This window comes from Pseudomonas cichorii (assembly GCF_019719005.1).
GTDB classification, from domain to species: domain Bacteria; phylum Pseudomonadota; class Gammaproteobacteria; order Pseudomonadales; family Pseudomonadaceae; genus Aquipseudomonas; species Aquipseudomonas cichorii_E.
On record NZ_JAIGPJ010000004.1, the window covers coordinates 112438 to 226216 of the forward strand.

The 113779-nt window shown below is 57.2% G+C and carries 106 protein-coding genes and 1 pseudogene (2 of these 107 running past the window's edge); 44 read left to right on the top strand and 63 right to left on the bottom strand.

Translation table 11 applies throughout. From position 1 onward, the window contains the following. Window positions 1-839 carry the 5' portion of an ATP-binding protein gene (locus K5D32_RS05525; protein WP_221577446.1) on the bottom strand. It extends 772 nt beyond the left edge of the window, so 839 of the gene's 1611 nt are visible here — the first part of the coding sequence; its start codon is at window positions 837-839; its stop codon lies beyond the left edge, outside the window. Between the two features lie 3 nt (window positions 840-842). Next, on the bottom strand, window positions 843-1580 hold the full coding sequence (locus tag K5D32_RS05530; protein ID WP_162880412.1) for a response regulator: 738 nt from the start codon (window positions 1578-1580) through the stop codon (window positions 843-845). A 681-nt stretch (window positions 1581-2261) separates the two neighbouring features. Between K5D32_RS05530 and K5D32_RS05535 the strand changes: the two genes are divergently transcribed. Beyond that, the gene (locus K5D32_RS05535; RefSeq protein WP_221592642.1) at window positions 2262-5174 is read left to right on the top strand and encodes a ribonucleoside-diphosphate reductase subunit alpha; all 2913 of its coding nucleotides are present in this window, start codon (window positions 2262-2264) and stop codon (window positions 5172-5174) included. 84 nt (window positions 5175-5258) lie between these two features. Here the strand turns inward: K5D32_RS05535 and K5D32_RS05540 are convergent, their stop codons facing one another. After that, window positions 5259-6137 (bottom strand): LysR family transcriptional regulator, encoded by an 879-nt coding sequence (locus K5D32_RS05540; protein ID WP_221577444.1) that lies wholly within the window; start codon window positions 6135-6137, stop codon window positions 5259-5261. Window positions 6138-6236: 99 nt separating this feature from the next. On the opposite strand from K5D32_RS05540, the gene K5D32_RS05545 reads away from it, so the two are divergent. Together K5D32_RS05545 and dctA are read left to right on the top strand one after the other, a co-directional pair. Next, window positions 6237-7406, top strand: a complete 1170-nt coding sequence (locus K5D32_RS05545; RefSeq protein ID WP_095067502.1) for a mandelate racemase/muconate lactonizing enzyme family protein — start codon at window positions 6237-6239, stop codon at window positions 7404-7406. 91 nt (window positions 7407-7497) lie between these two features. Further along, window positions 7498-8805 (top strand): C4-dicarboxylate transporter DctA, encoded by a 1308-nt coding sequence (gene dctA / locus K5D32_RS05550; protein ID WP_221577443.1) that lies wholly within the window; start codon window positions 7498-7500, stop codon window positions 8803-8805. A 210-nt stretch (window positions 8806-9015) separates the two neighbouring features. Here dctA and K5D32_RS05555 read toward each other — a convergent pair whose 3' ends face one another. After that, window positions 9016-9606 carry a TetR/AcrR family transcriptional regulator gene (locus K5D32_RS05555; RefSeq protein ID WP_221599437.1) on the bottom strand — a complete coding sequence of 197 codons (591 nt, stop codon included), beginning with the start codon at window positions 9604-9606 and terminating at the stop codon, window positions 9016-9018. A 100-nt stretch (window positions 9607-9706) separates the two neighbouring features. On the opposite strand from K5D32_RS05555, the gene K5D32_RS05560 reads away from it, so the two are divergent. Both K5D32_RS05560 and K5D32_RS05565 read left to right on the top strand, forming a co-directional pair. Continuing rightward, the gene (locus K5D32_RS05560; protein ID WP_221599438.1) at window positions 9707-10465 is read left to right on the top strand and encodes an SDR family oxidoreductase; all 759 of its coding nucleotides are present in this window, start codon (window positions 9707-9709) and stop codon (window positions 10463-10465) included. A gap of 685 nt (window positions 10466-11150) precedes the next feature. After that, window positions 11151-12398: a ribonucleotide-diphosphate reductase subunit beta gene (locus K5D32_RS05565; protein ID WP_221599439.1), complete on the top strand. Its 1248-nt coding sequence runs from the start codon at window positions 11151-11153 to the stop codon at window positions 12396-12398. A gap of 79 nt (window positions 12399-12477) precedes the next feature. On the opposite strand, the gene K5D32_RS05570 is transcribed toward K5D32_RS05565, so the two are convergent. The 8 genes from K5D32_RS05570 to speB all read right to left on the bottom strand — a co-directional run bounded on the left by K5D32_RS05570 (window position 12478) and on the right by speB (window position 21748). Then, window positions 12478-13785 (bottom strand): type II toxin-antitoxin system HipA family toxin, encoded by a 1308-nt coding sequence (locus tag K5D32_RS05570; protein ID WP_221577438.1) that lies wholly within the window; start codon window positions 13783-13785, stop codon window positions 12478-12480. Beyond that, window positions 13782-14171, bottom strand: coding sequence for a helix-turn-helix domain-containing protein (locus K5D32_RS05575; protein WP_260407238.1), 390 nt, complete (start codon window positions 14169-14171; stop codon window positions 13782-13784). Before K5D32_RS05575 ends, K5D32_RS05570 begins: the two co-directional genes overlap by 4 nt. Before the next feature lie 350 nt (window positions 14172-14521). Continuing rightward, window positions 14522-16123 (bottom strand): 5-guanidino-2-oxopentanoate decarboxylase, encoded by a 1602-nt coding sequence (locus K5D32_RS05580; RefSeq protein WP_221599440.1) that lies wholly within the window; start codon window positions 16121-16123, stop codon window positions 14522-14524. Beyond that, entirely contained in the window at window positions 16120-17637 is a 1518-nt protein-coding gene (locus K5D32_RS05585) for an amino acid ABC transporter permease/ATP-binding protein (RefSeq protein WP_221599441.1), read from the bottom strand. The genes K5D32_RS05580 and K5D32_RS05585 overlap by 4 nt, the downstream gene beginning before the upstream one ends. 272 nt (window positions 17638-17909) lie before the next feature. Continuing rightward, entirely contained in the window at window positions 17910-18707 is a 798-nt protein-coding gene (locus K5D32_RS05590) for an ABC transporter substrate-binding protein (RefSeq protein ID WP_221592638.1), read from the bottom strand. A 32-nt stretch (window positions 18708-18739) separates the two neighbouring features. After that, on the bottom strand, window positions 18740-19777 hold the full coding sequence (locus K5D32_RS05595; protein ID WP_221599442.1) for an isopenicillin N synthase family oxygenase: 1038 nt from the start codon (window positions 19775-19777) through the stop codon (window positions 18740-18742). Beyond that, window positions 19774-20634 carry a sugar phosphate isomerase/epimerase gene (locus tag K5D32_RS05600; RefSeq protein ID WP_221599443.1) on the bottom strand — a complete coding sequence of 287 codons (861 nt, stop codon included), beginning with the start codon at window positions 20632-20634 and terminating at the stop codon, window positions 19774-19776. The genes K5D32_RS05595 and K5D32_RS05600 overlap by 4 nt, the downstream gene beginning before the upstream one ends. A gap of 154 nt (window positions 20635-20788) precedes the next feature. Further along, window positions 20789-21748: an agmatinase gene (gene speB / locus K5D32_RS05605; RefSeq protein WP_216703816.1), complete on the bottom strand. Its 960-nt coding sequence runs from the start codon at window positions 21746-21748 to the stop codon at window positions 20789-20791. Between the two features lie 193 nt (window positions 21749-21941). Between speB and K5D32_RS05610 the strand changes: the two genes are divergently transcribed. Next, window positions 21942-22832, top strand: coding sequence for a LysR family transcriptional regulator (locus tag K5D32_RS05610; RefSeq protein WP_221599444.1), 891 nt, complete (start codon window positions 21942-21944; stop codon window positions 22830-22832). A gap of 190 nt (window positions 22833-23022) precedes the next feature. On the opposite strand, the gene K5D32_RS05615 is transcribed toward K5D32_RS05610, so the two are convergent. Both K5D32_RS05615 and K5D32_RS05620 read right to left on the bottom strand, forming a co-directional pair. Further along, window positions 23023-23757: a zeta toxin family protein gene (locus tag K5D32_RS05615; protein ID WP_221527589.1), complete on the bottom strand. Its 735-nt coding sequence runs from the start codon at window positions 23755-23757 to the stop codon at window positions 23023-23025. Continuing rightward, window positions 23750-24019 (bottom strand): hypothetical protein, encoded by a 270-nt coding sequence (locus tag K5D32_RS05620; RefSeq protein WP_221527588.1) that lies wholly within the window; start codon window positions 24017-24019, stop codon window positions 23750-23752. The genes K5D32_RS05615 and K5D32_RS05620 overlap by 8 nt, the downstream gene beginning before the upstream one ends. A 356-nt stretch (window positions 24020-24375) precedes the next feature. Here K5D32_RS05620 and K5D32_RS05625 point away from each other — a divergent pair, with 356 nt between their 5' ends. The 7 genes from K5D32_RS05625 to K5D32_RS05655 all read left to right on the top strand — a co-directional run bounded on the left by K5D32_RS05625 (window position 24376) and on the right by K5D32_RS05655 (window position 29515). Continuing rightward, a complete protein-coding gene (locus tag K5D32_RS05625; RefSeq protein ID WP_221577430.1) occupies window positions 24376-24921 on the top strand; it encodes a PAAR domain-containing protein in 546 nt (181 codons plus the stop codon). A 10-nt stretch (window positions 24922-24931) separates the two neighbouring features. Next, window positions 24932-25714 (top strand): hypothetical protein, encoded by a 783-nt coding sequence (locus K5D32_RS05630; protein ID WP_221560642.1) that lies wholly within the window; start codon window positions 24932-24934, stop codon window positions 25712-25714. Next, a complete protein-coding gene (locus tag K5D32_RS05635; protein ID WP_311775768.1) occupies window positions 25699-26082 on the top strand; it encodes a hypothetical protein in 384 nt (127 codons plus the stop codon). The genes K5D32_RS05630 and K5D32_RS05635 overlap by 16 nt, the downstream gene beginning before the upstream one ends. Continuing rightward, window positions 26075-27070: a DUF3396 domain-containing protein gene (locus K5D32_RS05640; RefSeq protein ID WP_221599445.1), complete on the top strand. Its 996-nt coding sequence runs from the start codon at window positions 26075-26077 to the stop codon at window positions 27068-27070. Before K5D32_RS05635 ends, K5D32_RS05640 begins: the two co-directional genes overlap by 8 nt. Before the next feature lie 12 nt (window positions 27071-27082). After that, on the top strand, window positions 27083-27370 hold the full coding sequence (locus tag K5D32_RS05645) for a hypothetical protein (protein WP_221560764.1): 288 nt from the start codon (window positions 27083-27085) through the stop codon (window positions 27368-27370). A gap of 290 nt (window positions 27371-27660) precedes the next feature. Continuing rightward, the gene (locus K5D32_RS05650; RefSeq protein WP_221560640.1) at window positions 27661-28521 is read left to right on the top strand and encodes a DUF5677 domain-containing protein; all 861 of its coding nucleotides are present in this window, start codon (window positions 27661-27663) and stop codon (window positions 28519-28521) included. 76 nt (window positions 28522-28597) lie between these two features. Further along, window positions 28598-29515 (top strand): DUF4238 domain-containing protein, encoded by a 918-nt coding sequence (locus tag K5D32_RS05655; RefSeq protein WP_221560639.1) that lies wholly within the window; start codon window positions 28598-28600, stop codon window positions 29513-29515. 96 nt (window positions 29516-29611) lie between these two features. Here the strand turns inward: K5D32_RS05655 and K5D32_RS05660 are convergent, their stop codons facing one another. The 5 genes from K5D32_RS05660 to K5D32_RS05680 all read right to left on the bottom strand — a co-directional run bounded on the left by K5D32_RS05660 (window position 29612) and on the right by K5D32_RS05680 (window position 34309). Beyond that, window positions 29612-30337: a hypothetical protein gene (locus K5D32_RS05660; protein WP_221560638.1), complete on the bottom strand. Its 726-nt coding sequence runs from the start codon at window positions 30335-30337 to the stop codon at window positions 29612-29614. Window positions 30338-30339: 2 nt separating this feature from the next. Further along, window positions 30340-31110 (bottom strand): hypothetical protein, encoded by a 771-nt coding sequence (locus K5D32_RS05665; protein ID WP_221560637.1) that lies wholly within the window; start codon window positions 31108-31110, stop codon window positions 30340-30342. Continuing rightward, window positions 31107-33089: a hypothetical protein gene (locus K5D32_RS05670; protein ID WP_221560636.1), complete on the bottom strand. Its 1983-nt coding sequence runs from the start codon at window positions 33087-33089 to the stop codon at window positions 31107-31109. Before K5D32_RS05670 ends, K5D32_RS05665 begins: the two co-directional genes overlap by 4 nt. A gap of 36 nt (window positions 33090-33125) precedes the next feature. Next, complete coding sequence (locus K5D32_RS05675) at window positions 33126-33347, bottom strand: hypothetical protein (protein WP_221560635.1); 222 nt, start codon at window positions 33345-33347, stop codon at window positions 33126-33128. A gap of 503 nt (window positions 33348-33850) precedes the next feature. Next, window positions 33851-34309, bottom strand: coding sequence for a very short patch repair endonuclease (locus K5D32_RS05680; RefSeq protein WP_221560634.1), 459 nt, complete (start codon window positions 34307-34309; stop codon window positions 33851-33853). Between K5D32_RS05680 and K5D32_RS05685 the strand changes: the two genes are divergently transcribed. Next, window positions 34308-35993, top strand: a complete 1686-nt coding sequence (locus K5D32_RS05685) for a DNA cytosine methyltransferase (RefSeq protein WP_260407240.1) — start codon at window positions 34308-34310, stop codon at window positions 35991-35993. The two genes, K5D32_RS05680 and K5D32_RS05685, sit on opposite strands and share 2 nt — an antisense overlap. A gap of 394 nt (window positions 35994-36387) precedes the next feature. Then, window positions 36388-36963 (top strand): Bro-N domain-containing protein, encoded by a 576-nt coding sequence (locus tag K5D32_RS05690; RefSeq protein ID WP_260407241.1) that lies wholly within the window; start codon window positions 36388-36390, stop codon window positions 36961-36963. Between the two features lie 291 nt (window positions 36964-37254). On the opposite strand, the gene K5D32_RS05695 is transcribed toward K5D32_RS05690, so the two are convergent. Both K5D32_RS05695 and K5D32_RS26225 read right to left on the bottom strand, forming a co-directional pair. Further along, the gene (locus tag K5D32_RS05695; RefSeq protein WP_374107943.1) at window positions 37255-38289 is read right to left on the bottom strand and encodes a methyl-accepting chemotaxis protein; all 1035 of its coding nucleotides are present in this window, start codon (window positions 38287-38289) and stop codon (window positions 37255-37257) included. 249 nt (window positions 38290-38538) lie between these two features. Continuing rightward, a pseudogene (locus K5D32_RS26225) lies at window positions 38539-38820 on the bottom strand (PAS domain-containing protein); the annotation flags it as partial. Between the two features lie 850 nt (window positions 38821-39670). Here K5D32_RS26225 and K5D32_RS05700 point away from each other — a divergent pair. Next, window positions 39671-40258 (top strand): polyribonucleotide nucleotidyltransferase, encoded by a 588-nt coding sequence (locus tag K5D32_RS05700; RefSeq protein ID WP_221599446.1) that lies wholly within the window; start codon window positions 39671-39673, stop codon window positions 40256-40258. Between the two features lie 80 nt (window positions 40259-40338). Here K5D32_RS05700 and K5D32_RS05705 read toward each other — a convergent pair whose 3' ends face one another. Then, window positions 40339-41244: a LysR family transcriptional regulator gene (locus K5D32_RS05705; protein WP_221599447.1), complete on the bottom strand. Its 906-nt coding sequence runs from the start codon at window positions 41242-41244 to the stop codon at window positions 40339-40341. Between the two features lie 111 nt (window positions 41245-41355). Here K5D32_RS05705 and K5D32_RS05710 point away from each other — a divergent pair, with 111 nt between their 5' ends. After that, on the top strand, window positions 41356-42561 hold the full coding sequence (locus K5D32_RS05710) for an MFS transporter (protein WP_221599448.1): 1206 nt from the start codon (window positions 41356-41358) through the stop codon (window positions 42559-42561). 220 nt (window positions 42562-42781) lie between these two features. Further along, window positions 42782-43858 (top strand): diguanylate cyclase, encoded by a 1077-nt coding sequence (locus K5D32_RS05715; protein WP_221592628.1) that lies wholly within the window; start codon window positions 42782-42784, stop codon window positions 43856-43858. Window positions 43859-43876: 18 nt separating this feature from the next. Here the strand turns inward: K5D32_RS05715 and K5D32_RS05720 are convergent, their stop codons facing one another. The 5 genes from K5D32_RS05720 to K5D32_RS05740 all read right to left on the bottom strand — a co-directional run bounded on the left by K5D32_RS05720 (window position 43877) and on the right by K5D32_RS05740 (window position 49974). Further along, on the bottom strand, window positions 43877-44596 hold the full coding sequence (locus K5D32_RS05720) for a hypothetical protein (RefSeq protein ID WP_198727398.1): 720 nt from the start codon (window positions 44594-44596) through the stop codon (window positions 43877-43879). Between the two features lie 267 nt (window positions 44597-44863). Continuing rightward, window positions 44864-45112 (bottom strand): LuxR C-terminal-related transcriptional regulator, encoded by a 249-nt coding sequence (locus K5D32_RS05725; protein ID WP_200992682.1) that lies wholly within the window; start codon window positions 45110-45112, stop codon window positions 44864-44866. A 467-nt stretch (window positions 45113-45579) separates the two neighbouring features. Further along, window positions 45580-46020: a nuclear transport factor 2 family protein gene (locus K5D32_RS05730; protein ID WP_221576020.1), complete on the bottom strand. Its 441-nt coding sequence runs from the start codon at window positions 46018-46020 to the stop codon at window positions 45580-45582. Between the two features lie 289 nt (window positions 46021-46309). After that, window positions 46310-47623 carry an MFS transporter gene (locus K5D32_RS05735; protein ID WP_221576021.1) on the bottom strand — a complete coding sequence of 438 codons (1314 nt, stop codon included), beginning with the start codon at window positions 47621-47623 and terminating at the stop codon, window positions 46310-46312. A 179-nt stretch (window positions 47624-47802) separates the two neighbouring features. Continuing rightward, window positions 47803-49974, bottom strand: coding sequence for a TonB-dependent siderophore receptor (locus K5D32_RS05740; RefSeq protein ID WP_221599449.1), 2172 nt, complete (start codon window positions 49972-49974; stop codon window positions 47803-47805). 264 nt (window positions 49975-50238) lie between these two features. On the opposite strand from K5D32_RS05740, the gene K5D32_RS05745 reads away from it, so the two are divergent. Next, window positions 50239-50544 (top strand): PepSY domain-containing protein, encoded by a 306-nt coding sequence (locus tag K5D32_RS05745; RefSeq protein WP_025261403.1) that lies wholly within the window; start codon window positions 50239-50241, stop codon window positions 50542-50544. A gap of 67 nt (window positions 50545-50611) precedes the next feature. On the opposite strand, the gene K5D32_RS05750 is transcribed toward K5D32_RS05745, so the two are convergent. The 6 genes from K5D32_RS05750 to K5D32_RS05775 all read right to left on the bottom strand — a co-directional run bounded on the left by K5D32_RS05750 (window position 50612) and on the right by K5D32_RS05775 (window position 55343). Further along, window positions 50612-51784, bottom strand: coding sequence for a PQQ-dependent sugar dehydrogenase (locus tag K5D32_RS05750; protein ID WP_221576023.1), 1173 nt, complete (start codon window positions 51782-51784; stop codon window positions 50612-50614). A 50-nt stretch (window positions 51785-51834) separates the two neighbouring features. Beyond that, window positions 51835-52149: a hypothetical protein gene (locus tag K5D32_RS05755; RefSeq protein ID WP_221599450.1), complete on the bottom strand. Its 315-nt coding sequence runs from the start codon at window positions 52147-52149 to the stop codon at window positions 51835-51837. Window positions 52150-52341: 192 nt separating this feature from the next. Beyond that, the gene (locus tag K5D32_RS05760; protein WP_221599451.1) at window positions 52342-53514 is read right to left on the bottom strand and encodes a PAS domain-containing sensor histidine kinase; all 1173 of its coding nucleotides are present in this window, start codon (window positions 53512-53514) and stop codon (window positions 52342-52344) included. Beyond that, complete coding sequence (locus K5D32_RS05765; protein WP_221599452.1) at window positions 53504-54325, bottom strand: alpha/beta fold hydrolase; 822 nt, start codon at window positions 54323-54325, stop codon at window positions 53504-53506. Before K5D32_RS05765 ends, K5D32_RS05760 begins: the two co-directional genes overlap by 11 nt. Before the next feature lie 83 nt (window positions 54326-54408). After that, complete coding sequence (locus K5D32_RS05770) at window positions 54409-54846, bottom strand: nucleoside deaminase (protein ID WP_025261408.1); 438 nt, start codon at window positions 54844-54846, stop codon at window positions 54409-54411. A 35-nt stretch (window positions 54847-54881) separates the two neighbouring features. Beyond that, window positions 54882-55343 carry a hypothetical protein gene (locus K5D32_RS05775; RefSeq protein ID WP_095067563.1) on the bottom strand — a complete coding sequence of 154 codons (462 nt, stop codon included), beginning with the start codon at window positions 55341-55343 and terminating at the stop codon, window positions 54882-54884. A gap of 207 nt (window positions 55344-55550) precedes the next feature. Here K5D32_RS05775 and K5D32_RS05780 point away from each other — a divergent pair, with 207 nt between their 5' ends. Beyond that, on the top strand, window positions 55551-55964 hold the full coding sequence (locus K5D32_RS05780; RefSeq protein ID WP_221599493.1) for a GNAT family N-acetyltransferase: 414 nt from the start codon (window positions 55551-55553) through the stop codon (window positions 55962-55964). Between the two features lies 1 nt (window position 55965). Here K5D32_RS05780 and def read toward each other — a convergent pair whose 3' ends face one another. The 3 genes from def to K5D32_RS05795 all read right to left on the bottom strand — a co-directional run bounded on the left by def (window position 55966) and on the right by K5D32_RS05795 (window position 57890). Next, window positions 55966-56505 (bottom strand): peptide deformylase, encoded by a 540-nt coding sequence (gene def / locus K5D32_RS05785; RefSeq protein ID WP_221599453.1) that lies wholly within the window; start codon window positions 56503-56505, stop codon window positions 55966-55968. Window positions 56506-56551: 46 nt separating this feature from the next. Then, window positions 56552-57514, bottom strand: a complete 963-nt coding sequence (locus K5D32_RS05790) for a YihY/virulence factor BrkB family protein (protein WP_221576027.1) — start codon at window positions 57512-57514, stop codon at window positions 56552-56554. Window positions 57515-57698: 184 nt separating this feature from the next. Next, window positions 57699-57890, bottom strand: coding sequence for a CsbD family protein (locus K5D32_RS05795; protein ID WP_198727421.1), 192 nt, complete (start codon window positions 57888-57890; stop codon window positions 57699-57701). A gap of 220 nt (window positions 57891-58110) precedes the next feature. On the opposite strand from K5D32_RS05795, the gene K5D32_RS05800 reads away from it, so the two are divergent. Next, window positions 58111-58491: a hypothetical protein gene (locus K5D32_RS05800; RefSeq protein ID WP_025261414.1), complete on the top strand. Its 381-nt coding sequence runs from the start codon at window positions 58111-58113 to the stop codon at window positions 58489-58491. A 5-nt stretch (window positions 58492-58496) separates the two neighbouring features. Here K5D32_RS05800 and K5D32_RS05805 read toward each other — a convergent pair whose 3' ends face one another. Both K5D32_RS05805 and K5D32_RS05810 read right to left on the bottom strand, forming a co-directional pair. Beyond that, window positions 58497-58898, bottom strand: coding sequence for a DUF2177 family protein (locus K5D32_RS05805; RefSeq protein WP_025261415.1), 402 nt, complete (start codon window positions 58896-58898; stop codon window positions 58497-58499). 14 nt (window positions 58899-58912) lie between these two features. Further along, window positions 58913-59749: a S1 RNA-binding domain-containing protein gene (locus tag K5D32_RS05810; protein ID WP_221599454.1), complete on the bottom strand. Its 837-nt coding sequence runs from the start codon at window positions 59747-59749 to the stop codon at window positions 58913-58915. Between the two features lie 297 nt (window positions 59750-60046). Between K5D32_RS05810 and K5D32_RS05815 the strand changes: the two genes are divergently transcribed. The 4 genes from K5D32_RS05815 to K5D32_RS05830 all read left to right on the top strand — a co-directional run bounded on the left by K5D32_RS05815 (window position 60047) and on the right by K5D32_RS05830 (window position 62770). Further along, a complete protein-coding gene (locus K5D32_RS05815; RefSeq protein WP_025261417.1) occupies window positions 60047-60235 on the top strand; it encodes a hypothetical protein in 189 nt (62 codons plus the stop codon). A 152-nt stretch (window positions 60236-60387) separates the two neighbouring features. Further along, window positions 60388-60903: a hypothetical protein gene (locus K5D32_RS05820; RefSeq protein ID WP_221576029.1), complete on the top strand. Its 516-nt coding sequence runs from the start codon at window positions 60388-60390 to the stop codon at window positions 60901-60903. Between the two features lie 145 nt (window positions 60904-61048). After that, the gene (locus K5D32_RS05825; RefSeq protein ID WP_221576030.1) at window positions 61049-61777 is read left to right on the top strand and encodes a TorF family putative porin; all 729 of its coding nucleotides are present in this window, start codon (window positions 61049-61051) and stop codon (window positions 61775-61777) included. Between the two features lie 108 nt (window positions 61778-61885). Further along, window positions 61886-62770 carry a DUF6279 family lipoprotein gene (locus K5D32_RS05830; protein WP_221576031.1) on the top strand — a complete coding sequence of 295 codons (885 nt, stop codon included), beginning with the start codon at window positions 61886-61888 and terminating at the stop codon, window positions 62768-62770. On the opposite strand, the gene K5D32_RS05835 is transcribed toward K5D32_RS05830, so the two are convergent. Then, window positions 62758-63147, bottom strand: coding sequence for a transcriptional regulator (locus K5D32_RS05835; RefSeq protein WP_221599455.1), 390 nt, complete (start codon window positions 63145-63147; stop codon window positions 62758-62760). The two genes, K5D32_RS05830 and K5D32_RS05835, sit on opposite strands and share 13 nt — an antisense overlap. A gap of 173 nt (window positions 63148-63320) precedes the next feature. Next, a complete protein-coding gene (locus K5D32_RS05840) occupies window positions 63321-64661 on the bottom strand; it encodes a DEAD/DEAH box helicase (RefSeq protein WP_198727428.1) in 1341 nt (446 codons plus the stop codon). Window positions 64662-64935: 274 nt separating this feature from the next. On the opposite strand from K5D32_RS05840, the gene K5D32_RS05845 reads away from it, so the two are divergent. Next, window positions 64936-66333 (top strand): MATE family efflux transporter, encoded by a 1398-nt coding sequence (locus K5D32_RS05845; protein WP_221599456.1) that lies wholly within the window; start codon window positions 64936-64938, stop codon window positions 66331-66333. Window positions 66334-66337: 4 nt separating this feature from the next. Here the strand turns inward: K5D32_RS05845 and K5D32_RS05850 are convergent, their stop codons facing one another. The 4 genes from K5D32_RS05850 to K5D32_RS05865 form a co-directional block, all read right to left on the bottom strand. Continuing rightward, a complete protein-coding gene (locus tag K5D32_RS05850; protein WP_221599457.1) occupies window positions 66338-66793 on the bottom strand; it encodes a MarR family winged helix-turn-helix transcriptional regulator in 456 nt (151 codons plus the stop codon). A 201-nt stretch (window positions 66794-66994) separates the two neighbouring features. Continuing rightward, window positions 66995-67864, bottom strand: a complete 870-nt coding sequence (locus K5D32_RS05855; protein ID WP_221599458.1) for a carboxylate/amino acid/amine transporter — start codon at window positions 67862-67864, stop codon at window positions 66995-66997. 172 nt (window positions 67865-68036) lie between these two features. Next, entirely contained in the window at window positions 68037-68636 is a 600-nt protein-coding gene (locus K5D32_RS05860; RefSeq protein ID WP_221576035.1) for an FMN-dependent NADH-azoreductase, read from the bottom strand. 139 nt (window positions 68637-68775) lie between these two features. Continuing rightward, window positions 68776-69090, bottom strand: a complete 315-nt coding sequence (locus K5D32_RS05865; protein WP_221592617.1) for a 3-phosphoglycerate kinase — start codon at window positions 69088-69090, stop codon at window positions 68776-68778. Between the two features lie 64 nt (window positions 69091-69154). Between K5D32_RS05865 and K5D32_RS05870 the strand changes: the two genes are divergently transcribed. The 4 genes from K5D32_RS05870 to K5D32_RS05885 all read left to right on the top strand — a co-directional run bounded on the left by K5D32_RS05870 (window position 69155) and on the right by K5D32_RS05885 (window position 73509). Next, the gene (locus K5D32_RS05870) at window positions 69155-70078 is read left to right on the top strand and encodes a LysR family transcriptional regulator (RefSeq protein WP_221576036.1); all 924 of its coding nucleotides are present in this window, start codon (window positions 69155-69157) and stop codon (window positions 70076-70078) included. A gap of 14 nt (window positions 70079-70092) precedes the next feature. Next, entirely contained in the window at window positions 70093-70881 is a 789-nt protein-coding gene (locus K5D32_RS05875; RefSeq protein ID WP_221576037.1) for an alpha/beta fold hydrolase, read from the top strand. A gap of 117 nt (window positions 70882-70998) precedes the next feature. Further along, on the top strand, window positions 70999-71568 hold the full coding sequence (locus K5D32_RS05880; protein ID WP_025261430.1) for a peptidylprolyl isomerase: 570 nt from the start codon (window positions 70999-71001) through the stop codon (window positions 71566-71568). 108 nt (window positions 71569-71676) lie between these two features. Then, window positions 71677-73509: an ABC transporter ATP-binding protein gene (locus K5D32_RS05885; RefSeq protein ID WP_025261431.1), complete on the top strand. Its 1833-nt coding sequence runs from the start codon at window positions 71677-71679 to the stop codon at window positions 73507-73509. Between the two features lie 59 nt (window positions 73510-73568). On the opposite strand, the gene K5D32_RS05890 is transcribed toward K5D32_RS05885, so the two are convergent. Next, a complete protein-coding gene (locus K5D32_RS05890; protein WP_221599459.1) occupies window positions 73569-74696 on the bottom strand; it encodes a GNAT family N-acetyltransferase in 1128 nt (375 codons plus the stop codon). Window positions 74697-74967: 271 nt separating this feature from the next. Between K5D32_RS05890 and K5D32_RS05895 the strand changes: the two genes are divergently transcribed. After that, window positions 74968-76233, top strand: a complete 1266-nt coding sequence (locus K5D32_RS05895; protein ID WP_221599460.1) for a putative porin — start codon at window positions 74968-74970, stop codon at window positions 76231-76233. Between the two features lie 131 nt (window positions 76234-76364). On the opposite strand, the gene K5D32_RS05900 is transcribed toward K5D32_RS05895, so the two are convergent. The 3 genes from K5D32_RS05900 to fadD1 all read right to left on the bottom strand — a co-directional run bounded on the left by K5D32_RS05900 (window position 76365) and on the right by fadD1 (window position 83592). Continuing rightward, window positions 76365-77486 carry a beta-ketoacyl-ACP synthase III gene (locus K5D32_RS05900; protein WP_221599461.1) on the bottom strand — a complete coding sequence of 374 codons (1122 nt, stop codon included), beginning with the start codon at window positions 77484-77486 and terminating at the stop codon, window positions 76365-76367. Window positions 77487-77806: 320 nt separating this feature from the next. After that, the gene (gene hrpA / locus K5D32_RS05905; protein ID WP_221599462.1) at window positions 77807-81718 is read right to left on the bottom strand and encodes an ATP-dependent RNA helicase HrpA; all 3912 of its coding nucleotides are present in this window, start codon (window positions 81716-81718) and stop codon (window positions 77807-77809) included. Between the two features lie 182 nt (window positions 81719-81900). Next, complete coding sequence (gene fadD1 / locus K5D32_RS05910) at window positions 81901-83592, bottom strand: long-chain fatty acid--CoA ligase (protein ID WP_221576042.1); 1692 nt, start codon at window positions 83590-83592, stop codon at window positions 81901-81903. A gap of 446 nt (window positions 83593-84038) precedes the next feature. Here fadD1 and K5D32_RS05915 point away from each other — a divergent pair, with 446 nt between their 5' ends. Together K5D32_RS05915 and K5D32_RS05920 are read left to right on the top strand one after the other, a co-directional pair. Further along, on the top strand, window positions 84039-84983 hold the full coding sequence (locus tag K5D32_RS05915) for an alpha/beta hydrolase (RefSeq protein WP_221576195.1): 945 nt from the start codon (window positions 84039-84041) through the stop codon (window positions 84981-84983). Between the two features lie 38 nt (window positions 84984-85021). Next, window positions 85022-85492 (top strand): MaoC family dehydratase, encoded by a 471-nt coding sequence (locus K5D32_RS05920; protein ID WP_025261438.1) that lies wholly within the window; start codon window positions 85022-85024, stop codon window positions 85490-85492. A 181-nt stretch (window positions 85493-85673) separates the two neighbouring features. Here K5D32_RS05920 and ccoM read toward each other — a convergent pair whose 3' ends face one another. The 3 genes from ccoM to K5D32_RS05930 all read right to left on the bottom strand — a co-directional run bounded on the left by ccoM (window position 85674) and on the right by K5D32_RS05930 (window position 86521). Continuing rightward, window positions 85674-85784 (bottom strand): cytochrome c oxidase subunit CcoM, encoded by a 111-nt coding sequence (ccoM, locus tag K5D32_RS26110; protein ID WP_025261439.1) that lies wholly within the window; start codon window positions 85782-85784, stop codon window positions 85674-85676. A 158-nt stretch (window positions 85785-85942) separates the two neighbouring features. Then, window positions 85943-86101, bottom strand: a complete 159-nt coding sequence (locus tag K5D32_RS05925; RefSeq protein ID WP_198727444.1) for a hypothetical protein — start codon at window positions 86099-86101, stop codon at window positions 85943-85945. 81 nt (window positions 86102-86182) lie between these two features. Next, on the bottom strand, window positions 86183-86521 hold the full coding sequence (locus tag K5D32_RS05930; RefSeq protein ID WP_221576044.1) for an aspartate-semialdehyde dehydrogenase: 339 nt from the start codon (window positions 86519-86521) through the stop codon (window positions 86183-86185). A 216-nt stretch (window positions 86522-86737) separates the two neighbouring features. On the opposite strand from K5D32_RS05930, the gene rapA reads away from it, so the two are divergent. Next, window positions 86738-89584 carry an RNA polymerase-associated protein RapA gene (gene rapA, locus K5D32_RS05935; protein WP_221599463.1) on the top strand — a complete coding sequence of 949 codons (2847 nt, stop codon included), beginning with the start codon at window positions 86738-86740 and terminating at the stop codon, window positions 89582-89584. Between the two features lie 63 nt (window positions 89585-89647). Here the strand turns inward: rapA and K5D32_RS05940 are convergent, their stop codons facing one another. Next, complete coding sequence (locus tag K5D32_RS05940; protein WP_221599464.1) at window positions 89648-90985, bottom strand: MFS transporter; 1338 nt, start codon at window positions 90983-90985, stop codon at window positions 89648-89650. Window positions 90986-91306: 321 nt separating this feature from the next. On the opposite strand from K5D32_RS05940, the gene K5D32_RS05945 reads away from it, so the two are divergent. Continuing rightward, on the top strand, window positions 91307-93619 hold the full coding sequence (locus tag K5D32_RS05945; RefSeq protein ID WP_221576047.1) for a bifunctional diguanylate cyclase/phosphodiesterase: 2313 nt from the start codon (window positions 91307-91309) through the stop codon (window positions 93617-93619). 56 nt (window positions 93620-93675) lie between these two features. Here the strand turns inward: K5D32_RS05945 and K5D32_RS05950 are convergent, their stop codons facing one another. Further along, entirely contained in the window at window positions 93676-93981 is a 306-nt protein-coding gene (locus tag K5D32_RS05950; protein WP_221599465.1) for a DUF2288 domain-containing protein, read from the bottom strand. A 332-nt stretch (window positions 93982-94313) separates the two neighbouring features. Between K5D32_RS05950 and K5D32_RS05955 the strand changes: the two genes are divergently transcribed. The 7 genes from K5D32_RS05955 to K5D32_RS05985 all read left to right on the top strand — a co-directional run bounded on the left by K5D32_RS05955 (window position 94314) and on the right by K5D32_RS05985 (window position 101885). After that, complete coding sequence (locus K5D32_RS05955; protein ID WP_025261445.1) at window positions 94314-95441, top strand: branched-chain amino acid ABC transporter substrate-binding protein; 1128 nt, start codon at window positions 94314-94316, stop codon at window positions 95439-95441. 263 nt (window positions 95442-95704) lie between these two features. Next, window positions 95705-96634, top strand: a complete 930-nt coding sequence (livH, locus tag K5D32_RS05960) for a high-affinity branched-chain amino acid ABC transporter permease LivH (protein WP_025261446.1) — start codon at window positions 95705-95707, stop codon at window positions 96632-96634. Then, window positions 96631-97887 (top strand): high-affinity branched-chain amino acid ABC transporter permease LivM, encoded by a 1257-nt coding sequence (locus K5D32_RS05965; RefSeq protein WP_221576049.1) that lies wholly within the window; start codon window positions 96631-96633, stop codon window positions 97885-97887. The genes livH and K5D32_RS05965 overlap by 4 nt, the downstream gene beginning before the upstream one ends. Further along, window positions 97884-98651: a high-affinity branched-chain amino acid ABC transporter ATP-binding protein LivG gene (gene livG, locus K5D32_RS05970; protein WP_025261448.1), complete on the top strand. Its 768-nt coding sequence runs from the start codon at window positions 97884-97886 to the stop codon at window positions 98649-98651. The genes K5D32_RS05965 and livG overlap by 4 nt, the downstream gene beginning before the upstream one ends. Continuing rightward, a complete protein-coding gene (locus K5D32_RS05975) occupies window positions 98652-99353 on the top strand; it encodes an ABC transporter ATP-binding protein (protein ID WP_025261449.1) in 702 nt (233 codons plus the stop codon). 123 nt (window positions 99354-99476) lie between these two features. Beyond that, window positions 99477-100169, top strand: a complete 693-nt coding sequence (locus tag K5D32_RS05980) for a COG3650 family protein (protein ID WP_221576050.1) — start codon at window positions 99477-99479, stop codon at window positions 100167-100169. Between the two features lie 108 nt (window positions 100170-100277). Further along, entirely contained in the window at window positions 100278-101885 is a 1608-nt protein-coding gene (locus tag K5D32_RS05985; RefSeq protein ID WP_221576051.1) for an NAD(P)/FAD-dependent oxidoreductase, read from the top strand. Window positions 101886-101957: 72 nt separating this feature from the next. On the opposite strand, the gene K5D32_RS05990 is transcribed toward K5D32_RS05985, so the two are convergent. Beyond that, the gene (locus K5D32_RS05990; RefSeq protein ID WP_221592607.1) at window positions 101958-103052 is read right to left on the bottom strand and encodes a PLP-dependent cysteine synthase family protein; all 1095 of its coding nucleotides are present in this window, start codon (window positions 103050-103052) and stop codon (window positions 101958-101960) included. A gap of 252 nt (window positions 103053-103304) precedes the next feature. On the opposite strand from K5D32_RS05990, the gene nhaA reads away from it, so the two are divergent. After that, window positions 103305-104477, top strand: a complete 1173-nt coding sequence (nhaA, locus tag K5D32_RS05995; protein ID WP_221599466.1) for a Na+/H+ antiporter NhaA — start codon at window positions 103305-103307, stop codon at window positions 104475-104477. Window positions 104478-104541: 64 nt separating this feature from the next. On the opposite strand, the gene K5D32_RS06000 is transcribed toward nhaA, so the two are convergent. The 5 genes from K5D32_RS06000 to dinG form a co-directional block, all read right to left on the bottom strand. After that, complete coding sequence (locus K5D32_RS06000; protein WP_025261454.1) at window positions 104542-105006, bottom strand: glycine zipper 2TM domain-containing protein; 465 nt, start codon at window positions 105004-105006, stop codon at window positions 104542-104544. Window positions 105007-105196: 190 nt separating this feature from the next. After that, the gene (gene pdxH, locus K5D32_RS06005) at window positions 105197-105844 is read right to left on the bottom strand and encodes a pyridoxamine 5'-phosphate oxidase (protein ID WP_221599467.1); all 648 of its coding nucleotides are present in this window, start codon (window positions 105842-105844) and stop codon (window positions 105197-105199) included. A 78-nt stretch (window positions 105845-105922) separates the two neighbouring features. After that, window positions 105923-106969, bottom strand: a complete 1047-nt coding sequence (locus K5D32_RS06010; protein WP_221599468.1) for an OmpA family protein — start codon at window positions 106967-106969, stop codon at window positions 105923-105925. 158 nt (window positions 106970-107127) lie between these two features. Further along, window positions 107128-108276, bottom strand: coding sequence for a serine hydrolase domain-containing protein (locus tag K5D32_RS06015; RefSeq protein WP_221599469.1), 1149 nt, complete (start codon window positions 108274-108276; stop codon window positions 107128-107130). 151 nt (window positions 108277-108427) lie between these two features. Beyond that, a complete protein-coding gene (gene dinG / locus K5D32_RS06020; protein WP_221592602.1) occupies window positions 108428-110572 on the bottom strand; it encodes an ATP-dependent DNA helicase DinG in 2145 nt (714 codons plus the stop codon). Window positions 110573-110679: 107 nt separating this feature from the next. Between dinG and K5D32_RS06025 the strand changes: the two genes are divergently transcribed. Next, the gene (locus K5D32_RS06025) at window positions 110680-111144 is read left to right on the top strand and encodes a CopD family protein (protein ID WP_025261459.1); all 465 of its coding nucleotides are present in this window, start codon (window positions 110680-110682) and stop codon (window positions 111142-111144) included. Between the two features lie 68 nt (window positions 111145-111212). Here K5D32_RS06025 and K5D32_RS06030 read toward each other — a convergent pair whose 3' ends face one another. From K5D32_RS06030 to K5D32_RS06045, 4 genes are all read right to left on the bottom strand, one after another. Further along, entirely contained in the window at window positions 111213-111971 is a 759-nt protein-coding gene (locus tag K5D32_RS06030) for a collagen-like protein (protein WP_221599470.1), read from the bottom strand. Continuing rightward, window positions 111964-112239, bottom strand: a complete 276-nt coding sequence (locus K5D32_RS06035; protein WP_221592600.1) for a DUF1145 domain-containing protein — start codon at window positions 112237-112239, stop codon at window positions 111964-111966. Before K5D32_RS06035 ends, K5D32_RS06030 begins: the two co-directional genes overlap by 8 nt. 125 nt (window positions 112240-112364) lie before the next feature. Further along, window positions 112365-113312, bottom strand: a complete 948-nt coding sequence (locus tag K5D32_RS06040) for a DMT family transporter (RefSeq protein ID WP_221599471.1) — start codon at window positions 113310-113312, stop codon at window positions 112365-112367. A 27-nt stretch (window positions 113313-113339) separates the two neighbouring features. Further along, window positions 113340-113779, bottom strand: the final stretch of a protein-coding gene (locus K5D32_RS06045) for an arginine deiminase family protein (protein WP_221592598.1). It continues 658 nt past the right edge of the window; the window shows 440 of its 1098 coding nt (coding positions 659-1098); its start codon lies off the right edge, out of view — the gene reads right to left on this strand; the stop codon is at window positions 113340-113342.

A 113779-nucleotide genomic window follows, 5' to 3' on the forward strand; every position in this document is an offset into this window, starting at 1 on the left:
ACACGAGTTTGCAGGCTGCCTTTGGCGATCAGGGTCGCGGCGGCTTCCAGCGCCTGAACCCGCCGTTCAAGAGGCCGCACCAGCAGGTAAACCACCACGCCGATAAAACACAGCCCCAACAGCGCAATCAGCACCAGCAATTGCGGCGGATAAGGATTCATCTGGTACAGCGGGCCGATTTCCAGCACCCAGTTGGTGTCGACAATCCCGGACAACACACGGATGGAATCCCCGCCCTTGCCCAGCGCCATGACCGTGTCGCCTTCATAGACACGCCGGCGCTGATCGTCATCCAGATCAGCCTGATCCAGGGCCAGTAGTTTCAGGTCGAAACCAAAGCCCTTGCTCACCTGCAAGGCTTGCAGCCGGGCCGGTTGCTCATCCACCGGCAGACGTACCAACTCGTCGATCAATAAATAGATGGTCGCCCGCGCCAGTTGCTCGGTGATCTGCTGCACCTCGCCGGTCAGCAACAGATGCTCGTTGTCACTGAGCTGACGATAAACCCTGGCCGCATGGGGGCCGATCTGCTCGACCACAACCTGCCCGCGTTGCAGGCGGCTGCGGGCGCTGCTGTCCAGGTTCGCCTGCTCGACGCTTTGCAGGCTCAGCGGAATCCCCAGCAAGCGTTCCCACACCGCCAGCGCACGACGACGCTCGATGTCGTTCAAAGGGATCAGGTTGTCGGCCATCACCGTAAAAGTGCCGTGGGCCAGACGCTCGCGGTATTGCCCGCTGCGCTCCTGATTGAGCAGGTGCAGCGCCAGCACACCCAGCAGGGCCACCAGCACCAGTACGCCCAACATGCCGCCATAGATGCGCAGGAAAATGGAGTTCATTGGTCAGCCGCTGAAGACAAAGCTGTTCATGTCCTGCGCCGCTTCGGGCACGAACAGATAGCCCTTGCTGCGCACCGTCTTGATCAGGCGCGGGTGAATCGGGTCGTCACCAATGCGCGGGCGGATACGGGAGATGCGCACATCGATGGAACGGTCCTGGCCGTCATAGCCGACGCCACGCAAGGCCGTGAAGATTTCTTCCCGCGACAGAGTACGCCCGGCATTGGCCACCAGCAGCCACAGCAGATCGAACTCGGCGCCGGTCAACTCGATGCTCTGATCCCGCAGCCAGGCCTCGCGCAAGGCGTTATCCACCACCAGCGGGCCGAACACCAGACGGCGCAATTCGGCGGCCGGCACTTGCGGTGCTTCACTGCGCCGCAGCAAGGCATGGATACGCGCCAGCAACACGCGCGGATGAACCGGCTTGCAGACAAAATCGTCAGCGCCGGTGTCCAGGCCCTGGATCTGGTCGGAGTCGTCGGTACGTGCGGTGAGCATCAGGATCGGCCCGTCATAACGATCACGGACCTTGCGGCAGATGCTCAGGCCGTCTTCGCCGGGAAGCATCAGGTCGAGGATCACCAGATCAGGTTGCTCGTCGATAATGCGCGCTGCCGCCAGAGCGCCATTACCCTCGATGGTGACGCTCAGGCCGTTGCTCTGCAGATAATCGCAGGTCAGTTCGGCCAGTCGCTGGTCATCTTCGACGATCAGCACCTGCCAGTTTTCTTGCTCCACAAGCGGCCTCCTGATTGTTGTTATGCAAGGCGTTTTCATCACATCGGTGCGAGCGATTGTAGCAAGCGCGGGAACAAGCACACGACATGCCAAAGCGGCCTTGCATGATACGTTTTTTGTGATAGGGTTCGCGCCCGCAAAAATCCGCTTCGAGTCGCACATCAATGTAAAAAACGATGACAAACGGTCCGGCTCAGTAGTTATGCGGCCTACACGCGATATGGGCGATTCATACACAAACTACGCACAAGCTTATCCACAGGCTGTGCGTTGCAATTGATGTCCCAAACGCATTATCTTGTAGCCCGATCCGAAGCGACACCCTACATGTAGGGTTTTGTGGAGAAACGCCAACACGACTCAATCGAGAAATTCAAGCATTTTTCTTGTGCCTGCAAGGTTGAACTTTAAGACGTGTTCAATAGCCCAACCGACCGCGCCAGCCTCTGGCAAGCCGGTACACGTTTTGCAACATCAAAAGAGCAACCTTCACCAGATTTTCAAGGGAACGGAGCCATTGAACCGTTCCCCTTTCGACTTCAAAGCCTGGGAGCGTTGATCAAGCGCTCCTTCCTCCGTTTTGAAGTCATTTGCAGTCGCTCCTTTGGCGGCTGAATGCCTCAAGACGGATCGGTGGGTGGCCTGGCTGCCCGAACAAACTTAAAGAACGTGGAGACACCCATGCAAACAGACACAACTCGCGAGAACTCGCCGACCAATGCGCCGCAATCGGGCCAGGGCCAACAGGACCTGTCTGCGACCGCACCTGGTCAACTGCGCGTGATCAAGCGTAACGGCACTGTTGTTGCGTACACCGATGACAAGATCACCGTCGCTATCACCAAAGCGTTTCTTGCAGTTGAGGGCGGCAACGCTGCCGCCTCGTCGCGTATCCACGACACCGTTGCACGCCTGACCGAACAAGTCACCGCGACCTTCAAGCGTCGCATGCCATCGGGCGGCACCATCCACATCGAAGAAATCCAGGATCAGGTCGAACTGGCCCTGATGCGTGCCGGCGAGCAGAAAGTCGCTCGCGACTACGTCATCTATCGTGACTCCCGCGCCAAGGAACGTGCTGGCCGCGCTCCAGAAAGCGAAGTCCAGGCACACCCTTCGATCCGCATCACTCGCACCGACGGCAGCCTGACGCCGCTGGACATGGGTCGTCTGAACACCATCGTCACCGAAGCCTGCGAAGGCCTGGCTGAAGTCGACGCCGGCCTGATCCAGACCGAAACCCTGAAAAACCTGTACGACGGCGTTGCCCTCAAAGACGTCAACACCGCACTGGTCATGACTGCCCGTACCCTGGTCGAGCGCGAGCCGAACTACTCGTTCGTTACCGCCCGCCTGCTGATGGACACCCTGCGCGCCGAAGCCCTGAGCTTCCTGGAAGTCGCCGACAGCGCCACTCACCACGAAATGGCCGACCTGTACGCCAAGGCCCTGCCTGCCTACATCGCCACCGGTATCCAGTACGAACTGCTCAACCCTGTGCTGGCCGACTTCGACCTGGTCAAACTGGGCAAGGCCATCAACCACGAGCGCGATCAGCAGTTCACCTACCTGGGCCTGCAGACCCTGTACGACCGTTACTTCATCCACAAGGATGGCGTGCGTTTCGAACTGCCGCAGATCTTCTTCATGCGCGTGGCCATGGGCCTGGCGATCGAAGAGAAAGCGAAAGAAGATCGCGCCATCGAGTTCTACAACCTGCTGTCGTCCTTCGACTACATGTCGTCGACCCCGACACTGTTCAACGCCGGCACCCTGCGTCCACAGCTGTCCAGTTGCTACCTGACCACCGTGCCGGATGACCTGTCGGGCATCTACCACGCGATCCACGACAACGCCATGCTGTCCAAATTCGCAGGCGGCCTGGGCAACGACTGGACGCCGGTTCGTGCGCTGGGTTCCTACATCAAGGGCACCAACGGCAAGTCCCAGGGCGTCGTACCTTTCCTGAAAGTGGTCAACGACACCGCCGTTGCGGTCAACCAGGGCGGCAAGCGCAAAGGCGCTGTCTGTGCCTACCTGGAAACCTGGCACATGGACATTGAAGAGTTCATCGAGCTGCGCAAGAACACCGGTGATGACCGTCGTCGTACCCACGACATGAATACCGCCAACTGGATCCCTGACCTGTTCATGAAGCGCGTCTTCGATGACGGCAAGTGGACCCTGTTCTCGCCATCGGAAGTGCCGGACCTGCACGACCTGACCGGCAAGGCCTTCGAAGAGCGTTACGAGTACTACGAAGCGCTGAGCGAATACCCGGGCAAGATCAAACTGTTCAAGACCATCCAGGCCAAGGATCTGTGGCGCAAGATGCTCTCGATGCTGTTCGAGACCGGCCACCCATGGCTGACCTTCAAGGACCCGTGCAACCTGCGCAGCCCGCAGCAGCACGTGGGCGTGGTCCACAGCTCGAACCTGTGCACCGAGATCACCCTGAACACCAACAAGGACGAAATCGCGGTCTGCAACCTGGGCTCGATCAACCTGCCGAACCACATCGTCAACGGCAAGCTGGACACCGACAAGCTCAAGCGCACTGTCGACGTCGCGGTTCGCATGCTCGACAACGTGATCGACATCAACTACTACTCGGTACCGCAGGCCAAGAACTCCAACCTGCGCCACCGTCCGGTCGGCCTGGGCATCATGGGCTTCCAGGACGCGCTGTACCTGCAGCACATCCCGTACGGTTCCGATGCGGCCGTGCAGTTCGCCGACACGTCCATGGAAGCGGTCAGCTACTACGCCATCCAGGCTTCCTGTGACCTGGCGGACGAGCGCGGTGCCTACGAGACGTTCCAGGGTTCGCTGTGGTCCAAAGGCATCCTGCCGCTGGATTCGCAACAGATCCTGATCGAGGCCCGTGGCCAGAAGTACATTGATGTCGACCTGAAGGAAACCCTGGACTGGGCGCCGGTACGTGCCCGCGTGCAGAAAGGTATCCGTAACTCGAACATCATGGCCATCGCACCGACCGCGACCATCGCCAACATCACCGGCGTATCGCAGTCGATCGAACCGACCTATCAGAACCTGTACGTGAAATCGAACCTGTCGGGCGAATTCACCGTGATCAACCCGTACCTGGTTCGCGACCTCAAGGCTCGTGATCTGTGGGACTCGGTCATGATCAACGACCTGAAGTACTACGACGGTTCCGTGCAACAGATCGAGCGTATTCCGCAGGAGCTCAAAGAGCTTTACGCCACTGCGTTCGAAGTGGAAACCAAGTGGATCGTCGACGCCGCCAGCCGCCGTCAGAAGTGGATCGACCAGGCTCAGTCCCTGAACCTGTACATCGCGGGCGCTTCGGGCAAGAAACTGGACGTGACCTACCGCATGGCCTGGTTCCGTGGTCTGAAAACCACCTACTACCTCCGTGCCCTGGCTGCGACCAGCACCGAGAAGTCGACCATCAACACCGGCAAGCTCAACGCCGTATCGAGCGGCGGCCACGGCCCGGACGACTCCGCGATCACCGCGCCACGTCCAGCCGAAGCAGCACCTGCCGGCCCGGCTCCAGTGCCAAAAGCCTGCGCCATTGACGAGCCGGATTGCGAAGCTTGCCAATAACACTCAGGTAACAAAGCGCTGAAACACCATCAACCCTCTGCTCATGCAGGGGGTTTTTGGTTTATGGCCGTCAGGAAAACGCGATCAGTTGCTGCCGATCCGTGCCCAGAACTCTTCGGCAGACTGGCTGAGTGGCGCTGCCGGGCGAGTCAGATGAATTTCCAGAGGTATATCCCAGCTTTCGTCGAGGGCTCTGACCAGACGTCCATCGAGTATTTCCTGCTCGGTGAGGCTCTTGGGCAACCACGCCACGCCTTTGCTTTCCAGAGCCATGGACATCAGCACCGCGGCGAGGTGGGTGCTGAAAAGCGGTTTGAGGTGCAGGTAGTCTTCCTTGCCACGCAAGCGGTGAGCGACGATGCGCCCTAGTCCCGATTCATGGGTGTAAGCGAGGTAAGGTAACGCCGCGGGAGATGTACCGAAGTTGGCAGAAGCACTCGCCAACGGCACAAGCACGTCCTCACCCACCTTCTTGCCGATGAACTGATCAGGCGCCAGCAAAGGCGGTACATCGGGATGGCGGTGGCAGAGCAGAAACTGCACCTGACCATGTATCAGCATCTGTTCACAGACCGCCATGCTGTCGGAGTGCAGTTGCACAGACTCGATGGGGGCGCCGTTTTCCGAGCTGCGAAGCCACTTGGGGAAAAATGTAAACGACAGGGAGTGAGTGGCCGCGAATTGCAGGGACCGGGCGGCCACTCCCGCTACCTCTTGAGCCTCGTTGCGTATTCTGTACAAGCGCCTGGCAGCTTCCTGAGCAGCCGGCAGGATTTGCCTTCCCGCATCGGTCAGGATGGCTCCCTGAGGTGTGCGCACAAACAGCTCAACCCCCATCCAGTTTTCCAACGAACGAACTCTGCGGCTGAAGGCCGGCTGAGTGACATGGCGTGCTTCAGCGGCACGGACAAAACTGCCGTACTCCGCAAGGGCTGAAAAGTCTTCGAGCCAGACGAGTTCCAAGGGCAATGCCTCCTGTGCATAGGGCGCGGCATTAATAGCATTGGGCGGGTGTCATCGCAAAGCATAACGTGGGGTCATCAACAACAAGAGGAACCCCCCATGCGTATCGTGGACATTCGTGAAAAAACTGTCTCTATCGCCTCCCCCATTGCCAACGCCTACATCGATTTCTCGAAAATGACCTGCTCGGTGGTCGCCGTCATCACGGATGTGATTCGCGATGGCAAACCTGTCATCGGCTACGGTTTCAACTCCAATGGTCGTTATGGCCAGGGCGCGCTGATGCGCGACCGGTTCCTGGCGCGTATCACGGAAGCTGATCCAGACACCCTCATCGATCATGAAAACAACAACCTGGACCCGTTCGCCATCTGGAAAACCCTGATGACCAACGAAAAGCCGGGCGGTCACGGCGAGCGCTCGGTCGCCGTCGGCACCATCGACATGGCGGTATGGGATGCCGTCGCCAAGATTGAAGGCAAACCGCTGTATCGCCTCCTGGCCGACCGCTACCGTAACGGCGTGGCCGATGACAAGGTCTGGGTCTACGCAGCGGGCGGTTACTACTACCCCGGCAAAGACCAGACCAAGCTCAAGGCAGAAATGCAGAGCTATCTGGATCGTGGCTACGACGTCGTCAAGATGAAGATTGGTGCAGTGCCACTGGACGAAGATATCCGTCGCATCGAAGCAGTGCTGGAAGTGGTCGGTGACGGTCGTCGTCTGGCGGTGGATGCCAATGGTCGTTTCGATCTGCAGACCGGTATTGCGTACGCCGAAGCCATCAAGAAATACAACCTCTTCTGGTACGAAGAAATTGGCGACCCGCTGGACTACGCACTGCAGGCAGAGCTTGCCAATCACTATGAACTGCCCATGGCAACGGGTGAAAACCTGTTCTCCCATCAGGATGCCCGCAACCTTCTGCGCCACGGCGGCATGCGCCCGGATCGCGATTACCTTCAGTTCGACTGCGCCCTGTCCTACGGGCTGGTGGAGTACATGCGCACTCTGAAGGTGATGGAAGAAATGGGCTGGTCTTCGCGCCGCGTAGTGCCGCACGGTGGTCACCAGATGTCCCTGAACATCGCAGCAGGTCTGCACCTGGGCGGCAACGAATCGTATCCGGACGTGTTCCAGCCTTTCGGCGGCTTCGCTGACGGAATCCGTGTGGAAAATGGCTTTGTCGGTCTGCCGGATATTCCAGGTGTCGGCTTTGAAGCGAAATCCGCCTTGTACGCGGTCATGCGCGAATTGGGCGAAGGCTGATCACTCGTGATTTGCGGCCTCGCTTGAAGAGGCCGCAAATCACCCAACGCCAGGCCACATGCCCATCACAACAATAAAATGAGGTGCTTCCGTGGAAATTTCCAAATCCCGCTGGTACAGCCAGCTCTATGTGCAGGTGCTGATCGGCATCGTGATCGGTGCCGCAATCGGTTACTTCGTGCCGGATATCGGAGCCAAGCTGCAACCCTTCGCCGACGGTTTTATCAAGCTGATCAAGATGCTGTTGGCACCCATCATTTTCGGTACGGTCGTCGTGGGTATCGCCAAGATGGGCAGTATCAAAGAGGTCGGGCGGATTGGCGTGAAAGCGCTGATCTACTTCGAGATTCTTTCGACCATCGCCCTTGTTCTCGGCCTTGTTGTGGTCAACATCGTGAAACCTGGCGTCGGGATGAACATCAACGCCAACGCGCTGGATGGAAGTGCCATCAGCAAGTACAGCCAGGCAGCAAGCGAGCAAGGCGGCACCATTGAGTTCTTTCTCAATATTATCCCTCATACCTTCCTTGGCGCATTTTCCAATGGGGTCATGCTTCAGGTTATTCTGCTCTCGGTCCTGATGGGGGTAGCCCTGGTTCAAATGGGCGAAACCAGCAAGCCGCTGATCAACACCATTGATCTGTTCCTGCAAGGCCTGTTCAAGATCGTTGCGATGGTCATGCGCCTGGCTCCGCTCGGGGCCGGTGCCGGCATGGCGTTCACCATTGGCAAGTACGGGATCGGGACCTTGCTTTCACTGGGCCAGTTGCTGGTCGCGCTCTACATCACGACCCTGATTTTCATCGTGGTCATACTGGGTGCGGTTGCCAGATGGTCGGGCATGCCCCTGATGCAGTTTCTTCGGTATTTCAAAGATGAAATTCTCATCACTCTGGGAACCTGCTCGACTGAAGCGGTGCTGCCGCGAATGATGGTGAAACTTGAAAAGCTGGGCTGCAAGAAATCCGTGGTGGGCATGGTGCTGCCAACGGGGTACACCTTCAATGCGGACGGCACCTGCATCTATCTCACCATGGCTGCCATCTTCATCGCCCAGGCGACCAATACACCCCTGACATTCATGGATCAGATGATTCTGCTGGGCGTATTCCTGCTGACCTCAAAAGGCTCGGCTGGCGTGGCGGGTGCGGGCTTCGTCACCCTCGCGGCAACGCTCACGACCATCCACTCCATTCCTCTGGTTGGCCTCGTTCTGCTTCTGGGTATCGATCGGTTCCTGAACGAAGCGCGAGCCGTTACCAACCTGATCGGTAATGGTATCGGCACCCTCGCCATTGCCAAATGGGACAACTCGTTCGATGTCGAAGCCTGCGAGCGTGAAATCGCAGCCATGAAGGATGAAAAGGCGGCCAGAAAGGCATTACTGGCGCAAAAGTAATCTGCAAAGTACTCCGGTCATGGTAATGCCGATCAGTTAAGAGGCTGATTTCAAAAAACAGGTGGCGGGGTCGCAATCCGTGGGAGGGGCCTTGGCCGCGACAGTCAGTTGAGGCACAAGGCTTCTGAATGTGTTGCCTTCAAGCAGGTCGTCGCGGCCAAGGCCCCTCCCACAAGTGACAGGTATGCCTTAACTGATCGGCATTAGAGGCTACGCATCGTCCTTCTTCAGGCTTTCGAGGCTACCAGCGCATAAACCATCCATCACCAGGTCCATCAGCCGGGCAAGGCGTGGGCGCCATTCGCTTTGGGAATCTATCTGCCATATGCCGGCAATGGCCAGAAAAAAGTCGTCGTTGGTCACACCGCTACGAATCGTGCCGGCCTTTTCATTGGCCCTCAAAAGCAGTTCGGCTGCATTCTGGACGGGCGCGTAGCCCGACTTCCCCGGAAATTCGTATGCAGAAGCGGCCTGTCGTATCGCGGTCGCCAGTCCGGCCTTTGTCATCGCATATTCAGCGAGGCTGTCCATCCATGCCCGAAGGGCCTCCTTGGGTGGTTTTGTCGCGAGCAACTGCTCCGCCAACGAGGCTACTTGTTGCATTTCAAATTGGTAGACCTCGAATACCAGGCTCTCTCTGGTCGCGAAATGGCGATAGAACGTGCCTTGCCCTACTCCAGCTTTTTTCGCAATCGCGCTCAGCGGGACAGCAGGATCGATTGTCAGCTCGACCACCGCGACCTCCAGTATCCGTTCCCGGTTTTTCCTGGCGTCAGAACGCATCACCAATTCGTCATTCATGAGCAAGGCTTTCCTTCACTGCATTGCAAAGCGGACATTTGTCCGGTAATTTCTCTCAAGTGGACACTTGTCCGATTAAGCACTTTCACTGGAGTTTACTATGAACGGCACTGGCAATACGATTCTGGTCACCGGCAGTACCTCAGGCATAGGCCTTGGCCTGGCGCTCAGGCTTCACAAGGCGGGCAACACCGTCATCATCGCGGGACGTCGCAAGGCCCTGCTCGACAAGATCGTATCGGAACATCCGGGCATCGAATCCGTATTGCTGGACGTCTCTGATCCGCAGTCCATCCAGCGCACCAGCGAAGCGCTTGCGATCAGTCACCCGAACCTCAACGTCCTCATAAACAACGCTGGCATCATGCACTGGGAGGATCTTACTGATCAGCAATACCTGAGCACCGCCGAAGACATCGTGACGACTAACTTACTGGGCACGGTTCGCATGGTGTATGCATTCACACCGCAACTGCTCAAGCAACCCAGCGCAACCATCGTCAATGTCAGTTCGGCCCTGGCCTTCGTTCCGCTGCCTGCAACACCGACCTACAGCGCAACCAAGGCGGCCGTTCATTCGTTCACCCAAAGCCTTCGAGTGCAACTGGAAGACTCGTCGGTCGAGGTTATCGAGCTTGCGCCACCGGGCGTGCGTACCACGTTGCTTGGGCAGGAGAATGACGAACATGCCATGCCTCTGGACGAGTTTCTGGATGAGATCTTTGAACTGCTCAAGATCACTCCCACCCCACGGGAACTCGTCGTCGAGCGCGCCAAGCCATTACGTTTTGCTGAAGCAAGCGGCTCACATGCTGAAGTACTGAAAATGCTTTCGGGATACAAACCACCAGCAAAATGATGTTAACCGTGCGGGTAGCCCCCTGATGCCATCGCTATAGACAGATGGCATCGGAGGCTTCGATTACCAGCAAGCCATTCGTCGACTTAACGACAGACAAACCGACAGCATTCAGGCACCTGAAATTTTCGCATTCCTCTGAGAGCCACTGTCTACGGGCAGGTGCAACTCTTGACCCAGGTCATGCTCTAAACAAACGCTCGAAAACGTGGCCAATGAGCCATTGCCGGAAAAGCCGAGGCACTATATCCTGCGTTTCTAATTGTAAAAACCACTACATAAGGGATTTCTGCTTCGTTTGCCGCCCATTTTCGGTGCAATGAAAATGAACGTGCAAACCTGAAAAAAAGCGCGAAATCACACAGCAAATTCAATGACGGATGAACAAGCTGCGGAGAAAAATCTGTATACTCCCGCGCTTGCTCCAGGGCACTCAAATGACCATTTGCAAATGCAAAGCTGGCTCACCTGAAAGCAACCCCGAAAACCCGTATTGCTCGTTTGTGAGCCAACCTCACAAGCGCACTGAACGACCGACAATTTCATAGATCGGCGATCACAAAAGACTCCGAGTAAACCTCGAACATTCACTGCCAGCGTGCACCTGTCGCAACGCTGGCGATCCACACTTGAAAATCCAACCGCGGTTGCCGCAGGCACCCTCACGCACAGGAGCTTTACCACCATGCTGAGCTGGGACGAATTCGACAAAGACGAAGGCGAAGTAGCCTCCAAACCCAACCAGGCTGCACAGGCTCATGACGCCACGATGGATCGTCTGGACAGCGCCGGTGGCGCTGCCGCACTGGAAGCCCGTGCAATTACCGCCAGCGACTCTGCCGCCCTGATCCGCGCCAAAAAAGCGCTGGACGCTCTGGACGTTGCCGAAGGTCTGGCTGAACTGGAAGGTGCTTCGGCCCGTGTCGCTGTCGATGAAAAGCGCATGATCAACTGCCGCGCCGACCTCAACCAGCTCGTGCCTTTCAAATATGACTGGGCCTGGCAGAAGTACCTGGACGGTTGCGCAAACCACTGGATGCCGCAAGAAGTCAACATGACCGCCGACATCGCCCTCTGGAAAAACCCGGAAGGCCTGACCGACGACGAGCGCCGCATCGTGATGCGCAACCTGGGCTTCTTCTCCACCGCCGACTCGCTGGTTGCCAACAACCTCGTGCTGGCTGTGTACCGCCTGATCACCAACCCCGAGTGCCGCCAGTACATCCTGCGCCAGGCCTTCGAGGAAGCGATCCACACCCACGCTTACCAGTACTGCATCGAATCGCTGGCCATGGATGAAGGCGAGATCTTCAACATGTACCACGAGATTCCATCGGTCGCCAAAAAGGCAGCCTGGGGCCTGAAATACACCCGCTCGATCTCCGATCCGAAGTTCGAGACCGGCACCGTCGAAACCGACAAGGAACTGCTGCGCAACCTGATCGCCTACTACTGCGTTCTGGAAGGCATCTTCTTCTATTGCGGCTTCACCCAGATCCTCTCCATGGGCCGCCGCAATAAGATGACCGGCGTCGCCGAGCAGTTCCAGTACATCCTGCGCGACGAATCCATGCACCTGAACTTCGGCATCGACGTGATCAACCAGATCAAGATCGAAAACCCGCACCTGTGGGATACCGAGATGAAGGAAGAAGCCACGCAGATGATCCTGCAAGGCACCCAGCTGGAAATCGAATATGCCCGCGACACCATGCCTCGCGGCGTACTGGGCATGAACGCTGCGATGATGGAGGACTACCTCAAATTCATCGCCAACCGTCGCCTGTCGCAGATCGGCCTGAAAGAAGAATACCCGGGCACCAACAACCCGTTCCCATGGATGAGCGAGATCATGGACTTGAAGAAAGAGAAGAACTTCTTCGAGACTCGGGTTATCGAGTATCAGACTGGCGGTGCGTTGAGCTGGGATTGATCGGCTCTTCTCTTCGCGAATAAATTCGCTCCTACGGCGGTAGGAGCGAATTTATTCGCGAAAGACCGCGTGAGTCCACTTATGACAAGGCCTCACCTAGATAACTGCGGTGCGTTTTACCAATACGCTCAATAGAAACTTGAGCGACACCGGCTTGCGCCGCGTACATGGGCCATTGCATTACAGCATCGTGTACCTGCCGGATAACCTTGCGAGCATCCATACCTCGAACCAGACTTGCGACAGATAAAAGGTCGTCGAGGGTGAACTCGTCGCGCTTCCCGTTAATGGTCATTTGATGGGTTTCAACCCATTCGCTACCTGGCAGGTAAGACCACGAAACGTCATATGCAGGCGTCAGGTACCACGTCCCATCCGTGTCCATCATGAAGGCAATGTTTTTTGTGTGATCATCCTGGTTTCGAGCGATCACATTGAAGACCATACGGCGATAGAACTCTTCAGCCTCATCTCGCGAGCAACCAAGCGTACGCAGCACAGCAAACGCTTCAGCGTATGAGTACTGGCCGGGCTTACGAAAGTCCGCGTGATCCAGGGCACACAAGGTTGCCATATGAATCTTCTCGCCATGATCAGTTCGATCGAAGCGTTTTGTCATGAAATGCGCCCGACCACCCTCCTCAAGCAAGCGGCACTCAGTCATTGTCATACCGGCAGCTCTGGCCATCAGGTGATACGCAAACTCGATTCGTCCATAGCCTTGACTGTCGGCAAGCACATTCGAGTTTTTGGCGACATCAAACTTCAGTAGCCAGTATTCAAATCCTGCGGGAGCAGGCACCTGACCGGAGCGGATTTCGCGCTTGTCGTTCATCGCAATGATCGCCTTGGCCCGAGCACCACCAGCACTTGTACCAATCTGGATCAGATGCTGCAGCGCAGCATCGTCAACCGAGGGATCGTTGGCCGTCAGCCGTTCGGCCAGAGACTCACGCCCGGAAAGCACCTCGCTGGCAATACGTACCAAAGCGTCGATCTGAATACTCTCGGCTTTATTCTGCTCACCTGCCAGAGCTGGCCGATACTCTAGCGCTCCCATCCCCCGAGCGCCCTGATACAGCAATCTTTCGACCGGGGTAAACGTCATCCTGCTACGCCCTTGCTGCGCCAGCCACGCATCAATGAGTGCATTACCAAAGTCATCCGGAAGTGAATCGGCCAGTACTGAGGGCAGGCCCTTGAAGGTGTCACGGTTCAGACTTTGGAAAACATAGGTGTAGCCAGCACGCAGCGGCATATGGATAGGAGATATCTCAAGCCCTGTGCTTATGAACTCAGGAGCGTATTCAAACTCACCGATCTGGGCTTCAGCGTTCCAGTTCAAAGCACCCACATAAACATCCCAGAGGTATATTCTTGCGATCACCACCCAACGTCCTTCTTCACGTCTGGATTGCCGATGAGCCTCGGCTTATCAATGGTTGTTTTACCCAAAGCAGCCGTCGGCTTCTCGGCTTTGGAGTAAGCGGCCCTCATCCGCTGTTTTCCTTGCATCTTTGCCATCTGGATTGGGCTCGCCCTGACTTCATCGATCATTGATGACAAACGATCAAGCTCACCCAGAGCCCTGAGTACAGCGATCACGTTCACCAGCGTCCCCTTTCCGGAAGTAATTTTCCGATAGGTTTCTCGCGAGATGCCTGCTTCGTGTGCAACCACATCCTGATGGATATTGCGCTTGAGCCGTATGGCTTCGATACGCTCACCAATAACAGCCGCGATTGCATCATCGGTCATGGAAATGATTCGCATAGTGCCTTCATTCCTATGCATAAAGCGTTAAATATATATATTGCGCCCAGAATCTTAGGCATTGTGAATTGATACTAGGACTAATCCATAGAAATGTATAGCGCCTACATTTTTAGGCGTTGACGGCAAAAAAAAGCCACAGTGACTATTTTTCTATGCACTGCATACATCTGCTGGAGATGGGTTTACGGCATGTTCGCGAATAAATTCGCATCTACCGCCGTAGGAGCGAATTCATTCGCGAAAGACAGTACACCCCAAAAGCATGTACCGCCTTCAAATGCCATGTCGCCAGCAAGCTGCCTCCCATAATTGCGTGGGAGGCAGCTTGCTGGCGACGGCTTCTTTACTCACGGCGCAAACGGTGGCGCTTCGTTGATTTCGATGATCAGCGGGCGGTCATTCGGTGCGTCGCGCAGCAGGGTTTGCAGGTGGGCGTGGTCGCGGGCGCGTTCGGCGGCGCAGCCGAAACCTCGGGCAATGGTGAGGAAGTCCGGGGTGTAGATGTCCACGCCTAGCGGCGTGATGTCCCGGCGTTCCATGTAGCGCTTGATCTCGCCATATCCCTGGTTATTCCACAACAGCACGATGATCGCGATTCGCGCTTCCACGGCGCTGGCCAGTTCTGGCAGCGTGAACTGGATGCCGCCATCCCCCATCAAACTGATTACCGCTCGTTCAGGCTCGGCCAGTTTTGCGCCGAGTGCGGCGGGCAGGCCGTAGCCCAGCGTGCCGTAGCCGGTGGAGGCGTTGAACCAGCGGCGCGGGCCGTTCAGTTCGACCAGGTGATTGCCGCTGTACACGGTCTGGGTCGAGTCACCGACAAAACGCGCCTCGGGCAACACCTCCAATACGCACTCGAATAACCTCCGGTAATGCGCCCAACCGCTGAAGTCTTCAGCCAGTTGTTCGCGCACCGCTGCCGCCCGTTGTGCTCCAGGGCTATCGGGATTTGCTGCACAAACTGGTAACTCGGCCAGCAAGGCGCGCATCGCCTGACGGGCATCGCTGAGGATAGCCAGGCTCGGCGAATGGTTGCGGGTCAGCTGTTCGGCATCGATATCGATACGGATCAACTCGCCACCAATCCGGAAATCACCGTCGAACACCACGTCGTAATCGGTCTCGCCCAGTTCGGTGCCAATCGCCAGTACCACATCGGCGTCCAGCGCCAGTTGCCGCACCGGCACCAGCGACTGGTTGCTGCCCAGCAATAAGGGATGATCCCCCGGCAGCAGGCCTTTGGCATTGATGGTCAAGGCAGTAGGCGCATCAAGGCGGGCTGCCAGTTCGCGAGCTTCATCCATGGCTGCAACGCAACCGCCGCCCAGCAACAGGAGCGGACGCCGGGCAGCGCGCAAGCGTGCTGCCGCTTCATGAATGGCCGCCAGATCCGGCGCTGGTCGGGCGATGACCTGACGAGGCTGCAAGGCCAAGTGGTCGGCAGGCGCGGTGATGATGTCCAGCGGCAACTCGATGTGTACCGGCCTCGGACGCTGGCTGTCGAACACCGCAAAGGCACGCGCCAGTACGGCGGGCAGTTCATCAACACTCATCAGGGTATGGCTGAAGGCACTGACCCCGGCGACCATCGCACGCTGGTTCGGCAGTTCATGCAGATAACCGTTACCCAACCCCAACCGCGCCCGCTCGTTGACACTGGAAATCACCAGCATCGGAATCGAGTCGGCATAGGCCTGGCCCATGGCGGTGAGGATATTGGTCATCCCCGGGCCGGTGATGATGAAACACACACCGGGCTGGCCGCTGACCCGCGCATAGCCGTCAGCCATGAATCCCGCGCCCTGTTCGTGGCGCGGTGTGACATGGCGGATGCCGCTGCCCGGCAGGCCGCGATACAGCTCGATGGTGTGTACGCCGGGAATGCCAAACACGGTATCGACACCCCAAGCCTGCAATTGCCTGACGAGGAATTCGCCACAGGTCATCATGCCGTTGCCTCCTGTTCCAGACCGATAAAGCGGCGCACCCGTGGGTCGCCTTCGCTGCGGATCGATGCAGGCGAAGCGTCGGTCACCACATGGCCGTTTTCCATGAACACGATACGGTCGGAAATCGACAGCGCAAAATCCATTTCATGGGTCACGATCAACATGGTCATGCCCTCTCTGGCCAGGTCACGAATGACATTGAGCACTTCACCCACCAGCTCCGGGTCCAGCGCCGACGTGGGTTCGTCGAACAACATAATGTCCGGCTCCATGGCCAGGGCACGGGCAATCGCCACTCGCTGTTGCTGGCCGCCGGACAATTGATGCGGGTATTTGTGGGCATGTGCCAGCAACCCGACCCGATCCAGCAGCCCATGGCCCTTGCGGCGCAGTTCGGCGGAGTCGGCCAGGCCGTGATAGCGCGGCGCGAGGATGACGTTGTCGAGGATGGTGCGATGGGGGAACAGGTTGAAGTTCTGGAACACCATGCCAATGCGCCGGATGCCCTGGCGAATGACCGGTGCATCGTCACGCTTGCCAGCCTTGATGAAGTCATTGCCGAACAGCACGATCTCGCCACGATCAATGCTTTCCAGGCTGTTGATGGTACGGATCAGCGAGGTCTTGCCCGAGCCGGACGGGCCAATGATGGAAATCACCTCACCGGGCTTGACCACAAGATCAATGCCCTTAAGGACTTCGTGATTGCCATAGCGTTTGTGAATGTTGCGCAGCCACAAGGCATCGGCTTGCCCTGGCGCTGGCTCGTTGCGTTTCTTGCTGGCACTCACTGGTTGGCGCAGGGCCTGGGCTTGCGTGTCATCGAGGGTGCGGGCGTTCTTGCGTGACAGGTCCAGGTGACGCTCGGCCCATTGCAGCAGCCAGCCGAACAGCGTGACGATCAGCACGTAATAAATGGCCACGGCCGCCAGGGTTTCCAGCACCAGAAAGTTCTGCGCGTACAGCCGCTGGCCCACCAGCAGCAACTCGTTCAGGGAAATCACCGACACCAGCGAAGTGAGTTTGACGATGGTCACGTATTCGTTGGTCAGCGTCGGTAAAGAGATGCGAATGGCCTGGGGAATGATCACCAGCCGCTGCGCGCCGACCCCGCGAATGCCCAGCGCCTTGGCTGCTTCACGCTGGCCCTTGAGCACCGACAGCAACCCACCGCGATGGATCTCGGCCATGTAAGCGGTTTCGGTCAGCACCAACGCGATCAAACCGGAATAGAACGGCTGCGACAACACGCTGCCGGTCACAGGAAACAACTGCGGCAGGTTGTAGACGAACACCAGCAGCACCAATAACGGGATGCTGCGAAACAGCCAGATATAAAAACTCGCCGGCATGCGCAACCAGGCATGGCCGGACAGTTTGGCACTGGCCAACAGAAAGCCCAGCACCAGCCCGATGGACCAGGACAAAGTGCTCAACTGAACCACGGTAAGGCAGGCTTTCCAGAAGGCAGAGACAGAAAACAGCGAGAAAAAATAGGCCCAATCAAATGCCATGATGACCTCGGCGAATCAGGTGAATACAAAGGCTCTGGAGCCATCGACGCATCAAACAAAACGGAACATACGTCATTGTAGGAGCGCGCTTGCCCGCGACCGGCTGCGTTAGCAGTCGTATATTTTGCGAGCGCTTCGCACTCGGTCGCGGGCAAGCGCGCTCCTACCTGTTTGCAGTGCGACAACGCGGCACCGAGGCGGCGGGTTATCTCTCCCACGGGGCCAGTAAAGCCGACATATCGATGTCGTCTGACCCGGTAGAAACAGGCGTGTTACGCCGGGTCCAGGTTGTATTTCTTGAGCAACTGGCTGTACTCGCCGCTCTTTTTGTAAGCCTCTAACGCGCTGCGCAGTTGTTCAATCAGCTCGGCGTTGCCCTTCTTCACGTAGATGCCCAGGGTCTGTGCGTACAGCGACTTCTGCGAGCTGATGACAATGCGGCCACGGGCCTTGTCGATGATCATTTGCGCAGCGGCGGAGATTTCCAGATGCGCCTGAATGTTGCCGGACATCAACGCCTGGGACGCTTCAGCCGTGGTCGGGAATTCGCTGATCAGGATCTCGCCCTTGTTCTGCTTGGCGCAGTAATCGCTGGACACCGCCTTGAGCTGGTTGATCCAGTTGGTGCCCTGCTGCAGGCCGACTTTCAGGCCGCACAAATCCTCAGGCTGCTGCGGTTTGGCGGTGCTGTCGCTGCGCACCATGATCGCTGCGCCGACCTGCGCGTAAGGAATGGCTTCCGCCTGTTTGGTGCGCTCTTCGGTGATGTACATGCCCGAAATGATGGTGTCGAAACGGTTGGCATTCAGGCCCAGGATCAGGTTCGGAAAGCGCGTGTCGACGAACTCCACCTTCAGGCCGCCGATGTGTTTGGCCAGTGCGGCGGACACTTCCGGGTCGAAGCCCACAACCTTGTCGCCGTCGTAGGACTCGAACGGCGGATAGGAGATTTCCATACCGACCTTGAGCGTGCCGGGCGTGGCAGTCGATGCCGCCTGGGCGCTGCCCGCGAACAACAAGGACAGGCCAAGCACAGAAGTGGCAAGGCGCGAAAGCGTGGTGTTTTGCATAGTCGTCATTCCAGGTTGAGGGAAAAGGCAGATCACAAAGTCACGCTCTGGTTTTTCAGGTGCCCGAAGCTTGAAGGCTTTCTGGCGCGTTCCGGCAAGGCAATCTGCCCGCTGGCCACACGCTGGCGAAGATATTGATACGTCTGCAAGGCCTGGGCCCACATGTGTTCGCCAATGGCGATGGGCTCATAGTTCTGCTCACCGGCCGCGAACTGCGGCAACGGTTTGATGAGGGTGTGGTAGTCGCAGGCATAGAACAGCGGGAACGAATAACGCTCCTGCCTGACCTTGCGCACGCGATGGGCCGTGGCGACAAAAGCACCGGCGGTCATCACTTCCAGCATGTCACCGATGTTCACCACAAAGGCATCGCCCAAGGGTGGTGCATCGATCCACTCGCCCTGCTCGTTCATCACCTCCAGGCCCGGCTGGTCGGCCTTGAGAATGGTGAAGCACTCGTAATCGGTGTGAGCGCCGATACCGGGAGCGTCCTGGGCTTCGCCGTCATAGGGGTAATGGATCAGGCGCAGCTTAGAGGGCGGAAAACAGGCCATGTCATCAAAGGAATGCTCATTCAGCCCAAGGGCCAGGGCAAAGCCGCGAAATAGCTGATGCCCCAACGCGAACACGGCCTTGTAATATGCCTGCACCGCCGCCTGAAAACCCGGCAGGCTCGGCCAGTCGTTGGGGCCAAGCAGCGGCGTACCGGCGAGCACCAGCGGATTGTCGGCGGGCACTTCAAAACCGATATCGAAGGCTTCCTTGTGGTCCGGCTTGCCGGTGCCATACACCTCCTCGCCTTCGGGCACGAAACCCTTGTGGGTCTGGGAAGTACCGATGTAATGACGCATCTTGGCATCCAGCGGCTGAGCGAAATACTGCTCGGCGGCGCGGTGCAGGTTATCGACCAGTTCCGGCGCGATGCCATGGCCGGTGATGTAGAGAAACCCGACATGCCGGGCCGCATCGCCAAGGGCCTGGGCCACGACCTGTCGGTCTTCCAGACGCTCGCTGAACAGACCGTGAATATCGACCACAGGAATGCGGGTGAAAGCTGAACGTTCACTCATGGCAATAGGCTCTCTGGACGATTGGAAAAGGCCTTGAAATGCTCACGCTCGGTGCGGCCCATCCAGGCATTGAGGCTCCACAGATCCGCCACCGGCACATCGGTGAAAGGCAGATGATGCAGATAACCATCGGGGCCAAACTCGGGCGTCAGGGTTGTGCCGGTAAAACCACGGGCCTGTTGCGAACGCCAGATCGCTTCCCAATGCTGCTGATGAAACGCCAGCGCTGCGGCGTATTCCGGAGCTGCCGGGTGCGGCACCTGCGGGCCTTGGTCGTAACCCACCCGCGCCTGAATGTGATGAACGCGCTCGACAAAAGCACTGAGATCATCAGCCGGGTCATCCAGCAGCCGCTCGCAAGTCACCACCCAATGGCTGATATCGCTGGTGAAACGCAGGTCCGGTACCTGCTCGATCAGTTGCAGGGTCAGCCACGGATTGAACAGCGAACGCGCCCGATGCGTCTCGAAACTGCAGGTCAAACCGCTGCGCGCTGCAACCTCCAGCGCCTCACCGAAAAAATCCACCTGCCGGGCCAGCGGCCAGCGATCATTGCCAGCCAACACATTCACAAAGCGCGGCTCAAGCTCGGCGGCCAGTTGCAACTTGCGCCTGAAATCCGCCAGATGCTCAGCCGGGGTATCCGACTGCAAAGGCAGTACCGGCGTGGAAGTGAACAGAATCGCGATATACGGCACCCGGTTGTCACGCAGGAAAGCCGCGAACGCCGCACGCTCGGCCTGCTGCTCGGGGATACGCGCCTCGAAGCCCTCGAAACCCGCAGCACGGGCTTCATCCAGCGCCTGCTGCCACGTGCCGCGATAACCCCACAAGGTACGAAAGATTTCCAGCTTCATGGGCTGCTCCAGCGCCTGTCACATAAGGTCTGTGGGAGATCTGTGGGAGCGAATTCATTCGCGAAGACGTCATCAAAGGCGCTACATGTTCTTTGGATGTACTGGCCTTTCGCGAATAAATTCGCTCCTACGAGTTAATGCCGATCAGGGGCTTTTACCGACGCACCACACCCGGCAACACACACAGCATTTCGTACAACAGGTTGGCTCCCAGCAACGAGGTATTGCCGGTGGTGTCATAAGGCGGCGACACCTCCACCAGATCGCAGCCAATCAAATCCAGCCCCTGGCAACCGCGAATGATCTCCAGCGCCTGAATCGTGGTCAGCCCGCCGACTTCCGGCGTACCGGTGCCCGGTGCCCAGGCCGGGTCGATGCCGTCGATATCGAACGACAGATACACCGGCCCGCCGCCCACTTTCTCCCGCACCTCGGCCATCAGCGGCGTCAGCGACTGGTGCCAGCATTCCTCGGCCTGCACCACACGAAAACCCTGCTTGCGACTCCAGTTGAAATCCTCGGCGGTGTAACCCTGCGCCCGCAGGCCGATCTGCACCACGCGATCGCTGTCCAGCAGGCCTTCCTCCTGAGCGCGACGGAACGTGGTGCCGTGGGCGATCTTCTCGCCGAACATGTGATCGTTGACGTCGGCATGGGCATCGATATGCACCAGCCCGACCTTGCCGTGCTTCTTGTGAATGGCCCGCAGGATCGGCAGCGTCAGCGTGTGGTCGCCGCCCAGGGTCAGCGGGACAATACCGTGACCCAGAATCCGGTCGTAGGCCTCTTCGATGATCCGCACTGCATCCAGCAGGTTGAACGTATTGATCGCCACATCGCCAATGTCCGCCACGTTCAACGAATCAAACGGCGCTGCGCCCGTGGCCATGTTGTAGGGACGGATCATCACCGACTCGGCCCGAATCTCCCGCGGCCCGAAACGAGTCCCCGAGCGCAACGACGTGCCGATATCCAGCGGAATACCAACAAACGCGGCATCCAGACGCTCAAGCTCTTCTGGGGCCTGCACATGGGGCAAGCGCAGCATCGTGGCGATACCACCGAAACGGGGCATCTCATTGCCGCCCAGGGGCTGGTGGAAAGTCTTGTCCACGGGAGGCCTCACCTTGTTCACATTGAAAGTGAGGTCATTCTGGAGAGCCGCGACAAACAGACACATCGCTGCCAGCAAATAATTACTTCAGAGATTTCTAAACTATCGCCAGATACACTGCCAGCTCGCACCAGCATGACCCATCCCTGTGAGAGGCAGCTTGCTGGCGACAGCCAAATGAACAGGAGCCCCCATGTCCTCAGCCCTGCCCGACCTCAAACTGCTGCGCATCTTCGCCAGCGTGGTACGCCATCAGGGCTTTGCCGCCGCACAACAGGAACTCAACCTTTCCACCTCCGCCATCAGCACTTACATGAGCCAGCTCGAAACCCAACTCGGCCTGGTGCTCTGCCACCGTGGCCGCGGCGGCTTCAGCCTCACCAGCAAAGGCGAACTCTTCCACCAGGAAACCCTGCGCCTGCTGGCCGAACTCGAAGGCTTCGAGCGCTACAGCGCCGCCCTCAAAGGCGAACTGCGCGGCACCCTCAACCTCGGCGTACTCGACACCACCGTCAGCGACCCGGCCCTGCCACTGGCCGACGTCATCGGCGCCTACAGCAAAGAACACCCCGCCGTACACCTGCACCTCTCAGTCCTCAGCCCCGCGCAACTGCAACTCGGCCTACAGGAAAACCGCATCGACCTCGCCATCGGCGCCTTCTCCATCCGCATGAACGGCCTCATGTACCAAGGCCTCTACCGCGAACAACACTGGCTGTACTGCAGCGACCGCCACGAACTCTTCAACCAGCGCCGCATCCCCGCCGAAGTCATCACCCAGCAACGCATGGTCGGCCGCGGCTACTGGAGCCAGGCCGAACTTGCCCGCCACGGCTTCAAACACAGCGCCGCGACAGTGGAATCCATGGAAGCCCAACTGATCCTCGTACTGTCCGGCGCGTATATCGGCTACTTGCCGGAGCACTACGCGCAGTTCTGGGTGGACCAGAAGCGGCTGAAGGTGTTGCTGCCGACGACTTTCGGGTATCAGGCACCGTTTTCGTTGGCGTTGAGGCGAGGGCGATCGAAGGAGCCGCTGATAAAGAGCTTTCGGGATCGGTTGAAGGGGTGTTTTGAGGAGTAAGAATCGGGCGGCGCTCCGCTTATTCGCGACAAGGCCAGCAGCGTTCACACAGCCCTTGAGAATGAATGTGAACCTGTGGGAGGGGGCTTGCCCGCGACAGCGTAAGACGAATCCAAATATTTATATGAAATGAAAACGCTATAAGCAGCCTGTTTTCTTTGAAGGCACCAGAACATGCCATCCTGAATAATCAGCCTCCCAAAACGTTATCTACATAGGCATTCATAAACCAATCTGGAATTTCGTCATGATGGAAATCTAAGGTTGAGCCTTCAGTAACCTGCGCCATGAAAATCGCCTGCTCACCAGAGTTATCGAAAATAAAGGCACGATTTGACGCAGCTATAGCCTCTGGCAAAAGTTCTAGCGAACGATAATAGCGTTTGATGATCTTTTCCTGCGGCACGTTATGCCCGCCATCGCCGACGCGGTTGGCCACCCGGTTGATGTTGATTTCGGGAGACTCAGTAGCCACAAAATACAAATAAGTCCGATAACCCTCGGCTTGAGCGAGCCTGAGGAAGTCAACCTTGTCACTCGATGACATGACCGTTTCAAAGGTGAAACTGGTCTTATTTTCCAGCAGCTTATGCCTGATGAAATCTGCAATGACCGAGGCGTAATAGGAACTCATCTGGATAGCTCGAAAATCGACGGATTGACCATCCAGCTTGATCCGTCGAGCTTGGTCTTGAAGACCGGACTTCAATATCAGCGAATGCCCTGTGAAAAAAGCATGAAGCTCATCAGATGTTGAACAAACACCAAACGAGCCAAGGTCCAGAAAGCCTGAGGCCTTGGCAGTTTTTTCGATCTCATCGGCATTAACGTAAGTACCGATCAGGTTAGGCGGTATCTGCTCTTTGATAGTGCTTTTACCTGAGCCATTGGGGCCGGCAAACATCCTCAATCTCGGCCTAGGCACTTGGAGCAGAATCCATACGGCGGACTTTCAAGCTAGCACCTACCGTTACCTTTCGGCGTGGCTTTGCATCACCCACGACGCGAGTCGAACCATCGGCTTGCGAAGCAACGATATAGGCTCCTTCAACCTTGAGCACGGTATGACCGGCAGCCAAAGCTCGGACATAAGCCGCACGAGTGGCCCCCTCAGCAACGCTTGGGATCTGCCCTTCCAGATGGGTAATCGCTTGCTCAGAAAGTGAAGCATTTGCAGACGCAGTCATGATTGCCTCCGGTGCATTTGTCGTATGGACAAGTTAACCACGATTTTAGCCGTCCCCTACACCTTTCAACAGAGCAGATTAAAAGCTCAGCCTCTGGACGCTGATGCAGCCGGCCTTGGTGACGACACGACGAAGACCTCTGATCGACGTTATGGACGATTTTGCTGCGCACAACCGCCTACAACAAGCATGAACTGCGCATGGCTGCTGAAAGAATATTCTGATTTTGGTTGTAGGAGCACGTATGCCCGCGACAACTGAAACTCAGACAACTCCCAAGGCCCAAACCCGCTTCGCTTTCAAAAAACTTCTGATAAAGTCGCCCATTGCTAAAGTCCGCTGACATGGAGTCATACATGGCAAAGCCTGCCGCACGTATAAGCGATCCGACCAGTTGCCCAATGCCAGGGCATGGTGCCAAGGCAATTTCCTCTGGATCACCTGATGTATTTTTCGATGGGCTCGCAGCAGCCCGCCAAGGCGACACCTGTACCTGTGGCAGCGCCCTGGCTTCGGCTGTATCCACTACCGTCTTTATCAACGGCAAAAACGCCGCATTGGTTGGAACGACCGGCGCGCATGGGGACGTCGTGATCGGCGGGTCCGGGACAGTGATTATTGGTGATACGCATACACCTGCGCCGTTTATCCCACCAAGCCCCTTGAATATCCTCTCGACCTGGATCAGCTTCAGCACTCCAGCACCTGAGTCGTATGAGGGCCTGACCTGCATCGCGCATTTTGAAGACGGGAGCACGCTGTCGGGCGTGTTTGATGCAGATAACGTGGTGAAATTCGCAAACATCAGTGGAAAGGTTTGCCAGAAACTTGTCTTTGGTACTCAAGACGAACTGGAGGGCGCGTCCCTATTCGACAACCTTTTCAACGCAACCTTGAAATAAGGAACATTTCATGTCTGAGCCTTTGCTTACAACGGGAAGCTACGTTGTCCAGAAGACTCACGCGCTGGAAAGCTCGCCATTAGACATGGCAATTGCTGGCATGGAAGGCGCTGCGACAAAATTTTCTGCAGATGCAATCTCTGACGCAAATGTCCGCACCAGCTACATGAACAACATCAAACGCATGTCGATTGAAACCAAAGCAGAAGTGATTGCCGGGAAAATTACTGCTCGCGAAGGAGTCGAGTTCTGCCAGGAAATGCGTAATCGAATTATGCAGGAACATCGGAAGTTCACCTCTGCCCACGCCCTGGCCTATGCCGAACGAAAAAAGAGACTTCCACCCACGCTGCAAGAAACCCTCGATAAATACGCTTTACGCATAGAAAATCTCGAATACGACAAACTGACCGCCGAACAAAAGAACAAAGTGCATTATTCGATCCTGGAGTCGTCTGGGCGCGATAACGCTGCTGTAACCCATGGCACTCAAAAAATGAAAATCATGGGAAAGGTGGGACTTCTTGTCACAGCAACTTTTGCTGTCTATGAAATCATGAATGCAGACAATCATGTCAAGGAAGCAGCCCGACAAGGTATGATCCTAGGAGGCGGCGCAGCTGGAGGTGGTTTGGCAGGGCTAACCGTATCGGCGATTTGCGGTCCGGGAGCACCGATATGTGCAGTGGCTATCGTCCTGGCAGGCAGCATTGTTGGCGGTATCGCCGCCAGCCTGGCTGCCGATAGTCTGGATGAAGAACTGGAGGAGTTTTCCAAGTGGAAAGTTCTATAAGCCAACAAGACCGGGCAAATGTATGGTGTGTATTATCAGATGCGTTTGTGGATAACGAAGTTGACTACGCCGCCATTGCAAAACAGGTCAAGCACCTTGAGCCGGAAGAGATAAAAAGCATTCTCTATTCAGAGGTTGCGCCTGTTTGCCACTCCAACCTTGGTAGCGTGATTCCGACCACCTGGCTTTGCTTCAACAGAGATGAGCTGGAAAAAGACATTAACGAAATGCTCGAAGCACGCATGAAAAGCTCTCTTCGACGTCAGCGGGATAAACTACTCACCCAGTGGTTAAGCTACAGATACAAATACATCTGGCAAGAAATAGCCAGACACTACCAGAAAAACGAAGATCAGCAGCATGGCTGAAATGGTCGTGCTTTGCCTGCGCGGCACGCTCTATTTCAAGAGAGCACATACGCCTCAAGTACGCGAGGCAGTCTGCCAATGCTTCGATGAGTTCAAACATATTGCCGAGCCTCATCTCACCTGGCTATGGCGCGAAGAACCGCCAGAGGGAAAACCGCTAACGCCATACAGTAAAGCCAAAACCCTGCGCGAAATGTTGGCGGCCATGGACGAGGATTATCCTCTGAGCTTTTACTACACAAGCGGCAAGCAACCTGACGACGCCAGCGCCTGGTACTTCGAGTTTTTTGGCCAGCCAGCTTGGGAAGCCAAAATGGGAGACGACCTGAGCGTTCTGGAGTTCTCCGTTCCCCTGATTTATCAGGAACAGAACCCGCTCAAGTTTCTGCAACTGTTTATCGACTTCTCGAAACGTCTGAATCCAATACAGGGCTACGCAGGCCATGCCTATAACCTCTCGATAACCAAGCGGGATGACAACCAACCCACAGAAGCCTTCATGGCCACACGCATGCCCGGACTGGATGTAGGCACTGCGGCGCTCTTGGCTAATCGCCCACAATTCAAAGCCAGCAAAATCAAAACGGTCAGTTGGCTGACACTGCTTGATAAAGAGCGCGTGGAGTTGGCAGGCGGGCTGGAAGCATTGCGCACGCAACTGCCACCGAGCCACTTCGCCCTCTACCGTTGCGAGGAAGCCCTGGTGATACAAGCCGGAGCCTATCCCTACCTGACCGGTGATGCCGAAGACCCAAAACCGGCGGCATACGTACTGCTGAACCACGCGCTTAAAAGCATTCGCTATGAAACGATAGGCTCCCTGCACGGCGGCTCGCGTGATGGTGAATTGCGCTTGGTCGGCTGGTTGGCTGATCAGTGGTTAAAACGTCTGGATGTGGATAAGAGCGAATTGCCTGTGTGGCGTGCCAGATTGATTGGTAATGAGCCCGGTCTGGATGGATCGAATACTTTATCGGGGCGTTTGTAGACACTCGCCATGATGAAAAAACTGATGGTCACAGCAACCCTGGCGGTGCTGGCTGTGCTGTATGTCGGGTATTACGAAGTACTTGAGGATGGGGATATTGAAACCGTTGTGTTTATCAAGAAGCATCCAACGTTTCAGGTGAAGTTTTACAATATTCATGCGAATGATGGGGAGGTTAGGAGGGTTGAGCGACTTAGTGATGAGGAGAGAGAGCTGATTATTGATTACTGTTGGTATCGGTTGGGGATCAATACGAGATTGAAAGAGCAGGATGATATTGAAGCGTGCAGGGCAAAATAGCCCATATCTTAGGGTTTTACCGAACAACCTATCTTTTATGCACTGGAGTAGGATATAAGCGTGGCAATGGCGGACAACTATCTTACCCAACTAAATTGGCGTTTAGCGTCCCCGCCAAAAAACTCAAATCAGTTGATGAGCGAGCTCATTAATGATAAAACCCCATGTGCGAATTTTAAAAACTTACGAGACACCGAAATCAAATTATTTTCCTGAAAACTATAAAAGTCACACCCAACAAAATAGCCATACACTTCAGCGCTTTCAATAAGCAAACCAAGGGCAATCACATGTACAGCGACGAACTAATTACCGAACAAAGACTCCTATCAGAAAAAGCCTTATTCTTACTAAGGGACCTATTACCCCTAATGACACCGGTAGCAAAGTATGAGCACTGGACAAAAGAAGAGCAACAAACATTAGGAATGTTATTAACAGCATCCGCACGCTCTTCGGAAAGCACACTTCTACTGGCATCTTATGGACAACTTTGGGATGCTGAACTGACCTTGAGGTCTGTATGTGAAGCCTCCATAAAGTTTTGTTATATAGTTCAAAACCATGAAAATTTTAAAAGTCGGCACACAGAATATAGCAATGAGCAATTTTGGGCAGGTCTATTGAAAGATGAGAGAAAGATCAAAGACTTATTGGAGGTTTTAGATAACCCAAACGACCAACACTGGAAGCCTCTTACTGACAGGTTATTCACCGAGACAGAAAGAGAAGAAATAAAATCAAAATTTGACTACAAAAATCAGCGCGCCTTAGATGGGCGCTGGGGTTTTACAGGAATGATACGTGAATTCCAAAAAAACAGTGACCCAATTCTTAAAAACCTAATAGGTTTAGCGCATAGCTACTCCGTAGCAAGTCATATTCAGCACGCAGACTATCAAGGAGTATCCATTCCGATGGATCGCGACGCTCGAAGCGTTGAGAGAAAAATATCTGCTCATTCAGTGCATTTAAATCGATTAATATCAGACACACTACACTTATTCATAATACGATTGATCGGTGGCTATAGATTCATCAAACACCCACCGACTGATATAATCTATGCTCAGGAAAAAATCTCGGAACTTTTCAAATCATTCGGAAACACTTATGATAACTGGATCAACATTGAATATCAAAAAAACTGAAAACCTATTAATACAATCATTTAACAACCATTAACTCAATTTTAACCAGAACCATTTTCACAACACGACCCTACAAATGAAAAAACAACCACCAAGAAATCATCATTTTGTCCCGCAGCACTTTTTGAAAGCTTGGCAGTCTTCCGAGGGGAGAATCATTCGATACAGAGAAATTCCTTCAACCGGAGTCTTTGAAGTTAAAGAGGTGGCGATCAAACATACAGCCTCAGTTGACGACCTCTATCGCATAGATTTTCCAGACGGTGGATTCGAGATTGAGTCAACTATTGTGACCCCCCTAATTGACGAGTCTGGATATAAAATTCTCGAAAAAGCACGAGCGGAGAGAATAGCATTATGGGATAAATCTGATAGACAAAAGCTTGCTAATTACCTGACATGTCTTGAAGCTAGGCATCCAGAAATTCTAGAAACGATGAATATCAAAGATGATTTGGAGAAGCTACGCTCCCAAATGAAGGCTACTAAAGCTGGGACTCACAAAGCTATTGATGATGTGATTGACTATTTCAAGAAAACGAAATCACTAGGCGGGTATATATTCGGACTATTAGCACAAAATGAGATCCAGCCACTTTTCCAACAAGCATTCTCGGACGGCCTGCTAGCTTCTGAAATGCAAGAGCATGAATGCAATATGGGAGATTTGATTTGTACGGATTATCCGACTTCACGCTGGGGACACTATTTAAGCAAACCACTTTTCGTTATAGCCATCAGCCCTAATAAAGCCTTGATCTATTCGAGTAGTCCCATAGGCTTCGGAGAGCTTACACAACCGATTAGAACTCAGCTCATTAATTTATACTCGCTGGCCAAAGCCAAAACTGCGTATTTTTCAGACTCTTCAAAATCAGACTTCATCTCAAAACACTTAGGCTGGTCGAAAAAGTTAAAAACACTAGATGAACAAAAGCGCTACATAATCGATTTTTTAACCCCCCTCCTACAAGCAGCCGAATATAGGAAGTAAATCTTCTGAAACCGCACCAAAAACCAAATTCAAGGACATTGAACTTGGTTTTTATAAATCTAAAAAACCATACAGAAAATACAAACCACTAGACAATCAAACAAACCTCTTGAAATCATTTGGTAACATTTCAGCAAGAGCATCCCAACTCAAATCCTCAATATCGTAAGTAAGCCTTAACTGATCAAGAACCGTAGAAAGTCGCCGAGCAGCACCTTCTCCTTTACCTCCACTACCTTTTTTCAATATCCCTTTTTGCTCCTCAAAATAAAGCTTAGTCACAAGAGTCATAATACCTGGACTGAGAACAATCCACTTTCTAGACATCATCTGCTCAAACACTTCACCTGTTTTATTGACAGGAATTGAAAGTACTGCTTGGAGACACTGGGGGTTCTCTCGGTGAGAGCGGTAAACCAACCACAAAGGAGCCATTTTATGCCTATATACTTTTCTCCAATTACCATACTCATAAACCCATAGAGCATCTTCACCGAAACTCCCTTTAGCCGTAACAAACCTATCAGCAAACTGGATTGCCATCCAGCTCCAAAATCCTTGGTCATTCTCCAAGGCTTTTTCGTCTAAGCCAGAGGCCTTTATGGCCTTATCCAGAGCCTCTGCAAGAGAGAGCTTTGTCTTGAACGCATCTGGACCAAAGATCTCTGCGGGAATCAAACTACCTGCTGGCAGGGTGAAGGTAGAACTGTCTAGAAGGCCAGGTGTTACTTTCCCGTTGAACGCTTTCCTAGCTTCACCTAACCAAACTCTTGCTTGGTCAATTCCCTCGGGCTTGAAAGATCGCATCTGTAACATTTCCATGTTTAACCCTCTTGAGTAATACAGCTAGCAAGTTGATGACGTAATTTTTTTTCTCGACAAAACCCAGTGACAGCCTTTTGTGCCCAATTATCTATATCGCGATGATCTAGATTGTCAGGAAGTGGACAACCTGCCCATTTCACGCCTAAAGACAACCACCTATCAGAACTACACTCAGAGTCTCCATCATCATCCCCACCTGTATCTTGGTGCTCATAAACCAAAGAGACTAAAATAGCTCTAATTACACCCGGAAGAAGAGCCGATAGAACCGGACTGGATTTTATTTCCTGTTTAGTTCCGAGATTGATATCAAGAACAAGGGTAGGATTTTCCTCCATATCCTCCAACTCCCAAACTCCGCCCTGAAGATCGCGCATTACAATAGGAAGGAGGGAACGCTGAGGAGTTTGGTCCCCCATATCATCATTGGCACTTACGCTCTCAGCGCTAGCCAATAAACGACGAGTTTCTGGCTCAACAACAAGTACCCGAAACGACAGTCCCTCTTGATCACCTAGAGAAGAAATATCAAACTCAGAGAACGCGCCATCAGCAGTTAATGCCTTGCCGGCCAAGCCCCAACTGTGCCTGACACGTAATACACGACCGCGAGCAGCCTCAATCATGACTTGGGCATCTGCAGGAATTTTATAACTTGTAAGATTGAGAAATACGCGACATGTTAGTTGACTCTCACTAGCCACCACAAAAATCTGAAGGTGCTCTCTAAGGATTTTATCCCGACCGGTGAAATTGAAGCGACGACTCATATATCTATCTCCTCATCATCTCCCGAAATCTGCTCAACTGCAACAGAGCTTACCTTCATAATCAAATCACGATTCAGGTCAGCGGGACAAAAAATCATTTCAAAGCTTGGGTCAGTCACATGCACTATCAGAGTCCCGTACCCACCAGACTTTATTGTGGCATACTTATTTATAGCCACTTGAAAATCACTTTTTTCATCAACTCCATTTTTAGCTGCTGCCAAAAGGTCAAAATCAAATTTTGAGTGAGCTTTAAATGGATTTCTACCATGAAGATCGTAAGCTGCCGAGAGAGTAAGAATATAGCCTTTATCAGTAACGAAACCGTCAGGATTTCCCGCAAGTCGAATCTCACCCTTAGACTGTCGAAGTGTCCAACAGCGCGGAGCTGGCGTAGGAATATTTAAAAAGCCTACTTTATCCGTTTGAGATAAAATCTCTTTTTCCTTTCTACGTAAACCGTGGCCTGTCCCTTGCAAATCTTGAAGAGAGCCGCCATCAAACGGAAGTGGAAGTAGAGCCGCCAAAAGGTTATAGTCAGACTTTCCCTCTTGGACAAAAAGCTTTTCTAGCAATTTCAAAGCACTATCACGAACAAAAGGAATTAATTTATTGCTCAGACTATATTTTTGCTCTTGAAATTTATCCCTAGTATATTTCCAATCAGTATGAGCAGGACATTCTGAGCGCCGCAAAGCATCAGAAACTACACTATTAGAAGAATGGATCAATACAACACAATCAGGAGTACGTTTTCGAGTAGGTTGATTAGGGATAATCAGACCATCACGTACATATACAGGATAGTGACGACCAGATTTTCTTTTAACCAATACATCAAAGACTCCAGTATCAGCTACTCCTAGAGCAGGCTTAATCACTATAGGCACTCGAAAGTGCAAAATCCGGCCTTGCTCAAGAGCTGATTCAATATCTTGAGGTGGTAATACTGTTTTATAGCTGGCCCAATCATAGCAAACTTCGCTTTCATTTAACTCTTTGACGACATCAATAACTAGAGGTTCTATTTTATCTAGACGTAAAAGATTTCCTGCAAGTTGAACAGTGTCTTGAAATTGATCACCTTCAGATGCTAGAAGCTTTAAATCAGCAAAGCTACCAGCGTCAAGCCTTTGGCAAGCACCGGTTTCATGATCTCTAAGCTCTATGACTAACTGCCCTCCCAAGATAGGAATGAAGTACTCCCTAGCAATCACAGACCTAAGCCGCTCAAACGTCAAATATTTTTCATAGATCCAAGGTATTACTAAACCCAAACCTGGCTCATCCAAGCGGACTAGGCAGAAGTCATCAATCAGCCGAGAAGTGGTTTCATCATCCGTATAAGGAACTTGTAAACCTTCCTGATCACGGCTGAACCAGCCATCCGGTGTATATCGAACGCCATCAACCTCGTGATGCCGGAGGATTGTCTGCCCCATTAAGTGCATACCCGGTCCAGAGGCTCGACGTGTAATTGCAAAAAACGATCGCACTCTACTGGAGCGCGGAATCACTATCTTACCTACCCCCCAACTACCTCGGTCCCCCTCTTTTTTGTTTGAAACACCTTCAGCCCGAAAGAAATGGTAAAAATTTCCTCCCTCTACAGGATCAAACGAGTCGATCTTCCCTTCAAGTCCCTTGGTACCGAAGTCCTCAATAGTCAAATAAGCACAGTTCTCCGTCTCCCAATTTGGCAAGCTGGCAAACCGAATTTCCTTCGCAGAGAAATGAGCTTGGACATCCTCTGGGAACCAATACCTCGTTCGCTCCACAGAAAGCTTGCCCAAAGAAAAAATCACTTTGGCAGGCGCCCCATTGGCACGAGCATCCAAAGAGTTTTGTATGGTTTCCCGAACAAGAGCGTGATCAATGCCGTCAATGGATTGGTCTTGAAAAAACTCATCTTGCATAGGATCTCGTGCTTTAGCCCCTGTGGGTAAAGGTAAAAAACTCCACTTTGGTTGTCCGGCCATACTGCTTCCTCCCCGAAGAAAATCTGTTGAATGCTTCTAAAGCTTGAAATCGCCTGAGGATGCGCCCTCTGAATCGGTGAAGCGCGATTTGGCTTGGTCCAATTCTTTCTGCAATGCCTTGAACATCTTTTTCACATCATCATCAGCAAAGCTATAGGCATTGCGATTAGAAAGGTTCCCGATTAATCGAATGTCATTTAGCGCTCTGTTCACTCTCTGCTCAGCAAGGCGGACAAATTTATCTCTTTTATCACTCATAATTCACGATTCCAACCTACAAGATTCAACAACATTTCCTACATATTTACGAAATGTTTAAGATCAGTCAAGCCTTAGCCATCACTACGCAATCATTTTTCTGCCTGATCAGGGGCACGCTCTATGCGTGTCAGATGTGAAGATGGCTGAACGTACAGTTCATAGCGGTTGCTTGGGGATTTGTATTTCGGATCAAATAATTTAACCAAGATATTGATTAATATCAGTTTTTATAAAAACCTCAGCGCTTGATTTTAGAAACCTCACAGCGACAGCGGAGGTAGAGGGTTCGCATAGACAGACCGAGGGCGCGAACTGGACGAAGATTTTTTACGATGAGGCTTCAACCCAAAAGCACAATAAAATTGCCTGGCGAACCAAGATAGAATCTCTGGGCTCAAAAATTTTTCTAATTTCAATCCCTTTTTTTAGCTCTTTTTTCTCAACAGGCTCACGCACCTTACGGTCCAAAGCTCAATCGGGTTTGCGAAAGGCGCGCCTCATCAAATTTTGGCTACAACAGGAAAGGCGGGCCATGAGAGAAATTTTTGATTACAATCAAGCACAGCTTCAAAAATCCAGTTCATATCTGCCTCTGGCCCACGGATTCCGCATTCCCAAAGCTCAAAAACACGCCACCCCTTCAGTAGCAGCTCGTTTCTGTTCCTGGTATCGCGCATCACGTTCTGGTCAAATTTCAATCGCCAGAACTCTTCGCGAGTCTTAGGGCTTGTGGCATATCTACAACCAGGATGCCTGTGCCAAAAGCAGCCATGAACAAAGATGCAAACCCGATAGCGTGAAAGCACCAGATCAGGCCTTCCAGGAAGATCTTTTCTGTGAAGGCGGTATCTGAAGCCGTGACGATGCAGCAGACGCCGGACCTTCATTTCTGGCGAAGTATTACTGCTGCGGATGCCCGCCATCATGCGAGACCTGACTTCCTGACTGACTATGTCCATGACCCAAGACCAGATGACATTCCTACAAGAGGATAGACCTGTTGATCCTACAGGTGAACTGAACCTCCCCATACAAGTGGTGGACCTCTTCGCTGGGCCGGGAGGACTCGGAGAAGGATTCACTTCATTTGGCGATGGCCAACGATTCGAGATAGTCGTTTCAGCCGAAAAAGACGTGGAGGCTTGGAAAACCCTCCGGTTACGTGCTTTTTATCGTCTACTGAAAAAATACAAATCAAGCCATTTGTCTGAATATTACGATTTTTGTAACAATGATTCAGCTTTAGAATCTTTTTCTCCATCTAAAGAGACAGAAGAACTTTGGAAAGAGGCAGCAAAAGAAGCGCAATGTATAACATTGGGAAGCGAAGATGGTAATCGCACTCTTGACAATGCTATCGATCGTAAATTAGATGAAAAACGCCCTTGGGTTCTTATTGGCGGACCTCCATGTCAAGCATATTCACTGGCTGGTCGCTCACGCAACCAAGGGAATGCGAATTACAAGGCAGAAGAGGATCATCGCCATTTTCTTTACAAAGAATACTTGCGGATCATCCGAGAGCGTCAGCCTACAATTTTTGTCATGGAAAATGTGAAAGGTATCCTTTCTTCTAAAATTAATAATGAACGAATTTTTTCCAATATCCTGAAAGATCTTTCAAACCCACATCAAGCCTTACATGAGGGAGACACTGGTAAGCGCTATCATATCTACTCGCTTGTGACTGGAGCTCACTTTGCGCCAGGAGATGATGTGGATCAGATTGATCCACGATCATTTATCATAAAAGCTGAGAAGTATGGAATTCCACAAGCTAGGCATAGAGTGATTCTGCTTGGAATTTCTGAGGACTCTATTCCTACAGAAACAAAACAGGTTGTACTTTCCCCCGACCATCTAAGCGTATCTGTCGGCCAAGTCATAAAAAATCTCCCTAGGCTTCGTAGCGGCCTGACAAAAATGCCTGATAGCCAAGAAAATTGGGCCACTATTGTGCGGGAGCAGGCAAGGTTTTTGCGTAACAAGATTGACCTTACTAATATAGAAATGTGGAAATTGTTTGGGCAAATCCAAAATAGCCTTTCTGTCCCACTTGGATTTGGTGGGGTGAGAGTAAAAAGAAACAGTAATAGTGATGGCTCCACGGGTAGCGAGCTATTAGATAATTGGTATCAAGATAAAAATCTTCTCTGCTGGCTAAATCACGAAACGCGTGGACATATGCCGTTGGATTTGCGTAGGTATTTATATGCAGCAATCTATGCAAAAATTCACAACGCGTCACCAAAGGGCCATAAAGGCTTCAATATTGATGGGTTGGCCCCAAACCACAAAAACTGGAAAAGCGGTGATTTCAGTGATCGGTTCCGTGTACAACTAGAAAACGCACCTGCAACAACGATAACAAGTCACATTTCAAAAGATGGACATTATTTTATTCACTATGATCCGACTCAATGTCGCAGCCTCTCCGTTCGAGAGGCCGCAAGAATCCAAACTTTCCCAGACAACTATTTTTTTCAAGGTAGCCGGACTGCACAATTCCACCAAGTAGGAAACGCAGTCCCCCCACTTTTGGCTTCTAAAATTGCCCAAGTCGTTTTTCGACTTCTTTTCGATAAAGTTAAATCTATCGATGAAATAAATGAAAAAATGGTTCAACCCGCTGATTGCCTGTGACTGATACCTAGCCAAAAGCCCATACCTGATCGTCTCCGATTTCTTTTGAAGCAATACTGCTGAAATTGACATCAGGAGGCGATCACCGAGCTACCTTAGCAACCAGCATCTGCATTTCCAGAAACGTCCTACAACATTGAGCCTTGATGCATCTTCCATCCCCTCCTACCCTATCGCCGCGCCTAAGAAACGCTAACCACACAGCGGCTGGACCGCTCCCGAGATATGCGGTTTTTTGTACCTGCGGCCGGCGGCTGTGCGTCTGAAAAAATGTGTGATGTCGGGAGTGGACTAATACAAGACCCGAAAGGGGAATACGTCCGGCCCTCTGTGTGGGGTTTCTTAACTCCCGGCGCCTTGCCCTAAGAAAGCTGAATCACACAAGGTATGAAAAATGATGAATATGCAGAACACGCAAGAATCCCGAAGGCAGCCGTTACCCGAGCCGTTAACCCCCACCACCTTCCTCCGCTACAACCGCCAACTCCGTGTCCTCCTCCTTGAAACCCAAGCCTGGTTCTCTGCCCGTGACCTGAGCAAGCTCATTGCCTGGCCGCTCAACGAGCGCACCACTAGCAAGCTTGACGCCGACCAACGCCGCACGCTCTGGCTGGAGACTCATGGGCGGACTGAGGAGGCGTTGATGATCAGTGAGTCGGGGCTGTATGCGTTGCTGGTTCATCACTATCACCCCGAGCATCGCAGTTTGCGGCACTGGATTACCAATGAGGTAGTCGCGGCGTTGCGGGATGCGCAGGAGCCGCCGGTGGAGAGCATGCCGAGTCTGAGTCTGCTGCAATGGCCGGGGATGTCGTTGAGTATGTTGCATTGGCAGAACGAGCCGTGGATCAGGTTGCGGGATGTGCCGCAGGTGTTGCCGTGGCCTGGTCAGGGGTTTGAAGAGCCTGCGGGGCGGTCGGGTGGGTCTTGGTTTCAGGGGGCGGCGAGGTTTTTTTCGGGAACGTCATGAGGTGATGCCGGTTGAAGTGCGCCCTTCAAGCAGGTCGTCGCGGCCAAGGCCCCTCCCACAAATGACAGGTATGCCCTGACTGATCGGCATTACCTGTAAATAGTCTGGTATCCGTTTAATCAGTGACGGCTGGGGTGTTGATGTGGCGGGCAAGCGCGCTCCTGCATGGTTCTTCTGTACGCTGAAGTCGCCAGCAAGCTGCCTCCCACAAAGTGATTTATTGCCTGTTCGATTGTTTTCGCGAATGAATTCGCTCCTACGCGATGTAGGCGAATTCATTCGCGATAAAGGTTATCGGTTAAACCGCTCCGCAAGGCTGTGCAGGTACTCAGCCATTTCTTCCAGCTCTTTGCTGATCTGTGAGCCTTGTTGGGCCTGACCGGCGCTCTGGTCGCAGAGTTGGGCGATGCGGGTGATTTGCTGGCTGATGTTTTCCGCTACGTGGGTCTGTTCTTCCGAGGCGGAGGCCATTTGCTGGCTCATGCCGGTAATGCGGGTGACGGCCTGGCTGATGCCGTCGAGGGCCTTTTGCACGGCTTCGACGCTGGCGACGCTTTCCTGGGAGATCTGTTCGCCTTTGCTGGCAGTTTGTACGGCCCGGTCGGCACCGTCGCGCAGGGAGGTGATGATCTGCTGGATCTGTTCGGTCGAGGACTGGGTGCGTGAGGCTAGCGAGCGGACTTCATCGGCGACCACGGCAAAACCGCGACCTTGCTCACCCGCACGGGCGGCTTCGATGGCGGCGTTGAGGGCCAGCAGGTTGGTTTGCTGGGCAATGGCGGTGATCACGTCGACGACGCTGCCGATGGATTGGGTGGCGCTGGCCAGTTCTCCGACGGCGGTGCCGATTTCGGTCACCGAGTTGGCCATGTGACGAATCGCCAGCAGGCTGTCATCGGCCAGGTTGCGGCCTTGCTGGGCCAGTTTGTCGGCCTCTTCGGCGGCATGGGCGGTGCTCTGGACGTTGTGGGTGACTTCCTGAATGGTCGCCGCCATCTGGTTGATCGCGGTGGCCGACTGGTCGGTTTCACTGCGCTGCTGATCGAGGGAGCGGGCTTGTTGGTGCGACAGTTGCGCCGATTGGCCAGCGTGTTTTCTGACGTTTTCGCCGGTGTCCACCAGGCGGGTCAAGGCGGTTTGCAGGCGCGCTTCTTCGCTGAGCAAAGCCAGGTCGAGTTGCGCCTGAGGCCCGCGGTTGTCGCTGTAGGTCAGGGCAACCAGGGCGCTGGTAAACGCTTTGGGGTGGTCGTCGAGGGTTTTCTGGATGCTGCTTCGCTGGCGGGCTTCCAGGTAGCCACCCAAGGCGACCAATACCACCAGGATCATGACGAAGGATGCATTGTCGTCCAGCAGGTACACGCCCACCATCAGGGCAAGTGCGCAGAGAACCATCGGCAGTTGCCGCAGCAGGTGATACCGGGCGCTGCTCACTTTGGAAACCGCAGACTTGCCTGCACGCAACCGCGCATAGAGTGCTTCGGCACGGCGTACCTGATCGCGGGTCGGGAGCGAACGCACCGATTCATAGCCGACAATGCGGCCGTTTTCATAAACGGCGGTCACGTAGGCGCTGACCCAGTAGAAGTCGCCTTGCTTGGAGCGGTTCTTGACCACGCCCATCCAGGGTTTGCCCTGTTTGATGGTTTCCCACATGTGGGCGAAGACCGAAGGCGGCATGTCCGGGTGGCGGACCAGGTTGTGTGGCTGGCCGATGAGCTCTTCACGTGTGAAGCCGCTGAGTGCGACGAAAGCATCGTTGCAGTACGTGATGTGGCTATTGAGGTCGGTGGTGGAAATCAAACGCTCAGAAGCGGGAAAGGTTCTCTCGTTCTGGGTGACAGGCATGTTTACACGCATCTAGAAGACCTCTCCCTGATAAAATCTTCATCAAATACCGGGTACCTTGAAGGTTTAGCACAGTCTTTCAAAGTGACAACCGGAATTGCATTGGCATATATATCGACCCTCTCGAGGGGATCGTTAATTAGTGTTTTGCAGCTTTTTCAATCGCTTGCTGCATCCATGGATTTATATGGCTTTGCAAGCGTGAACACGTAGAAGCTTTGGCGTGCGAAAGAGTCACTACTGGCCTGTCCCGTTTGTTTGCACACATCCTGCGTCAGTGTCTGGCCGCGCTGGCTGTCCGCACGCTTGAGAGGCCACAAATCCTTTGCTTCATCCCGTTGTTCTCTGCACCATGAGCGCCCATTTCAAAGCGACTCGCCCCGGCAACGCCATGTCACGCAAACCCTCTTCACGCCTTGAAGCCCTTGTCCATAGGGCTGCGAAGCTGCCCGGCTGGCTGGGCAAGCCCCTGATTTCGTGGCTGGCCAGACGCAAACCCCGCGACGTGCCAGAATCACCTGCGACTGCAAAACCTCATGTGCAGCAACCCGTTGAGCCGGTGGAAAAAACACCTGCTGCTCCGGTTATTGCAGTACGTGAATCGGTTAAAAAACCAGCGCCTCCCAAGCCGGTCATAGAGCCTGTAGCGCCCAAATGCCCGCACTGTAAAAAGATCATGATCATGAAAGTGGCTCGTACCGGTGGTAATGCCGGGGGCGACTTCTGGGGATGTAAGGATTATCCAAAGTGCCGGGGCATGCGGGGTATATTCAGGACATCATAAACACGCTCCACCTTTAACTTTGTGTATGTTTTTAAACAACTTTTTAAACTGTCAGCCAGTGATCAACGAGGACATTCCATGCAGTCGTTCAGTCTTAAAGCCGTGATGCTGTGCGTTGCATTGGCCAGTTGCCAAGGCATTGTGAGTGCCCAGGCGGCGACAAAGCCCGCTGCCGAGAAGCAGGCTGCTGCCAGCCAGAAAGCTTCGTTGCTCGACGGCAAACTGGCGTTCACCCTGCCGGCCGGTTACGTGAAGGGCGAGATGCCTGAAATCGATGCCAAGGCCATTGCGCAAGGCGTCAGTGGCGCGCTTTACACCCATCAGGCGCAGAAGCGGGTGTTGATCGTTACGGAAACCCCGATCCCGATGGATATGCAGGCCAGCGATAACGACCGCCTGGTGCTGGATGGTCTGGTGGCCGGAACGCTGGCTCAGCAACGCTCCGGTTACAAGGATTTCAAGGAACTGGGCGAGAAGACAATCGTCAAGAAGAACGGCCTGGGCGTCCGTCAGATTGATGCCTCAGCGACCATGAGCGGCGCGAAGGTGTTGAGCACAACCGTTGTGGCGGCTTCCGGGAGCCGGTCGGCGATTCTGAATGTGATTTCCAATGCGAAGAATGCGGCGGAGCATGAGCAGATGGTGAAGACGGTTGTGGGGCAGTAGGAGTTTTAAGCTACAAGCTGCAAGCTTTAAGCGGTAAGTCAAAAGCTTGCGGCTTGTAACTTGCCGCTTGCAGCTATTTCCTACACCCGCAGGGATTGCGCAAGCAGCTCGATCAACGCCTGCACTTTGGGCAATGCCTCTCGGCTGCGGGGCCAGGCGAGGTGCAGGGGCAGGCCTTCGGTGCTGAGGTGCGGGAGGATTTCTACCAGTTCGCCGCGCTGCAGTTGCTCTTCAATCAGCCAGGTTGCCAGTTGGGCGATGCCGCAGGCTGAGGTCGCGGCGGCCACCAGTGCTTCGCCGTTGCCCACCACGATGCGGCCTTCGATGGCGCGGGTTTCGGGTTGGCCCAGGGCATCGACAAACAGCCATGGGCTGGTGCTGCCATCGCCTCTGCCGAACTGGATGCAGTCATGCCCGGCCAGTTCTTCGGCGCTGTGGGGGGTGCCGTGGCGTTTGAGGTAGGCCGGCGCGGCGCAGAAGATCACTCGCTCGGTGCCCAGACAACGATGCCCCACGCCCGCTGGCCAGACGTTCGGCCCGCCAATGCGTACTGCCATGTCGATGCCCTCTTCCAGCAGGTCGACAAAGCGATCCGTGAACGTGACGCGAGGACGCAGCCTCGGGTGCTGCTCGGCAAATTTCAGAATCAGGGGCAGCACGTTCAGTCGCCCGAATGTGGCTGGCAGGTCGATGCGTAATTGCCCGGCAGGTTCGGAGCGTTGCGCCAGCAATGCGGTTTCTGCTTCTTCCAGCTCCGCAAGAATGCGCAGGCAGACGTCGTGGTAGGCAACGCCCTCCTCCGTCAGCGCCAGGGTGCGGGTGGTACGCTCGAACAGGCGCATGCCCAGGCGGCTCTCCAGTCGGGCCACGCTTTTGCTGACGGCAGAGTTGGTCAGGTTCAGACGCTCGGCAGCGGCGGTAAAGCTGCCTGCATTGGCAACAGCGACAAAGGTTGTGATGCCCTTGAGTCGATCAGGAGAGAACACGCTGAGTCCCTAATTATGGAAGTAATTTCAATAGTGCCTCGAAAAACCGCCAAAGATAAGAACTCTTTTCCGTAATAAAATGACACATTCCTTGAGTTCCGGTTGGGTGTCATGTCGTATTCAGAATCTGCTTCCAGTGCCGCTGCCAGCGGCGAACGTTCCACGGGCACGGGTGTGTCCATTGCCATTCTGGCGCTTGCGGGCTTTGTGATTGTCACCACCGAGTTTCTGATTATCGGCCTGTTGCCTGCTCTGGCGAGGGATCTGGGTATTTCGATCTCGGTGGCAGGCTTGCTGGTCACGCTGTTTGCCTTCACGGTGATGCTCTTCGGCCCGCCGCTGACGGCGATGCTTTCGCACCTGGATCGCAAACGCACGTTTATCGCGATTCTGCTGATCTTTGCCGCTTCCAATGCCCTGGCAGCGGTGTCGAGCAATATCTGGGTGCTGGCCGTCGCTCGTTTCATCCCGGCGCTGGCGTTGCCTGTGTTCTGGGGGACGGCCAGTGAAACCGCCAGTCTGCTGGCGGGCCCCAAAGATGCGGGCAAGGCCGTGGCGCAGGTTTATCTGGGGATTTCCGCCGCCATGCTGCTGGGTATTCCGTTGGGTACGGTGTTTGCCGATGCCGTGGGCTGGCGCGGTGCGTTCTGGGCGCTGACGGTGCTTTCCGGGTTGATGGCCTTGCTGCTGGCCCTGTCGATGCCGCATCTGGCGCCTACCGAGAAAGTCGGCCTGGCCCAACAGGCCAGAATCCTGCGCGACCGGCATTTCATGATGAACCTGCTGCTGTCGATCCTGCTGTTCACGGCGATGTTCGCGGCCTACACCTATCTGGCCGACACGCTTGAGCGTATCGCCCACGTTGCGCCGGCTCAGGTCGGTTGGTGGCTGATGGGTTTTGGTGCCGTGGGTTTGATCGGTAATGGCCTGGGCGGACGTTATGTAGACCGCAGCCCGCTGGGCTCGACCATGGTGTTTGCCTTGCTGCTGGCGCTGGGCATGAGTGCCAGCGTGCCGATGGCCGGTTCATTGCCATTGCTGGCGGTGGTGCTGATGGTTTGGGGCATCGCGCACACGGCGCTATTCCCTATCTGCCAGATTCGGGTGATGAAGGCCGCCCCTCAGGCCCAGGCGCTGGCTGGCACCTTGAATGTGTCGGCGGCCAATGCCGGTATCGGGCTGGGTTCGATCATTGGCGGCGCGACCATCGAACATCTCGGGCTTGAATCGGTGGGTCATGTGGCAGCCGGGGTTGCAGTGCTTGCCATTGCGGTGGCCTGGTTGACGCTGCTTCAGGCTCGTCAGGCGAAGGGCTGAGCCTGCTGGTTCGCGAATGAATTCGCTCCTACGGAATCGTTTATGGCCAAGTAGGAGTGAATTTATTCACGAAAAGGCGACAACAAGATATCGTTTCGCTCCAAATTTGAGGATTACTGGCAAAAGGCTCTTCCCATGGTGCCGCCATCGGGGGAAACTCTTGCCCTTCGGTCAAACACAAGGGTTGCTGGCCGGGTCTTACAACAGTCCGGTAAGCGCTATGAGCACACGACAAGGCAAAGGTCTTTCATTTGCCAAGAGAATTTATGCGCCACGCACCCTCGGCGTGGGCATAGGTTTCTTCACTGTGGTCGTGTCGCTGTACCAATTGAACGCTGCGCAGTGGTTATGGTGGCTGGCACTGGCCAATGCCTTGATCTGGCCGCACATCGCGTATCAACTCGCAAAACGCTCACCTCAGCCCTACAAGGCAGAATGGCGCAACCTGCTCACCGATTCCCTTGCGGGCGGTTTCTGGGTCGGGGCGATGGGGTTCAGTCTGCTGCCCAGCGTCACGGTGCTGGCGATGATGGCCATGCACAATATTTCAGCATGTGGCCCGCGGCTGATGCTTCAGGGGTTTGTGGCGCAGTTACTGGGGGCGATGCTTGCGCTGGTGCTGGTGTCACCGGTGATCAATACCGACAGCACCACGATGCAGATCTATGCCTGCCTGCCGGTGCTGCTGATTTACCCGATTTTCATTGGCTGGATGAGCCATCAGCTTGCACTCAAGCTGTGGGAACACCGCAATGTCCTGAGCGAGCTCAGCCGCACCGACAGCCTGACAGGCCTCATCAATCACGGTTCCTGGAAAGACCTGCTCGAAGCCCAGTTCATCAGGAGCCGCAAGCAAGAGCTGCCCTGCGCCATTGCGCTGATCGACATCGATCATTTCAAGTCCATCAATGACACCTATGGCCACATCATGGGCGACACGGCGCTCAAGAACATCAGCGAAGCACTGTCTGAAAACCTGCGCGATACCGACCTGGCAGGCCGTTATGGCGGCGATGAGTTCTGCATCATCCTGCCTGCCACCGGCGCCAGACAGGCCAGCGAGATCCTTGAGCGCCTGCGCAGAGTGGTCAAGGAAAACATCGACACCTTGCTTCCTGACCTCAATATCAGCCTGAGCATCGGCATTGCGGCCTACCAGCCGCATATCACGGATGCCGCCATGTGGCTGAACGAGGCGGACAAGGCGCTCTACATGGCCAAGGCCAATGGCCGTAACCGGGTGGTCAGCATTCAGGATCAGTCACCGGACCTGATGCGCCTGACAGCACAGAGCTGACACCCCGGCGTTGGCCGCTCAGTGAGAATTCCCAGCCAGTACGCACAGGTTTTCCAGCAGCCATTCGGGGGTGCGGGTTTCCAGAATCACGCTCAGTGGCTGAGTCAGGTTGAGCTTGCCGTAAATGCCCTCTTCATGATCGAGATGACGTTGCTGGACTGCCCGATAGTTGATCGGGTAGATGCTCTGTTCGACGGGCAGCAGGCCATCGAAATGTTCCAGCAGACCGTGGAAGACAATCCGCCGCTCGACCGTGTCACGGGTGGTGGCGATGAGCTTGGCGAAGTACTCGCTGTCTCGCTGGCGCAGCGCCTCGCCTGCGGCATAGCGCTCGGCCTGGGTATAGGGCGCCGCTTCGTCATAGACGACACAGCATAGAAACTCCCGGGACATGCCAGTGAAAGGGTTCTGCTCAACCTGTCGCCGACGGTAGCGCCCAAGGATGAAGCGTACGGTCTTTTCTGCCAGCAACTGGTGCTGGCGGTCATTGATCTCATAGAGGTCTTCAAAGACCGTGGCCTGCCTTCCCAGCAGCGGCACTTCCCGGGAAAACCTGGCGAACAGTCCTCTGGGGCCCAGCAAGTTGGCCTGCTGCTCACTGAGTTGCGCCATGGACAGGGCTGACTGCCTGGCCGCAAGGTGTTGAAAGTCCATCAGGACAGTGATGCCTGACGCATGAGGGTCCAGCCGCATCGATGGGTGGGGCTGGTCCTCATTCTGAATAAAACAGACCGTCATGGAGTAACTCCTTTTTATTGTTTGCTCTTTCGTTGTGCCCAAGTGTTCAAAGCCGGTGTTGGTCGTCTTTGCGCACACGTGAAGGAGCGCCGAAGTTCAGTTGCTGGTTCCGCGCTCAAGTTTCATCCGGCAAAGTAAAGCCACGACAGTCTCCCCAACTGTCATGCCCTGACTTCAAGGCCGCCGGACACTTTATTTTTGATTGAATAAACCGAACGCAGCCAGCGGCCTGATCACACTAACCCGCCACATTCCGTATAAAACGAATTATGTGCAGTCTGCCTCGTTGCACAACCCGACAGATGTAGGGGGTTGTGCGTTTCTTCTTGTCATCAGCCGGGCCACGTAACGTGCAATAAGCTCGGTACGGGTCTTCACCTGCCCTTTTCTGAGCAGCGAGGAAACGTGATCGCGTACGGTATAGCCGCTGATACAGAGCTGCTGCGCTATTTCCTTGTTGGTGCAGCCTTGCAATAGCAGCCCCAACACCTCCCGTTCTCTGATTGTCACCCACATGTTGTTTCTCCTTGTGATTAGCCTGCCCACACAAAAACTGTAGGAAGTGTCTTACGCGCGCCGTCCGTGGCATCAGTAACAAATCGGCACACTGGCAAATTTATCTGGAACTATTTTTAACACCGCGCGCCGTACAGAAAATAAATAAAACCCAAATAAAGGAAATCGCTCAAAAACTTTAACATCAAAGAAAATTCCTACACTACTGCCAGAACACTCCCAGCTAAATCATTTAAAACCCCCATAGAAAAGACGTTCCACCCCGCATTTCACTACTGGGCAAATAGAGTTAACGGCATGACTAACGAATTGCATACAGGAAGCGAAAGATAAACTTGCCCAATGAGAATTACAATCAGTTGTTACAATTGGATCCACTGATGGACACATATTCAAACACACGTCACAACAATGTATGTCACACCCATTCAACCCGTCTGCCAAGGGCGTGCAGACGGGTTGAATATTCAGGGCTTGAGGTCGAACAGCGCCTTGCCGCTCTGCATGTCGAAAGGTGCGGAAAAGTGCTCATGGACGGCTTTCCAGCCTTCGGCAGTCAGCAGGTAGCCAGCGCTGGCCCTCATCCATGAGCCTTTCATCTCGCCGCTTTCATCGGCGGCGCCGCAATGATTCAGCCAGTGGGCAAAGGCCACATCGCCATCGGCATGAATGGTTAGGTCCTGCATCTCAAACAGCATGGGGCCCTGGCACAGGCCCAGGCAGTATTGCCAGTGCTCGCGATAGGCTTCGATGCCTTTGAACTGCAACTGGATGATCGCATCGTAAGCGACCACTTGCGGGTGGTAATAAGCGGTGATTGCGTCCAGGTCCTTGTTGCGCACAGCCATGGCCCATCTTTGCAGCGATGCCTGAATCTGCTCCCTGGCATTGTCGTCATAGGTGCTCATGAAAACGCTCCTGGCCGTTGTCGGCCCGGTTTCGTCAGATGCGGCACGTGCAGGCTGTTGCAGGCTCAAGGTCTTGGCACAACCGACACATGCTGCAGGAATATGGGTCGCCGCCTGTAGGGCTTCTGGTGGAATGCCCGGTCTCTTCAGGTAGAAACCCGCCAGTTGCTCCCGCGCCTGTCACGCCGCTCCCGCAGACGGGTTGCGCAATGCCGGGAGGCATTAGCAAGCGTAGCTTCCCGGCAGAGAAAGGAAGGATCAGGCTACAAGCAGCCGACTGAATGCAGGCTCAACCGCGACAGGTCAGCCCGTCATCCACGGCCATGCCCTTGTGCAGGCCGAAGACCGCAGCGGTGAGCAAGCCGACACAGCCCATGACCACGCCATAGGCGACGCAGACCCACGGGCTCCAGGGCATCAGGGCGATCAGCATCAGCGGCGTGGTGCTGGCCCAGAGTGCGTAGGCGATGTTGTAGGTGAAGGAGATGCCCGATACCCGGATGCCGGGCGGGAACAGCCCCACCATGACCGACGGCACGACCCCGACAATGCCGCTGGCCAGACCGGCCATGGCATAGGCGACCGTCAGCGGCAGCCATTGCAGGACAAGGCTGGCGTACAACACGCCGATGCCCAGCGGCAGCAACAGGCTGTAGACGATCACGCCCCGCCAGGCACCGATGCGATCCACCAGCATGCCGGCCAGCACACAACCGATGTTGAGAAAGACAATGCCGATAGCGCTCAGGGCAAAGGTGTCGCTGGCGCTGATGCCAAAGCTTTTCTGCATGACGGTCGGGGTAATGACTACCAGCACCACCACGGCGGAGGTCAGCACACAGGTGAGCAAGGCCGCGGGCAGCAGCGACTGGCGATGTTCACGCAATACCTGGCCCAACGGCAGGCCCTGCCTGTTTTCGCGCTGTGCCTGCATGGCAACGAATACCGGGGTTTCGCTGAGCCAGCGACGCAGCCAGACACCCACCACACCAAATACACCACCCAGCAGGAACGGGATGCGCCAGGCGTAATCCAGGACTTCCGCAGGTGTGAACACCCGGGCCAGCCAGGTGGCGGTCAGCGCGCCCAGCAGATACCCGAACGTCAGCCCGGCTTGCAGGACCCCGAGGGCATAGCCGCGATGCCCCGCAGGCGCATGTTCGGCGACGAACACCCAGGCGCTCGGCACTTCCCCGCCCACGGCGGCACCTTGCAGGATGCGCAGCGCCAGCAGGATCAGCGGCGCCCAGTAACCGATCTGGTCGTAGGTGGGCATGATACCGATCAGCAGGCAGGGTAACGCCATCATCAGGATGCTAAGGCTGAACATCCGCTTGCGGCCCAGACGGTCGGCAAAATGCGCCATCAGGATGCCACCCAGCGGACGTGCCAGATAGCCGGTCACGAAGATGCCGAAGCTTTGCAGCAGGCGCAGCCATTCGGGCATGTCTGGCGGGAAGAACAGCTGGCTGAGGGTCAGGGCGAAGAATACGAAGATGATGAAGTCGTAGATTTCAAGAGCGCCGCCCAGGGCTGCAAGGCTCAAGGTCTTGTAGTCGGCCCTGGAGAATGGCTGAGGGCGTGGTTTAACAATGGCTGTCATGAAGCCCCCGTAAACATGTCTGAAAAGAGCGCCTGCGTGCGCAGGGCGCGAAGATTTGCGTGGTGGAACGCCCAGTAGGAGCGAATTCATTCGCGAGAGACCGGTACATCCGAAGAAAATCTATCGCCTTCAATGATGCCTCGCGAATGAATTCGCTCCTACCTGTTTGCCTCCGGGTGCTAAAAATTGACCGAAGCCGACAAGGTTGCTGTTCTCGGGGCGCCCATGAACAGGTAGTCGTCGCCCAGGTATTCGCCGGCATCGCGCCAGTAGCGCTTGTCGAGCAGGTTGTCCACGGTCAGGCGGAACACGGTGTCGTAGTCGCCCAGCCGGGTGCTGTAGCGGCTGCCGATATTGAACAGAGCGTAGTCGTTGACCTTCACCGTGCCTTCGCGGTTGGCGTATTTGCTGGCGCTGTATTGCATGCCGCCCAGCAACGCCAGGCCCCGGATCGGCAGGCTGTAGTCCGCCTGAAGGCTGGCGCGGTATTTCGGGACATTGAGCGCCTGATGGTCTTCATAAGCCGCCGTGCCGCTGCCTTCTACCCGCGCACGAATCGCCGCGGCACTGGCCGATAGTTGAAGGCGCTCGGTCACCCAGCCATTGGCGCCCAGCTCCAGGCCGGTGTTCTTCTGCTCGCCCTGCTGAACGTAGGTGAAGGTGCCATCATCGTTGGGTTTCGAGTACTGATAGGCCTGACGCGCCTGGAACAGCGCAGCCGTGAAGCTCATGCGCTGCCAGTCGTACTTGATCCCTGCTTCCAGTTGTCGCGACACGGTGGGCGCAAGAATTTCGCTGGCATTGGTGGTGAACCAGGCCGCCGTACCGCCCAGCGACAGGCCTTTGCTGTAGCTGGTGTAAAGGGAGAGGTTTTCCACCGGCTTGTAGATCAGTGCCGCCTGAGGCAGGAAGATCGAACGCTGGGTATGGCGCTGTTCACTGCCATCTTCGGCGTAGGCGTGTTCATCGGGACGCACCTGACGCCCGCCCAGAACGGTCTGCCAGTGTTCGTTGAAGCTGATCCGGTCCGTCACGAACAGCCCGTACTGGCGGCTGTCCAGCCGGCGTTCGCTATCAGGCAGCGGCAAGTTCGAAGGCGATACCTCATCGGGGGTTGAATCGATGTTGCCCGAGCCGACCATCTCGTTGAAGGTGCCACGGGTATCGACGGTACGACGAAACGCGCTGGTGCCGAAGGTCAGCTCATGCTTGAGCGAGCCGGTGTCGAAGGTGCCGGTCATGGCCGCTTCGACCTCATCGTTGCGGCGGGTGTCGTCCGGGCTGCGGAAGTCGTAGATGTCGTAGCCGCCTTCGGCGCTGAAGTGATTGGGAACCGCCTCGGCAGCGCAACTGGCCGAGCCGTAGCAGCCCCAGGCGAAGGCGCTGTAGTCGTCGATCACCACGCGACTGCGTGAAGCACTGAGGCTGCCCTTCCAGGCGTCGTTGAACCGGTACTCGAAGCGACCATTCATGTTCAACGAGTCGATGCCCACCGGGTTCGACCAGCTCTGATAACCCAGCAGCCTGCGCGGCGAGGCGTTATGAGGCAAGGCCGTGCCGCCGAGCAATTGATAACCCGGCACCGAACGCTGCTCTCTGGTCTGGTATTCGACGTCCAGTTGCAGCAAGGCGCGGTCACTGATGTTCCAGTCGAACGCCAGGGAAGCGAAATCACGCTGGCCATCGGCATGGTCGACGTAGGAGCGCAGGTCTTCATGGGCAAGGTTGGCGCGCAGACCGAACTGATTTTCGCTGCCGAACCAGCCACCAACGTCGGTCGCGATATAGCGCCCGCCGTGCTCATTGGTGGACACGGTCACAGAGCGCACATCCTGTGCACGTTTGGTCTGGTAGTTGATCACGCCGCCCGGCGAGGCGGCACCGCTTTGCAGACCGGACAGGCCTTTGAGCAGTTCCACCTGCTGTTTGTTTTCAAGCGCCACGTTCTGCTCGCCGGCAATGGTGCGCCCGTTGATGCGATAGCTATTGGCGGCATTCAGGGAAAAGCCACGCACCACGAAGTTCTCGTAATAGCCCACCGGGGCATAGCCCTCGCCCACCGAAGCGTCATTGCGCAGGATTTCGCTGAGCAATCTGGCCTGACGGTCCTTGATCAGGCCGTCGGTGAATACCGAGACCGAGGCAGGATTGTCGAGCAGGGCCGTCTCGCCAAAGCCGCCGACCGACGCCTCGCGGGCCTGGTAATCCGGGCTGGACGCTTCGGCAGTACCTGACACTTTCACAGCCTCCAGATTCACCGCTTCTGCAGCCAGCAGTGGTGAAGTGACAGCCATGCCAAAAGGCAACAGACACGAAACCAGACGTGCAGCAGGTCGGCGTGACGTACTCATCGATGAACTCCAGGGTAACGGGAACCCGGGCAGAGGCGAGCACCATCTGGCCGGGGGCAACCTTTTACGTTCACCGCTGTTTTTTTACAACCTCTGCCTGCACGCGCTGCGCAATTGCCCACAGGCCGTTTTCAGGAAAAACAAGCCGTTTCGCATATTTAAGGATGAATTAAGTAAGGCGCATTAATCTGGCTTCAACAAAACAGTTGAACGAACCAACTGATCAAGCATCCATTTAAGCAGTCCCATCAGAAGGAATACACCATGAAACTTATGCCTGCTCTTTTTACCGCTTTTGCCCTGACCACTGCTGCCGGTATGGCACAGGCTGATATTGGTCCTGACGAAGTGATTCGTCTGCAAAAGTCCGGCGCGGTCGGAGACTTTGAACAGTTCAACAAACAGGCTCTGGCCAAACACCCAGGCTTCCAGATCCACGACACCGAGCTTGAAAGACACGCCGGCCGTTACGTGTATCAGATCGAGCTGAAAGACGCCAAGGGCGTGGAGTGGGACTTTGAAGTCGACGCCAAGACAGGCGAAGTGCTGCGCGACGCTCAAGACCGCTAAGCGTTGCACCCAAGCTTCCCAGGCTTGAAAAAACTCCCGCATGACACGCTCATGCGGGAGTTTTTATTTACTGTTGCAAACCGACTTTAAGCAACTTCCCTTTATCGTCATCGGTCAGCAGATACAAGTAACCATCCGGCCCCTGGCGAACATCGCGAATACGCTGTTTCATATCACCCAGAAAGCGTTCTTCATGAACGATGCGGTCGCCTTCAAACTGCAAACGGATCAACTCTTCGGTGGCCAGTGCGCCGATAAACACGTTGTGGTCCCAGGCTTTGAAAAGACCATTGCTGTAAAACGCCATGCCGCTGATACCCGGCGATTTTTCCCACACATGGAACGGCACTTTGGTGCCCTCGACAAACTTGCCCTTGGCTTCCGGGATCGGTTGACCGGAATAGTTGATGCCATGGGTCGCCAATGGCCAGCCATAGTTCTGGGCACGTTCGATGATATTCAGCTCATCGCCACCCTTTGGACCATGCTCGTTGGTCCATACGGTTCCGCTCCAGGGGTTGAGGGCCGCGCCCTGCTGGTTGCGATGGCCGTAAGACCAGATTTCCGGACGCACGTTATTCTGCCCGACGAAGGGGTTGTCTTTGGGGACATTGCCATCGGGGTAGATGCGCACGACCTTGCCCTGCAGCTTGTCCAGGTCCTGGGACGTTGCGCGGTTGTTGTTTTCGCCCAGGGCGATAAACAGGTAGCCGTCGCGGTCAAAGACCATCCGCGAGCCGAAGTGGTTACCCACCGACAGTTTTGGCTGCTGGCGGAAAATCACGGTGAAGTCTTCCAGTCTGGTCAGGTCAGCCGACAGACGACCACGGCCGGCAGCAGTGCCTGCGGTTTCGCCTTCGGCAGCCGTCTTGCCACTGCCTTCGGAGTAGGTCAGGTAGACCATACGGTCCTTGGCGAAATCAGGGGACAGCACCACGTCCAGCAAGCCGCCCTGCCCTTTGGCCCAGACTTGCGGAACACCCGAGATCGGGCCGGAGAGTTTGCCGTCCGGCGAAACGACGCGCAGGTTGCCTGAACGCTCGGTCACCAGAATGCCTTTCTTGTCCGGCAGGAACGCTAGCGCCCAAGGATGATCCAGCCCGGCTGCCACTTCGCTGACACTGACAGTGCCCAGTTCGCTCTTGTATTGCTTCACGGCCTCGTCGGCCGCGCTGGCAGTCAACGGTAAGCTCGACATCGCCGTGGCACACATTGCCGCGATCAGGGTTTTTCTAAACATGGGCGATTCCTTATGCATTGAGTAGAGGTCCCGGCTACTGCGGGGATGGGTTATGGGCGTTTGGGAGTCGTATTCTGATTGTTCTGGATGGTCGGGCTGGGCGGTGGCTGCCGGGTTGGATAGCCATTGCGGATCCCGCCGTTTTCCAGTGTAGGCTGGCGAGGTGCAGGGACGATGTTGGGCTGCACCTGCGGCGTACCGGGCTGGGTGCCCTGGCGACTATTGGGATTGGAGCGATGGATCGGGCTGTTGTAGGGATTGCTGGTGGCCCCGTTTCGGCCCGGCTGATCCTGCGCCTGGGCAATACCGATACCTGACAAGGCAACGAGCACCGCGATTGCAAGGTTGCGCACAAAACTGTTCATCACTTGCCCTCAAGGGAAATGGTAAGGCTTTGATGGCGATTGGGTTATCAGGTTCGGCCTTGCATGGCAGATGAGCAAGTTTATAAGGAGGGAGTTTGTAACAAGGATGGTCTGAATGCTGTGTCAGTGGGCCTTCGCGAATGAATTCGCTCCTACCGAGTGGGAGCGAATTTATTCGCGAAAAGGTCGACCTCACGCTCTCTGCGGAATACTCGCGGTAAAGGTCGTGCCATGTTCGGGGCTGGAGAGGACGATCACATCGCCCAGGTGCGCCCGGACAATCTCCCGGACAATGAACAACCCCAGCCCGACACTGCGACTTTCATCGGTATCACTGGCGCTGCGCACGGCTGGCTCGAACAGGCTCTCGATCTGCTCGGGCGGTATCGGCTCACCGAAGTTATGCACCGACAGGCGCATCAGGTGCGGCTCCAGAGCCGAGGTCACCACGATTTCTCCATCTGCCGAACCGTAGTTGATGGCGTTGGCAACCAGGTTGCCGATGACCTGCCCCAGACGGTCGGCATCGGCATGGCATGGGCCATCGCCTTCACGGCGATGAGTGATGACATGGCCAGTGAATGACTGGCGCAACTCTTCAACACTGCGCTCTGTCACTGCATGCAGATCAATGGCCTGAGGCGTGACCGAAATCCCGCGCCCGACCCTGGCATCGGTGAAGTCCAGCAGGTCGACGATCATGCGCTGGGCGCGGTCGGTCGCGTGGTTGATATGGCCCAGCATGCGTTCCTGTCGGGGCTCCAGGGCGCTGCGCTCCAGCAGACCGGAGGCCATCTTGATCGCCGCCAGCGGGTTGCGCAGGTCGTGACTGAAAATGCTCACCATCTGCTCGGCAAAGATCGCCCGGATTTCCGCCTCGACATGGGCCAGACGCAAGCGGTTGCGGGCCGATGTCAGCTCGGTCTGGATGCTCATCTGTTGCAGCAGCAACTCTTCGGAAAGTTTTTGCGCAGCCAGCAGCTCACGTTCGTATTTGTTGCGTTCTTCGGCGATAAACAGCGCCAGCTCATTGAAAAAGACGCCGTCATGTTCACGGCGTATGCCATTGAGCATCATCGGGATGGAACGACCGTCCGCATGAATCAGCTCAAGCTTGACTTCGGCAACCGAGCCCCGGGCATGGAGCAACGGCGCCCAGTGAGTCTGATGGAAAATCTTGCCCGCCATATTCAGCAGGTCTTGAAACCGCCGCCCCAGCAGCGCCTCGCGCTCAATACCGAGCCAGACACAGAAGGTCTGGTTGACCCGCTCGATGGTGCCGTTTTCCCGAGTCAGCAACAAACCACAGGGAGCGCCCTCGAACAGGTCGTCGCCGTCAGGTACGGCAGGCGCATCAGATGACATGTTCTGCATATCCAAAAGGTTGCAAAAATTCACTCATTGCTGCGACACAGGCCTTCGGAGCACTCATATGAGGGTAATGACCCACGTTTTCGATCACACGCAATGTACTGTTCTCAATGACACGGTTGAGGTATTCGCCCACCTGGACGGGAACGACCATGTCATCACTGCATTGCAGAATCAGGGTCTGGCCGGGAAAACCCTCCACGTCCTTGCGGTGGTCAGACATGAAGGTCACGCGGGCAAACTGCTTGGCGATATCGGCATTGGTGCTACAGAAACTGTCAGCCAGTTCCTCGCCCAGTTCAGGCCGGTCGGCAGACCCCATGAGCGTCGGCGCCATGGTACTGGACCAGCCCAGGTAGTTGCTTTCCAGGGTATGCAGCAATGAGTCGATGTCTGTGCGGCTGAAACCGCCCACGTAGCCTTCATCGTCCAGGTAGCGCGGCGACGGGCCGACCATGATGTGCGCGGCAAAACGGCCTGGCTCCAGGCGTTCGGCCAGTACGGCGATCATGGCGCTGACCGAGTGCCCGACATGAATCACCGGGCCGGGATTGGCGAAATCACGGACCACTTCCAGCAGGTCGCTGGCATAGCCGCGTAGGGAGGCGTATTTGTGCGGGATGTAAGCCGACAGTTCAGACTTGCCACTGCCCACCAGATCGAACAGCACGACCTTGAAATGCCTGGCAAATACAGGCGCAATAAAGCGCCACATGTTCTGGTTGCAACCAAAACCGTGAGCAAAAATCAATGTGGCCGGTCCATCGCCCATGACGTTTACATTATTGCGTCGCTGAACCGGCATTACGGGCTCCGTGCTTCATGAAGTAACTGAGCCGAGATTATCACCCTTCAGAGAGCCCGCGAAGGCTTGCTAGCATAAAGCCTTTATTCGCCGATATCCTCACTCCACAGTTCGGGCTTGCTGGCGATAAAACCGTGCATCATGTGCTGGCATGTCGTGTCGTGAAGCACATCGACTTGCACCCCGCGAGAGCGCAACAGCTCTTCCTCGCCCATGAATGTCTCGTTTTCGCCCACAATGACCTTGCCGATGCCGTAGAGCAGAATAGCCCCGCTGCACATCGCACAAGGCGACAAGGTGGTGTAGAGCACCGAATCCCGGTAGACACTGGCAGGCTGGCGACCGGCGTTTTCCAGTGCGTCCATCTCGCCATGCTTGATGGCGCTGCCCTCCTGAACCCGACGATTGTGTCCACGGCCAATGATCTTTCCATCGTGAACGATGACCGAACCGATAGGAATCCCGCCCTCAGCCAATCCCTGTTGCGCCTCGTCAATGGCGGCCTGCATGAATAGGTCCATGGTGTTTTCCTCGCTTTCGCTGTTTCTTTCAGTACTTAGCGGGCGAGCGACTTCTGCGCATTGCCCAGTGCTTGGGCAACGAAGGTCTTCAGCAGTTCGGACGAGCGTTCCTTCATCCGGGCGCCGACCTCGTTGTTACGGGCCTTGAGTTTGTTCATCAAGGGCAAGGAGCCGCTGCCTTCATTGAGGGACTGCAATTCCTGCGCCGAAAAGGATTGGGCATAGGCGGACGCAAGGTTGCGGTCCCATTGCACCTGATAAGTGGGCTGCAGGCGTTGCAGTTCTTTCTGCACCAGATCCTGAGCCTGAATCTTGCCAATAGACTCTACGATGCTGCCAAAGGTGACGGTGCGTGAAGCAACCTGATAACCCAGCCAGCCCAGACTGTCGCCCAGGTGGCGCTCCTGAACGAACAGCAGCGCCGTATCGTCCGCTTCATCGGCATGAGCGTTCTGGGCCAGCGCCCAACTCAGCAGCAGGCTGCACCCCAGGAACATCAGGCGTGTCCTGGGTACAACGGGCAGACCGCGATGGTCGTTCATGGCCTCCTCCTGAGATGAATTGACTGCACTTTTGAACTTAACAGTTAATCCGCGCTTTACCAGAGTCGGGGTCGTATCCCGGCGATTCATGCCGCTATCAGGAATATCTGTCTGCCAGGGCGATGATTTATGCTTGCCCGCCTCGAAGACCAGAGCCCGATCATGTCCAACATTCAGTTCAGCACCCTGCCCGACGCCTGCCGCCCTTTGCTGGACAAGTTCTACCGCGAACACAAGTCCTCCATGCGCGCAGTGCCTCGCGGAACGCTGTGGGTGGCGAAGCAGTCGCAGATCGTCGGCGCCCTTTGCCTGAGCGAAGTCGCTGACGGGCACTGGCTGACGGGGTTGTTCGTGGACCCGCAACTGCGTGGCCAGGCCATTGCCCGCCGCCTGATCGGTCATGCCGTGGAGCCATTGAACGGTCCGGTCTGGCTGTTCTGCCATCCGGACCTTCAGGCGTTCTATGCAGTGAGCGGTTTCGAGACGGCCCAGAGGCTGCCGCATTCACTGGGCGAAAAGTTCATGCGCTTCAGCCGCAGCAAGGCGCTGGTTGCCTTGTGCCGGACCAGCGCCTGAGTCACTCGTCGGCGTTGGGGTCCATGTCCGGGAACATGACTTCGATAAAGCCGAACTTGCTGAAGTCCGTGATGCGCGAAGGGTACAGACGGCCGATCAGGTGATCGCATTCGTGCTGGACCACGCGGGCATGAAAACCCTGGGCGGTGCGCTGGATCGGCTGGCCGTCCGGGTCAAAGCCTTCGTAGCGAATGCTCTGGTAACGATCGACCATGCCCCGCAAACCGGGCACCGACAGGCAGCCTTCCCAGCCTGCTTCAAGGGTCGGGCTCAAAGGCGTGATCAGCGGGTTGAGCAGGATGGTCTGGGGCACGGCTTCGGCCTGGGGATAGCGCTCGCTGCGCTCGAAGCCGAATATCACCAGTTGCAGATCGACACCTATCTGCGGTGCCGCAAGGCCGACGCCGCCGACACTTTCCATGGTCTCGAACATGTCGGCAATCAGCGTCTTGAGTTCGCTGCTGCCGAACAGCTCGCGGGGCACGGGAGGCGCGATGCGCAGCAAGCGCTCGTCGCCCATCTTCAGAATCTTGCGGATCATGATGAGTGTCGGTCTCTCGAACGAAAAGGCGATTCTGGACCCTGATTCAGGATTCGTCAGCCTTTAATGTGCTGTGTACCGAATGATCGCGCCCCAGCCCCGAAACATGCTGTTTGGCAGTGGAGTCCACCCGATTGTCGCCGGCTTCTTTTTCACCGGCATCCTTGCCTTCCTGGGACATGTGTTCGATCACCGCATTCATCTCCGCCCCCAGCAGCAACACCGCCGCCGAAATGTAGAAGTACAGCAACAGCACAATGATTGCGCCGATGCTGCCGTACATGGCGTTATAGTCGGCAAAGGTCTTGACGTAGAAGCCGAACCCCAGGGAAGCGATGATCCACACCACCACGGCCAGCACCGAGCCTGGGGTAATGAAGCGGAACTCCTGTTTCACGTCGGGCATGACGTAGTAGATCAAGGCCACGGCAACCATCAGCAGCAGGATGATCATCGGCCAGCGCAGCACGGTCCACAGCGTGACGATGAAGTCTTCCATGCCGATCTGCGAGGCGAACCAGCTCATGACCTGCGGGCCGACCACCATGAAACCGGCTGCGGCCAGCAGCATGCCGGCAATGCCCACGGTGTAGAGAATCGACAGCGGAAAACGCTTCCAGATGGGGCGCCCTTCGACCACGTCGTAGGCCGCGTTCATGGCACTCATCATCAGGCGCACACCGGCCGAAGCGGTCCACAGCGCAATGACGATACCGATGGACAGCAGGCCGCCCTTGGATTGCTGCAACTGGTCGATCACCGGATTGACCTGTTCCAGCGCCTGGGGCGGCAGAACCAGTTCCGATTGCAGGCGCAGCCAGGAGAAGAAATCCGGCAGGTGCAGAAAACCGATCAGGGCAATGAGGAACAGCAGGAACGGAAACAGCGAAAACAGCATCTGGTAGGCCAGTGCCGATGCGTAAGTAGACATCTCGTCATCGAGAAATTCGGTGACGGTGCGAACCATCACTTTGCCCAGTGGCAATTGACGCATGTGAGGAAAGATCATGGCGTCTCCTTGCGCTAAACCCTTTTACATTATATCGCCGGGCCGACAGTTGCGATTATGCGGCTGCCCATGTGCCAACAGTATTGCAGTGGCGTCAAATGGACTGAGCGAGCTGTAAAAGGTTTCAAGCCATGATGGATAAAGGCCATCTCGGCGATGACCTCTATCCGGTTTTCCTGTGAAGCTACGCTTTGTCTACGCCCTTTTTCACGGCGTCCTTGGCTTTACCCTTGAGTTGCTGGGCTTCGCCCTTTAGCTCCTGAGCTTTGCCCTCGGCCTTCAAACTGGAGTTATCGGTTGCCTTTCCGATGCCTTGCTTCACGTTGCCGATCGCTTCGTTGGCCATGCCTTTGATTTTATCGCCAGTACTACTCATGAAGTATCTCCCGGGTCTTGAAGACCGTTCTGGAATCAAATGTCGTAACCTCGACACAATGATTGACCGGGGGCAATTACGCAGAGTTTCAATTATTTTCTGACCAAAGCATGCCGTTCGTCCGCTGATGGGCAGGCCTTGTTTACGGTGTTTGTGCGAGAATGCGCGTCGCAGTCAGTCTGTGCCCGGCACACTGAACAAACCGATTCACAGGAACGTTATGAAACTCGATAAAAAGCTGGCCATCGCACGCAGGAACCAGGATCTGGGCGGCGCAGTGCTGGGCATCAACAACACCCATTTCGCCATTCTGGACACCAAGCGCAACATCTGGTGGTTCGACCTGCCTGTGACACGCCTGCAAGTGGGCCAGTACGAGTGGCTGCACCTGCTGCTGCACACCCCGGCGACCGATCAGTTGCTGCACCTGAAGGTGACCACCGTCTTCATGCGCGATCACATGGAAGGCCTGGAAGTGCGCAACGCTGGCAAACGCAAGCCGACCGTGAGCCTGGAACTGAGCGCCGACAAGGACTCGTTCCTCAAAGACATGCGCCCCAAGGGCAGCAACCTGAGCTTTGCGGGTTTTCTGCAGAAGTAAGGCGTTCAGGCCAGGCGGCGTGTCGCCAGATACCCCGCCGTTGCGGCCAGGGCTGAAACCACAGTCCCCCAGGCAAGATCCACAAGGGCCAACTGTGCAGGCCAGCCTTGCAAGGTCGCCCAGTTGGTCAGGTCGTAAGTGCCATAGGCGATCAGCCCCAACAGCCCGCCATAGAGGGTTGCATGCCCCGTGCGCTGCACCTTGAGCGCGGGCAGGACCGCAAATATCACCAGCCCCGCCCCATACAGCAGATAGAACACCACTGCAGGTCCGAGCAGTGGCGTGGCCAGCATCAGCGACCCGAGCCAGTCCCGATAGGTCGAGCCCATGAGCAATCCCAGCCAGACACCGTCCAGGATCAGAAAAGCCAGAAGCGTACCGAAGTAAGCCGTGAGGATTTTTTTCATGGGCGCACCCTGTATCAGGTCAGTTCGATACGGTCAGGGTGAATCACAATCTGACCTTGTTTATACAAGGCACCGATCGCTTTCTTGAAGTTCCCTTTACTGACACCGAACAGACCGCTGATGACCTGTGGATCACTCTTGTCGCTGACCGGCAGCACGCCGTTGTTATCACGCAACTTGGCGAGAATCTTGGCGTTCAGGCTGTCAGCGGCTTCGGCACCCACCGGCTGCAGGCTCAGGCTGATATTGCCATCGGAGCGGACTTCCTTGATGAAGCCTTTTTCCTGTTTGCCAGGGCGCAGGAACTTGAACACTTCGTTCTTGTGGATCAGGCCCCAGTGCTTGTTGTTGATGATCGCCTTGAAGCCCATGTCGGTGGCTTCGGCAACCAGCAGGTCGACTTCCTGACCCGCGCTGTAATGGGCAGGCGTCTTGTCCAGGTAGCGATCCAGGCGTGCAGTGGCGGTGATGCGCCGCGTTTTCTTGTCCAGATAGACATGCACCACGCAATAATCACCAGCCTGCAGGGTGCGCTTTTCTTCGGAGTACGGCAGCAGCAGGTCCTTGGGCAGCCCCCAGTCCAGGAACACGCCGATGCTGTTGACCTCGACCACCTTGAGGCTGGCGAACTCACCGACCTGAACCTTGGGTTTTTCAGTGGTGGCGAGCAGCTTGTCTTCGCTGTCCAGATAGACGAAAACGTTGATCCAGTCTTCATCTTCAGTGGGAATATCCTTGGGGATATACCGATTGGGCAGCAGGATTTCGCCATCCGGCCCACCGTCCAGGTACAGACCGAAGTTAGTGTGCTTGACCACTTGCAAGCTGTTGTAACGCCCGATTAAAGCCATTTGCAGATACCCTCATTACGTGGGCGGCATTCTACCCGACTTTGCGTCTGCATTCGCGATGCCCACGGCATGCGCTGCATGGCCGGGCCCCGCTCGTCAGTTGCCATGATCAGCAGAAACTTTCGGCATCCATCGCGCCCCACCCCAACTCTTCATTAAAAACAGCCAGTTAAGCGCGTCATGACACGCCTGGATGCTTGTCGAGCCCGTCCGCTCATGCCACCCAAACCCCAGATAAGCCAGCAGGAACCCGCCATTTCCTGTACGATGGCTGGCCGTACGAAGTTTATGAAGGTTATGGCAGTCATGCGTATCAAGGCATCCCACACCAAAGCAAAACCAGCTCCAGCCGTTGAAACGAGCGATTCGATCAATGCGCAGATCGCAGCTTTCCTCAAGTCCGGCGGCGAAATCCAGCAAATCGCCAAAGGCGTGAGCGGCCAGACCTTTACCCCGTCCAAGCACATCAACCTCGGCAAGAAGTAATTCTCCCCGACTGCTTTGCGGTTTCTATGCGCCTTGCCAAAACAGGGCGCTAGCTACACCTCCCGTCTCACTGCTAATCTCCTTCGGTATCTCCAAACCAAGAGCAGGAAACGCTCTGGTAGCAGACCCCTTTTGCTTTGCGGAATGCTTGAATGAAGAACTGGATGCTTTTCGGCGCTCTGATTTACCTCGGTGGTTGTGCCTCGCAGCACTGCGAAAACGGCCCCAATGAAAACCCCCACACTGACAGCCAGTGCAGAGCAGGCCACTTGCTGTATCAGCACGACATGCTTCAGGCCAAGCTGCTGATCAGCGAAGCGGATCGTGAAAACTATGAACTGGCCGAAGCCATGCTGCGACGCGCCGCCATCGACGATGCTTCCGGCGAAGCCGAGTTCTATCAGGCGATACTGCTGATTCGCGAACAGGCCGATCAGAAGCAGATCATCGATCTGTTGCAGACCGCAGCCGACAAATACAAGCATCCTCTGGCCATTGCCCTGCTCTCCCAGCAACTGAGCATGAGTGATCCGAAAAAGTCCGAACGCTATCGCGCCGAGTATGCCGAGCTCGATGTTGCCAAGAGCGGCTACCCCTCGTTCGAGCAGGCTCTGGTAGTGATTCGCGGGCTGATCATCCCGCCCGCCGAGACAACAGCCAGCAACTGAAGCTCCTGCGGATCGACGAACGGTCCGCATCCCCGGCATTTCATCGGTATGCTTGCGAGGCTCTAGCTCGCGGCTTGTGTCGGGCCTCTGCGCCGATTTCGATACGCCATTATGACCACACTCCTCGACGCACAAGGAGTGAGCCATGCTCAACCCTCGATTACAGATACTCGCCCTCGGCACCGTTCTGGTGTGCCAGCAGGCCTCTGCCCAGGTCTTGGAGCGCAGCCTTGGCGACTTCAACCTCAAGCTGGCGACCACACCTGCCCGCAGCATGGCTCAGGGTCTGGTGACACCCAGCGGCAGCTCCGGCTCATTCCACGGAGGCCTGGACCTGACCCATGAAAGCGGCTTTTACTTCGGTCAGTGGTCACCGAATATGGGATTTACCGAAGATACGTCCCTTGAAGTCGATTCCTACATGGGCTTCAAGAAACCCTTCGACAAGACCCTGGGTTATGAACTGGGGATGATCCGCTACAGCTATCCCGATACCAGCCAGATCGACAGCCACGAATTCTATGCCGGGTTGCGCGTGCTCAACAGCCGCGTTGGCGCGGCCTTCAGCAATGACGTAGGCGTGCGTAACAGCACCCTTTTCATTGACCTGGGCGGCATCGAGCAACTGGGCCTCGGGGTTCGCATGCAATACGCCAATCACCAGTTCGACACGCCACAAGCAGGCGATGACGGTTCGCTGATCAACGGCTTCAATGACTGGTCCCTGAACCTTTCACGCCCCTGGCTGGGGATCGACATGAACCTGATCTACAGCGGATCAAGCCTCAGCGGCAGTGATTGCAGCGTCTACAGCGGCCACAACCCGTATTGCGAAGGGACGTTCACCATCAAGGCCGTTCGCTCATTCTTCTAGACCCTGTACGACACTTCCCGTAACCGGTTTTTCCTGAAACGTCGCGAGTAAGTTGAACTGCCAGCCCCTACACTCCTCTACAGTCACTCAGCCTGTCCAGGAGTTGTCATGCATCGCTTCAAAGCCTTCATTACGCTGTTGATGGCCTTGCCATTGCTTGTTGCATGCAACCAGGTGGGCCTGGCGTATCGCAATCTGGACGTGATCATTCCCTGGACGCTCAGCGACTATCTGGACATGAACAGCCCCCAGAAAAGCTGGCTCGACGAGCGCCTGAAACAGCATTTGAGCTGGCATTGCAGCACGCAACTGCCCGACTACCTGACGTGGTTCGACCGCCTTGAGCAAATGGTGAAGACCGATAAAGTCACCCAGGCCGAACTTGAAGCCCGCACCGAAGAAGCCAAGGAAGCCTTGGCTAAAATCTCCCGCCAGGTCACGCCTTCGGCTGTCGAGTTGCTGGCCCGCTTCGACGACAAGCAGGTTCAGGAGATGCAGAACGCCTTCGCCAAGGACCAGCGCAAACAGGAAAAGAAATACCTGGACGACTCTCTGGAAAGGCAGATCGCCGAACGCGCCGCACGCATGGAAAAGCGCATGACACCCTGGCTGGGCAAATTGAATCCGGCGCAGAAGGCACGGGTACAGGCCTGGTCGGCGTCACTGGGCGAGCAGAGCCGGGGCTGGGTAGAAAACCGCGCCCGCTGGCAGAACCTGTTCCTGGCGACGGTACAGCAGCGTCAGGCCAAGGACTTTCCAGAACGCATCGCCGCACTGCTGCAGAATCGCGATACCTTCTGGACCCCGGAATACCGCGAGAACTACAACAGGGCCGAGCACGCCGCGATTACGCTCATCGTGGACGTGGTCGGCCAGAGCACACCCGACCAGCGCAAATTGCTGCTGGCCAGGATCGCTGACATGCGTGAGGACTTCGCGGATCTGGACTGCCTGAAGGCCTCACAAAAGCATGACGGGGGTCAGGCCACCTGAGCCTTGGAGGCAACCTCATCGAAGGTCGCAGGGTCGAGCGCATCGGCCTGCTCGTCCAGCACCTGACGCGGATGATCGTTGCCCGGAATGCTGCTGTCGATCATGGCCAGCAGGCTTGAGCCGCGCGGTGTCAGGATAAAGTTGCTGCCGGTACCCCCCTCGTCTTCAGGGCGCGGCTCGATGTAGCCGTGCTTGAGCAACAGCGCTTCCAGATCGGCCGCCTCGGTCTTGAGGTGATCCAGATTGCCGACAGACTCACCTTCGGCAGCCTTGGCAACTGCATGATCCTCGGCGTATTTGCGCGGGGCAAAGGACTCGCCAGCGCTGTTCTGTACTTCATGAAGCAGACGTTCGATAAGGTCCCAGTTATAAGCCATTTTGTAAAACCTCCGTCCAGCATGGATGAATAGCCCATGACATCCCGCCACGGGCTTGCTACTCAGAGGTTGTGACCTGTTGCGAGGGTGGCCGTTCAGCCGGGGAGACGGAGGGAGGCTTCGCGAATAAATTCGCTCCTACCGTAGGAGCGACTTCAGTCGCGAATTGCAGATTACTCAGCCGCAGGTGCCGGTGTGCTGCGTTTCTTCAACGGCGCCATGCCGTCCTTGCTTACCAGCGAATCCGACTTGGGACGGTTGACGGACTTGCGCTTGGTCGGCCCCTTGGCGGCAACTTTTTTCTTGTCGCCCTTGGTATCGGTCTTTTTCTTCTTGGTGCCGACAGCCTTGCCAGACGCCTTGACCTTCTTCGGTCCGCCGTAAGTACCTTTGACTTCCTTGACGGTGCGACGCTCGAAGCTTTGCTTGAGGTAGCGTTCGATGCTGGACATCAGGTTCCAGTCACCATGGCAGATAAGCGAAACCGCCAGACCTTCACTGCCCGCACGCCCGGTACGACCAACGCGGTGAACATAGTCATCGCCGCTGCGTGGCATGTCGAAGTTGATGACCAGATCCAGACCATCCACATCCAGACCACGAGCTGCCACATCCGTGGCCACCAGGATCTTGGCACCGCCCTGCTTCAGACGATCGATGGCCGCCTTGCGGTCCTTCTGGTCCTTGTCGCCGTGCAGCACGAACGCCTTGTATTCCTGAGCAACCAGACGCCCGTACAGGCGGTCGGCCATGGCCTTGGTGTTGGTGAACACAATGGCTTTCTGATAAGTCTCGTTGGCCAGCAGCCAGTTGAGAATCTGCTCTTTGTGGACATTATGGTCAGCGGTGATGATCTGCTGACGAGTACCGCTGGCCAGCTCGCTGACGTTATTGAGCTGCAGGTGCTGTGGGTCTTTCAGCACTTTGCGGATCATGTCCCGCAGACCCGAACCACCGGTGGTGGCCGAGAACAGCATGGTCTGCTGACGGTCGGCACATTCGCCCGCCAGGCGCTCGACGTCTTCGGAGAAGCCCATGTCCAGCATGCGGTCGGCTTCGTCGAGGACCAGCACTTCAACCAGTTTGAGGTCCAGGTTGCCAGCGTTGAGGTGTTCAAGCAGACGGCCCGGGGTGCCGATCAGAATGTCCGGCACCTTGCGCAGCATCGCGGCCTGAACCTTGAAGTCTTCGCCACCGGTGATCAGGCCGGCCTTGATGAAGGTGAACTGCGAGAAACGCTCGACTTCCTTGAGGGTCTGCTGAGCCAGCTCGCGGGTCGGCAGCAGGATCACGGCGCGGATATCGACACGCACCCGAGCCGGACCGATCAGGCGGTTGAGGATCGGCAACACAAAAGCCGCGGTCTTGCCGCTACCGGTTTGCGCAGTCACCCGCAGGTCACGCCCTTGCAATGCCAGCGGAATAGCGGCGGCCTGCACAGGCGTAGGCTCGACAAATTTAAGCTCGGCCACAGCTTTAAGCAGGCGTTCGTGCAGGGCGAATTCGGAAAACACGGGTGCTACCTCGACGAAAAACAAAAATACAGCTGCATAGCGTAACGGTTTCGAGCGCCGGGGCCGAGTTTCTTTACCACTATGGATGGATTTTGTTGCCCGATCCGGCTAATGCACGTCTCGAAAGGCCTTGTCGGCTGGCCAGTTTCACACCTGCACCACCCTCGATCAGTACCGGACGATTGCCGCCAGAGCAAATATGACTTTATTATGGGTATATGCCCACTAAACCAGTGATGCTCGCTGATGCCCTCCTGCCGATAGCGGATCCGCCATGTCAAAAGTCCCTCCCATGGTTGCGGAGCAACCTGAAGCTACAGCATCGCCGCCCATCAACTCTGCCCGTGAAAAACTCCTGAGCGGGCCGATCCTTTCGACGCTGCTGCTGCTCGCCTGGCCAACGGTCGCCGTACTGCTGGCACAGACCGCCGTGACCATGGCCGAGGCCTATTACGTAGGGCTATTGGGAACGGCGGCCTTGGCAGGCGTCGCCCTGGTGTTTCCGTTCTACATGCTCATGGTGACGATGTCAGGCGGCGGTATCGGAAGCGGCGTGGCCTCGGCGGTAGCCCGTGCCGTTGGCGCGGGAAACGAACACGATGCCGATTCGCTGCTGATGCATTCCATCATTCTCGCAGTATTCATTGGCCTGGCATTTACAGCGGCCGCACTCGTGCTGGGGCCTTTTCTCTACCATGCGATGGGCGGGCGCAGCGACGCGCTGGATGCAGCCCTGCAGTACTCCAACTATCTGTTTCTGGGCGCGGTGCCCATGTGGGTCGTCAACATGATCACTGCATCGCTGCGCGGCTCGGGAAACGTAAAGGTACCGGCGCTCATCACGCTTATCGGCGCAATCATTCTGATACCGGCGTCCCCGGCGCTGATCTTCGGGTTTGGTCCGATCCCGGCAATGGGAATCGCGGGCGCGGGGACTGCCTTTGCCATCTTTTACGTGACGGCAGCGTTCTTTCTCGTGCGCTACATGATGTCGGGCAAGTCAAACCTCACTATCCGCAAGGTTGCGTTCGAGTGGCGCCTGATCAGGGACATATTGAAGGTCGGCCTTCCCGCTGCGCTCAGCACCGTCATGACCAACCTGATTGTCATCCTGATCACCGGCGCAGTCGGCCTGGCGGGCACAGACGCCCTGGCCGCCTTCGGGATTGCCTCGCGCCTGGATTACGTGATGATTCCGCTGTTGTTCGGTTTATCGGCCGCAGTCTTGACGATGGTGGGCGTCAATATAGGCGCAGGCAACACCGAGCGGGCCAGAAAGATTGCCTGGACCGGAATACTGGTCGGCACCGCTTTTGTCGGGGTCATTGGCGTGATAGTCGCTGTCTTCCCGATGCTGTGGTTGCAGTTTTTCAGCACCGACCCCGCCGTGCTGGAGCCCGCAAAAACCTATCTGCACATTGTGGCGCCATTCTATGCCGCACTCGGATTCGGCTTCGTCTTCGGGTTCGCCGCCCAAGGGGCTGGCCATGCAGGTGCGCCTTTCATTGCGATGACCACCCGCATGCTTCTGGCCACATCGTTGAGCTGGCTGGCCGCCTGGTATCTGGAGCCCCAACTGTCGAACATCGCCATTGCCACGGCTTTTTCGCTGGTGGCATACGCTCTGATCAGTTACTTCGCGATGCTCAAAGGGGTCATTCGAGCGTCATGAGCGGTCATCGCTCTTCGGTGAGCACAAGGCGTTCGTCATAGGCAATGCTGAGCAACGCCTTGCACAGCTCACCCGCCGCGTCCTCGCCGAAGGTCTTGAGAAACCGCTCCTGAGCCTGTCGCCACAAGATCCGGGCGTCATGGAATGCCTTTTCCCCCTCCGCCGTCGCCATGATCAGGCGACGTCGGCGATCGGCAAGGCTGGTTTGCTGCGCAACGAGTCCATCGCGCTCAAGGGGTTTGAGGTTGTGGCCCAATGAGGAGCGATCCAGAACCAGCGCATCGGCCAGTTCCTGCAAGGTAGGGGGTGATTTGGCCCGAGGAACCAGCTCTGCAAGAATCGCAAACTGGGTCGAGCGAAGCCCCGATGGAGCCAGAGCATCATCATAAAGCTGAGTCAGCCGCCTTGAGGCCTTGCGCATTGCCGTCGCGTAGCAACGCACGGGCGGTTGAACAGCCATTTGTGAAACGCTCTATTGATGTGGGACCTGCCGGAGTATAGCGAGGTCGACAGCTCCACCACCAATAGCAACTTGAACGATAATGCTCGTTTCGAGAAACCAGGCCTCACTGCTCGGAGCGTTGTCGGCGACATAAACGTGTTGCCTGTCATTGAGTCGTCGCGGCCAAGGCCCATCCCACAAGTGAAAGGCATGCCTTGATTACTGCCCCCTCACCAGCAAAGGCCTGGCCCCGAACCGGCTGATCCAGAGCGACACCACAATCAGCACCCCTCCAATGAACAGACGACTCAGTGACTCGTGCTGGTTCCAGATCAACAGGTTGACCAAAAGGCCTACCGGCACATGCAGGACGTTGAACACGGCCAGGGTCGAACCTGATACCAGGCACGCGCCCTTGTTCCACCAGTACATACCCAATGCCGTGGAACACAGCCCCAGGAACAGCAGGACGCTCCATTGCCGGGCGTCGGTGGGAACGTTCTGCGGATTGCCGAACATCAGGAAGGCTGGCAGGACCACCGCCAGCGCACCGAGGTAGAAATAGCCGAAACGCCGATAATGCGGCAGGTCGCTCGGATGGCGCGCCACCAGATGCTTGTAGAGGACTTGTCCGGCGGCATAGGTGAAGTTGGCCAGTTGCAGCAGCAGGAAGCCACCGAGGAAGTCGCCGTCCAGCCCGTCGTAGCGAATCACGCCAGCACCCAGCACCGCGACGCCAGCAGCCAGCAAGGCCCATGGATTGAAACGCCGGTTGAGGGCATCTTCGATCAGGGTCACGTGCAGGGGCGTCAGGATGGTGAACAGCAGCACTTCCGGCACCGTCAGCACGCGGAAGCTCAGGTACAGGCAGACATAAGTGATGCCAAACTGCAGCGCGCCGATCAGCAGCATGCCGCGCATGAACCTTGGCTCGACCTTGCGCCAATGGGTCAGCGGAATGAACACCAGCCCTGCCAGCACCACGCGAATCAGCACGGCCAGGTAACTGTCGACATGGCCCGCCAGATAGACACCGATCAGGCTGAAGGAAAACGCCTGGATCAGCGTAACGATAAGTAGATAGCCCATGAGCGCCCCTTTTTTGAAGGTCGCGAACATAGCGGGTTGGCGGTTTGGGTGTCTAGTCGGACATGGATTTTGTAGGAGCGGATTCATCCGCGAGAGGCCAGTGAATCCGACAGGGGCATCTCGTTTTCAATGACGTCTCGCGAATGAGTTCGCTCGGGTTTAGTAGAAAAGGTCAGGCCACCTGAGCGAGCCTGGCGAGCGCCTGGTTCAGGCCTTTCTCACTGAATTCAGGCCCCATATTCAGGCCTTCAGCATTGATGAAGGTGACATCGTGAATGCCCACAAACGCCAGCACCTGACGCAGGTAGGGTTCCTGATGATCCTGACTGCTACCGGCATAGATGCCACCACGGGCGGTCAGCACAAAAGCGCGTTTGCCGGTCAGCAGGCCTTGCGGGCCGGTGTCGCCGTACTTGAAGGTCACGCCGGCACGCAGCACATGGTCGAACCAGGCCTTGAGGGTGCTCGGGATGGCGAAGTTGTACATCGGAGCTCCCAGGACCAGCACGTCGGCAGCGATCAGTTCATCGGTCAGCAGGTCCGAGCGCTCCAGCGCCGCCTGTTCGATGGCGGTGCGCTGCTCGGCAGGCTTCATCCAGCCGCCCAGCAAGGTTGCATCCAGATGAGGAACAGGCTCGCTGCCCAGGTCACGTACTTTGATTTCATCGCCTGGATGAGCGTTCTTCCACTGACTGATGAATTGCTGCGTCAGTTGACGTGAAACCGAATCCTGTTGGCGGGCGCTGCTTTCGATAACCAGTACACGGGACATGACCTGTGATCTCCATCCAAGAATGTGTTGAGTTGATGGAGAGAAGGCTAAACGTGAACCTATCGATGAAAAAGCGCAAAAACCTGCTTCTATATATCTAATTATTTGTCTTATCCGCAGGAGCGCTCTACCCTCATTGCTATTCAGGCTCACACGTGAGCGTGATCCGCAGCTTGATAATGCTGCGATTGAACTTGGAAGAGACATCGACGCTTTTCCCGGCGGCTACCTGAACACGACGAGTGCGTGGCGCTTCGGGGCCGTTGCGGAACACCACCGAACACTTGGCATCGACACTGCCGTAGTTGTTCACGGTAATGGAGCCGGTGTCGTGGTAGGTGTCGTGGCTGTTGTAGTCGATCTGTACGCCCTGGTACTGCTTCTCCACCTCAATGGGGTAGGCAAAAGCACTCAAGGGCAACATCGCCAGCAGTACGCAGCACAATCTGTTCATCCGACAGTCTCCAGAGAAAGGACTGTCAGATTAGGACAATAGGGATGGAAAGAGGAATAACAGAATGAAAGCCCCTCGCGTGACCCTCGATCAATGGCGCACTTTGCAGGCCGTTGTCGATCACGGTGGTTTTGCCCAGGCCGCCGAAGCGCTGCACCGTTCACAGTCGTCGGTCAGCTACACCGTGGCGCGGATGCAGGATCAGCTCGGCGTGCCGCTGTTGCGTATCGATGGCCGCAAGGCGGTGTTGACCGAAGCCGGTGGCGTATTGCTGCGCCGTTCCCGGCAACTGGTCAAGCAGGCCAGCCAGCTGGAAGACCTGGCTCATCACATGGAGCAAGGCTGGGAAGCCGAGGTTCGTCTGGTCGTCGATGCGGCTTACCCCACGGCGCGACTGGTGCGGGCCTTGACCGCATTCATGCCTCAGAGCCGTGGCTGTCGCGTGCGCTTGCGTGAAGAAGTGTTGTCCGGGGTCGAAGAAGTCCTGCTTGAAGGCACGGCCGATCTGGCCATCAGCGGCTTCAGCATTCCCGGCTACCTGGGCACCGAGATGAGTACCGTGGAGTTCATTGCCGTTGCCCATCCCGAACACCCCTTGCATCAGGCCAAGCGCGAATTGACGTTCCAGGATCTGGAAAGCCAGTTGCAGGTGGTCATTCGCGATTCCGGCCGCCAGCAACCTCGTGACATAGGCTGGCTCGGCGCCGAACAGCGCTGGACTGTCGGCAGTCTCGGCACGGCGACCACCTTTGTCAGTAGCGGCCTGGGTTTTGCCTGGCTGCCCCGGCACATGATCGAACGGGAGCTCAAGGAAGGCGTGCTCAAGATCCTGCCGCTGGACAAGGGTGGCAGTCGCAACCCGTCGTTCTATCTTTACTCCAGCAAAGACAAGCCGCTTGGCCCGGCAACGCAGATTCTGATCGACTTGATCAGCACCTTCGACACGGCACCGCTGACAGCAGCATTCGCGGCGCCTCAACAGGCGTGACGGGGAAGGACCCTATGAATTTTTTCGAACACGACGGCTGTTCGCTGCATTACGAGGAATACGGACAGGGCGAACCGGTATTACTGCTGCATGGCCTGGGCTCCAGTTGTCAGGACTGGGAATACCAGATTCCGGCCCTGGCCGAGCATTATCGGGTCATCGTCATGGATGCCCGAGGCCATGGTCGCTCGGACAAACCCCATGAGCGCTACAGCATCAAGGGCTTCAGCGCCGATGTCGAAGCCCTGATCGAGCATCTGCATCTGGGACCGGTGCATATCGTCGGCCTGTCCATGGGCGGGATGATCGGCTTTCAGATCGCTGTCGATCAGCCAGGCCTGCTCAAGAGCCTGTGCATCGTCAACAGCGCGCCGCAGGTCAAGGTCCACAGTTTCAGCGACTTGATGCAACTGGTCAGGCGCTGGACACTGTCGCGGGTGGTGAGCATGAACACGCTGGGACATGCGCTGGGCAAGCTGCTGTTCCCCAGACCGGAGCAGGCCGAACTGCGCCAGAAAATGGCCGAGCGCTGGAGCAGGAATGACAAGCGCGCCTACCTGGCCAGTTTCGATGCGATTGTCGGCTGGGGCGTGGAGAAAAAACTGTCACGGATCACCTGCCCGACGCTGATCATCAGTGCCGATCGCGACTACACGCCGGTGGCCCTCAAGGAGGCCTACGTCAAACAGTTACCCAACGCCCGGCTGGTGGTCATCAAGAACTCCCGCCACGCCACGCCGCTGGACCAGCCCGAGCAATTCAATCGCACCGTTCTGGAATTCATCGCGTCAACGAAGGTCTGAAAACCGCATGCGCTTCACATGCGGGGTTTCAGGCTTCGTTCACACTGGGCAAAAAAAGCCAAACGTGGTTACCTTGCCAGCCACAGTCGACATCATCACTGAAGGACTCTCTGCCCCATGCTGAAAAAAATCGCCCTCGCCGCCTGCTCCGTGTTGTTCGCAGCCAACCTGATGGCGGCCCAGCCTCCAGCCAAGCCCACTCATGTGGTGCTCGACACCAGCTTCGGCCAGATCGAACTTGAACTCGCTGACGAAAAAGCGCCGATCAGCACCCAGAACTTCCTGGGCTATGTCGACAGCGGTTTCTACAACAACACCATTTTCCATCGCGTGATCCCGGGCTTCATGGTTCAGGGTGGCGGCTTCACCCAGTATCTGGTGCAGAAGAACACCAAGGACCCGATCAAGAACGAAGCACAGAACGGTCTGCACAACGTACGCGGCACCATCGCCATGGCCCGCACGTCGAACGTGAACTCGGCAACCAGCCAGTTCTTCATCAACACCAATGACAACGCCATGCTCGACAACGGCGTACGTGACTACGGTTACGCGGTGTTCGGCAAAGTGGTCAAGGGCATGGACGTGGTGGACCAGATCGTCAACGCCCAGACCAGCAACCAGAAAGGCATGCAGAACGTGCCTGTCGACCCGATCCTGATCAAGTCGGCCAAGCGCGTCGAGTAAAGGGAATTAGGACGCATGCAGCCCAGGCTCAAGGCCGGCTGCATGTGCTCTGTCAGGGAGAGCCTCCAATCATCAAGGAGAACCCACATCGCGTGGGGATCATAGCCAATGCTTTATCGTCGTTTTGAAAAGCTGATCGATACCTTCCGAGACGCACCGACCGCCTCCCCGCCCAATACCGTTCTAGCGTTCTACGTCTATTACCTGCGCCAGGTATGGCCCGTGTTCACCGCATTGCTGGTGGTCGGGCTGATCGGAGCGCTGATCGAAGTCGCGCTGTTCAGTTACCTGAGCCGCATCATCGACCTGGCCCAGACCACGCCCGCCAAGGATTTCTTCACGGTCCATGGCAGCGAACTGATCTGGATGGCGATCGTGACCCTGCTGCTACGCCCGGTCTTCGTCGGCCTGCATGACCTGCTGGTGCATCAGACCATCAGCCCCGGCATGACCAACATGATTCGCTGGCAGAACCACAGTTATGTGCTCAGGCAGAGCATCAACTTCTTCCAGAACGACTTCGCCGGACGCATCGCCCAGCGCATCATGCAGACCGGCAACTCCCTGCGCGACTCGGCCGTACAGGCCGTGGATGCCCTGTGGCATGTGCTGATCTACGCCATCAGCTCGCTGGTGCTGTTCGCTGAAGCGGACTGGCGACTGATGATCCCGCTGATGCTCTGGATCGCGGCTTACATCCTGTCGCTGGTCTACTTCGTGCCAAGGGTCAAGGAACGCTCGGTGGTGTCCTCCGATGCGCGCTCGAAACTCATGGGCCGGATCGTCGATGGCTATACCAACATCACCACGCTCAAGCTGTTCGCCCACACCAATTTCGAGGAGCGCTATGCCCGCGAAGCCATCAGCGAACACACCCACAAGACCCAACTGGCTGCCCGGGTAGTCACCGCCATGGATACGGTCATCACCACCATGAACGGCCTGCTGATCGTGTCCACTACAGGTCTGGCCCTGTGGCTCTGGAGCCAGTCGCTGATCTCGATGGGCGCCATCGCTCTGGCGACAGGGCTGGTGATCCGGATCGTCAACATGTCCGGCTGGATCATGTGGGTGGTCAACGGAATCTTCGAGAACATCGGCACCGTGCAGGACGGGCTGGAAAGCATCTCGCAACCGGTCACGGTCAACGACAAACCTGATGCGCCGCAATTGAAGATCGCCAAGGGCGGTGTGAAGTTCGAGGGTGTGGATTTCCACTACGGGAATGGCAACGGCATCATTCACAACCTCAATCTGGATATCCGGCCTGGGGAGAAAATCGGCCTGATCGGCCCTTCCGGTGCAGGCAAGTCGACGCTGGTGAACCTGCTGCTGCGCATGTACGACGTGCAGGCGGGACGGATTCTGATTGATGGCCAGGATATTTCCGAGGTCACCCAGGAAAGCCTGCGAGCACAGATCGGCATGATCACTCAGGACACGTCGCTGTTGCATCGTTCGATCCGCGACAATCTGTTGTATGGCAATCCTGGCGCGACCGATGAGCAACTGTGGGACGCCGTACACAAGGCCAGCGCCGAAGAGTTCATCCCTCTGCTGTCCGACTCTGAAGGCCGCACCGGTTTCGATGCTCATGTGGGGGAGCGTGGTGTGAAGCTGTCCGGTGGCCAGCGCCAACGTATCGCGATCACCCGTGTTCTGCTCAAGGACGCGCCGATCCTGATCATGGACGAAGCCACATCAGCGCTGGACTCGGAAGTCGAGGCCGCGATTCAAGAAAGCCTGGAAACCCTGATGCAAGGCAAGACCGTCATCGCCATCGCCCACCGCCTGTCCACCATTGCCCGAATGGATCGTCTGGTGGTGCTGGAAAAAGGCCAGATCGCCGAAACCGGCACCCACGCCGAACTGCTGGCCCATGGCGGGCTGTATGCACGGTTGTGGCAGCATCAGACCGGCGGGTTTGTAGGGGTTGATTGAGACGATCTGCGGGAGCGAATTCATTCGCGAACTAGCAAACTTCGCGAATAAATTCGCTCCTACACGCCTGACTGCCGATACGGCAAAGCCCCTCGCGCATCCTCGGCATAGGCCAGGATGCCGACCCGCTCCTGCTCCAGAAAATCACTCACGGCGTCCTTCAAGCCCGGATGCAGCAGGTAATGCCAGGAATGGGTGATCTGCGGCTCGAAACCCCGAACCAGTTTGTGCTCGCCTTGAGCACCGGCATCGAAGCGCTGTAGTCCCTTTTCGATGGCGTAGTCCATGCCCTGATAGAAACAGGTTTCAAAGTGCAGGCGGTCGAATTCCGCAAGGCATCCCCAATAGCGGCCATAGAAACTCTCGCCACCGGTCAGGCTGAAGGCCATGGCCACCGGACGCTGGCCCTGGCGCGCAAGCACCACGCGAATCGCTTCGGGCATGCGTTCGGCCAGCAGACTGAAAAACTCGCGAGTCAGATAAGGTGCCTGCCCACGCACTTCATAGGTATTGGAATAGCAGGCATATACGAAGTCCCACAGCACTTCGCTCATCTGGACGCCTTCGAGCCACTCGAACTCGATCCCCTGCCCCGCGACCTGCTCGCGCTCCTTGCGCATCTGTTTGCGTTTGCGGGAACTCAAGGCGTCGAGGAAATCCTGAAAGTCCCGATAACCGCGGTTGTGCCAGTGAAACTGACAACCATAGCGCTGCAACCAGCCAGGCTGAGCGGTCAGCAAGTCATCGGCGGCTGGGTCGGTGAAATTCACATGGGCGCTCGACAGCCCCTCACCCAATAGATAGTCCGGCAGACCCGCGAGCAATTGCACACCCGCCTCAGGTGTTCGTGCCAAGACACGCGCACCGCTCACCGGGCTGAACGGCACAGCTACAAGCAGCTTGGGGTAGTAGGCGATGCCCGCACGACGGCAGGCATCGGCCCAACCGTGATCGAACACGTACTCGCCGTAGGAATGCCATTTGCGATAGGCAGGCAAGGCTGCGATCAGTTCGCCGTTCTCGTAATGCAGCAAATGCTCGGCTTTCCAGCCCGAACGTGGGCCAAGGCTGCCGCTGTCTTCCAGGGCGCTGAGAAAGGCATGTCGCAGAAAGGGCTGACCATCGGGAACCAGCGCATCCCATTGGGCGGGCACGACATCACTGAGGCTGGCGGTCGGGACGAACATGGGGACGTTCCAGGCTGATCGGAGAACGCAGCAGTATCCCCCATCGAAACGCAATGTTCACGAATTGTTGATCCGAAGGCTCTAGCCCGCATGTTTCAGACTCTGAATCGTCACCAACATGCCATCGTATTGCCACCTTTTTGAAATAACCAGCCGCAATACTGGCGCCTGTTTTTAGAACAGAGGGTACTAACCCTCACCGCGCCCTGCCTGTTGGGTGGTTTTTACAAGGATGGTTTTCCCCATCCGCTATTCAGTTATGGAGATTGACATGCGTCTTGTTTCTACACGTACTGCAGCCGCCCTTTCCGGCAGCCTGGCACTGGCCATGAGTGTTTCCGCCAATGCCGCAGTCGACGCTAAACTGCTGGACATGCTGCGGGCCAACGGCTCGATCAATCAGGCTCAATACGCTGAACTGCAGACCGAACTGGCAAAAGACCAGCAGGCTCAGAAACAGGCTCTGGCAGATATCCAGCAGAGCAAATCCGCCTCTCAGGCCGAGTTCGAGAAAAAGATCGCCTGGGCCACCAAGACCCAGTTCAAGGGCGATGTGCGGGTACGTCAGGAAACCATCAACATCGACGGCCAGACCAACGCTCAGGACAAAGACCGCCAGCGTATCCGCGCGCGTCTGGGTGCCTACACCGAAATCAACCCGCAGGTGAGCACCGGCATTCGTATCGCCACCGGTGGCAGCAGCGATGCACGCTCCACCAACCAGGATCTGGATGGCTACTTCGTCAAGAAAGACCTGTGGCTGGACCTGGGCTACATCGACTACGCCCCGACTGCGGTCAAGGATCTGCATGTGATCGGCGGCAAGATGAACCAGCCGTGGGTCAGCATGGGCGACGTCATCTGGGATAGCGACATCAACCCGGAAGGTCTGGCTGCCACCTACAAACTGCCGCTGGGCGGCAAGACCGAGCTGTTCGGCAGCGCCGGTCATTACACCCTCAAGGACAACATCGACGGCGACGGCACCCAGTTCCGTCACGACCTGACCATGTACGCCGGCCAGTTGGGTGCCCGTTTCGCACCGACCGACGACCTGAAAGTCACCCTCGGCGGCAGCATCTACGGTTTCCGTAACGACAAGGACAGTGCTGCCCTGCGCGTCAACGGCAACACCACCAACCAGTTCCGTCTGTATGAAGGTTTCGGCCAGATCGACATCAGCGGCCTGGGCTTGCCTCTGGCGCTGTATGGCCAGTACGTCGTCAACAATGACAGCACTGACGATCAGGATACTGCCTGGCTGACCGGCGTGAAAACCAAGGTGTTCGGCTTCAACCTCGACTACAACTACCGCGATACTCAGCGTAACGCTGTGGTCGGCGCCTTCACCGATTCGGACTTCGCCAACGGCACTACCGGTTCACGCGGCCACAAGCTGAAAGTGGGTTACGAAATCGACAAGAACTTCGCTGTCGGCGCGACCTACTTCCTGACCAAAGCCGACTACGCTACTTCCACCAGCCCACGTGATGCGGATGTTAATACTCTGCAGCTGGACGTAGAAGCCAAGTTCTAACGCAAACGTAAAACAGCTACACGCTCTCGTTTTTTACAGGCTGGCCTTGGCATATCGATCCCCATCATCCGTCGATCTGCCAATGCCAGCCTGTCTTTCTTTTCAGGCTCTGTAGCCGTTCAAGGTCGTGATCAGTGCTTGCGCAGGATCACGCTGCCAATCGAATACCCCGCCCCGAAAGAACTGAGTACGCCCAGCGCGCCTTTGGGCAAGTCGTCCTGATAGGAGTGAAAGGCAATCACCGAGCCGGCCGAGCTGGTGTTGGCGTAGGTGTCGAGAATCACCGGTGCTTCTTCCACCGAGGCTTCGCGCCCCAGCAGCTTCTTGACGATCAGGTGGTTCATGCTCAGGTTGGCCTGATGCAGCCAGAAGCGTTGCACGTCGCTGGCATTAAGCCCGTTCTCGTTCAGGTGCGTACCTACCAGCTCCGCCACCATCGGGCAGACATCGCGGAATACCTTGCGGCCTTCCTGGACGAACAGTTTGTCCGGCGCGCCTTCGCCCTCATCCGAGGTGCGATTGAGAAAACCGAAATTGTTGCGGATGTTGTTGGAGAACGTGGTCAGCAGTTTGGTGCTGACGATATCGAACTGGTACGGGGAAGTGGCCTGATCGGCGCGCTCGACCACCACAGCCGTGGCACCGTCGCCAAAGATGAAATGGCTGTCGCGGTCGCGGAAATTCAGGTGCGCGGTGCAGATTTCCGGGCTGATGACCAACAGCGCACGGGCCTGGCCCAGTTGCACGCTGTTGCAGGCAGCCTGAATGCCAAAGGTGGCCGAGGAACAGGCGACGTTCATGTCGAAGCCATAGCCCTGGATGCCAAGGGCCGACTGGATTTCGATGGAAATAGCCGGGTAAGCGCGTTGCAGATTGGAACAGGCGACGATCACGCCATCGATATCGGCAGCCGTCTTGCCTGCGCGCTGCAAGGCTTGCTCGGCAGCCGCGACGCCCATCTGGCAGAGAATCGACCACTCGTCATTGGAGCGTTCCGGCAGGTTCGGCTTCATGCGCTGCGGATCGAGGATGCCTTGCTTGTCCATCACAAAACGACTTTTGATACCCGAGGCCTTTTCGATGAACGCAACGCTGGACTCGCTCAGCGCCTCGACTTCACCACGCTCGATGGCGGCAGCGTTATCGCTGTTGAATTGGGCGACATAGGTATTGAAAGACTGCACCAGCTCTTCGTTCGAGATGCTGTTGGCCGGGGTGTACAGGCCTGTGCCGCTGATGACGACGTTGTGCACGGTCGTTCCTCTCTTATGAGTGTTGCAGGTGGTAGTACGGTAAGTGGCGACCAACAACTTATTGGAACCAGCGTACCAATACGCATGTAAATACTGTCTGCGGGGATAAGACAAAACCCGCGGCACACTTCAAGGCAAGACGCGAAGTGTGCCATAACGGCGGGGGTTTGGCGCTAGTCAGGCGACCGGGAACGGGGATGCAGACTTTGTAGGACCGGATTTATCCGGGAAGAGGTCTGTACTTCCAGAGCCTCTTCATCGGCAGAGAGAATGCCTTCCCGGATAAATCCGGTCCCACTGCTTGTACAGAAACAGCGCTATCAGCCTTCCACCTGACTCCATTGCTTGTTCAGGCGTTTATCCGACACCGGCATTTTGGTGCCCAGTTGCTGAGCGAACAGGGACACACGATATTCCTCCAGCCACCAGCGGTAGACCGCCAGTTCCGGGTCGCGCTTGCCTTCCTGGGCATGTTTGGAGGCGCGGGCCTGGTATTGCGCCCACAGGCCGGACAGCTCAATGCTCCAGACCCGATCCTTCTGCACCTGCCCCGGCAGTTTTTCCAGACGGATTTCGATGGCCTTCAGATAACGCGGCAGTTCCTTGAGCCACTGGGCCGGGGTTTCGCGCACGAAACCCGGATAGACCAGTTGCCCCAGCTGGGACTTGATGTCGTTCAGCGCCACGGCCTGAGACAGGTCGATCTTGCCCTTGAAGCGTTTTTGCAGGCCGTGCCAGAGCTTCAGAACCTCCAGCGTCAGCTTCGCCAGACGCTCGGCATGCTCGCTCCAGTTGCCACGCTTGCGCTCGGCCAGCGACAGCAGGCCTGCACCGTCACGCGGCAGCTCCGTTTCGCCTTCCAGAATGCAGGTATCGAGGCTGGCCAGGAGGATGTCTTCCACCAGCGCATCGATACGCCCCAGCTCCCGATGCAACAACGCCAGCTCGGTCTGCCCCGGCAGCTTGCTGCGCAGGAACTTGGCCGGCTCTGCCAGTTGCTGCAACAGCAAGCGCTGCAAGGCACGGCGATGTTGATACTCGGCTTCGGCCTGAGTCGAGAACCGCCCTTCCTTGACCGTGCCCGCCTCTTCAACCAGAGCCGGGTACACCGTCATGGACAGGCCCGCGATGTTTTGCTGAGTCTTCTGCGCGACCGGGGCAAACACCTTGGCTTCCACCGGCTGCTGACTTTTCGCACTTTGCGGCACGGCCAATGCTGCCTGACTGGCTTCGGCAAAACGCGCCGTCAGTTCAGCCAGGTCACGCCCTTCACCCAGGAACTTGCCGCTGCCGTCGAGGATTTCCAGGTTCATCTTCAAGTGGCTTTCAAGTTGCTGGGCCGCTTCGGCCCAGGCTTCGTCCGCCACTCTGGCGCCAGTCATGCGCAGCAGTTCACGCCCCAGGGCCTGAGGCAACGAGCCTTCGCCAAAGGTGATGCGTTGCAGAGCCGCCTTCACGAAGTCGGGCACCGGCACGAAGTTCTTGCGAATAGCCTTGGGCAAGTTGCGAACCAGCGCAATGCACTTGGTTTCCAGCAAGCCCGGCACCAGCCATTCCAGTCGCTCCACCGGCAACGACAACAGCAGCGGCGCAGGCACGCGCAGGGTGACGCCGTCACGCGGATGATTGGGCTCGAAATGGTAGGTCAGCGCCAGGCTCAGTTCGCCCAGGCGCAAGGTGTCAGGGTACTGAGCGGCCGTCACTTCACTGGCTTCGCGGGCCAGCACGTCTTCCTCGCGCATGATCAACAGCTGCGGGTCTTTCTGGCTGTTGACCTTGTACCAGCTGTCGAAGGTGGCGGTCTGGTGAATCTCGGCGGGAATCCGCGCCTCGTAGAAACTGTAGAGCGTGTCTTCGTCGGCCAGAATGTCGCGACGCCGAGCCTTGGCTTCCAGTTCGTCCAGTTGCTCCAGCAGGCGCGTGTTGGCGCTCAGGCACTTGGCGCGAGACTGGATATCGCCACGCACCAGCCCTTCGCGGATAAACAGCTCGCGGGAAACCACCGGGTCCACAGGGCCGTAATGCACCGGACGACGAGCGACCACGATCAGGCCGAACAGGGTGATCTGCTCGAAAGCCACCACCTGCCCGCGTTTTTTCTCCCAGTGCGGCTCAAAATGGTTCTTCTTGACCAGATGCCCGGCCAGCGGCTCGATCCAGTCGGAATCGATTTTGGCGACCATCCGCGCATAGAGCTTGGTGGTTTCCACCAGTTCGGCGGTCATCAGCCATTGCGGGCGTTTCTTGCCCAGCCCCGAGGACGGATGAATCCAGAAGCGACGCTGACGTGCCCCCAGGTAATCGCCCTCTTCCGCCTTCTGGCCGATCTGGCTCAGCAGGCCGGAGAGAATCGCCTTGTGGAATTTGGGGTAATCGGCTGGCTCCTTGTTGATCGTCAGTTGCAGGTCACGGCAGATCAGACTCAGTTGCCGGTGAGAATCGCGCCACTCCCGCAGCCGCAGGTAATTGAGGAAGTTGCGGCGACACCAGTTGCGCAACGGGCTGGCGGTCAGCGCCTGACGTTGCTCCTCGAAACCGCGCCACAGATTGACCAGCCCGGCAAAGTCCGAGTCGGCATCCTTCCATTGCGCATGGGCCTGATCGGCAGCCTGCTGACGCTCGGGCGGACGTTCGCGCACATCCTGCACCGACATGGCGCTGGCCACGATCAGGACTTCCTGAAGACTGCCCTGCTTCGCCGCTTCAAGCAGCATGCGACCCATGCGCGGGTCAACCGGCAGCCGCGCCAACTGGCGGCCCAATGGCGTGAGCTGGTTCTCGCGATTGACGGCGGACAGCTCCTGCAACAGGTTGAAGCCGTCGCTGATGGCCTTGCCGTCTGGCGGTTCGATAAACGGGAAGGCCGTGATTTCACCCAGACGCAGGTGCAGCATCTGCAGGATGACCGCCGCCAGGTTGGTGCGCAGAATCTCGGGGTCAGTGAATTCAGGACGCCCGTTGAAATCCTCTTCGCTGTAAAGACGCACGCACAGCCCAGGCTCGACCCGCCCACAACGGCCCTTGCGCTGGTTGGCACTGGCCTGGGAAATGGCTTCGATGGGCAAGCGCTGAACCTTGGCGCGATAGCTGTAGCGGCTGATACGCGCCGTACCGGTGTCGATCACGTAACGGATGCCCGGCACGGTCAGGGACGTCTCGGCCACGTTGGTCGCCAGCACCACACGCCGCCCCGGATGCGACTGGAAGATGCGCTGCTGTTCGGCAGGCGACAGACGCGCATACAACGGCAGGATTTCAGTGTGTTTGAGCTGAGCCTTGCGCAGCACTTCCGCCGCGTCACGGATTTCCCGCTCGCCGGGCAGAAACACCAGCACATCGCCGGGGCTCTTGCGCTCGCTGCGCTCGAAAGCCGCCAGCTCATCCAGCGTGGCCAGAATCGCCTGATCCACGGTCAGGTCGTCTTCGACGCTGTTGCCTTCTTCGTCCTGCTCGCTGGTGAGCGGACGATACCAGGTGTCCACCGGGAAAGTACGGCCGGAGACTTCAACGATGGGTGCCTTGTCGAAATGCTCGGAGAAACGCTGCAGGTCGATGGTGGCCGAGGTGATGATCACCTTCAGGTCCGGACGACGCGGCAGCAGGGTTTTCAGGTAGCCCAGCAGGAAGTCGATGTTCAGGCTGCGTTCGTGGGCCTCGTCGACGATGATGGTGTCGTAGCGTTCCAGAAAACGGTCATGCTGGGTTTCGGCCAGCAGGATGCCGTCGGTCATCAGCTTGATAAGGGTATTGCTGTCGCTTTGATCCTCGAAACGCACCTGATAACCGACCAGTGCGCCCAGCGGCGTGCTCAGCTCTTCCGCGACCCGGCTGGCAACGCTGCGCGCCGCGATACGACGTGGCTGGGTATGGCCGATCAGGCCGTGCTGGCCGCGACCGATTTCCAGGCAGATCTTGGGCAACTGGGTGGTTTTACCCGAACCGGTCTCGCCAGCGATGATCAGCACCTGATGCTTGAGCAGCGCTTCCTTGATTTCATCGCGCTTGGCGGCAATCGGCAGGTTTTCGTCATAGCGAATCGGCGGCACGCTGTCGCGCCGGGAAGTCACCTGGGCAAAAGACGCCTGCACCTTCTCCACCCACTGCGCCAGCTTCGCTTCGTCAGGCTTCTTGCGCAGCTCGTGCAACTGACGACGCAAGCGATGGCGATCGCTGATCATCGCGTGATCGAGGTTTTTCAGCAGTTGGTCGATGGAGGGAGATTCTTCGGTCATCAGGCGCGCAGGGTCTTTTTGAAGATGCGGGGCGCGGATTGTCGCAGATTGGGGCGGGTCATGCAGCCAACCGAACATTGGCCTTGATGAATGCAAGTGTGCCTACCAAGAGTTTTTTGAGCCTTCGCGGGCAAGCCCCCTCCCACAGAACCGTGGGAGGGGGCTTGCCCGCGACAAAAGCACTACTTCTTGACGCCCAGCTTTTTCAGTTCTTCGTCACGCAGTTCGCGGCGCAGGATCTTGCCAACGTTGGTGGTCGGCAGGACATCGCGGAACTCGACGCTGCGCGGCACCTTGTAACCGGTCAGGTTGGCGCGCATATGCTCCATGACCTGCTCTTTGGTGAGGGTAACGCCCGGTTTGGCGACCACGAAGACCTTGATCGACTCACCGGATTTCTCGTCCGGTATGCCGATGGCTGCGCATTGCAGTACGCCCGGCAAGCCTACCAGCACATCTTCCAGCTCGTTCGGGTAAACATTGAAACCCGAGATCAGAATCATGTCTTTCTTGCGGTCGACGATACGCATGTAGCCATCGGGCTGGATGATGGCGATGTCACCGGTCTTGAGCCAGCCTTCAGCATCGAGCATTTCGTCGGTGGCCTCCTGGCGCTGCCAGTAGCCCTTCATCACCTGAGGGCCCTTGACGCACAGCTCACCCACTTCACCCAGTGGCAACTCGTTGCCCGCATCGTCGATGACTTTGCACAGGGTCGAAGGCACTGGAATACCGATGGTGCCTATCTGGATGTTGCTGATGGGGTTGACCGTCGCCACCGGACTGGTTTCGGTCATGCCGTAACCTTCGCAGATCGAGCAATTGGTGACTTCCTTCCAGCGCTCGGCCACTGCCAGTTGCAACGCCATACCACCGGACAGGGTGACTTTCAGGCTGGAGAAATCCAGGTTGCGGAATTCCTGGTTGTTGCACAGCGCGACGAACAGGGTGTTGAGCCCCACGAAACCGCTGAACTTCCACTTCGACAACTCCTTGACCATCGCAGGCAGATCGCGAGGGTTGCTGATCAGGATGTTGTGATTGCCGATGAGCATCATCGACATGCAGTGAAAGGTGAAAGCGTAGATGTGATACAGCGGTAGCGGTGTGATGAGGATTTCGCAACCTTCGTGCAGGTTGGAACCCATCAGGGCCTTGCATTGCAGCATGTTGGCGATCAGGTTGCGGTGGGTGAGCATCGCGCCCTTGGCCACACCTGTTGTGCCGCCGGTGTATTGCAGCACCGCGACATCGGAGTTCGCGGGCGAGGCTTCCTTGACCGGCTGGCCACGGCCCTTGCTCAGGACGTCATTGAACTTGATGGCGTGGGGCAGGTGATAAGCCGGCACCATCTTTTTCACGTATTTGATGACGCTGTTGATCAGCAGTCGCTTGAGCGGCGGCAGCAGGTCGGCCACTTCGGTGACAATGACATGCTTGACCTGGGTTTTGGGCACGACCTTCTCGGCCAGATGCGCCATGTTGGCCAGACAGACCAGCGCCTTGGCACCGGAGTCATTGAACTGGTGCTCCATTTCCCGCACGGTGTACAGCGGGTTGGTGTTGACCACAATCAGGCCGGCACGCATGGCGCCAAATACTGCTACAGGATATTGCAGGACGTTGGGTAACTGGACCGCGATGCGATCACCCGGCTGCAGGTCGGTATGCTGTTGAAGCCAGGCGGCGAAAGCACCCGAGAGTTCGTACAGCTCACCGTAAGTGATGGTCTTGCCCAGATTGCTGAAAGCCGGTTTATTGGCGAAGCGCTCACAAGACTGCTTCAATACGGCCTGGACGTTGGGGTACTCATCAGGATCGATGTCGGTAGCGATACCGGACGGGTATTTATCCTTCCAGAAGTTCTCGATCATGCAAGCCAGCTCCGTAGCGATAGCGAATTCTTCACATCGCTGTACGCGATGATTTTTTTGTGTTTTGGAATTATGCAGTTCCCGCTTTTTCCGCTGAATGACTGGCAGAAAGCGGGCCGAGATTAGCAGCTTTGCCAAAGGCCGCCTAGAGGCAAAAAAGCCCTCACCAGTCACTTTCATGACTCTTGAATAGCAAAACGTCATTTTTAGAGCAATGATTCTATTTGTTACGAATGTAACTGAAAACAGGGGGCCAAACGCCCCGCCCCCTATCCTGCAATGCCTTCTTCTAAACGCTGCGTCCAGACACGGGCAACCACTATTCCCCCCTCCAATACCTGCTGCAGGTCACCGTGAATCTTGCAGTCGGGCAACCTGAAGTCGTCATCGGCGATACACTGAATGAACACCTCATTCGGGCATCGATCCAGACTCGGGAAATAACCATGAACCACGAAGCCTTCTGGCTCGATGCCAGTGATAACACCCGTCTTCATGTCAATGCATGGCTTGCGGCAGACGCGCCAAAAGCCGTCGTGATGCTGTCTCACGGCATGGCAGAACACAGTGGTCGTTATGAAAGGCTGGGCACGGCACTGAATGCGGCTGGCATCGCGTTGTATGCCCATGATCAGCGCGGACACGGGCTGACGGCCGCCAACGGGGAACAGGGTCATTTCGCGGACGAGGACGGCTGGAGCAAAGTGGTGGGCGACCTGGCAACCCTGAGCCAGACCATCGGCCAGAAACACCCTGGCCTGCCGCTGTTCCTGCTGGGCCACAGCATGGGCAGCTACATTGCCCAGGCATATCTGATGCACCACGGCGCCAGCCTGCAAGGCGCGATTCTCAGTGGCTCGAATTTCCAGCCGGCTTCGCTCTATCGCAGTGCTCGCCAGATTGCGCGCCTGGAACGCTGGCGCCAGGGGCCCAAGGGGCGTAGCGCCCTGATCGAATGGCTGTCGTTCGGCTCGTTCAACAAGGCATTCAAACCGGCACGCACACGTTTCGACTGGCTCAGCCGCGACCATGAAGAAGTCGACAAGTACCTCTTCGATCCTCTTTGCGGTTTTCGTTGCACCAATCAGTTATGGTTCGATCTGCTCGGCGGGCTGCAGAAAATCAGCAAGCCGTCCAACCTGAAACAGATCGACCCGGGCCTGCCGTTGCTGATAATTGGCGGCGAATGTGATCCGGTGAGCGATGGGAAGCGTCTGAAAGATCTTGCTCATGCATTGGGAAAGGCAGGTCATCAAGTCGTGCAACTTGAGATCTACCCCGAGGCGCGACATGAACTGCTCAATGAAACCAATCGCGATGACGTTACCCGTGATTTGATCGACTGGCTGCTGCGCTCACTCGAACAACCACGTCCGCACCGGGCCGAATGACTCCTCCCGGTCTAAATATCCATTTTCAGGACAGCCACATGACCCAGGTCACCAACACACCTTACGAAGCACTTGAAGTCGGTCAGACTGCCAGCTACAGCAAAACGGTGGAAGAACGTGATATTCAGCTGTTCGCCGCGATGTCGGGCGATCACAACCCGGTCCATCTGGACGCCGAATATGCTTCAAAGACCATGTTCAAGGAGCGTATCGCTCATGGCATGTTCAGTGGTGCGTTGATCAGTGCGGCAGTGGCCTGCGAGTTGCCTGGGCCGGGCACTATCTATATCGGTCAGCAGATGAGCTTCCAGAAGCCGGTGAAACTGGGCGATACCTTGACCGTACGCCTGGAAATCCTGGAAAAACTGCCGAAATTCCGCGTACGCATCGCGACCCGCGTATTCAACCAGAACGATGAACTGGTGGTGGATGGCGAAGCTGAAATCCTCGCGCCTCGCAAGCAGCAGACCGTTGACCTGACCGTACTGCCGGAAATCACCTTCGGCTGATAGCAGGAGCGAATTCATTCGCGAAGGCCCATTGAATCCGATAAAGATATGTCGTGTTCAATGCCGTCTCGCGAATGAATTCGCTCCTACCGGTCGCATATGGCTTTTTTCCAGGCAAAAAAATGGGCAACCGAAGTCGCCCTAAATGCCTTGCGTGCTCTTGTTATGGAAGGCCTGAGCCTTACTTGCGCTTTTGCGAGTCCTTCCAGATAAAAAGTCCGAAGCCTGCGAAGAAAACAAGCATCAGGCCGACGGTGACGACACCTGCGACAACCACATTGTCCAGAAACATAACTTCGCCTCCTGCTCTGCCCTGTTCGATGGAGCTAGATTAACCAGAACGGCGCGCAAAGAAATTGACCCAGATCAGTGATCCCGAAGCTCGCAAGTGAGCGTGGGGACAACTGATCCGGGTCAACGGATCTTGAACGGGGTATGGAACAGCAGGTATCAGCGCTTTTTCGGCTTCTTGCCGGACTTTTTCTTGCCACTGAGTGGCATCGCCTGCTCAAAGGCATTGCGTACTTCATTAAGGCGTTTGTCGTTCAGATCGTGAACACGTCTGGCGCGCTCGGCGCCCAGATCGATCAGCTTTTCATCTTCGCTCATGACTGCAGCTCTCGGACACTCGGTATCAGGAGCAATAATGCTCAATCGTAGCGACGATGACCAGCGAGGATACATCGCACCTCACACCTCGACATCGACCCACAGACCTTGACGCGGCTCATTGTCGATCAGGGGAACGACAGGCACGGTGTTGTCGGCATTCAGGGAAGTACCGGGAACGGCCAGATGCTCGATGTATTCGCCCTCTTCTTCATGATGCTGACGCTGTTGCTGCTGGCGCTGCTGCTCTTCACGCAGCATCAAGGCACTTCGCTCGGCATCTTCATGGCGAAGGTCGATATTGGTTTCACTGGAGCTCGGTTGCACCGGGGCGACAGGTGGTATGTCCGGCATGCGCTTGGCCGGGTCCAATTGCGACGTCACGGGTACCACACTCAGCGGAAGCGTCGGTTGCAGCATGATTTTCGTCTCCTGTTATTTGGGCTTTCGGCTGCCATTCCGTCGACTTGAACGCCTTTCGGGAAAACTTTTCGACTATGTTTGGCGTAATAAGTGCCCGAAAGGGCGTATTTGTCATGATTGATGCCGATAACAGGTGTTTTTTCACTACCGACTTTGGCTTCAGGGCGTGTTCCGTTAACATAGTCGGCTTTTCAAAAGCGGGAGTCAGGCAGCATGGCGCAGCAGTATCAACCGGGGCAACGCTGGATTAGCGACAGCGAAGCCGAGCTGGGTTTGGGCACCGTTCTGGCACAGGATGGCCGCTTATTGACCGTGCTCTATCCGGCCACTGGCGACACGCGTCAATACGCACTGCGTAATGCCCCGTTGACCCGGGTACGTTTTTCTCCGGGCGATGTGATCACGCACTTCGAGAACTGGAAGATGACCGTGCGCGAAGTCGAGGATGTCGACGGGCTGCTGGTCTACCACGGCCTCAACGCACAGAACGAAGCCGTCACCCTTCCGGAAACCCAGTTGTCGAACTTCATTCAGTTCCGCCTGGCTACCGACCGCCTGTTCGCCGGGCAGATCGACCCGCTGGCGTGGTTCTCCCTGCGTTACAACACCCTTGAGCACACCAGCCGTCAGTTGCAGTCCTCTCTGTGGGGTCTGGGCGGCGTACGCGCCCAGCCTATCGCTCACCAGTTGCACATTGCCCGTGAAGTCGCTGACCGCATCGCGCCACGGGTTCTGCTGGCAGACGAAGTAGGCCTGGGTAAAACCATCGAAGCCGGCCTGGTGATCCATCGCCAGCTGCTTTCAGGCCGCGCCAGCCGCATCCTGATCCTGGTCCCGGAAAACCTTCAGCACCAGTGGCTGGTTGAAATGCGTCGTCGCTTCAACCTGCAGGTCGCCCTGTTCGACGCCGAGCGTTTCATCGAGAGCGATGCCGGTAACCCGTTCGAGGACACTCAGTTGGCGCTGGTTGCCCTGGAGTGGCTGGTCGAGGACGAAAAAGCCCAGGACGCCCTGTTTGCCGCAGGCTGGGACCTGATGGTGGTCGACGAAGCCCACCACCTGGTCTGGCACGAAGAAAAGGTCAGCCCTGAATACTCGCTGGTCGAGCAACTGGCCGAAGTCATTCCCGGCGTCCTGCTGCTGACCGCAACCCCTGAGCAACTGGGCCAGGACAGCCACTTTGCCCGTCTGCGCCTGCTGGACCCGAACCGTTTCCATGACCTGCACGCCTTCCGTGCCGAAAGCGAAAACTATCGCCCGGTAGCCGAAGCCGTTCAGGAACTGCTGGACAAAGGCAAGCTGTCGGACAAGGCCCACCAGACCATTCATGGCTTCCTGGGCGCCGAAGGTGAAAGCCTGCTCAGCGCCGTGAACGCTGGCGATGAAGAAGCCAAGGCGCGCCTGATCCGCGAGCTGCTGGATCGCCATGGCACCGGCCGCGTGCTTTTCCGTAATACCCGCGCCGCCGTTCAGGGCTTCCCTGAGCGTCAGTTGCATCAGTATCCGCTGCCCTGCCCTGCCGAATACCTGGAACTGCCACTGGGCGAGCATGCCGACCTGTACCCGGAAGTCAGCTTCCAGTCGCAGCCGGAGATCACCGAAGAAGAACGCTGGTGGCGCTTCGACCCACGGGTTGACTGGCTGATCGACACCCTCAAGATGCTCAAGCGCGTCAAGGTACTGGTCATCTGCGCCCATGCCGAAACCGCCATGGACCTGGAAGACGCGCTGCGCGTGCGTTCCGGCATCCCGGCCACCGTATTCCACGAAGGCATGAACATTCTGGAGCGCGACCGCGCAGCAGCCTACTTCGCCGATGAAGAGTTCGGCGCGCAGGTTCTGATCTGTTCGGAAATCGGCAGTGAAGGCCGCAACTTCCAGTTCTCCCATCATCTGGTGCTGTTCGATCTGCCAGCGCACCCGGACCTGCTGGAGCAGCGTATCGGCCGTCTGGACCGTATCGGCCAGAAGCACACCATCGAGCTGCACGTGCCGTTCCTGGAAACCAGCCCGCAAGCGCGCCTGTTCCAGTGGTATCACGAGGCGCTCAATGCGTTCCTCAATACCTGCCCGGCCGGTAACGCCCTGCAACACCAGTTCGGCCCGCGCCTGCTGCCGCTGCTGGAAAGCGGTGACGACGATGAATGGCAGAGCCTGATCGACGAAGCCCGCACCGAGCGTGAGCGTCTGGAAAGCGAACTGCATACCGGTCGTGACCGCCTGCTGGAACTCAACTCCGGCGGCGCTGGCGAAGGTGAAGCACTGGTGGAAGCGATTCTGGAGCAGGACGACCAGTTCACCTTGCCGATCTACATGGAAACCCTGTTCGACGCCTTTGGTATCGACAGCGAAGACCATTCGGAAAACGCCCTGATTCTCAAGCCGAGCGAAAAAATGCTCGACGCCAGCTTCCCGCTGGGCGACGACGAAGGCGTGACCATCACTTACGACCGCAACCAGGCGCTGTCTCGTGAAGACATGCAGTTCATTACCTGGGAACACCCGATGGTTCAGGGCGGCATGGATCTGGTGCTGTCCGGCTCCATGGGCAACACCTCGGTGGCGCTGATCAAGAACAAGGCTCTCAAGCCTGGTACCGTGCTGCTGGAACTGATCTACGTCAGCGAAGTGGTCGCGCCGCGCGCTCTGCAACTGGGTCGCTACCTGCCGCCTGCTGCACTGCGCTGTCTGCTGGATGCAAACGGTAACGATCTGGCCAGCCGCGTGTCGTTCAGTACCCTGAACGATCAACTGGAAAGCGTGCCACGCGCCAGCGCCAACAAGTTCATCCAGGCACAGCGCGATGTGCTGACGCCCAGGATCAACGCCGGTGAGGAACGAATTGCCCCGAAACACGCCGAGCGCGTGGCCGAGGCACAGCGTCGCCTGGCAGCCGATACCGAAGAGGAACTGGCACGCCTGACAGCCTTGCAAGCCGTCAACCCGACCGTTCGCGACAGCGAACTGGTCGCCCTGCGCACCCAGCGCGAACAAGGCCTGGCCATGCTTGAAAAAGCAGCGCTGCGCCTGGAAGCGATCCGGGTGCTGGTGGCTGGCTGATAGCCTGTTCGCGAATAAATTCGCTCCTACGCTGTAGGAGCGAATTCATTCGCGAAAGACCGCCTACCGAGGGTCTAGCATCCTGTCCGTCATCCGCTTGGCATCTCGGGTAAAACAACGCGATGCCAGCAGCAGAAACACCAGGGTCATGCCCAGGGTAACCGGGATCAGGTACATCGCATCGTGCAAGCCTGTGGCCTTGAAGCTTTCATCCATCTGCACCGCCCCCGCCAGCGTCATCGCTTCATGGGCATAGTGATCGGATAACCAGCCGACCACCACCGGCCCAAGCCCGCCGCCCAGCAGATACAACCCTGCAAAGAACAACGCCATGGCCGTCGCCCGCAGACGCGGCTCTACCACGTCCTGAATGGCGGTGTAGACGCAGGTATAGAAGTTATAGGCAAACAGCCAGCCGACGCTGAATACCGCCACAAACACTCCGATCTCGACCCTTCCCGCGTGCAAGGCATAACCCGTCGCCAGGGTGGCGACCAGCATGCTGAACGCCGCAAACAACAGTCGTCCGTTGGGCGAGCGCTGGTGCAGTTTGTCCGCGATCAGGCCGCCCAGAGTCAGGCCGATCAACCCGGTGACGCCGACGATGATGCCGGTCGCCACCGCCGCTTCCTGCAGAGACACCTGAAAGTAGCGTTGCAGCATCGGCACCATGAACGAGTTGCAGGCATAGGTCGCGAAGTTGAAGGTCAGCCCCGCCAGCACCAGCCAGCAAAAGGTCGGGATCGATAGCACCCGGCGAACCGGCTTTTCGATCATCTCTTCGGACATCTGCACACTTTCGGCAGCGCCACGCTTGGGTTCACGGATAAAGAAGATGAACACCGCCAGAATCAGGCCGGGCACCGCCGCGATAAAGAACGGAGCACGCCAGCTGTCGAACGCCTTGACCATCGCACCGATGGTGAAAAACGCCAGCAGAAGTCCCAGCGGCAGGCCCAGCATGAAAATGCCGATGGCTCGCGAGCGACGATGGGCCGGGAACAGATCACCGATCAATGAGTTGGCCGCTGGCGCATAACTGGCCTCACCAATCCCGACCCCCATGCGCACCAGCAGGAATGTCCAGAAGCTGTTGGCCATGCCGTTGACCGCCGTCAGCCCGCTCCAGACGGCAAGCCCCCAGCCCATCAGTTTCTTGCGTGAACCCGTATCGGCCATACGCCCGAGAGGCAAACCTGCAATCGCATAGACAAGGGTAAACGCCGTGCCCAGAAGCCCGAGCTGAAAGTCGCTCAGGTGCCATTCCTTGCGAATGGGCTCGGTGATGATCGCCGGAATCGCTCGATCGAAGAAGTTGAACAGGTTGGCCAGAAACAGCAGAAACAAAACGCGCCAGGCATTGGAAGCCTGGACGGAGCTGTCGGTCGGGGGGTTGTTCATGAGGCATCCATCCCTTTTTTCTTCCTACTCTAGAGCCCTGCTGACAAACCGACTGTAAACATTCGTAAAAGACTTCAAATGCAGGAGCACAGGTTTTTATAACCATTGGTTATTGAGGCAATTCCATTTTTTTGAGTGTTGACACTGGCAGGATTTTTTCAGCTTCTATACTCATGTCTATTCGCCAGGCTGAGACGTTGTGCGAAAAGTCGGAGAGCGATGCTCAGGCAAGGTGAAAACGCAGCATGAGCGATGCGCAGCCACTTTACGTACATAGCCTGAAGCCTTGGTGAACCCTGGCAGTGAACAATAGGGCTCGCTATGGAATGGCTCGGTTTGAATATGTTTGTCGGTTTTCCGGCTAACGGGCAATTACTGATCAACTGTAGTCATAACTTGTTTCTGGTAGCGCTGGCCTACGGGGTCGCCTGCGCAGCCTGTTTTGCAACGCTGGACATCACGGATCGGATCATTCAGGTCGAGGCCAGCAAGAGCCGCCGCGTCTGGAAGGCCTTGGCCGCGCTATGTCTGGCGGGCGGCATCTGGGCCATGCATTTCATCAGCATGCTGGCTTTTCAGGCACCCCTGAAAATCAGTTATGACCTGCCCGTCACCATCTCGTCCCTGCTGATCGTGCTGGTCGGCGGGCTGTTCGCCGTCAAGGCGCTGAGCATGGAAACCCTGACCATCAAGCGTTGCCTGATCACATCCGTGATCATGGGGCTGACCATCAGCATCATGCATTACGTCGGCATGGCGGCCATGCGCTCCGATGCCATCCAGTATTACGAGCCGAGCATGTTTGCCCTGTCGATTCTGGTTGCCATCCTGGCCAGCGTGGCACTGCTGACCCTTTCCAGACATTTGCGTCATCACAGCGGGATGTTTCACCAGATGTTCAAGTACGGCCTCAGCCTGCTGCTGGGCGCAGGCCTGCTGACCATGCACCTGATGGGAATGGAGGCCTTGCAACTGCTTCTGCCTCTGGAAGCACAACTACAGATACCCAACACCGAAAACAGCCAGCAACTGGGGCTGACCATCGCGATCATCACCCTGCTGATCATTGCCGGGAGCATCAGCGCGGCGATGGCCGACAAGAAGCTGCAAAGCAAGGAACACGACCTGCAACGAGTCAACGCCCTGCTCAGCCAACTGGATCAGGCCCGGGTGTCCCTGCAGCAGGTTGCGCATTACGACCCGCTGACCAACCTGATCAACCGACGCGGTTTCAATCAGATATTCGGAGAGAAGCTGCTGGAGCACAGCGTCAGCAACGGCATGCTGGCGGTGATGTTTCTGGATATAGACCACTTCAAGCGCATCAACGACAGCCTGGGCCACGACGCCGGGGATGAACTGCTCAAGGTGATTGCCGAACGAATCCGCAGCGCAACGCGGATTCAGGATGTGGTGGCCCGCTTCGGTGGCGATGAGTTCTGCATCCTGCTCAGCATTCCCGACTACGAAGAGGCGCGGCATCTGGCCTACCGGGTCATGCAGAAGATGAAGGAAACCATCGCCCTGGCGGGCCGGCGCATGGTGATGACCACCAGTATCGGCATCGCGGTCTTTCCCCGTGACGGTGCAACCTGCGACGAACTGCTCAAGCACGCGGATCTGGCGCTGTACCAATCCAAGGGCAACGGTCGTAACCGGGTCAATTTCTTCAGCCCGGCCCTCAAGACCAAGGCCAGCCTGGAGCTGCATCTGGAAGAAGAGCTGCGCAACGCCCTGCGCGAAGAAACGGGCCTGCAGGTCTACTACCAGCCCATCGTCGACCTGCGGACCGGTCATGTCGCCAAGCTAGAGGCACTGGTGCGCTGGCATCACCCGCAGCATGGCCTGCTGATACCCGATCGTTTCATCGGCATCGCCGAAGCCAACGGGCTGATCGCCGAACTGGACAACTGGGTATTGCGCCGCGCCTGCAAGGACCTGGGCGCCCTGCGCCTGGACGGGTTCGACAAGATGATCATTGCGGTGAACTGCTCGGCGCTCAATCTGGCCAGGGATGAACTGGTCCATGAAGTCGAACAGGCGTTAAGCGAGGCCAATGTGGCCCCGGGGCGCCTGGAACTGGAGGTGACCGAGAACGCTCTGATGGGCAATATCAGCAACACCATCGTGATGCTCAAGCAAATTCGCAGCCTGGGTGTTTCGCTCTCCATCGACGACTTCGGGACCGGCTATTCATCACTTGCCTATCTCAAGCGCCTGCCGCTGGACACCCTGAAGATCGACCGCTCCTTCATCATCGACATTCCCAAGTCGCCACAGGACATGGAGATTGTTCAGGCGATTATCGTCATGGCTCACACCTTGCGCCTGAAGGTCGTGACAGAAGGCGTGGAAACCCCGGCGCAACTGGAGTTTCTCAGTCAGTACGGCTGCGATTATGTACAAGGCTATCTGTTCAGCAAGCCACAACCTCTGGAACGCCTGCTGCCACTGGTCAAACAGATGAACCAGCGCGAACCGGCCAGCCTGTTGCCAAACTCCTCGATGCTTGAAGGCAAGGATCTGGACGCCGACACCCCACGCTCACTCGATCTTTTCAGTGAACTGCCGGGCAGTGAAAACCAGGCCATTCGCAGCGCCAGCCGCACCAAACGTTCAAGGTGGTCGGATTGAAAAACAGGATGCCGGTGAAGACGCGCCCTCCGGGATGCGCCATCACAGTGCAAATATCAGTCCTTCGCCCTGTTCTGGATCAGGACCCAGGGCGAGACCACCACCGCCCACAGCAACGGATCGCTTTCAACAAGCTCCATCGCCTTTGACTCAGACACCTTGCCGACCTGCCCGCTGGCCAGCCAGGCGGAAACCTTGCTGGCATCATTTTCAGCCATGGCTTGGGCAACTTCGATCAGATCCAGCGGTTCCTCGACCCACAACAGGGCACCCTTGGCAAAGAATGGTTGCAATTCTTTCCAGGTAATCGAAGCGGTTTCGCCAAGCAGTTTGGCATAGAGGGTGCTAGGTTCTTGCGTCATGGGTTTCACCAAAAGAAAAATCGGCGCAATGATAACGCCGCCTTTTCCGCAGACAAACCCGAATGCGCATTAATCGATCGTCGGAAAGTTATTCAGGAGTCCATGAAATGGGGGTCGTATTCATGGGCTTAATTGGTTGAATTATGTAACTTTCTTTCGATTAAGCGACATCAATCGATTTCCCTCCCTGCGCCCAGCTTTTCAAGCCATCAACCAGCACTCTAAACTGTTCCGGTACAGTTGGCAGAGTGGGGAGGCGATCGGTTATCACGTCCGATCCTGCAGCTTTAGCCATCAGGATTATAAAAACTACAACGCAAGAGTGGAGCATCATGACTAAGGGTACCAAGAAGCTTTCGAAGCTGTTTGCCGCATTGGTTATGGCGGGAGTTGCCAGCCATTCGTTCGCAGCAGATACCATCAAGATCGGCATCGCGGGTCCAAAGACCGGCGCAGTCGCCCAGTACGGCGACATGCAGTTCAGCGGTGCGAAGATGGCCATCGAACAGATCAACGCCAAGGGCGGCGTTGATGGCAAGAAGCTCGAAGCTGTCGAATACGACGACGCCTGCGACCCGAAACAAGCCGTTGCCGTGGCCAACAAGATCGTCAACGACGGCGTGAAGTTCGTCATCGGCCACCTGTGCTCCAGCTCGGCCCAACCGGCTTCGGACGTCTACGAAGACGAAGGCATCATCATGGTGACCCCGGCAGCTACCAGCCCGGACATCACTTCCCGTGGCTACAAGCTGGTGTTCCGCACCATCGGCCTGGACAGCGCTCAAGGCCCGGCCGCAGGCGATTACATTGCCAAGCAGGTCAAACCGAAAGTTGTTGCCGTCATCCACGACAAGCAGCAGTACGGTGAAGGCATCGCCACTGCCGTCAAGCAGACCCTGGAAAAGGACGGCGTCAAAGTTGCCCTGTTCGAAGGTATCAATGCTGGCGACAAGGACTTCTCTTCGCTGATCGCCAAGATGAAGCAAGCCAACGTCGACTTCGTCTACTACGGCGGCTACCACCCTGAACTGGGCCTGATCCTGCGTCAGTCCCAGGAAAAAGGCCTGAAAGCCGGCTTCATGGGTCCGGAAGGCGTGGGTAACGCTTCGATCTCGCAGATTGCCCAGGATGCCTCCGAAGGCCTGCTGGTCACCTTGCCGGCTTCCTTCGACCAGGACCCAGCCAACCAGGCGCTGGTTGAAGCCTTCAAGGCGAAGAAAGAAGACCCGAGCGGTCCGTTCGTGTTCCCGTCCTACTCGGCCGTGACCGTGATTGCCGATGCAATCAAGATCGCCAAGAGCGAAGACACCGACAAGGTCGCTGCTGCACTGCGTGCCAACACCTTCAAGACTCCGACCGGCGACCTGGCATTCGATGCCAAGGGCGACCTGAAAGACTTCAAGTTCGTGGTTTACACCTGGCACAAAGACGGCACCAAGACCGAGGCGCCCGTGAAGTAATCACGCGCCCTTGATCGACACCAGAGCCCACTGCTACCTCAGTGGGCTTTGTTTTGCGAGGCGCATGGGCCCCACAGGGTCCTGACGTCCCTGAATATCTTGAAACCGTTACCCGTGATTCACGAGGGTCTGCTGTCGCTTGCGCACGGCTCGTGCTGAAACGGCAACAGACCCAGCTGCATCAAACGAGGCCTCAGAGCACGACGAGCAGCCGGTAAAGACTCAACCAGTGAAACACAGAGCAGGTTTTTAGGAGCGCTGTAATGCCCGAGATAGACATCTATCACTTTTTCCAACAGCTGGTTAATGGCATGACCATTGGCAGCACTTATGCCTTGATTGCCATCGGTTACACCATGGTCTACGGCATCATCGGCATGATCAACTTCGCCCATGGCGAGGTGTACATGATCGGTTCCTACGTGGCGTTCATCGCCATCGCGGGCCTGACGATGATGGGCCTTGGCAGCTTGCCACTGCTGATTACCGCAGCCTTCGCCGCGAGTATTGTCGTAACCAGTGCCTATGGTTATGCGATCGAACGTGTGGCTTACCGGCCATTGCGCGGCAGCAACCGACTGATCCCGCTTATTTCTGCCATCGGCATGTCTCTATTCCTGCAGAACACCGTACTGCTTTCCCAGGATTCCAAGGACAAGTCGATCCCCAACCTGATTCCCGGCAACTTCGTGTTCGGCTCTGCCAGCACCCATGAAGTCGTGATCTCGTACATGCAGGTGCTGATCTTCATCGTGACCGTGGTCGCGATGCTCGGCCTGACATGGTTCATCTCCCGCTCTCGCCTGGGCCGTGCGTGCCGCGCCTGTGCCGAAGACATCAAGATGGCCAACCTGCTGGGTATCAACACCAACAACATCATTGCCCTGACGTTCGTCATCGGTGCAGCCCTGGCCGCCATTGCTGCCGTGCTGCTGAGCATGCAATACGGCGTGATCAACCCCAACGCGGGCTTTCTGGTCGGTATCAAGGCGTTCACCGCTGCGGTGCTTGGCGGTATCGGCAGTATCCCCGGCGCCATGCTGGGTGGTCTGGTACTGGGTATAGCCGAGGCATTCGGCGCTGACGTTTTCGGCGATCAGTACAAGGATGTCGTTGCGTTCAGTCTTCTCGTATTGGTGCTGTTGTTCCGGCCGACCGGCCTGCTTGGCCGTCCGGAGGTTGAAAAAGTATGACCAAGAATCTCAAGTCGGCGTTTTTCAGCGCCTTGCTGGTGCTGGCCGTCGCCTATCCGGTGCTGGGCCTGAAGCTGGAAATCGTCGGGGTAAACCTGACGGTCATTGGCGCCAGCAGCACCACTGTTGCAATCATCCTGAGCTGCGCCGCACTGATGTTCGTGCGCGTGCTGTTCCATGAGCAGATATCGGCTGCCTGGCGCGCGTCGCCAAGTCTGCCGAGCGTCCCGTCCAAGGCCAGCAACTTCCTGACACTGCCGAGCACCCAGCGCTGGTTCATTCTGGCACTGGTCATGGTTGCACTGGTCTGGCCGTTCTTCGGCTCCCGTGGCGCGGTGGACATCGCGACACTGATCCTGATCTACGTGATGCTGGGCCTGGGCCTGAACATCGTGGTCGGTCTGGCCGGCCTGCTGGACCTGGGTTATGTCGGCTTCTATGCCGTCGGCGCCTACAGCTACGCCATGCTCTCCCACTACTTCGGCCTGGGTTTCTGGATCTGCCTGCCGATTGCGGGGTTGATGGCTGCGCTGTTCGGTTTCCTGCTGGGGTTCCCGGTATTGCGCCTGCGCGGTGACTATCTGGCCATCGTGACCCTGGGCTTCGGTGAAATCATTCGTCTGCTGCTGCGCAACATGACCGAATTCACCGGCGGCCCGAACGGCATCAGCAACATCGAAAAACCGACCTTTTTCGGCCTGACGTTCGAGCGCAAGGCGGCTGAAGGCATGCAGACCTTCCACGAGTTCTTCGGCCTGACCTACAACTCGATCAACAAGGTGATCTTCCTCTATCTGGTTGCCCTGCTGCTGGCTCTGGCTGCACTGTTCGTCATCAACCGCCTGCTGCGCATGCCTATCGGCCGTGCCTGGGAAGCGCTGCGCGAAGACGAAATCGCCTGTCGGGCTCTGGGCTTGAATCCGACGGTCATCAAGTTGTCGGCCTTCACCCTGGGCGCTGCATTCGCAGGTTTCGCCGGTAGCTTCTTCGCTGCCCGCCAGGGTCTGGTGACGCCGGAGTCTTTCACCTTCATCGAGTCGGCCATCATTCTGGCCATCGTCGTCCTGGGCGGCATGGGCTCGCAGCTTGGCGTGATCCTCGCAGCCATCGTGATGATCCTGCTGCCCGAGTTGATGCGTGAGTTCAGCGAATACCGCATGTTGATGTTCGGCGCCATGATGGTGCTGATGATGATCTGGCGTCCTCAAGGTTTCCTGCCTATGCAGCGCCCTCACATGGAGCTGCGTAAATGAGCCGTCCATTACTGCAAGCATCGGGTCTGAGCATGCGCTTTGGTGGCCTGCTGGCCGTCAACGGCGTTGGCCTGACCGTCAATGAAAAGCAAGTCGTGTCGATGATCGGCCCCAACGGCGCCGGCAAGACCACGGTATTCAACTGCCTGACCGGTTTCTACAAGCCGACGGCGGGCACCATCCTGCTTGATGGCGAGCCGATCCAGGGCCTTGCCGGCCACGAGATCGCCCGCAAAGGCGTGGTCCGGACCTTCCAGAACGTGCGTCTGTTCAAGGAAATGACCGCCGTGGAAAACCTGCTGGTCGCCCAGCATCGGCACCTGAACACCAACTTCCTGTCCGGCTTGTTCAAGACCCCGGCGTTCCGCAGAAGCGAGCGCGAGGCCATGGACTATGCCGAGCACTGGCTGGAAGCCGTGAATCTCAAGGAGTTCGCCAACCGGGCGGCTGGCACCCTGGCCTACGGTCAGCAACGCCGCCTGGAAATCGCCCGCTGCATGATGACCCGTCCGCGCATCCTGATGCTCGACGAGCCGGCAGCCGGTCTGAACCCCAAGGAAACAGAAGACCTCAAGGCGCTGATCGGCGTGCTGCGCAACGATCACAACGCCACGGTCCTGCTGATCGAGCACGACATGAAACTGGTCATGAGCATTTCCGACCATATCGTGGTGATCAACCAGGGCACGCCTCTGGCCGACGGCACACCACAAGAGATCCGCGACAATCCTGAAGTGATCAAAGCCTACCTGGGGGAAGCGTAAATGCTGCAGTTTGAAAACGTTTCCACCTTCTACGGCAAGATCCAGGCGCTGCACGACATCAACGTCGAAGTCCGCAAGGGCGAGATCGTCACCCTGATCGGTGCCAACGGCGCAGGCAAGTCCACGCTGTTGATGACGTTGTGCGGATCACCTCGCGCCCATAGCGGCAGCATTCGCTACATGGGCGAGGAACTGGTGGGCCTGGAGTCGTCGGTCATCATGCGCAAGAGCATCGCCGTCGTGCCGGAAGGCCGCCGCGTGTTCGCCCGCCTGACCGTCGAAGAGAACCTGGCCATGGGTGGTTTCTTCACTGAAAAAGGCGACTATCAGGAACAGATGGACAAGGTTCTGCACCTGTTCCCTCGCCTCAAGGAACGCTTCACTCAACGCGGCGGCACCATGTCTGGTGGCGAACAGCAGATGCTCGCCATCGGCCGTGCGCTGATGAGCAAGCCCAAGCTGCTGTTGCTGGACGAACCGTCGCTGGGTCTGGCCCCGATCATCATTCAGCAGATTTTCGAGATCGTCGAACAACTGCGTCGTGATGGCGTGACCGTGTTCCTCGTTGAGCAGAACGCCAACCAGGCCCTGAAAATCGCCGACCGCGCCTATGTTCTGGAGAACGGTCGCGTGGTGATGCAGGGCTCCGGCGAAGAACTGCTGGTGGACCCGAAAGTCCGGGATGCCTACCTGGGCGGCTGATCTTTGGGTGTGGGAGCGGATTTATCCGCGAAGCTTCGCGAATAAATTCGCTCCCACCCTCACAGCCCTTGTGATGAGGCGGCAGGCTGAGTAACGTGGCGGCACTTATCTGGAGGCCTCCTCATGTCCGCTGTTCGTTCCGCCTTTGTATTCGCTCTCTTGCCGCTGTTCGCCGGATGCCAGATGCTCGGTCTTCCACTGGGCAAATCGCAGGATGCGACCAAGGTGTCTACCGCCGGCATGACCCGCATGCAAGGCGACCTGATCGGGGAAAACGGACAACTGCTGTTCAAGCCATGCCATGAGCAACGCCGTTACCTGGTCAAGGATCGCGGCAATACCGGCATCCTTCAGGAAGCCGCTTCGCTGGCCGACAGCAAAGGCCAGGTGTTTGCCGATCTGCGAGGCAACTTCGTTGCCAGCAAGGCCGTCAACAGTGACGGGCAAGTGGACCTGTATCAGTTCTATCGCGTCGAACGTCCCGACCAGTCCTGCGAAGACCTCAACTTCAAGCGCCTGACCCTGCACGCCAGCGGCAACAAGCCTGCCTGGAACGTCAATGTCGGAGGCAAGGGCATGGTTCTGGAGCGTGAAGGTCAGGAAGCGCTCGCTTTCCCTTATCTTGAAGAACAACTGCCCGACGGCAGCTTCAGCGTCAGCACCGAAGCCAACAATCAACGTATCGAACTGTGGGTCACTCCGCAGCGTTGCGTCGACAGTGTCAATGGATCGGTGCAGCACCTGACCGCCGAGCTGCGCGTCAACGGCCAGACCCAGCGTGGCTGCGGCTATTACGGCGGTTCGCGCAACGATTGATGCGCCATCAGGCCAGCCGACTCGCCGTGACAGGGGTTCAGGGCTTATAATCGCCGGTTCTTGTAGTGCTGTCGGGCTGAACCTGCGGCCCGAAAACTGGACCCCTTAATGTTACGAATCACCGAACTCAAGCTGCCGATCGATCACCCGGACGAAGACCTGCGCGCTGCCCTGTTGCAGCACCTGGGTATCGACAGCAGCGAACTGCTGGACTTCACCCTGTTCAAGCGCAGCTACGATGCGCGCAAGAAGTCCTCCGAGCTGTTCTTCATCTACACCATCGACTTCCAGGTTCGCGACGAAGAAGCCCTGCTGCGTAAACTGGCCAATGACCGCCATGTCGGCCCGGCACCGGATGTCAGCTACAAAGTCGTAGGCCATGCTCCTGCGGATCTGAAAGAGCGCCCGATCGTGGTCGGCTTCGGCCCTTGCGGGATTTTCGCCGGGCTGCTGCTGGCCCAGATGGGTTTCAAGCCGATCATTCTCGAACGCGGCAAGGAAGTTCGCCAGCGCACCAAGGACACCTGGGGCCTGTGGCGCAAGAATATCCTCAACCCCGAATCCAACGTGCAGTTTGGCGAGGGCGGTGCCGGGACCTTTTCCGACGGCAAGCTCTACAGCCAGATCAAGGACCCGAAATTCCATGGTCGCAAGGTCTTGCACGAGTTCGTGAAAGCCGGCGCACCGGAAGAAATTCTCTACGTCAGCAAACCCCACATCGGCACCTTCCGTCTGACGGGCGTCGTTGAAAACATGCGTCAGCAGATCGAAGCGCTGGGCGGTGAAGTGCGCTTCCAGCAGCGTGTCACTGACCTGCTGATCGAAGATGGCCAGTTGCACGGTGTAGAACTGGACAGCGGCGAGCGCATCGAGTCGCGCCACGTCATCCTGGCTCTGGGACACAGCGCCCGCGACACGTTCCGCATGCTGCACAGCCGGGGCGTGTACATGGAAGCCAAGCCGTTCTCGGTAGGTTTCCGTATCGAGCACCCGCAATCGCTGATCGACCGGGCTCGCCTGGGCAAATACGCCGGTCACCCGAAACTGGGCGCTGCCGACTACAAGCTGGTACACCACGCCAGCAACGGTCGTTCGGTCTACAGCTTCTGCATGTGTCCGGGCGGCACCGTGGTCGCCGCGACCTCGGAACCAAACCGCGTGGTCACCAACGGTATGAGCCAGTACTCACGCAACGAGCGCAACGCCAACTCGGGTATCGTGGTCGGTATTACACCTGAAGATTATCCGGGCAGCCCGCTGGCCGGGATCGAACTTCAGGAGCGCCTGGAATCCCATGCTTTCGTGATGGGAGGCGGCACCTACGAAGCACCCGCGCAACTGGTCGGCGACTTCATTGCCGGCAAGGCTTCCACCGAACTGGGCAGCGTCGAGCCGTCCTACAAGCCGGGCGTGAAGCTGCTGGACCTGGCCGACGCCCTGCCCGCTTATGCCATCGAAGCCATTCGCGAAGCATTGCCTGCGTTCGACAAGCAGATCAAAGGCTTTGCCCAGCATGACGCGATCCTGACCGGCATCGAAACCCGCACCTCCGCCCCGCTGCGCATCACACGTGGCGCGGACATGCAGAGCCTCAACGTGAAAGGCCTGTACCCGGCAGGTGAAGGCGCCGGTTATGCCGGCGGCATCCTGTCGGCAGGCGTGGACGGCATCCGGATCGCCGAAGGACTCGCGCGCAGCATGTTGGGTATCGAATAACCACCGCCTGCCGTAGGAGCGACCGGGCGGCGATCCGTTTCATTCGCGAAAGCCTCGCGAATAAATTCGCTCCTACACGCCCGCGCGCAGCACACCATCGGGCAGGGCTTTGCCTTGCTCGGCGCAGGCGGCAATGCCTTCGATCAGAGCGGCCAGTTCATACCCCTGAGCCTTGAGCCAGGCGTCATCGTAATAGGTACTGGCATAGCGCTCGCCACCGTCGCACAGAATCGCCACGATCGAGCCTTCCTCTCCCGCTTCGACCATCTGCCGGGCAGCCAGCAGTGCGCCGATGAGGTTGGTGCCGCTTGACCCGCCGACCTTGCGCCCCAACCGTCCGGCCAGGTAATGCATGGCCGCCAGTGACAGCGCATCCGGCACCTTGACCATGGCGTCGATCACATTGGGCAGGAACGAAGCCTCGACACGCGGCCTGCCAATGCCTTCGATGCGCGACCCGCACTCCAGGCGCAGGCTGGCATCGCCGCTGCAGTAATAATCGAAGAACACCGAACGCTCGGCGTCGGCGCACAACACTCGCGTGGCGTGCTGGCGATAACGAACGTAACGCCCCAGCGTCGCCGTCGTGCCGCCCGTACCAGGGCTGGAAATCAGCCAGGTCGGCTCCGGGTGCTTTTCAAAGCGCAGTTGCTGATAGATCGACTCGGCGATGTTGTTGTTCGCACGCCAGTCGGTGGCCCGCTCGGCATAGGTGAACTGGTCCATGAAATGCCCGCCGGTTTCCCGTGCCAGCCTTTCGGACTCGGCATAGATCTGCGTCGGATCCTGAACCAGATGGCTCTTGCCCCCATAGAAAGCAATCTGCTCGATCTTCGCCCGAGAAGTGCTCGCTGGCATCACTGCCACGAACGGCAGGCCCAGCAAGCGGGCGAAGTAAGCCTCGGAAATCGCCGTGGAACCGCTGGACGCCTCGATCACCGGCGCTCCAGCCTTGAGCCAGCCATTGCACAGCGCATACAGAAACAGCGAACGCGCCAGACGATGCTTGAGGCTGCCGGTGGGATGGCTGGACTCGTCCTTGAAGTACAGCTCCACGCCGGGCAACCCTGGCAGAGGCAAGGGAATCAAGTGAGTGTCAGCGCTGCGCTGGAAGTCTGCTTCGATGATACGAATGGCTTCGCGGGACCAGGGACGGTTATCGATCATGGACTGACTGCTCTTCTATTCCGAATGACCGGAAGTTACACAAAGTTATTGAGAGCAAGATTTTAGGAAATAACCTACAGCCAAAACAGGCACAGTTAAGACTTAATAAGTTACACAATTGTTAGACTTCAGAAACTGCAACAGGGCCGTTACCTTTAGAACCAAAACGAATATAACTTTTGTTTTAACCCCGGCAGGTAAACGTTAGGGTAGCGGGCTTTTTCCTTGAAACCATGGAGCATAACCGCACCGATGCGAAATACGATCATACGTTTCTTTCAACTTGAGGCAGCAGGTGGCTTGCTGCTGATCGCTGCTGCTGCCCTGGCCCTGATTATCAATAACTCGCCGTTGTCATGGTTGTACAACGAATTCCTCAATATCCCGGTAGTAGCCCAGATTGGCGCAATCAAGATCGCCAAGCCCCTGTTGTTGTGGATCAACGATGGCTTGATGGCACTGTTCTTTCTGGTCATCGGGCTTGAGGTGAAGCGCGAACTGCTTGAAGGCCATCTGTCCCGCCCCTCGCAAGTGGTATTGCCGGGTGCTGCAGCCATTGGCGGCATGGTTGTTCCGGCGCTCATCTATTACGCGCTCAACAAGGACAACCCTGCCGCCCTGGGTGGCTGGGCCATTCCCATGGCGACCGATATCGCCTTTGCCCTGGGCGTGCTCGCACTGCTCGGCAAGCGCGTACCGGTGTCACTCAAACTGTTCCTCATGACCCTCGCCATCATCGACGACCTTGGCGCGATCATCGTCATTGCGCTGTTCTACTCAGGCGAACTGTCGAGCCTGTCGCTGATCCTCGCGGGTATATCCATTGTGGCCCTGATCGCGATGAACCGGCTCGGCGTGGCCAAGCTGGGGCCTTACCTGCTGATCGGCCTCGTGCTGTGGGTGTGTGTACTTAAAAGTGGCGTCCATGCGACGCTGGCCGGCGTGGTCCTGGCCTTCTGCATACCGCTGCGCACCAAAACCGAAAAAGCGTCACCCCTGCTGAGCCTGGAGCATGGGCTGCACCCGTGGGTCGCCTATGGAATCCTGCCGCTCTTCGCCTTTGCCAATGCCGGTGTTTCACTGACAGGCATTACGCTGGACAGTTTTACCCATCCAGTACCCATGGGGATTGCGGCAGGCCTGTTGATCGGCAAGACGCTGGGAGTCTTCGGGCTGACCTGGCTGGCGATCCAGACAGGCCTGGCGAAACTGCCGAGCGAAGCCAACTGGGGACAGGTGCTGGGCGTTTCGATCCTCTGCGGGATCGGTTTCACCATGAGCCTGTTCGTGGGCTCGCTGGCCTTCGAGGCTGGCGTCAGTGACTACGCGGGAGAAGATCGCATGGGCATTCTCACCGGCTCCATTCTCTCGGCACTGATGGGCTATGCCGTCATGCTCATGTGCAGCAGAAAGAACCGGGTGTAGTTACCCCCATAAATAAAAAACCCGAGCCAAGGCTCGGGTTTTTCATGACTGGCTGTCAGACAGATCAGTGCGATACACGGCTCGTGCCATTGACGGTCATGATGCGCACGCGCTCGCCGACACGGAAAATCTCGTTTTCCTGAACCTGCTGCACGTAGGCACGCATGCTGCCGTCGTCTTCACGCACGGTGATTTCAACACCTTGAGTACGGGTCAGGCCTTCTTCGGTCATGGAGCCGAGCAGACCACCGGCAACAGCACCGATCACCGCCGCAACAACACTACCGCGCCCACCACCAATGGCGCTACCGCCTACACCACCGACCACGGCACCGGCACCGGCACCGATTGGCGTCTTGGTGCCTTCGATTTTGACAGGTCGCAGAGATTCGACAGTACCCAGGCGAACGGTCTGTACAGTCCTGGCTTCGTCACGGGAGTAGGAATCACCGGTGAGATTCGAGGTACAGCCGCCCAGTGTCAGCGCCATCGCGGTGAACGAGGCGGCCAGAAAAGCAGACTTGCGCATAAAGGCATCTCCAAAGGAACCAGTGGCCATTAGACTCCGCCCTGTCGACGCTGTCACGGCCCCGTTCCTGCAATTTAAGTTCATTCAGGTGTCATACAGCGACGCCACGTGTAGCGCTATGACGACCTGGTAACAGAATAATTCCCACGCATGGTGGCTGGGTGTCACTCATTGTTCGTTTAATTAAAGCTCAGGGTGCCAGACGTTCCCGTGTCCATTGATCGTCTATCAAACGATAGTTCAAACGATCATGCAAACGACTTGGACGTCCCTGCCAGAACTCGATCCGCTCAGGCAAAAGACGATAGCCGCCCCAATGGTCCGGGCAATGAGGCTGTGTATCGAGAAAACGCTGCTCGGTCTGTTTGATCATGCCTTCAAGCTCTGCACGATCGGCTATGACGCGACTTTGCGGTGATGCCCAGGCGCCCAGGCGACTGCCCAGTGGGCGAACCTGGAAATACGCATCTGACTCTTGCGCACTGACCTTGACCACACGCCCTTCGATACGCACCTGACGCTCAAGGGTCGGCCAGAAGAACGTCATGGCAGCAAACGGACGAGCAGCCAGGTGCTGCCCCTTGGCACTGTCATAGTTGGTGAAAAAGGTGAAGCCCAGTGTATCCAGCCCCTTGAGCAGCAGCACCCGGCAATGCGGACGCCCCTCTTCATCAACCGTCGCCAGGGTCATAGCATTGGCTTCTACAGGTGGCTGTTCGGTCTTGACCGCTTCATCAAACCATTGATGAAACAGGGCGAAGGGTTCATCGGGTGCCTGCGCTTCGGTCAAACCATCGCGAGCATAATCACGGCGCATATCGGCCAGGGCTTGGGTCATGACGGGTTCCTTCACCGAAATAATGCGAAGTCTGACCCGAACACTCCCCTGAGGGAATGATACGGGTCAGTCAGGCGATCAGTTGCTGGCCTGATCGCCGGTTTTCCTGGCTGCATCCTTGGCAGGCGCGGCTTTGGCTGGAGCGTCCTTGGCTGCCGTGGTTTTCTTGGCTGGCGCCGTGGATTTGGCCGGGGCAGCTTTCTTGGCGGGTGCAGCCTTCTTGGTCGTGGAGGCCTTGGCTGTGTCCTTCTTGGTCGCAGCCGCTTTCTTGGCCGGAGCAGGCGCTGGGGGCACGACAGGCTTGACGTCCTGAGTCGCAACCATGGTCGGTGTGGCCGGTGGCAAGGCGTATTTGCTCATCAGCGCAACCATGGTGTCCTGAGGTGTCAGCAGGATTTCGACACGACGGTTGAGCGAGCGGCCCTGGGCGCTGTCGTTGGCAGCACGAGGCATCACGGCACCCATGCCGCGCAGGCTCAGGCGATTACGCTCCAGACCACTGAGGCGGAAGATCGCAGCAACGGATTGTGCACGTTCCTGGCTGATTTTCTGGTTGGCAGCCGCGACACCCGAAGTGTCGGCATGGCCAAGCACCAGTACGGCAGCCTTGGAGTCACCTTCGACAGCCTTTGCCAGACGGGTGATCGGGCCAAGGGTCACGGGCAGCAACATGGCTGGGCGGTCAGGGTTGAACGAAGTGTCGACCGGCGCGGTGATGGCCAGCAGGTCTTCACGTCGCTCCAGCTCGAACGGGCTGTCCTTGATCGCCGCACGCAGGCGCGGCTCGTACTCGTCGAGCCAGGCCTGGGTGATTTTCGGGTCGGGCATCGGAGCAGCCTTGGGCTCGTCCTTCTTGATGTCGTCACTGCTGCCGAACGGCCAATACCACGGGTTGCTCTTTTCAGTCTTGGCGAGGGAATCGGCAACCACAGGCGCCTTTTGAGGCGCCGGGGCCGACGCCGGAGCAGGAGTTTTTGCTACATCCGCTGGAGCATCCTTGCCAAAACCAAACTGCCACCAATGGCTTCCAGTATCGGCAACATCGGCAGAATCGGTTTTAGGGGTTTGGGCACAGCCGGTTACGGCAATGCACAGAGCGAGAACGAGACTTTTATTGGATAACATGGATGACCCACAGCAGTATTGATAACAAGGGACGTATGAACTTGGCTACGTCCGTATAACACGCATAAAGACTCAGTTGGAAAAAGAAACCGTCGTACGGTTCCTGTTACACCTCACTAACTGACAGTCGGTATGAAACAAGCACTTATGAGCGATAGTTACTGCAAACACTCACGCAGAGTCCTGACCAGCTTCTGGGCACGCGGATCCATCAGCACGTAAGGCCCCAGCGTGTGTGTGACAAAGCCGAAAGCGACCTCGTAATCAGGGTCGGCAAAGCCCACCGAACCGCCTGCGCCCGGATGCCCGAACGCCTTTGGCCCCAGGCCGTAAGTGGCGTTGGGCACGCCTGGCTGGTCGAGCATGCACCCCAGGCCAAAACGTGTGGAGGTCATCAGGGTCTTGTCCTGACCGACGCTGTGCTCGCGGGTCATTTCATTGAGCAGTTCGGCCTCAATCAGGCTGCCATCGAGCAGGCCGTTGTAGAACCCGGCAAGGCTGCGCGCATGGCCATGGCCATTGGCCGCCGGCTGCTGCATGCGCCGCCATTCAGGCTTGTTGGTGCTGGTCATGATCGAAGGCGGGTTAGTGAAAGCCTTGGTGGCGATGGCCTCAGGCTCGCGCATGAGTGCCTGCAGCAAGCGCTGGGCAGCTTCGTCCCCCATATTGCCCTTGCTGCGGGCGATATGGGCCACGCGGTCGAACTCTTCATCGGCCAGCCCGACATGGAAGTCGAGCCCCAGAGGTTTTGCGACCCGCGCCACAATGGATTCACCCGGGCCACGCCCGTCGGCACGGCGCAGCATCTCGCCGATCAGCCAGCCATAAGTGATGGCCGCATAGCCATGACCCTGGCCTGGCGTCCACCAGGGTTGCTCGGCCGCCAGGGCCGTTGTCATGGTGTCCCATTCATAAAGGGCGGTCGCGGGCAGTTGTTCGCGCAAGGCAGGTAAACCGGCTTGGTGGCACAGCAACTGGCGCAAGGTGATCGAGCCCTTGCCTGCTGCTGCAAACTCGGGCCAGAGCCGGGCAACGGGCTCGTCCAGATTCAGCTTGCCCTCATCCACCAGTTGCAGGGCAGCAACCGCTGCAAAGGTCTTGGTGCAGGAAAACAGGTTGGCAATGGTATCGCTGTGCCAGGCCTGCGCGCCGTCCTTGTCGGCGGTACCGGCCCAGAGGTCTATGACGGTTTCGCCACCGACCTGAATGCACAACGCCGCGCCACGTTCCTGAGGGTCGTCGAAAAGCGCAGCGAACGCTTCACGCACTGCTTCAAATTTAAGCTCGAAATAGCCCTGAATCTGCACCCGCTGGCTCCCGCAAGACTGTTGTCTGAAAAGGCGTGCATTGTTTCAGCGATTGGCGGCTTTGGGAATGTCTCGCGAATGAATTCGCTCCTACCGGGTGGGAGCGAATTCATTCGCGAAAGGCAGGGAAATCCGCAAACACCTGCACACGTCAGGAAATTTCCCGATGGAACGGTGGCAGCGCATTGAGGATCGCCTTGCCATAGCGTTGCGTCACCACACGCCGGTCCAGCAAGGTGATGGTGCCGCGATCCTCTTCGGTACGCAGCAACCGGCCACAGGCCTGAATCAGGCGCAGCGAAGCATCGGGCACAGCGATTTCCATGAACGGATTGCCGCCACGGGCTTCGATCCACTCCGCCAGCGCAGCTTCCACAGGATCATCCGGCACCGCGAATGGAATCTTGGCGATGACCACGTGCTCGCAATACGCACCGGGCAAGTCCACACCTTCGGCAAAACTGGCCAGCCCGAACAGCACGCTGGAATCGCCGCCATCAACCCTCGCCTTGTGCTTGTTGAGGGTTTCCTGCTTGGACAGGTTGCCCTGAATGAAGACCTGCTTGCGCCAGTCGCGGTCCAGGCCGTCGAAGACGTCCTGCATCTGTTTGCGAGATGAAAACAGCACCAGCGTACCGCGAGAGCCTTCCACCAGATCCGGCAATTCACGAATGATGGCTGCCGTGTGCGCGGCTGCATCGCGAGGGTCGGCCTTGAGGTCAGGCACCCGCAGCAGGCCGGCATCGGCATGGTGGAACGGGCTGGGAACAATCGCCGTTACGGCGCCTTTTGGTAACCCGGCACGCATGCGATAACGATCGAACTTGCCCAGCGCCGTCAGGGTCGCGGAAGTGACCAAGGCCCCATAGGCGATGTTCCAGAGATTGCGCCGCAACATTTCGGCCGCCAGGATCGGGCTTGCATTGACCTCGATATCGAACAACGCGCCGCTGTCCGCCAGGGTCAACCAGCGCGCCATCGGCGGGCTGTCTTCCGGGTCTTCGGCGGTAAAGGCAGTCCACAATTCCCAGTTGCCATGGGCGCGAGCCAGCAGGCTGCCGAACAGTGGATACCATTCTTCGGCCTGATGGCTGGCGATGCCGATATTGACCTCGCCATCCATGCCGTCCTTGAGCAGTTCGGTGAGCCGGGTGAACAGATCGTCCAGGCGCGCAAAGCCCTTCTTCAACTCGATGCCCATCTCGCGAATGTGCTCGGGAATGACGCCGCCCACGAAACGATGGCGTGGACGCTCGCGGCCCTGCATGTCTTCACCGGCGCGGAAATCGGCCAGTTGTTCGCAGGCACCGAACATGAATTGCTGATGCCCCTTGATCTCCCGTGCCAGTTCCGGCACCTGTTCGATCAGCTTGCCCAGATCGCCGGGCAGCGGGTGCTGGGCCAGGAGCTTGGCCAGGTTCTTGGCCGTCTGCTCCAGCCAGTCGGCCGTGGAGCGCAGCCGGGTATAGTGGGCAAAGTGGCCGATGGCTTTATCCGGCAGGTGGTGAGCCTCGTCGAACACATACATGGTGTCGCGGGGATCGGGCAGCACCGCGCCGCCGCCCAGTGCCAGGTCTGCCAGCACCATGTCGTGGTTGGTGACGATCACATCCACCTTGCCCATGCCTTCGCGGGCCTTGTAGAACGCACACTGTTGGAAGTTCGGGCAATGACGGTTGGTACACTGGCTGTGGTCGGTGGTCAGGCGCGCCCAGTCCTGATCGGCCAGTTCCTGGGGCCAGCTGTCGCGGTCGCCATCCCATTTATTGCCGGCCAGCTTCTGGAGCATGCTGGTAAAGAGTTTCTGGCTGGCTTCGTCGACCTCGATCTTGAAGCCCTCTTCCTCGAACAGTTGCGCCGTGGCATTGGCCGAATCGCCTTCCTGCAACAGCATGTCGAGCTTGGACAGGCACATGTAGCGACCGCGCCCCTTGGCCAGGGCGAAACTGAAACTCAGGCCGCTGTTGCGCATGAGGTCGGGCAGATCCTTGTAGACGATCTGCTCCTGCAGGGCGACGGTGGCCGTGGCGATGACCAGCCGCTTGCCCGCCGCCTTCGCCGCCGGTATCGAGGCGATGGCGTAGGCCACAGTTTTCCCGGTACCGGTGCCCGCTTCCACCGCAACCACAGCCGGGTCGCCCGAACGTCGTCCTTCTTCATCGGTATCGATATCGCCCAGCACCTTGGCGACCTCGGCGATCATCAAACGCTGGCCATAGCGAGGCTTGAGGCTCTTGGCTTCGAGGAAACGCGAGTAGGCGCCCTGTATCTGGGATTTCAATTCGGTACTGATCATTGTCTCGGGTTCGGCGGCACGGCAAAAAAGGCTGGATAAATTTTCAGTGGTTCTGAGTGGGCGCTATCATACCGCGCTAAATCCATCCGCGCAGAACGGAGTACCTGATGACCGCTTTCGCCCCTGTCTACACACTGCATGTTCTGGCCGCCCTGGTCTGGGTTGGCGGGATGTTTTTCGCCTGGATGGTCCTGCGACCGGCCGTCGGTTCGGCACTGGAAGGTCCGTTGCGCCTGAAATTGTGGCTCCAGGTGTTTCCTCGGTTTTTCGTCTGGGTCTGGGCCGCCATCGTGGTATTGCCCATCACCGGCGTCGGCATGATCCAGCTGAACTTCACCAGTTTCGAGACAGCCCCACGCTACGTGCAGGTCATGATGGGATTGTATGTGGTGATGGTCGCACTGTTTCTGCGTATCCAGTCGTTGCAGCTACCGGAGTTGCAGCGCGCCGTAGAGGCCGGGCAATGGGCCGAGGGTGCTGCGGCACTGGGCAGGATCAGGCGTCTGGTGGGCATCAACCTGATCGTGGGCCTGACCGTGGTTGCGATTGCAGCGGCACGGCCGACTTTCTGAAGGGAAAAATCTGTCCGCAACATCAGCCAGGCCCTACAAAAACTTGCACCGGGCCTGACGAGGTTACGTTACAGACGCTGCAAATTCAGTGTTCCGGCAGGTCCTGCGGCACCTGGCTGACCCGTTTGACCGGGTTTGCCCGGCTTGCCGCCATCGGCCCGATAAACGATGCAGCCCTTGGATTCTCCGCCCTTGCCCGGCTTGCCACCCTCGCCGCCCGGCCCAGGGGCTCCGCCTTCGACATTGACCTTGATCCGCTCGGCAGCAAAGCTTTGTGGCAACTCAAGGCGCACCTGCGCACCGGCTGCGCCGTCACGGCCACTGCCGCCATTGTCACCGTCATGACCGCGGCTTGCCTGTCCCCAGACGCAACCCGGCGCCTGACCATTGCCACCATCGAGTCCGGCATAGCCTCGCGCACCGGCGCCGCCACGAGCATCGACGGTCAGTTGCTCGGCGTTCAGGCTTTGCAGGCGCAGGATCAGATTGCGCCCCGGCAAGGCCGTTTTTTCAAAGGTGCCCGGCGCACCACGGGCCATGATCTCGCTGCCGGTACCCAGCTCGCCATGGTTCACCACGAGGCTGAACGTCTGCGAGCCAGGCACGATGGCGATACGCGCTTCATGCCCCAGAACCAGCTCACCCACCTTGACCTCGGTAATATTCGAGGGAATGAGCAAGGTGCCGTAATCCGCCACTTCCAGACGCTCGACCTGCAAGACATTGTTGTTACCCGGCAGGCGCATCAGGGAATGCGACTCGACACTGATGGTCTGCGCCAGGGCCAGCGGGCTGAACAGGACTGTCAGCAGAAGAAGGTTACGCATGAGGGGACTCCGCTGGACGACGACCGATGGCCTGGACATGAAAGATACCGAAAATGAGGATTTTCCCTCGGTCACGCCAAGGATGCTTGCGACCGCGCAGGCGGCCGTTGAACATGACCAACTCCAGCAAATGGGCCAACAGCACCAGCGCACCTGCGATGCTGATCATGGTGCCGAACGGACTGGGGGCCTCGATGACCGAATTGACCACCACCACCAGCCAGAACCCCAGCGTCAACAACTTGCCCAGCCCCCAAAACAGCTTCATCGTCCGCTCCCATGCTCATGATGCTTTTTAGCTGCCGCACAGTAGACGTCCTGCACACCAAATATGCCAGCGGTGTGTTGAAAAAAGACCGGGCAACAATTGCATGGGAGCCAGGACTTTCAGTTTCAGGCCTGGCTGCTGGCCTTGCCTTCGACGACAGGCTGAACCACCGGTGCCGGGCGCTTGTACCACCAGACGCCCAGCAGCACAGCGGCGACGCCTACCCATTGCAGCGCTGCCAGCTTTTCATCGAAAAAGAAGAAGCCGATCAGAATCGCGACCACCGGACGAGCCAGTGCCGAGACGGACGCCAGCACGACATCCACATGGCGCAGTGCATAGGCCATCAACCCGTGCCCCAGCAGTTGGCTGATCAGGGCCAGCAGCGCAATCACCATCCAGCCATAAAGGGTGTCCGGCAGAATCTGCTGACTGGTGAGCAGGGCCACCGGCAACAGCAGCAAGGCACAGGTGAAGCTGTTCCAGATGATGATCTTGCGGGACGAAAAGCAGTCGCGAAGGGATTTGATCAGGATCAGATAGATCGCATAGAACAACGCCGAATTGAGGGCCAACAGGTCGCCGGTGACGCCCTGGCTGGAGAATGTCAGGCTGGCGCTGCCATCAAACACCAGCAGGCAGGCTCCCGCGATACTCAGGGCCAGCGCCAATACCTGAGAGGTGCCGATTTTTTCCTTGAGAAACAGAAAGGACAAAATCGCCACGAAGACCGGCGACAGGTTCATCAGGATCGAGGTATTGGCCATGCTGGTCAGTTTCACGGCCCAGTGGTTGGATAGCAGATCGATGCACGACACCACGCCCGACAGCAGCAACAATGCCAGCATGGTTCTGCGGCTGCGACCCGGCGCGAGGTTTTCCACCTCCGGGCTCTTGCCGGGCGGCAAAGCGGTAAATGCATAGGCCATGCCGCCTGCGATGAACATGCGCAGCATCAGTGTCGAAGTGGCATCCACCTCGCTGAGTTTGACGAATGCAATCGCCGACGCCACACCGATGGTGCTGACGATCAGTGCCAGAACGGGCAGAACAGACTTATTACCCACCGTCATGACGGGTCCTCGAAGTTATACAAGCAGTTATATGAGTTGGGTGGCGCAATGAATGCCGCCAAATTGCTTCTGGTGTTCGGCGAAAGAGACCCGATGGACCTCATAGCCACGTGCCGACAACCGATCCAGCAGAACCGGGGGCGCGTTGTGATCGATCCAGACATGCTCGCCCAGAGAGAACGCATTGGCGCACCAGGCCGACATCATCGACTCGTCCAGCAATACCGGCTCAAGATCCGCAGCCTCTGCGGCCTGACGTAACGTCAGGTTCTCTTGCTCAAGCTGCCATCCCGAAGACGTGCGGCGATAGACGCTGACCCGTGAGCGATCGATGGCGTCCGCCCTTCTCGCGTCGATCAGCAAGTCACCGCGCAACAGGGCTACATAGTGGTCGAGGTGAAACTGTTCGGGGTTGTGCCAGCCATCCTCGACCGCCAGCACGACATCGCTCTTGAGCAGGCCAGACT

Excerpts from the sequence above, each read along its gene's own strand:
- K5D32_RS05535 (WP_221592642.1), top strand. The coding sequence starts at position 2,262 with ATGCAAACAGACACAACTCGCGAGAACTCGCCGACCAATGCGCCGCAA.
- K5D32_RS05545 (WP_095067502.1), top strand. The coding sequence starts at position 6,237 with ATGCGTATCGTGGACATTCGTGAAAAAACTGTCTCTATCGCCTCCCCC.
- K5D32_RS05555 (WP_221599437.1), bottom strand. The coding sequence starts at position 9,606 with ATGAATGACGAATTGGTGATGCGTTCTGACGCCAGGAAAAACCGGGAA.
- K5D32_RS05560 (WP_221599438.1), top strand. The coding sequence starts at position 9,707 with ATGAACGGCACTGGCAATACGATTCTGGTCACCGGCAGTACCTCAGGC.
- K5D32_RS05565 (WP_221599439.1), top strand. The coding sequence starts at position 11,151 with ATGCTGAGCTGGGACGAATTCGACAAAGACGAAGGCGAAGTAGCCTCC.
- K5D32_RS05575 (WP_260407238.1), bottom strand. The coding sequence starts at position 14,171 with ATGCGAATCATTTCCATGACCGATGATGCAATCGCGGCTGTTATTGGT.
- K5D32_RS05580 (WP_221599440.1), bottom strand. The coding sequence starts at position 16,123 with ATGATGACCTGTGGCGAATTCCTCGTCAGGCAATTGCAGGCTTGGGGT.
- K5D32_RS05585 (WP_221599441.1), bottom strand. The coding sequence starts at position 17,637 with ATGGCATTTGATTGGGCCTATTTTTTCTCGCTGTTTTCTGTCTCTGCC.
- K5D32_RS05590 (WP_221592638.1), bottom strand. The coding sequence starts at position 18,707 with ATGCAAAACACCACGCTTTCGCGCCTTGCCACTTCTGTGCTTGGCCTG.
- K5D32_RS05595 (WP_221599442.1), bottom strand. The coding sequence starts at position 19,777 with ATGAGTGAACGTTCAGCTTTCACCCGCATTCCTGTGGTCGATATTCAC.
- K5D32_RS05600 (WP_221599443.1), bottom strand. The coding sequence starts at position 20,634 with ATGAAGCTGGAAATCTTTCGTACCTTGTGGGGTTATCGCGGCACGTGG.
- K5D32_RS05610 (WP_221599444.1), top strand. The coding sequence starts at position 21,942 with ATGTCCTCAGCCCTGCCCGACCTCAAACTGCTGCGCATCTTCGCCAGC.
- K5D32_RS05620 (WP_221527588.1), bottom strand. The coding sequence starts at position 24,019 with ATGACTGCGTCTGCAAATGCTTCACTTTCTGAGCAAGCGATTACCCAT.
- K5D32_RS05625 (WP_221577430.1), top strand. The coding sequence starts at position 24,376 with ATGGCAAAGCCTGCCGCACGTATAAGCGATCCGACCAGTTGCCCAATG.
- K5D32_RS05630 (WP_221560642.1), top strand. The coding sequence starts at position 24,932 with ATGTCTGAGCCTTTGCTTACAACGGGAAGCTACGTTGTCCAGAAGACT.
- K5D32_RS05640 (WP_221599445.1), top strand. The coding sequence starts at position 26,075 with ATGGCTGAAATGGTCGTGCTTTGCCTGCGCGGCACGCTCTATTTCAAG.
- K5D32_RS05645 (WP_221560764.1), top strand. The coding sequence starts at position 27,083 with ATGAAAAAACTGATGGTCACAGCAACCCTGGCGGTGCTGGCTGTGCTG.
- K5D32_RS05650 (WP_221560640.1), top strand. The coding sequence starts at position 27,661 with ATGTACAGCGACGAACTAATTACCGAACAAAGACTCCTATCAGAAAAA.
- K5D32_RS05655 (WP_221560639.1), top strand. The coding sequence starts at position 28,598 with ATGAAAAAACAACCACCAAGAAATCATCATTTTGTCCCGCAGCACTTT.
- K5D32_RS05660 (WP_221560638.1), bottom strand. The coding sequence starts at position 30,337 with ATGGAAATGTTACAGATGCGATCTTTCAAGCCCGAGGGAATTGACCAA.
- K5D32_RS05665 (WP_221560637.1), bottom strand. The coding sequence starts at position 31,110 with ATGAGTCGTCGCTTCAATTTCACCGGTCGGGATAAAATCCTTAGAGAG.
- K5D32_RS05670 (WP_221560636.1), bottom strand. The coding sequence starts at position 33,089 with ATGGCCGGACAACCAAAGTGGAGTTTTTTACCTTTACCCACAGGGGCT.
- K5D32_RS05675 (WP_221560635.1), bottom strand. The coding sequence starts at position 33,347 with ATGAGTGATAAAAGAGATAAATTTGTCCGCCTTGCTGAGCAGAGAGTG.
- K5D32_RS05685 (WP_260407240.1), top strand. The coding sequence starts at position 34,308 with ATGACCCAAGACCAGATGACATTCCTACAAGAGGATAGACCTGTTGAT.
- K5D32_RS05680 (WP_221560634.1), bottom strand. The coding sequence starts at position 34,309 with ATGGACATAGTCAGTCAGGAAGTCAGGTCTCGCATGATGGCGGGCATC.
- K5D32_RS05690 (WP_260407241.1), top strand. The coding sequence starts at position 36,388 with ATGATGAATATGCAGAACACGCAAGAATCCCGAAGGCAGCCGTTACCC.
- K5D32_RS05695 (WP_374107943.1), bottom strand. The coding sequence starts at position 38,289 with ATGATCCTGGTGGTATTGGTCGCCTTGGGTGGCTACCTGGAAGCCCGC.
- K5D32_RS05700 (WP_221599446.1), top strand. The coding sequence starts at position 39,671 with ATGCAGTCGTTCAGTCTTAAAGCCGTGATGCTGTGCGTTGCATTGGCC.
- K5D32_RS05710 (WP_221599448.1), top strand. The coding sequence starts at position 41,356 with ATGTCGTATTCAGAATCTGCTTCCAGTGCCGCTGCCAGCGGCGAACGT.
- K5D32_RS05715 (WP_221592628.1), top strand. The coding sequence starts at position 42,782 with ATGAGCACACGACAAGGCAAAGGTCTTTCATTTGCCAAGAGAATTTAT.
- K5D32_RS05720 (WP_198727398.1), bottom strand. The coding sequence starts at position 44,596 with ATGACGGTCTGTTTTATTCAGAATGAGGACCAGCCCCACCCATCGATG.
- K5D32_RS05725 (WP_200992682.1), bottom strand. The coding sequence starts at position 45,112 with ATGTGGGTGACAATCAGAGAACGGGAGGTGTTGGGGCTGCTATTGCAA.
- K5D32_RS05730 (WP_221576020.1), bottom strand. The coding sequence starts at position 46,020 with ATGAGCACCTATGACGACAATGCCAGGGAGCAGATTCAGGCATCGCTG.
- K5D32_RS05735 (WP_221576021.1), bottom strand. The coding sequence starts at position 47,623 with ATGACAGCCATTGTTAAACCACGCCCTCAGCCATTCTCCAGGGCCGAC.
- K5D32_RS05740 (WP_221599449.1), bottom strand. The coding sequence starts at position 49,974 with ATGAGTACGTCACGCCGACCTGCTGCACGTCTGGTTTCGTGTCTGTTG.
- K5D32_RS05745 (WP_025261403.1), top strand. The coding sequence starts at position 50,239 with ATGAAACTTATGCCTGCTCTTTTTACCGCTTTTGCCCTGACCACTGCT.
- K5D32_RS05750 (WP_221576023.1), bottom strand. The coding sequence starts at position 51,784 with ATGTTTAGAAAAACCCTGATCGCGGCAATGTGTGCCACGGCGATGTCG.
- K5D32_RS05755 (WP_221599450.1), bottom strand. The coding sequence starts at position 52,149 with ATGAACAGTTTTGTGCGCAACCTTGCAATCGCGGTGCTCGTTGCCTTG.
- K5D32_RS05760 (WP_221599451.1), bottom strand. The coding sequence starts at position 53,514 with ATGTCATCTGATGCGCCTGCCGTACCTGACGGCGACGACCTGTTCGAG.
- K5D32_RS05765 (WP_221599452.1), bottom strand. The coding sequence starts at position 54,325 with ATGCCGGTTCAGCGACGCAATAATGTAAACGTCATGGGCGATGGACCG.
- K5D32_RS05770 (WP_025261408.1), bottom strand. The coding sequence starts at position 54,846 with ATGGACCTATTCATGCAGGCCGCCATTGACGAGGCGCAACAGGGATTG.
- K5D32_RS05775 (WP_095067563.1), bottom strand. The coding sequence starts at position 55,343 with ATGTTCCTGGGGTGCAGCCTGCTGCTGAGTTGGGCGCTGGCCCAGAAC.
- K5D32_RS05780 (WP_221599493.1), top strand. The coding sequence starts at position 55,551 with ATGTCCAACATTCAGTTCAGCACCCTGCCCGACGCCTGCCGCCCTTTG.
- def (WP_221599453.1), bottom strand. The coding sequence starts at position 56,505 with ATGATCCGCAAGATTCTGAAGATGGGCGACGAGCGCTTGCTGCGCATC.
- K5D32_RS05790 (WP_221576027.1), bottom strand. The coding sequence starts at position 57,514 with ATGATCTTTCCTCACATGCGTCAATTGCCACTGGGCAAAGTGATGGTT.
- K5D32_RS05795 (WP_198727421.1), bottom strand. The coding sequence starts at position 57,890 with ATGAGTAGTACTGGCGATAAAATCAAAGGCATGGCCAACGAAGCGATC.
- K5D32_RS05800 (WP_025261414.1), top strand. The coding sequence starts at position 58,111 with ATGAAACTCGATAAAAAGCTGGCCATCGCACGCAGGAACCAGGATCTG.
- K5D32_RS05805 (WP_025261415.1), bottom strand. The coding sequence starts at position 58,898 with ATGAAAAAAATCCTCACGGCTTACTTCGGTACGCTTCTGGCTTTTCTG.
- K5D32_RS05810 (WP_221599454.1), bottom strand. The coding sequence starts at position 59,749 with ATGGCTTTAATCGGGCGTTACAACAGCTTGCAAGTGGTCAAGCACACT.
- K5D32_RS05815 (WP_025261417.1), top strand. The coding sequence starts at position 60,047 with ATGGCAGTCATGCGTATCAAGGCATCCCACACCAAAGCAAAACCAGCT.
- K5D32_RS05820 (WP_221576029.1), top strand. The coding sequence starts at position 60,388 with ATGAAGAACTGGATGCTTTTCGGCGCTCTGATTTACCTCGGTGGTTGT.
- K5D32_RS05825 (WP_221576030.1), top strand. The coding sequence starts at position 61,049 with ATGCTCAACCCTCGATTACAGATACTCGCCCTCGGCACCGTTCTGGTG.
- K5D32_RS05830 (WP_221576031.1), top strand. The coding sequence starts at position 61,886 with ATGCATCGCTTCAAAGCCTTCATTACGCTGTTGATGGCCTTGCCATTG.
- K5D32_RS05835 (WP_221599455.1), bottom strand. The coding sequence starts at position 63,147 with ATGGCTTATAACTGGGACCTTATCGAACGTCTGCTTCATGAAGTACAG.
- K5D32_RS05845 (WP_221599456.1), top strand. The coding sequence starts at position 64,936 with ATGTCAAAAGTCCCTCCCATGGTTGCGGAGCAACCTGAAGCTACAGCA.
- K5D32_RS05850 (WP_221599457.1), bottom strand. The coding sequence starts at position 66,793 with ATGGCTGTTCAACCGCCCGTGCGTTGCTACGCGACGGCAATGCGCAAG.
- K5D32_RS05855 (WP_221599458.1), bottom strand. The coding sequence starts at position 67,864 with ATGGGCTATCTACTTATCGTTACGCTGATCCAGGCGTTTTCCTTCAGC.
- K5D32_RS05860 (WP_221576035.1), bottom strand. The coding sequence starts at position 68,636 with ATGTCCCGTGTACTGGTTATCGAAAGCAGCGCCCGCCAACAGGATTCG.
- K5D32_RS05865 (WP_221592617.1), bottom strand. The coding sequence starts at position 69,090 with ATGAACAGATTGTGCTGCGTACTGCTGGCGATGTTGCCCTTGAGTGCT.
- K5D32_RS05870 (WP_221576036.1), top strand. The coding sequence starts at position 69,155 with ATGAAAGCCCCTCGCGTGACCCTCGATCAATGGCGCACTTTGCAGGCC.
- K5D32_RS05875 (WP_221576037.1), top strand. The coding sequence starts at position 70,093 with ATGAATTTTTTCGAACACGACGGCTGTTCGCTGCATTACGAGGAATAC.
- K5D32_RS05880 (WP_025261430.1), top strand. The coding sequence starts at position 70,999 with ATGCTGAAAAAAATCGCCCTCGCCGCCTGCTCCGTGTTGTTCGCAGCC.
- K5D32_RS05885 (WP_025261431.1), top strand. The coding sequence starts at position 71,677 with ATGCTTTATCGTCGTTTTGAAAAGCTGATCGATACCTTCCGAGACGCA.
- K5D32_RS05890 (WP_221599459.1), bottom strand. The coding sequence starts at position 74,696 with ATGTTCGTCCCGACCGCCAGCCTCAGTGATGTCGTGCCCGCCCAATGG.
- K5D32_RS05895 (WP_221599460.1), top strand. The coding sequence starts at position 74,968 with ATGCGTCTTGTTTCTACACGTACTGCAGCCGCCCTTTCCGGCAGCCTG.
- hrpA (WP_221599462.1), bottom strand. The coding sequence starts at position 81,718 with ATGACCGAAGAATCTCCCTCCATCGACCAACTGCTGAAAAACCTCGAT.
- fadD1 (WP_221576042.1), bottom strand. The coding sequence starts at position 83,592 with ATGATCGAGAACTTCTGGAAGGATAAATACCCGTCCGGTATCGCTACC.
- K5D32_RS05915 (WP_221576195.1), top strand. The coding sequence starts at position 84,039 with ATGAACCACGAAGCCTTCTGGCTCGATGCCAGTGATAACACCCGTCTT.
- K5D32_RS05920 (WP_025261438.1), top strand. The coding sequence starts at position 85,022 with ATGACCCAGGTCACCAACACACCTTACGAAGCACTTGAAGTCGGTCAG.
- ccoM (WP_025261439.1), bottom strand. The coding sequence starts at position 85,784 with ATGTTTCTGGACAATGTGGTTGTCGCAGGTGTCGTCACCGTCGGCCTG.
- K5D32_RS05925 (WP_198727444.1), bottom strand. The coding sequence starts at position 86,101 with ATGAGCGAAGATGAAAAGCTGATCGATCTGGGCGCCGAGCGCGCCAGA.
- K5D32_RS05930 (WP_221576044.1), bottom strand. The coding sequence starts at position 86,521 with ATGCTGCAACCGACGCTTCCGCTGAGTGTGGTACCCGTGACGTCGCAA.
- rapA (WP_221599463.1), top strand. The coding sequence starts at position 86,738 with ATGGCGCAGCAGTATCAACCGGGGCAACGCTGGATTAGCGACAGCGAA.
- K5D32_RS05940 (WP_221599464.1), bottom strand. The coding sequence starts at position 90,985 with ATGAACAACCCCCCGACCGACAGCTCCGTCCAGGCTTCCAATGCCTGG.
- K5D32_RS05945 (WP_221576047.1), top strand. The coding sequence starts at position 91,307 with ATGGAATGGCTCGGTTTGAATATGTTTGTCGGTTTTCCGGCTAACGGG.
- K5D32_RS05950 (WP_221599465.1), bottom strand. The coding sequence starts at position 93,981 with ATGACGCAAGAACCTAGCACCCTCTATGCCAAACTGCTTGGCGAAACC.
- K5D32_RS05955 (WP_025261445.1), top strand. The coding sequence starts at position 94,314 with ATGACTAAGGGTACCAAGAAGCTTTCGAAGCTGTTTGCCGCATTGGTT.
- livH (WP_025261446.1), top strand. The coding sequence starts at position 95,705 with ATGCCCGAGATAGACATCTATCACTTTTTCCAACAGCTGGTTAATGGC.
- K5D32_RS05965 (WP_221576049.1), top strand. The coding sequence starts at position 96,631 with ATGACCAAGAATCTCAAGTCGGCGTTTTTCAGCGCCTTGCTGGTGCTG.
- livG (WP_025261448.1), top strand. The coding sequence starts at position 97,884 with ATGAGCCGTCCATTACTGCAAGCATCGGGTCTGAGCATGCGCTTTGGT.
- K5D32_RS05975 (WP_025261449.1), top strand. The coding sequence starts at position 98,652 with ATGCTGCAGTTTGAAAACGTTTCCACCTTCTACGGCAAGATCCAGGCG.
- K5D32_RS05980 (WP_221576050.1), top strand. The coding sequence starts at position 99,477 with ATGTCCGCTGTTCGTTCCGCCTTTGTATTCGCTCTCTTGCCGCTGTTC.
- K5D32_RS05985 (WP_221576051.1), top strand. The coding sequence starts at position 100,278 with ATGTTACGAATCACCGAACTCAAGCTGCCGATCGATCACCCGGACGAA.
- K5D32_RS05990 (WP_221592607.1), bottom strand. The coding sequence starts at position 103,052 with ATGATCGATAACCGTCCCTGGTCCCGCGAAGCCATTCGTATCATCGAA.
- nhaA (WP_221599466.1), top strand. The coding sequence starts at position 103,305 with ATGCGAAATACGATCATACGTTTCTTTCAACTTGAGGCAGCAGGTGGC.
- K5D32_RS06000 (WP_025261454.1), bottom strand. The coding sequence starts at position 105,006 with ATGCGCAAGTCTGCTTTTCTGGCCGCCTCGTTCACCGCGATGGCGCTG.
- pdxH (WP_221599467.1), bottom strand. The coding sequence starts at position 105,844 with ATGACCCAAGCCCTGGCCGATATGCGCCGTGATTATGCTCGCGATGGT.
- K5D32_RS06010 (WP_221599468.1), bottom strand. The coding sequence starts at position 106,969 with ATGTTATCCAATAAAAGTCTCGTTCTCGCTCTGTGCATTGCCGTAACC.
- dinG (WP_221592602.1), bottom strand. The coding sequence starts at position 110,572 with ATGATCAGTACCGAATTGAAATCCCAGATACAGGGCGCCTACTCGCGT.
- K5D32_RS06025 (WP_025261459.1), top strand. The coding sequence starts at position 110,680 with ATGACCGCTTTCGCCCCTGTCTACACACTGCATGTTCTGGCCGCCCTG.
- K5D32_RS06030 (WP_221599470.1), bottom strand. The coding sequence starts at position 111,971 with ATGCGTAACCTTCTTCTGCTGACAGTCCTGTTCAGCCCGCTGGCCCTG.
- K5D32_RS06035 (WP_221592600.1), bottom strand. The coding sequence starts at position 112,239 with ATGAAGCTGTTTTGGGGGCTGGGCAAGTTGTTGACGCTGGGGTTCTGG.
- K5D32_RS06040 (WP_221599471.1), bottom strand. The coding sequence starts at position 113,312 with ATGACGGTGGGTAATAAGTCTGTTCTGCCCGTTCTGGCACTGATCGTC.